The organism is Alteromonas sp. CH_MED4-4, from assembly GCF_037029575.1.
GTDB lineage: Bacteria > Pseudomonadota > Gammaproteobacteria > Enterobacterales > Alteromonadaceae > Alteromonas > Alteromonas macleodii.
On the sequence record NZ_JAYMEU010000019.1, the window covers coordinates 1 to 90,819 of the forward strand.

68 protein-coding genes and 1 rRNA gene are annotated in these 90,819 nt (G+C 44.8%); 28 read left to right on the forward strand and 41 right to left on the reverse strand.

Features of this window, described 5'->3' with window-relative positions:
- A 5S ribosomal RNA gene (gene rrf / locus WA381_RS13620) occupies positions 1–109 on the forward strand; the annotation flags it as partial.
- 640 nt (positions 110–749) lie between these two features.
- On the opposite strand, the gene WA381_RS13625 is transcribed toward rrf, so the two are convergent.
- From WA381_RS13625 to WA381_RS13635, 3 genes are all read right to left on the reverse strand, one after another.
- Positions 750–2,489 carry an AMP-binding protein gene (locus tag WA381_RS13625; RefSeq protein ID WP_156086942.1) on the reverse strand — a complete coding sequence of 580 codons (1,740 nt, stop codon included), beginning with the start codon at positions 2,487–2,489 and terminating at the stop codon, positions 750–752.
- 368 nt (positions 2,490–2,857) lie between these two features.
- On the reverse strand, positions 2,858–3,436 hold the full coding sequence (locus WA381_RS13630; RefSeq protein WP_156086941.1) for a hypothetical protein: 579 nt from the start codon (positions 3,434–3,436) through the stop codon (positions 2,858–2,860).
- A 302-nt stretch (positions 3,437–3,738) separates the two neighbouring features.
- On the reverse strand, positions 3,739–6,108 hold the full coding sequence (locus WA381_RS13635; RefSeq protein WP_289617993.1) for a DNA polymerase II: 2,370 nt from the start codon (positions 6,106–6,108) through the stop codon (positions 3,739–3,741).
- Between the two features lie 301 nt (positions 6,109–6,409).
- Between WA381_RS13635 and WA381_RS13640 the strand changes: the two genes are divergently transcribed.
- Entirely contained in the window at positions 6,410–7,441 is a 1,032-nt protein-coding gene (locus tag WA381_RS13640) for an MBL fold metallo-hydrolase (RefSeq protein WP_156087371.1), read from the forward strand.
- 69 nt (positions 7,442–7,510) lie between these two features.
- Here the strand turns inward: WA381_RS13640 and WA381_RS13645 are convergent, their stop codons facing one another.
- The 6 genes from WA381_RS13645 to WA381_RS13670 all read right to left on the reverse strand — a co-directional run bounded on the left by WA381_RS13645 (position 7,511) and on the right by WA381_RS13670 (position 14,834).
- Positions 7,511–8,839 (reverse strand): sensor histidine kinase, encoded by a 1,329-nt coding sequence (locus tag WA381_RS13645; RefSeq protein WP_156086940.1) that lies wholly within the window; start codon positions 8,837–8,839, stop codon positions 7,511–7,513.
- Complete coding sequence (locus WA381_RS13650) at positions 8,839–9,423, reverse strand: chemotaxis protein CheX (RefSeq protein ID WP_014949492.1); 585 nt, start codon at positions 9,421–9,423, stop codon at positions 8,839–8,841. The genes WA381_RS13645 and WA381_RS13650 overlap by 1 nt, the downstream gene beginning before the upstream one ends.
- A complete protein-coding gene (locus tag WA381_RS13655; protein WP_014949491.1) occupies positions 9,420–9,785 on the reverse strand; it encodes a response regulator in 366 nt (121 codons plus the stop codon). The genes WA381_RS13650 and WA381_RS13655 overlap by 4 nt, the downstream gene beginning before the upstream one ends.
- Positions 9,786–10,052: 267 nt before the next feature.
- Entirely contained in the window at positions 10,053–11,228 is a 1,176-nt protein-coding gene (locus tag WA381_RS13660) for a pyridoxal phosphate-dependent aminotransferase (protein WP_156086939.1), read from the reverse strand.
- A 19-nt stretch (positions 11,229–11,247) separates the two neighbouring features.
- A complete protein-coding gene (locus WA381_RS13665) occupies positions 11,248–12,069 on the reverse strand; it encodes a sulfite exporter TauE/SafE family protein (RefSeq protein ID WP_014949489.1) in 822 nt (273 codons plus the stop codon).
- 116 nt (positions 12,070–12,185) lie between these two features.
- Positions 12,186–14,834 carry a TonB-dependent receptor plug domain-containing protein gene (locus WA381_RS13670; protein WP_101565856.1) on the reverse strand — a complete coding sequence of 883 codons (2,649 nt, stop codon included), beginning with the start codon at positions 14,832–14,834 and terminating at the stop codon, positions 12,186–12,188.
- A gap of 401 nt (positions 14,835–15,235) precedes the next feature.
- Between WA381_RS13670 and WA381_RS13675 the strand changes: the two genes are divergently transcribed.
- Positions 15,236–16,216 (forward strand): LysR family transcriptional regulator, encoded by a 981-nt coding sequence (locus WA381_RS13675; protein WP_014977398.1) that lies wholly within the window; start codon positions 15,236–15,238, stop codon positions 16,214–16,216.
- A gap of 80 nt (positions 16,217–16,296) precedes the next feature.
- On the opposite strand, the gene WA381_RS13680 is transcribed toward WA381_RS13675, so the two are convergent.
- Both WA381_RS13680 and WA381_RS13685 read right to left on the reverse strand, forming a co-directional pair.
- Positions 16,297–17,007, reverse strand: coding sequence for an endonuclease/exonuclease/phosphatase family protein (locus tag WA381_RS13680; protein ID WP_014949486.1), 711 nt, complete (start codon positions 17,005–17,007; stop codon positions 16,297–16,299).
- Complete coding sequence (locus WA381_RS13685; protein ID WP_014977396.1) at positions 16,995–19,211, reverse strand: VTT domain-containing protein; 2,217 nt, start codon at positions 19,209–19,211, stop codon at positions 16,995–16,997. Before WA381_RS13685 ends, WA381_RS13680 begins: the two co-directional genes overlap by 13 nt.
- Before the next feature lie 253 nt (positions 19,212–19,464).
- Between WA381_RS13685 and WA381_RS13690 the strand changes: the two genes are divergently transcribed.
- Positions 19,465–21,207, forward strand: a complete 1,743-nt coding sequence (locus WA381_RS13690) for a PAS domain S-box protein (RefSeq protein ID WP_156086938.1) — start codon at positions 19,465–19,467, stop codon at positions 21,205–21,207.
- An 84-nt stretch (positions 21,208–21,291) separates the two neighbouring features.
- On the opposite strand, the gene WA381_RS13695 is transcribed toward WA381_RS13690, so the two are convergent.
- On the reverse strand, positions 21,292–21,888 hold the full coding sequence (locus tag WA381_RS13695) for a porin family protein (RefSeq protein ID WP_156086937.1): 597 nt from the start codon (positions 21,886–21,888) through the stop codon (positions 21,292–21,294).
- Between the two features lie 514 nt (positions 21,889–22,402).
- Here WA381_RS13695 and katG point away from each other — a divergent pair.
- Both katG and WA381_RS13705 read left to right on the forward strand, forming a co-directional pair.
- Complete coding sequence (gene katG, locus WA381_RS13700) at positions 22,403–24,703, forward strand: catalase/peroxidase HPI (RefSeq protein ID WP_156086936.1); 2,301 nt, start codon at positions 22,403–22,405, stop codon at positions 24,701–24,703.
- 212 nt (positions 24,704–24,915) lie between these two features.
- On the forward strand, positions 24,916–25,401 hold the full coding sequence (locus WA381_RS13705; RefSeq protein ID WP_014977392.1) for a hypothetical protein: 486 nt from the start codon (positions 24,916–24,918) through the stop codon (positions 25,399–25,401).
- 48 nt (positions 25,402–25,449) lie between these two features.
- Here the strand turns inward: WA381_RS13705 and WA381_RS13710 are convergent, their stop codons facing one another.
- Positions 25,450–26,775 (reverse strand): mechanosensitive ion channel family protein, encoded by a 1,326-nt coding sequence (locus WA381_RS13710; protein ID WP_156086935.1) that lies wholly within the window; start codon positions 26,773–26,775, stop codon positions 25,450–25,452.
- Between the two features lie 722 nt (positions 26,776–27,497).
- Between WA381_RS13710 and WA381_RS13715 the strand changes: the two genes are divergently transcribed.
- On the forward strand, positions 27,498–28,949 hold the full coding sequence (locus tag WA381_RS13715) for a DEAD/DEAH box helicase (RefSeq protein ID WP_156086934.1): 1,452 nt from the start codon (positions 27,498–27,500) through the stop codon (positions 28,947–28,949).
- Between the two features lie 448 nt (positions 28,950–29,397).
- On the opposite strand, the gene WA381_RS13720 is transcribed toward WA381_RS13715, so the two are convergent.
- The 4 genes from WA381_RS13720 to WA381_RS13735 all read right to left on the reverse strand — a co-directional run bounded on the left by WA381_RS13720 (position 29,398) and on the right by WA381_RS13735 (position 35,249).
- Positions 29,398–30,216, reverse strand: a complete 819-nt coding sequence (locus WA381_RS13720) for a thioredoxin family protein (protein WP_156086933.1) — start codon at positions 30,214–30,216, stop codon at positions 29,398–29,400.
- 83 nt (positions 30,217–30,299) lie between these two features.
- Positions 30,300–31,865, reverse strand: coding sequence for an ATP-binding protein (locus tag WA381_RS13725; protein WP_069944948.1), 1,566 nt, complete (start codon positions 31,863–31,865; stop codon positions 30,300–30,302).
- Positions 31,865–32,521 carry a response regulator transcription factor gene (locus WA381_RS13730; RefSeq protein ID WP_069944947.1) on the reverse strand — a complete coding sequence of 219 codons (657 nt, stop codon included), beginning with the start codon at positions 32,519–32,521 and terminating at the stop codon, positions 31,865–31,867. The genes WA381_RS13725 and WA381_RS13730 overlap by 1 nt, the downstream gene beginning before the upstream one ends.
- Positions 32,522–32,729: 208 nt before the next feature.
- A complete protein-coding gene (locus tag WA381_RS13735; protein WP_014950703.1) occupies positions 32,730–35,249 on the reverse strand; it encodes a S8 family serine peptidase in 2,520 nt (839 codons plus the stop codon).
- Between the two features lie 480 nt (positions 35,250–35,729).
- Between WA381_RS13735 and WA381_RS13740 the strand changes: the two genes are divergently transcribed.
- From WA381_RS13740 to WA381_RS13760, 5 genes are read left to right on the forward strand one after another with little or no spacing between them, the layout of a single operon-like run.
- On the forward strand, positions 35,730–36,242 hold the full coding sequence (locus WA381_RS13740; RefSeq protein ID WP_069944946.1) for a curlin subunit CsgB: 513 nt from the start codon (positions 35,730–35,732) through the stop codon (positions 36,240–36,242).
- 30 nt (positions 36,243–36,272) lie between these two features.
- Positions 36,273–37,718, forward strand: a complete 1,446-nt coding sequence (locus WA381_RS13745) for a curlin (protein WP_069944960.1) — start codon at positions 36,273–36,275, stop codon at positions 37,716–37,718.
- A 54-nt stretch (positions 37,719–37,772) separates the two neighbouring features.
- Positions 37,773–38,165, forward strand: coding sequence for a CsgE family curli-type amyloid fiber assembly protein (locus WA381_RS13750; protein WP_069944945.1), 393 nt, complete (start codon positions 37,773–37,775; stop codon positions 38,163–38,165).
- A complete protein-coding gene (locus WA381_RS13755; protein ID WP_014950699.1) occupies positions 38,165–38,614 on the forward strand; it encodes a curli assembly protein CsgF in 450 nt (149 codons plus the stop codon). The genes WA381_RS13750 and WA381_RS13755 overlap by 1 nt, the downstream gene beginning before the upstream one ends.
- A gap of 8 nt (positions 38,615–38,622) precedes the next feature.
- The gene (locus tag WA381_RS13760; RefSeq protein ID WP_014950698.1) at positions 38,623–39,384 is read left to right on the forward strand and encodes a CsgG/HfaB family protein; all 762 of its coding nucleotides are present in this window, start codon (positions 38,623–38,625) and stop codon (positions 39,382–39,384) included.
- Between the two features lie 35 nt (positions 39,385–39,419).
- Here WA381_RS13760 and WA381_RS13765 read toward each other — a convergent pair whose 3' ends face one another.
- Positions 39,420–40,097, reverse strand: a complete 678-nt coding sequence (locus WA381_RS13765) for a helix-turn-helix transcriptional regulator (protein WP_014950697.1) — start codon at positions 40,095–40,097, stop codon at positions 39,420–39,422.
- Between the two features lie 274 nt (positions 40,098–40,371).
- Between WA381_RS13765 and dld the strand changes: the two genes are divergently transcribed.
- Positions 40,372–42,105, forward strand: a complete 1,734-nt coding sequence (gene dld, locus WA381_RS13770) for a D-lactate dehydrogenase (RefSeq protein WP_069944943.1) — start codon at positions 40,372–40,374, stop codon at positions 42,103–42,105.
- A gap of 122 nt (positions 42,106–42,227) precedes the next feature.
- Here dld and lldD read toward each other — a convergent pair whose 3' ends face one another.
- Entirely contained in the window at positions 42,228–43,361 is a 1,134-nt protein-coding gene (lldD, locus tag WA381_RS13775) for an FMN-dependent L-lactate dehydrogenase LldD (protein WP_069944942.1), read from the reverse strand.
- Between the two features lie 103 nt (positions 43,362–43,464).
- Between lldD and WA381_RS13780 the strand changes: the two genes are divergently transcribed.
- Entirely contained in the window at positions 43,465–44,364 is a 900-nt protein-coding gene (locus tag WA381_RS13780; protein WP_014950694.1) for a LysR family transcriptional regulator, read from the forward strand.
- Positions 44,365–44,425: 61 nt separating this feature from the next.
- Here the strand turns inward: WA381_RS13780 and WA381_RS13785 are convergent, their stop codons facing one another.
- The 4 genes from WA381_RS13785 to WA381_RS13800 form a co-directional block, all read right to left on the reverse strand.
- The gene (locus WA381_RS13785; RefSeq protein WP_069944941.1) at positions 44,426–45,886 is read right to left on the reverse strand and encodes an FN3 domain-containing metallophosphoesterase family protein; all 1,461 of its coding nucleotides are present in this window, start codon (positions 45,884–45,886) and stop codon (positions 44,426–44,428) included.
- Positions 45,887–45,938: 52 nt separating this feature from the next.
- A complete protein-coding gene (locus WA381_RS13790; RefSeq protein ID WP_069944940.1) occupies positions 45,939–48,449 on the reverse strand; it encodes a TonB-dependent receptor domain-containing protein in 2,511 nt (836 codons plus the stop codon).
- A gap of 192 nt (positions 48,450–48,641) precedes the next feature.
- Positions 48,642–49,670 carry a FecR family protein gene (locus tag WA381_RS13795; RefSeq protein ID WP_069944939.1) on the reverse strand — a complete coding sequence of 343 codons (1,029 nt, stop codon included), beginning with the start codon at positions 49,668–49,670 and terminating at the stop codon, positions 48,642–48,644.
- A gap of 36 nt (positions 49,671–49,706) precedes the next feature.
- Positions 49,707–50,315 (reverse strand): RNA polymerase sigma factor, encoded by a 609-nt coding sequence (locus tag WA381_RS13800; protein WP_069944938.1) that lies wholly within the window; start codon positions 50,313–50,315, stop codon positions 49,707–49,709.
- Positions 50,316–50,650: 335 nt separating this feature from the next.
- Between WA381_RS13800 and WA381_RS13805 the strand changes: the two genes are divergently transcribed.
- Positions 50,651–52,687, forward strand: a complete 2,037-nt coding sequence (locus WA381_RS13805) for a BCCT family transporter (protein WP_061487006.1) — start codon at positions 50,651–50,653, stop codon at positions 52,685–52,687.
- Positions 52,688–52,835: 148 nt separating this feature from the next.
- Here the strand turns inward: WA381_RS13805 and mmsB are convergent, their stop codons facing one another.
- On the reverse strand, positions 52,836–53,711 hold the full coding sequence (mmsB, locus tag WA381_RS13810) for a 3-hydroxyisobutyrate dehydrogenase (RefSeq protein ID WP_061486531.1): 876 nt from the start codon (positions 53,709–53,711) through the stop codon (positions 52,836–52,838).
- A gap of 14 nt (positions 53,712–53,725) precedes the next feature.
- Complete coding sequence (locus tag WA381_RS13815; RefSeq protein WP_020744244.1) at positions 53,726–55,225, reverse strand: CoA-acylating methylmalonate-semialdehyde dehydrogenase; 1,500 nt, start codon at positions 55,223–55,225, stop codon at positions 53,726–53,728.
- 98 nt (positions 55,226–55,323) lie between these two features.
- Here WA381_RS13815 and WA381_RS13820 point away from each other — a divergent pair, with 98 nt between their 5' ends.
- The 8 genes from WA381_RS13820 to WA381_RS13855 all read left to right on the forward strand — a co-directional run bounded on the left by WA381_RS13820 (position 55,324) and on the right by WA381_RS13855 (position 67,627).
- The gene (locus WA381_RS13820) at positions 55,324–56,208 is read left to right on the forward strand and encodes a LysR family transcriptional regulator (RefSeq protein ID WP_014950688.1); all 885 of its coding nucleotides are present in this window, start codon (positions 55,324–55,326) and stop codon (positions 56,206–56,208) included.
- A 532-nt stretch (positions 56,209–56,740) separates the two neighbouring features.
- A complete protein-coding gene (locus tag WA381_RS13825) occupies positions 56,741–58,057 on the forward strand; it encodes a methyl-accepting chemotaxis protein (protein WP_014950687.1) in 1,317 nt (438 codons plus the stop codon).
- A 180-nt stretch (positions 58,058–58,237) separates the two neighbouring features.
- Complete coding sequence (locus WA381_RS13830; RefSeq protein ID WP_014950686.1) at positions 58,238–59,497, forward strand: sensor histidine kinase; 1,260 nt, start codon at positions 58,238–58,240, stop codon at positions 59,495–59,497.
- Complete coding sequence (locus WA381_RS13835) at positions 59,494–60,171, forward strand: response regulator transcription factor (protein WP_156086932.1); 678 nt, start codon at positions 59,494–59,496, stop codon at positions 60,169–60,171. The genes WA381_RS13830 and WA381_RS13835 overlap by 4 nt, the downstream gene beginning before the upstream one ends.
- A 142-nt stretch (positions 60,172–60,313) precedes the next feature.
- The gene (exaC, locus tag WA381_RS13840; RefSeq protein ID WP_014950684.1) at positions 60,314–61,831 is read left to right on the forward strand and encodes an acetaldehyde dehydrogenase ExaC; all 1,518 of its coding nucleotides are present in this window, start codon (positions 60,314–60,316) and stop codon (positions 61,829–61,831) included.
- Between the two features lie 40 nt (positions 61,832–61,871).
- Positions 61,872–63,980 carry a 4Fe-4S binding protein gene (locus tag WA381_RS13845; RefSeq protein ID WP_156086931.1) on the forward strand — a complete coding sequence of 703 codons (2,109 nt, stop codon included), beginning with the start codon at positions 61,872–61,874 and terminating at the stop codon, positions 63,978–63,980.
- On the forward strand, positions 63,937–65,127 hold the full coding sequence (gene nosP / locus WA381_RS13850) for a nitric oxide-sensing protein NosP (protein ID WP_156086930.1): 1,191 nt from the start codon (positions 63,937–63,939) through the stop codon (positions 65,125–65,127). The genes WA381_RS13845 and nosP overlap by 44 nt, the downstream gene beginning before the upstream one ends.
- Positions 65,114–67,627 carry a hybrid sensor histidine kinase/response regulator gene (locus WA381_RS13855; RefSeq protein WP_336132268.1) on the forward strand — a complete coding sequence of 838 codons (2,514 nt, stop codon included), beginning with the start codon at positions 65,114–65,116 and terminating at the stop codon, positions 67,625–67,627. The genes nosP and WA381_RS13855 overlap by 14 nt, the downstream gene beginning before the upstream one ends.
- 56 nt (positions 67,628–67,683) lie before the next feature.
- On the opposite strand, the gene WA381_RS13860 is transcribed toward WA381_RS13855, so the two are convergent.
- The 15 genes from WA381_RS13860 to WA381_RS13925 all read right to left on the reverse strand — a co-directional run bounded on the left by WA381_RS13860 (position 67,684) and on the right by WA381_RS13925 (position 84,844).
- The gene (locus tag WA381_RS13860) at positions 67,684–68,343 is read right to left on the reverse strand and encodes a response regulator (protein WP_014950680.1); all 660 of its coding nucleotides are present in this window, start codon (positions 68,341–68,343) and stop codon (positions 67,684–67,686) included.
- A 272-nt stretch (positions 68,344–68,615) separates the two neighbouring features.
- The gene (locus tag WA381_RS13865; protein ID WP_156086928.1) at positions 68,616–69,476 is read right to left on the reverse strand and encodes a hypothetical protein; all 861 of its coding nucleotides are present in this window, start codon (positions 69,474–69,476) and stop codon (positions 68,616–68,618) included.
- Between the two features lie 199 nt (positions 69,477–69,675).
- Entirely contained in the window at positions 69,676–70,905 is a 1,230-nt protein-coding gene (locus WA381_RS13870) for a porin (RefSeq protein ID WP_014980250.1), read from the reverse strand.
- Between the two features lie 281 nt (positions 70,906–71,186).
- Positions 71,187–73,682 carry a TonB-dependent receptor gene (locus WA381_RS13875; protein WP_156086927.1) on the reverse strand — a complete coding sequence of 832 codons (2,496 nt, stop codon included), beginning with the start codon at positions 73,680–73,682 and terminating at the stop codon, positions 71,187–71,189.
- A gap of 120 nt (positions 73,683–73,802) precedes the next feature.
- The gene (locus WA381_RS13880; protein ID WP_156086926.1) at positions 73,803–75,623 is read right to left on the reverse strand and encodes an insulinase family protein; all 1,821 of its coding nucleotides are present in this window, start codon (positions 75,621–75,623) and stop codon (positions 73,803–73,805) included.
- 74 nt (positions 75,624–75,697) lie between these two features.
- Complete coding sequence (gene pqqE / locus WA381_RS13885) at positions 75,698–76,858, reverse strand: pyrroloquinoline quinone biosynthesis protein PqqE (RefSeq protein ID WP_156086925.1); 1,161 nt, start codon at positions 76,856–76,858, stop codon at positions 75,698–75,700.
- Positions 76,848–77,237 (reverse strand): pyrroloquinoline quinone biosynthesis peptide chaperone PqqD, encoded by a 390-nt coding sequence (gene pqqD, locus WA381_RS13890; protein WP_156086924.1) that lies wholly within the window; start codon positions 77,235–77,237, stop codon positions 76,848–76,850. The genes pqqE and pqqD overlap by 11 nt, the downstream gene beginning before the upstream one ends.
- Positions 77,237–77,992 carry a pyrroloquinoline-quinone synthase PqqC gene (pqqC, locus tag WA381_RS13895; RefSeq protein ID WP_156086923.1) on the reverse strand — a complete coding sequence of 252 codons (756 nt, stop codon included), beginning with the start codon at positions 77,990–77,992 and terminating at the stop codon, positions 77,237–77,239. The genes pqqD and pqqC overlap by 1 nt, the downstream gene beginning before the upstream one ends.
- A gap of 2 nt (positions 77,993–77,994) precedes the next feature.
- Positions 77,995–78,915, reverse strand: a complete 921-nt coding sequence (gene pqqB / locus WA381_RS13900) for a pyrroloquinoline quinone biosynthesis protein PqqB (RefSeq protein ID WP_156086922.1) — start codon at positions 78,913–78,915, stop codon at positions 77,995–77,997.
- Positions 78,916–78,987: 72 nt separating this feature from the next.
- Positions 78,988–79,059, reverse strand: coding sequence for a pyrroloquinoline quinone precursor peptide PqqA (gene pqqA / locus WA381_RS21010; protein ID WP_071953288.1), 72 nt, complete (start codon positions 79,057–79,059; stop codon positions 78,988–78,990).
- A gap of 104 nt (positions 79,060–79,163) precedes the next feature.
- The gene (locus WA381_RS13905; protein ID WP_156086921.1) at positions 79,164–81,023 is read right to left on the reverse strand and encodes a leucyl aminopeptidase; all 1,860 of its coding nucleotides are present in this window, start codon (positions 81,021–81,023) and stop codon (positions 79,164–79,166) included.
- Positions 81,020–81,802, reverse strand: a complete 783-nt coding sequence (locus tag WA381_RS13910) for an ABC transporter permease (RefSeq protein ID WP_156086920.1) — start codon at positions 81,800–81,802, stop codon at positions 81,020–81,022. The genes WA381_RS13905 and WA381_RS13910 overlap by 4 nt, the downstream gene beginning before the upstream one ends.
- Positions 81,802–82,524 (reverse strand): ATP-binding cassette domain-containing protein, encoded by a 723-nt coding sequence (locus WA381_RS13915; protein ID WP_156086919.1) that lies wholly within the window; start codon positions 82,522–82,524, stop codon positions 81,802–81,804. The genes WA381_RS13910 and WA381_RS13915 overlap by 1 nt, the downstream gene beginning before the upstream one ends.
- Positions 82,515–83,498: a PQQ-dependent catabolism-associated beta-propeller protein gene (locus tag WA381_RS13920; RefSeq protein ID WP_156086918.1), complete on the reverse strand. Its 984-nt coding sequence runs from the start codon at positions 83,496–83,498 to the stop codon at positions 82,515–82,517. Before WA381_RS13920 ends, WA381_RS13915 begins: the two co-directional genes overlap by 10 nt.
- On the reverse strand, positions 83,495–84,844 hold the full coding sequence (locus WA381_RS13925) for an ABC transporter substrate-binding protein (RefSeq protein ID WP_231506571.1): 1,350 nt from the start codon (positions 84,842–84,844) through the stop codon (positions 83,495–83,497). Before WA381_RS13925 ends, WA381_RS13920 begins: the two co-directional genes overlap by 4 nt.
- A gap of 184 nt (positions 84,845–85,028) precedes the next feature.
- Here WA381_RS13925 and WA381_RS13930 point away from each other — a divergent pair, with 184 nt between their 5' ends.
- From WA381_RS13930 to pedF, 3 genes are all read left to right on the forward strand, one after another.
- Positions 85,029–85,937, forward strand: coding sequence for a substrate-binding periplasmic protein (locus tag WA381_RS13930; protein WP_014950665.1), 909 nt, complete (start codon positions 85,029–85,031; stop codon positions 85,935–85,937).
- Between the two features lie 300 nt (positions 85,938–86,237).
- A complete protein-coding gene (locus WA381_RS13935; protein ID WP_197044424.1) occupies positions 86,238–88,025 on the forward strand; it encodes a PQQ-dependent methanol/ethanol family dehydrogenase in 1,788 nt (595 codons plus the stop codon).
- 295 nt (positions 88,026–88,320) lie between these two features.
- Positions 88,321–88,818, forward strand: a complete 498-nt coding sequence (pedF, locus tag WA381_RS13940; protein WP_014950662.1) for a cytochrome c-550 PedF — start codon at positions 88,321–88,323, stop codon at positions 88,816–88,818.
- A 144-nt stretch (positions 88,819–88,962) separates the two neighbouring features.
- Here the strand turns inward: pedF and WA381_RS13945 are convergent, their stop codons facing one another.
- The gene (locus WA381_RS13945) at positions 88,963–89,895 is read right to left on the reverse strand and encodes an AEC family transporter (RefSeq protein ID WP_014950661.1); all 933 of its coding nucleotides are present in this window, start codon (positions 89,893–89,895) and stop codon (positions 88,963–88,965) included.
- 184 nt (positions 89,896–90,079) lie between these two features.
- On the opposite strand from WA381_RS13945, the gene WA381_RS13950 reads away from it, so the two are divergent.
- Positions 90,080–90,340, forward strand: coding sequence for a hypothetical protein (locus tag WA381_RS13950; protein WP_231506570.1), 261 nt, complete (start codon positions 90,080–90,082; stop codon positions 90,338–90,340).
- The gene (locus WA381_RS13955; RefSeq protein ID WP_231506569.1) at positions 90,303–90,707 is read left to right on the forward strand and encodes a GGDEF domain-containing protein; all 405 of its coding nucleotides are present in this window, start codon (positions 90,303–90,305) and stop codon (positions 90,705–90,707) included. Before WA381_RS13950 ends, WA381_RS13955 begins: the two co-directional genes overlap by 38 nt.
- The last annotated feature ends 112 nt before the right edge of the window (positions 90,708–90,819 follow it).

The window sequence follows — 90,819 nt, forward strand, 5'->3', positions numbered from 1 at the left end:
GCCATAGCGATACGGTACCACCTGACTCCATTCCGAACTCAGAAGTGAAACGTATTAGCGCCGATGGTAGTGTGGGGCTTCCCCATGTGAGAGTAGGACACTGCCAGGTCCCATTTAAAGAAACCCGCCTAACGGCGGGTTTTTTGCGTTTGGAATAAACAAAAAAATGGGGTCAGAGTACTTTATTGCTTTAAACATCAGGACATAATTATTCCCTTATCCCCCAATGCCGTTAAATCAGAGTACTTTTAAGAACAAACGAATTTAACTATACGTGATTTCAAAACTGTGGGGGAGAAACTCTGAAATTCGTCAGCATGCCTTATTAGAGAAATGTACTCTGACCCCATTATTAAAATGTGTTTTTCTGCGACTGCTCTTTTTACCTACTTCTAGTCACTGTGAAAGTTTCATTTATCGAATAATTTAAGGCGCACAAATTCAGATACAGACCTTTAGTCTTTCACTCAGGAGTAAAGGGGTCAGAGTACTTTTTGGCTCTCACTCTCGTTAAAAAAAGAAATGTACTCTGACCCCATTATTGTGGGCTAACTCAATAATTCGAGCTCTTTAATTCTCTAGGGCATGTAGCAGGCAGTTTGAAAATACGGTAGATAGGTACAGACTATAGCTTAGGTGCAAGCGTTGGAAATACGAATGTAGGGTCAGTGTACTTTAAAGCGCTATCTTTTAAAAAGTACTCTGACCCCAATTTTCGAAATGTACTCTGACCCCACTATTTGCTGGGATTATGCTTCGGTTTGTAGGGCTTGCTTCTTCAGTGTTTCTATCATGTATTCGCGCATTTTAAACTTCTGAAGCTTCCCTGTTACCGTCATGGGGTACTCTTTCACTACGCTGATGTATTTGGGTACTTTAAAGTAGGCTAGTTTGGATTTCAGGTAGTCGCGTATCTGATCTTCGTCTATATGTCGATTTTCCTTTGCCTTAATCCATAGGCATACTTGCTCGCCATATTTGTTGTCAGGAATACCAAAGACAGCGGCGTCTGACACATCCGCATGTTGATACAAGACTTCTTCAATTTCTCGTGGATAAATGTTTTCGCCGCCGCGAATAATCATGTCCTTTATTCTACCAACTATTGTGACGTAGCCTTCTTCATCCATTTCTCCGAGATCACCAGAATGGAGCCAACCTTCATCGTCTATGGTGGCTTTTGTCTTAACCTCATCACCCCAATAACCTTTCATTACACAGTAGCCTCTCGCGCAAATCTCACCCGGCTCTCCAATAGGCACCGTATTGCCTTGGGGATCTATGATCTTCACTTCTGTATGGGGCATAGCGCGTCCAACAGTTTTGACCTGCTTTTCAAATGGCGAGTCAATGTCAGTAATATGATTGATAGGGCTACACTCTGTCTGACCATAACCTATGACGACTTCTGTCATATGAAATTCACTATGGACCTTTCGCATGAGCTCTTCTGGACAGGTACTACCTGCCATAACGCCGGTTCTTAGTGTTGATAGATCAAAGCTCTTAAAGTTGGATAGTTCGAGTTCGGCAATAAACATGGTTGGTACGCCATGTAATCCCGTGCACTTTTCTTCTTCTACTGTACGGAGTGTTGTCTCAGGGTCGAATGACTCCCCGGGGAATACTGCGCATGCACCTGATGCTAAGCAAACTAAGTTGCCCAATACCATTCCAAAGCAGTGGTAAAGCGGAACGGGAATACAAAGTTTGTCTTTGTGTGTGAACCTCATTGCTTGTGATACTAATAGTCCATTATTTAGAATGTTTCGGTGCGTTAACGTTGCGCCTTTCGGGTTTCCCGTGGTACCAGAGGTAAACTGAATATTGATGTTATCATCCGCGCTAAGGTTCGATTCAACGGCCTCCAACTGAGATTTAAGCGCTTCCGTTGGTTCTATTTGTAATGCAGAAAAAGCCTGTAATCCTTCTACAGACTTATCGCCAATAGTGTATACATATTTAAGTGAAGGCAACTTAGAAGGCGTTAGAGGACGCCTTGGTGTGTTCTTATCTTGGCTGTCTATTTCTGGCGCAAGCTCTTTCAACATGGCGACGTAATTTGACTGCTTGAATGACTGCGCCATGACTAAGTATTTTACGGAAACGTTATTAATAGCAAACGCTAATTCATCAGGGCGATAAGCAGGGTTCAGGCATACCATGATCGCCCCGATTCGCGCAGTAGCCATCTGCACGATCGACCATTCGATATTGTTCGGAGACCATATACCCACACGGTCTCCAGATTCTACACCGTTTGCAAGTAAGCCGCACGCAACACGCTCTACTTCGTACCAATACTGCTGATAGGTCCAGCTAACGTCTTGATGTTTTACAATGATCGCAGGGTTATCGCCATAATTGTCGACAACATTTTTGAAATACTGACCGATAGTGAGCGACGTCAGCTCAGCGTCATCAGAGCCAGTAAACTCACTTTTCTGAAGAGGGAGTAGTGAGTTCGGTGTAAATTTTGATTCCATCATATCTTGCCTCCATGCGCGTACGCATCTGATTTATATATAAATAATAGAGTTGGCTGTTTCGGCTTTTGGTTCCAAATAACCAATGGCAACAATTGCAGTAAATGCTGAATACGCAACGAATAAAACAAATAATTCAATCTTTATTAACAATATTGTTGCAAACGGGTTTTGTCGACAAGATGTTAGTCGTATATGGGGTTATTCAACGATGAATTTGTGTGACTCGTCGTACACGCTGAAAGGAGAGTAATAACCAAAAGTGACAATGTATTTGATGTCTAAAGAAAATTGTCTCGACTTTAATGAAACAAAAAAGCCTCCGACGAAGGAGGCTTCCTAAAAATTTTTACTTAATGAGTGGTGAGCGTCTATTCAGACTCAATACCTTCGAAGTAGGCACGATATTCCATACGGGTAACGTAAGAATCGCCATTTTCATCCATCATCTCAAAGTCACCTTCAACATGCGCAACCTTTATCTCTTTGGCTGTAAGCTTACCGTCGCTGTCTACATCAATTTCAGTAAACTTATTGTCGGCTGTAGCTGACATCTCAGTGCGAAGCTCCCTATTCTTCTCTGATATCATCTCACCGTCGGCTTTAGAGAATAATTCAGGATTGCCCTTTTCCAAGAGTAGAGCGTCATTGGTGCCTTCAGTTTTCACCTGAGTAATGATGTCGTCGCTAAACATTGATGGTTTTTCATCAACAAATTTGTTGAATTCAACACGGCTAATCATGCTGTCACCATCGGTATCCATTTTTGCGAGAAGCTTACTGTCAATAACGCCAGAAGACTCAGAACCGACGATATAGCCGTTTCCATCCTTATCCATTGCGTTAAATCCCATCGAGATCTTCTCTTCGTGGTGGCCTGCTACTGCTGAAGCAGATAGTGTTGCAGCAATAACAGCACTGGTAATCATACTTAGTTTTGTGATCTTCATAATCAAATTCCTTCTGGCTTTTACAGTGAACTCGGGCGTTCAATTGCCCTAACCACTAGGTCCACAGACCTCAACATAGGTGCAGATTGGAAGTAAGTTTCAATCTGACACCGCTAATGACTTACGTAATTCATTATTCATTGAATGTGCCAAATGCATAACTAACTGATTTAGTGAGGTAATAAAAATTTAAGGCGAGGTTTTCAATGTTATTGCTATGTTAAATTGTCGCAGTGTTTGCAAGATCTTCATACGTCAAACTTAAGCTGTTCTCAGATATAGATAGAACCCCATTAATGAGATTAAAACAGCGAGAGTTGATCGTTCGCTATTGTCTCAAAATTCAGGCCAATAAGAGGCAAGATACTATCGGCAATGGGTTGGATTTGCTTTTCAATATAGTGGTCATATTGAAGGGGGGCCGTGGCGGTTTCTGCTGTTTGAGGGCCCTGTACTGTAATAACATAAGCAATGGTAGTATTAAACTGATAGCGAAGTGGCAACCCCTGTTCTTTATAGTACTCGTCCGCTAATCGCGCTGCCTTTACGTGGGGAGGTAGCGACTTGGTATACGACGACAAAGGCTTTCGCAGCCGCTTTTTATAGACCAAAGCGTGATCCATTTCACCGGACTTTATCGCTGCTATCGTGCTATTTATGTAGTCTTCAACAGGCTGTCCAGTAAACACTTTTTTGTATAGCTCGTATTGGAAGGTTTTAGCTAGTATCGTCCAATCAGAGCGGACATTTTCTAAGCCTTTAAAGACAAGTTCACCGCCATTCATTCCTGCGTAACGTTTTTTGCTGCCTTCGGAAGAGCCTCGGATCGTCGGCATAAAAAACGTAGAAAAGTGAGATTCAAACTCAATTTCTAAGTGGCATTCAATGTCGAACTCACTTTTTAGTAACTCATTCCACTTTCGATTAATAATGCTAGCTAGCTCAAGTCCAGTATCTGACGGCGAACCCAGTGCATCATTCCCTTCTACATGAACAAATGTTGAGTCGGTATCGCCGTAAATAACTGTATAGCCCAGTTCTTCAATCCAACCCGCAGTGGTTTGCATGATCTCGTGACCCCGCAGTGTAATAGAACTAGCCAGGCGAGGATCGTAGAAGGGACAGCCGCCACTACCAAGAACACCATAGAAAGAGTTCATTAATATTTTGATGGCCTGAGAGCGCGGTGCGTCTTTCTGTTTTTTGGCTTCGTCGCGCTGAAGCCATAGGTTTTCAATGATGGAAGGTAGAAAATGAGATTCGCGGCTAAATACTGCGCCTTTAAAACCTTCTATCGCCGTGTCTGGAGACTTAAGCCCTTCTGCAAGTCCCAACGGATCGATTTTAAATGTACGAATAATGGAAGGATACAGGCTCTTAAAATCGAGGACTAAAACGTCCTTGTATAAACCTGGCTGGGAACGCATGACATAACCACCCGGACTAGCCAAGCCTCCATTTTCAGGTCTTACCCCCGCGACATAAGACTTGCGGTGAAGCTTAGGCAAGTACACATTTAAAAACGCGGCCACTGACCCTCCGGGGCGACTCATATCTAGGCCGGTAAGAATACTGCGCAGCGCCAGAAAATCGATAAATTGGGTTTTATCCTGAATGCGGTTGACCAGTTCCGTATCTTTAAAGTTATAGTTAGCGAGTGCAACGGGATCGCTATGATAAAGACGCTTTATCGCTTCTAGTTTGTCGGCGGCTTGAATAAGCTTATTTTCGCCAAGCAGTTCTTCAGATACGTGATCGAGCGAGAACGACTCGAATTGATAAGTCATTGTTTTTAGTGCTTCGATTCCATCAATAACGCATCGTCCTGGCACATCAACGAGGGTTTGATCCTCCCACTGTCTTACAGAAGCCTCTCGGCCATGGCGGCCGATCGCATACTTTAGCGAGTTAGCCCTAGCGCGGCGTTCAAGTACCGCCATATCGAACTGTTTAACATTCCAGCCTAAAATGATATCTGGGTCGTAGGATGTAAGATAAGAAAAAAATGCTTCAAGCAGTACTTTTTCTGATTCAACGACAATGAGCTCGTACGCGCTGTCTTCTTGTCCCTGCAATGTTTGTCCAACAAAATGTGGCGGGCATAGAAGCAGCACAACGTTGAGTCCTTCACCGGCTAACGCAATGCTAAAGAGTTCTTCATGCTCATTGCATTCGATGTCTATGCTTAGCGATGTAAATGTGGTTCTGAATTGACAGGGTCTGATTTGCGCATTTTCTATAACGGTCTGTGACGTATCGTCGAAATCTTGCGGGGCCAGGAATTCCACCGCGCCATACACAAAGCGCTCCATTAAGTAGCGATCAGCAACGCGAATATCGGCTTCGTACAATACAATACTGCTTTCCTGCGCATGCTGGCGAAGCTGATGCATATGTGATTCGGTTGCGGTTTTTACCGTCGCAACAGGAACTTGTTCCAGCGTGTGAAACCCGTCATCTGAAACACTGATCTTTGCTGAAATACGCTCGGCGATATTGCGTAAATCATTGGCGTGAACAACAGATACAAAGCAAGTGGGGTATTGGGGTGAAGAAATTAACCTAGCTGTACTACTGGGCGTTTTTACCCATAGCTCAACATGCACCTTGCCTCGCCGGGTAAACGTACTTTTATTGAGTATGAACCCTTGTTGTATTGTTGAGGCTGACATGGATCTGATTTACTAACCGGCTTTGTTGACGTTAATTTCTTTAAATAGCCTCATGGGCGTGTACGTTTTATAAACTCGCATTACCATTATCTGTTCAATAACTGGCGCAAAGGTGCAATAAAAATGCGCTACCACTGTGCACGAGAAACGGCAGTAGGCTTAGTATAACGTTTGTTATCACCTACTCCTATAGATCTCTATTCGACAGATATGTTTGTTTTTGTAAGCAGCGCGAGTTAAAACGAAAACGTACAGTCTTTGTGCACGTTAGACCATGCACGATAGAAAAGGTGAGGGCGATATGGAATATCTATTCGATAAACAGGTAGAGCCGGGCGAGCTAATAGAAGTGGCCGATGGTGTTCTTTGGCTAACAATGCCGCTTCCATTTGAACTTGACCACATAAATTTGTATCTGATCCGCGGTGAAGGCGGTTGGGTGGTCATTGATACTGGCATAGGAACGTCCACCACCAAAGCGCTGTGGGAGCGTATATTCAAGCAATTAGACGGGCCAATAGTTGGCGTTATTGTTACGCATTTACATCCTGATCATGTAGGGTTAGCGGGCTGGATAGCCGACACGTATAATGTTCCCTTTTATATGTCTCAAACTGAGTACTTTACTGCCAGAGCGTTTGCGGCAGGGAGAAATGGCGCAACTAACGAACGGGATGTGCAATATTACCAGCGAGCAGGTTTAGACGAATCCATGATCGCAAAGCTTACTTCTGGTGAAGGCAACGGCTACAGCAGCGTCGTTTCACCACTACCCATTAGCTACACACGTCTAAAGCATGGTATGACGCTGTCGCTTGGCGGTAACGAATGGCAGATCATCATTGGCCGCGGCCACTCTCCTGAGCATGCGTGCCTTTACAATAAGCGAAAAAATATTCTCATATCAGGCGATCATATTTTGCCGATTATCACGCCAAACATTGGCGCCTACTCAACAGAGCCTGATGCCAACACCTTAGACGACTACCTTTCTACGCTGCCGCAATTCAAGAATTTGCCCAAAGATGCGACAGTATTACCTGCTCACAAGCTACCCTTTATCGGCCTGCATGAGCGAGTAGATTCGCTTATTGCTCATCATCACGAGCACCTAAAAGCACTGTTAAATGCTTGCGAGCAACCTCAAACGGTCGTAGAGCTATTACCGGTTATGTTTAAGCGCAAGCTCTCTAGTCGCAACATGGTGTTTGCAGTAGCAGAGTGTTTGTCTCACCTTAATTACTTGCTTAATGAAGGAGTCATTTCGCGGACGTTAAACAGCAAGGGTGTGTATACATTTAAAGCCTGTGAAGTAAAAAAGCTTGCTTGTTAGTTCAGTCAGAGGACATACAAACAGAGTGAGGATTAACAACGTCTTACTCTGTACTGGGCTATCTGTGTTCTAGGCCGTTTGAGAATTTTCCGCTTCGTTTTCTTTATTCTCTTCATTATCTTCACTGGACGGGGGCTGTGCTGCAGGTTGTTTCGGAATGGTGATCTCTACCACGGTTCCTTTTGCCTCTTTGCTGCTAATAGATATTTTACCTTGATGTTGTTCAATGGCGGTGTAAGCCACAGAAAGGCCCAGCCCTTGGCCTTGCCCTTCGGGCTTTGTAGTAAAGAAGGGTTCAAAGACTCGCTTTAGATGTTTTGTAGGAATACCGCAACCCGAGTCCAGTATTTTGATGGTCACCAACGTAGGTGAATCGAGCACAGTGAGTTTAATAAAGCCCCTATCTTCTATGGCCTGTGCTGCATTTATCATGACGTTCATTAGCACCTGTTTCAGCGGCCCAGGGTTTCCCATTACCTCCACTTTCTCTAATTCACATTCAAATTTATATTGGGGCGTGCTGTACTGGGCGGAAATAAGCGTGATCAGCTGGTGACACACGGCGCAGATATCTACTATCTGCACGCCTTCAGTAGTCTCCAGCGAAAAGTTCTTAAGGTTTTCGACGATGTCTTTTACGCGGGTAAGACCGTCTGTAGACTCGGCAATTAGCTCAGTAATATCGTCCTTTAACAAGTCGTAGTGATTAGACTCAAACAGTGCGTCAATCTGCTCTTTAAGTTCGTCGGTGAAGTGTTCGAGTTGCCCCTTAACGCCATCACAAATCGCAATAAGGTGAGTTGCGTATTGCTCAAGTGTATTGAGGTTAGCGCTCACAAAACCAATAGGGTTATTAATTTCGTGGGCTATCCCCGCCGCGAGCTGACCAGTAGAAGCCATTTTCTCTGCTTGAATAAGCTGGCTTTGTGCGGTATCGAGTTTGCGAATTAACTTTTTTTGCGCTTCGTGTTCTTTTTTCAGCGCTTCTGAAAGCTTTTGCTGGGCTCTAAAATAGCTAGCTTGGGCGGTCACATCTTGCAGAAAAATACACGCCAATTTTTGCCCTGTGTTTTTGTCTTTAATGGGCAAGATTTCCATGTTTTGATACATCTGTGTTTCTTCACCCGTTATAGGGCGAGAGCTCTTAAACGGAAAGATGTGGGGGCGTTGTTCCCAATAGCTAAAGCTAGGATGCTGCAGTACAAAAACTGACTTTAGTCTACGTTTTAGAAACTTACCTTGTCCTTGAAATAACTCAACAACTGGCGTTTCTTTATAGCAGTCGCGCATATTGTGAGGAAGTCGATCTAAAAAGAAGTCGTTTAGATAAACAACCTTAAAGCTCTCATCGACTATACCAATTCCGACAGGTAATTTACCTACCAGTTGTTCAAACATTATGCGAGTAACTCATCCAATGTGTCTTTCATGCGTGCAAGAGATTCATCGTCTAAGCAGAAAACAACGCGCATGCTAAACGACGAGATCGCGATAATAAACTGCACTTCCATCACTAAGCTGTGCTGCCATTGCAACTCATCGAAGTTCGCTTTATCGGGCAAGAATAACGTGGGCATGTTCAAGTTAGTGGTAAGCTCCAACTGGTCGGAAAGACCAGCCAAACACGCACCTGCCAAAATGTTACAAAGCTCCAAGATAATCTCTTGAATGTCTTCTTTGCTTAATGGTTCATCGTAATCCATTAACGTTGCGACCTCACTCAATCCAGCTTGAGATAGCACAGACATCACTTCGCCGTGTACGTCGCCTAAAAAAGACTGACGGGTATAGAAAGCGTCTTCGGTTTCAAATAAGAGACTGTAAAGCTGGGTGGGAGTAACCGCTGAGATTTTTGGGATAGAAATATCAATTTTGGTTTCAATTAACTGCGCAAGAGAGTTAGCCGCTTGCCCCATGGAAATATTTAGGAGTTCTTGAAGGGCATCTCTTTGCTCTTCGTCTAGTGGTAGTACAATGCTCATAGATACCCCAACTCAAACAACGACATTGCTAATTCTTCTTTATCAAGCGGTTTGCGTAAAAAGCGCTTTGCCCCCAGAGACATGACAATTTTCTGTTTTTCTGGCTGAAAGTCAGCGCTAATCACAATTACATTTGGGGCGTCGGGCCTTTGGTGCAAGAATTCCAACACACCAACGCCGTCAACTTCTGGCATGGTTAGGTCTAAAAGTACCAATGCAAATTCACTTTCTGACAGCGCATTTATGGCTTCTTGCCCGTTTGTTGCTTCGGTGATGTCATACTCTAAATCTTGCGGAAGTGAGCGAATCACACTACGCCTCGACAACTTAGAATCATCAGCTACTAATACAGAAATTGACATTTACAGCCTCCTAGAGCGGCATTTAATGCGATGCCTTTTTAGTAAAGTATGTGCAACTTTAGCGTTACTGCAACAATACCGTAAAAATTTTCCAATCAGCGTATTCTTTGAGCAGTGGCGCTTTAAAATGAGTATATGACAGAAGTGACTTTTATGCGTATTAGACTTTTAGTTGAAAATGACTAGGAGAGTAAACGAGGAAGTAGCAGAAAATTTAAGTCTATAAGTAGCGAGGTGTGCATCGGCCGACAATGCACACCCTTGCAGCTAAGTATTTTGCATAGTGTACATTTTTTCAAGTGCACTGGGCATGGCTTCAACATAGCGTTTTACATCGCCAATTTTTCCCATACTTACGCGAGACCAGTTGTCGTACGTACGGTAGATTCCTCTAATCAGCACGTCCTGTTCAGCCATGGCTTGGCGGAAGTACTCTGCGTTGCCGTCACCTAAATTAACAAAAATAAAGTTAGTACTAGAAGGTAGCGCTGTCAATCCATTTGCTTTTACTGCGTCCATAACCATAGATTTACCTTCATAAATTTTCTCTTTAGAGAAAGTTAAAAAGGCATCGTCATTGTAGCTGGCGATAGCCGCGGCAAGGCCTGCTTGATTCAATGTATAGCCGCCCATGCCATAGCGATTGATCCACTCAGTGTTTTCCTCTGATGCGATTAAATAGCCCACGCGCATACCTGCTAAGCCATAAATCTTTGAGAAGGTTCTCGCTACAATGAGATTATGACCAGCTTTAACGAGCGGAATCATTGAATGCTTAGGAGGCTCATCGATAAGCTCGTTATATGCCTCATCGACCAACACCAGTGTTTTTTTAGATGCTTTTATGCAGAATTCGCGAAGCTTATTCGGATCGAGCACTTTTCCCGTTGGATTGTTCGGGTTACAAATGTGCACCATACCAATAGAGTCGTCTATTGCGGCGTACATGGCATCAAGGTCAATATCAAGCTCTGCCGTATTAGCAACTCTCACTATTTCTGGCGCACCTTGTTTTTCAGGTGCTTTAGACGTGGTGTCCCAAAAAAGGTCCGGGCCCAGAATTTTTCCGTTCTTGCTGGCCGCAAGGGCGGCGTAGGAAAGAATAGGGCTTGAACCGGCGCTTAAAGAAATGTGCTTTCGAGTAATGCCATAGCGCTCGGCAATCATATCCAATAGTGTCATAGCGGCGGGATAAGCATAGTAGGCTCCACCTTCCGCCGATGCTTTTGCGATAGCGTCTAGCGCTTTCGGGCTCGGCCCAAACGGGTTTTCATTGGCATTGAGCTTTGCAACCCCAGGCTTTGGTCCATACATAACAGACGATGGGGAAGCGCTTGCGCTAACAGATTGGGCGCTCACAAGGTGACTTATGCCACTCGCACCTATTGCTGACGCTGCAACTGTGCCACCAATAAACAAGCGTCTTGAACGTTTATAACTCACGGGTTGTCTCCTTCTTCTTTTAAATGGCTTTATAGAACATTGCGCTAGAAACAATGACGAGATAGATGCCAAATAAGCGCTTTAGCTTCTTTTCACTGAAGTTGTGTGCCATTTTGGCTCCGATTGGAGCGGTAAAGATTGCCCCAATACTGATAGCAATAAGCGCAGGTATATTGATGTAGCCAATAGTGCCTACCGGCAACGAGGCGGTTTCAGGGTGCTTCATAAACAAAAAGCCAATGGCACCTGGAAGCCCGATAAGAAAGCCGACGCCTGCGGCGGTCGCGACAGCCTGTTGAATGGTGCGCTGGCACATCACCATAGTGATTACTGTTGGCGTGCCACCACCTATGCCAAGCAGAGCAGAGAAACCACCCAGAACAAACGCTAAAACTGCTTTGCCAATTCCTTTAGGCATATCGAAAACAAGCCCGGGCCTTACAACGAACTCAGGAAAGAGGAAATACACGGAGTAAAGTAGAACACCTGCAGCAAACACGACCGTTAAACCATTGGCGCTGGAGTTGTTTGCGATGAGCAGCCCGCCACCAACGCCAAGAATAAGCCAAATACTCCACGAGCGAAGAATGTCAAAATCCACCGCACCTTTAGCGCGATGCGCCATCACTGACCGAGCGCTTGATACCACAATGGATGCCAATGATGTTCCGATGGCTACCTTAACGAGGGCTTCTGATGGAGGAGTAAAAAACGGAAAAACAGCGAGAAGAGCAGGCACGACAACAAATCCCCCGCCATTACCAAACAGACCTGCCGTGATACCTGCAATGGCACCAGTTATACACAAAGTAACTACAAACCACAGTAGCTCTATTTCCATTTGCTTTTTACTCCGCATGAAACAGCTTTAAACATGAATGACCTTTTAAGTTTTTCTTATATACAGTTAACTACATACACAAACACCGACTTATGTCGGTGTTTGCAAGGAGCCAGTTAAAAACGGGCTGCAAGTCGGGTGTAGTAATATCCTCCCTGCCAATCAACCACCGAGGCAGAGTCATAGACTTCACCGCAACAGGCGTCGCCGTTAGTACTTACATCTGGGTAATTGTCGAAGAGATTTCTTACCCCCACTGACAGGGTGAGGTTTTCGTTAATAAGGTAGGAGCCCTCTATATCGAACATATATTCGTCACCGAAGGTTTGAATATTTGTGGCGTTTACCCCGTCATCGCTTCCCGCATTTTCGTATTCGCCAAAATAGCTAAGACGCGCAACGGCAGACCACACGTCGTAGCTGTGAGTGACCGAGAACACTCCACGCATTTCGGGACGGCCATTTTCAAAGTCGAACTGATCCTCAGCGTTCAAGTATTCACTCGGATCAGAATCGAACTCTGTTTTGTTGTAATTTACAGAGCCGGTTAGCACGGTTGCGCCATACCTCGATTCCATCTTGTAAGTAGCAACAACGTCCACGCCTTCGGTTACGGTATCGAAAGCGTTTTGGAAGAAGAACACACCACCAATAGACTCGGCGCCAGAAACATTGGCACCTGCTAGGGCTAGATAGTTTTGGTATGCGTCATAACCGTCTGCTTGAGGGTCGGTAACGACAGTGGTGGAAACATCTCGGGTAGACACAGAGTAAAGGCGGTCTTCAAGCTTGATGTTGTAGTAATCAACAGTGAGCGTTAAGTCGCCATAGTTCGCAGTCATGCCCAGCGTAAAGTTGGTCGATTTTTCGGGTGAAAGCTCGTTGGCACCAAGCGCCTGCGCTACTTCGCCGCCGGCTGGGAACAGACCTGTTGCTACTGGGAAGCCATCGGGCAGACGTGTAGATACGTTGGTGGTGCCTTGCTGACCTGGAGTAGGAGCTCTAAAGCCAGTGCCAAAAGACGACCTAAAGCCTACTTCATCACTAAACTGATAGAACCCTGCTACTTTGTATACTACTTCTGAGCCAAAATCAGAATAGTCTTCATAACGCAGCGCAGCCTGAGCAAACAGCTCGTCTGTAATGTCACCAGAGATATCCGTGTATACCGCATATGAGTCACGCTCGTATGAGCCCGAATAGTCTGGTGAATAGCCAGGGAAGCCGTTGGAGCCAACGCCTACAACAGTATAAACGGCGTCTACTCCAGCGAATCCATCATCTTCAACCCCATCGTCGTTACTGTCAGCACTGGTGTAGTTGGCACAATTCAGAGTTGAACCGTTAGCAATGACAGCAGCGCCCAGTGCCGTAGTAGTGTAGTCGTCGTTACAAAACTCCCAAGGGTCGGATGTGGCGTAAGAGCCTGCAAAATAGGAACTTAGCTCGCCTTCAGATATTTCGTATGACTCGTCTAAGTAACTTGCACCGAAGGCAAGAACATACTGGTTCAAGTCATAGGTGAAGTCAGCTTGAATCTGTGTTTCTTCGTTGGTTAAGTCACCCGGCTTAAATGAAGTAGGTGACTCGTTACCCAGTGACGGGTTAATGGTATTGGCTAGTGTGTAAGAGATTTCATTATTGCCGTAACGACCACTGATATCATAAGTAAGGTCGCCCGACATGCCCTTAACACCACCAACAAATGAGTAGTCAGTCACATCACCGAAGAAACGAGGCGTGAAGCCACCAGGGAAGAACTCTAGCGGGTTCCAGATTGAACCGTCCTCAAGTCGAATGTCTTCAATGGTGCCATTGCCTGGATAGCGATAATAGAATGAACCGTCACCTTCACTTTCTGAATAGTTACCGAATGCGTAGAGTTCAAGTTCACTGGATAGTGCGTAACCGGCGTTAAAGAAAACACGCGTCCCGCTTGTATTTGGTTGCCCCCATGGTTGGACTACGTCTGAACCATGAACGCTGTTGGCCATGGCCGTAGCATCAGCGATGTATTGATCTGACTGGTCATCCACACAGAACCATGGCTCACAATATTGCTCACCGCGAAAGGTGGCTTCGCTGTCAGAATATTCGGCTGAAATACTGAAAAAGCCATCGTCGCCTAACGCGAAACCTTTATTCCCAGTAACGGTAATTTGATCGCCATCTCCTTCGTAGTAGCTGCCGTAGTCGGCAGTGAACGAGCCGCCTTCGGTGTTATTTTTTAATTGAAAGTTGATAACACCTGCAATGGCATCTGAGCCATATTGCGCAGCTGCACCGTCGCGCAACACTTCAACACTTTGAATTGCTGCGGTTGGAATTGTTGCGATGTCTGGCCCCTGTGTGCCAGAACCGCCAATTGAAACAAGCGCGGCCCTGTGACGACGTTTAGAGTTAACCAAAACAAGCGTTTTGTCGGTGGGCATACCTCGAAGCGTTGCTGGACGGATAAACGTTCCGCCGTCGGAAATGGGTTGACGGCCTACGGAATAAGAGGGAACGAGTGTCATAAGGACATTGTTCATATCGGTAAACGCAACGGCTTCAACGTCTTCGGCGGTGAGTACATCAACCGGTACAGGAGAGCTGGTTACTGAACGCGGTGCACCGCGGGCACCAACAACGGCAATGCGTTCTAGGTCTTTGGCTTCTGTGGTTTCTTCAGTCACTTCTTGCGCCTGTACAAGCAATGAAGTAGTGAAAAGTGTTAATCCGGTAAGTGCGTAACGTACTGCAGTGTGGAGCTTTTTCTGTTTCATTTGTGTTCCCAATCGTGCTTATTGCTACTTAGTTTTGTGGGTGTGGATTATTAAAATCTGCACTCTTTTTAGGCACGCACGAGCACTACTTTGATGCGAGAAGCATCTTGTTATTGTTGTCTAGCAACTCGTGTACAAGAACAAGGCTAAAAACTCTTTGGCTTTGCAGGAAGAAAGAAGATTATTCAGGGGTATAAGAAAAATATTGAGCCGTCTCACAGGGCGCTAATTTAATGCTATTAGACTTAAGTATGGGGGAAGACAAGATTTTCATGCCCCACTGCTTTTAGCCCATTTTTACAATTTTGCTTCATATAACTTAATGGAATGGCATATTCGTTGCTGCCATCTTCGTTAAACCGTTCCCGTTCTAGAACTCACCACCTTTGTAAGGAGGGCAAGTGCATTCAAAACAGCTGCATTATTTTGTTATGACTGTGCGTAAGGGTAGTATTGCTGCGGCGGCGAGAGCATTGGATATCGCTCAACCCGCCATTAGTCAGCAGTTGGCAAGTTTAGAAAGAGAGATGAAAGCGACGCTGCTTGAAAGAAGTTTTTCGGGAGTAAACCTAACATCGGCGGGCGAAGTTTTTTATAAACATGCATTAAAGCTGCTAACCGAAATAGACAACGTTAAGGCCGCATTGGAAGCCTTTCAAACTGGACAAAAGAAGGTAGTAAAAATAGGAATGCTACCGTCAATCGGCAATGTGCTTTCTTTACCGCTGCTCACGGAGATAACGGCGAACCATAAAGGGCTCAAAGTCGAAATCAGCACTGGACCGTCTTACACCATTAATGATTGGCTTGAGTCAAAGCAGGTGGATGTTGCGCTTACTTATCAGCAAGCTGTCGACCCTAAATTCATGCGAGTCACACCGCTAATTCAAGAAGATCTTCATTTGGTTTTTTCTGCCTCCTCATCGTGTGAACAATACGCCAAGCTTCGAGATAGAACGACGATCCGTTTTTGGGAAATCAGTGAATTACCTTTGCTGTCACCGGGTAACAAAGATGCATTGGGTCAACTAATTGCTGACTATGAAAAAGCAACGGGCGTTAGTTTGCAGCACGACTTGGCTTATTCTGGACAACTCATGACTGGCCTTAGGCAAGTTATGCAGGGAGAAGGCGTGATGATCCTTCCTACATCAGCTATTTTTCATTTAAAGGAGTCTGGCCTAGTTTCATCACTGAAAATAACACAGCCAGAAATGCAGCGTACTGTACTCGCTGCGACAAACAAAAGTGCCAAGACGCTGCTAGATAGCAGTCCGATCATTGATATTCTCAGAAAAGTAGTGGCTCAAGAAAACGCACTGAAACACTGGTGCGGTACGTTAGAATTTGCCGCTTCATCGTTCATAGCGCAACCTGCATAGCACTGTGCCAACACAAAATGATGCTAAATCTCGCGTACGACGAGAATAATGCAACCCGTTAAGTGCAAAAGAGCACTTGGTTAATCGTTCTGGGGCAGTTCAATATCAACAAGCACAGGTAAATGATCTGACAAGATTCGAGTTTTCGCATTTTTTAGTTTTCTGCACGCTTTTACCTTGATGTCGTCAGACACCCATACTCTATCAAGTGCAAATACAGGAAAGTGGCTTGGAAATGTTGCCCCCACTTTTTGCTGTAATAGCAATTCGTTAAGTGCTTTAAACGCTTTTGAGAAAAACTGCCACTCGTTGAAATCACCGGCTAGAACTAGAGGGATTTGCTTCTCTTTCATCTTCAAAGAAAGGTGTTCATGAAGCAAAGAAAACTGTGAGCGACGTTCTAGCTTCTTAAGCCCCTTATGGGTATTCACAACCGTAAGGGGGGTCTTCTCTGTCTTGAGCTCTACAATCTGAACATTTCTAGGCTGTCGCCCGTTTTGGCTGACATCCAGTGTATCGTGCGCTAATACGTCAAAGCGAGTTAGGATGGCGTTGCCATACCAGCCATCAGATTCCCTAATGGCTGGTGATGGAATGAGCTTAAACGTGTTTTCAGCGCAGATATCTTTAACGTCCTGTGCTGTACTTCGCTCAGAGGGACGAGTATCCATTTCTTGCAGCAGCACCACGTCGGCGCCACTGTTTGCCAAGAATTGCCCTATGCGTTTGTAATCGTGCTTTTTGTCTCTACCTATTCCGCTGTGAATGTTGTAGGTCACTATGCGGCACATTTCTCTACCTCATCTTTGTCACTATTATCACTGGCAGTATCTTGATTCCCCGACTCCTTCCGAGCTTGGTAGTAGCGGGCAAATTTTTGCGAGCCCCAAATCATAAGGCCCCATAAAACGATACCGCCAACTAAATAGCTAATGGTTTCCACAGAAGGGTTTTGCCAAATTTGTGCTATCGAATCACCCACAAGCCCTTTCGCAATCATGGGCGGGAACATGCCTAAAAATGTCCCTACTAAAAACTGGAAAATGCCAATAGATGAGATACCCGCTACCAAATTCACCAAACTAAAGGGCGCTACAGGCAACATTCGAATGGCCGCGACGCCAACGATACCGCTACGCTTTAGTTTTTCATCAACGGCAGCTACCTTTGGACCACCAATTTTTCTAAGCCCCGCGTTGCCAGATAGCTTGCCTATTCCAAACATGATTGCAGAGCTCATTAGTGCTCCCATGATGCCGTAGATGGGCCCCCATATAGGGCCAAAAATAGCAGCCACAGCAAGTGACAGTACTGTGACCGGGAAGAATAAAACGCCGCCGACCACATAAACCAGCAACACGGTAGGCAGAGCAAAGTAGGTTCCACGACTTTTCTCTAGAAAGGCGTTAATGCTGTCGGAACTTAACCATGGTATGGACTGGCTAGCCCAAAACATAAGCCCGCCAAGAACAGCAATGATGGCAAGACCAATCAAAATCATAATACTGCGACGTCTTGGGTTACGTGCAGGCATAGCAGCTCCATCAAAGGTTGGCACTGAAATAAGGGGTTCTTCAGGGTCAGATAACGCTCTGAACACATTCTTAACGGATTGTTCGGTAAACACCTCATCGCGAACTTCGGTAAGTACGTAGCCGTGTGCTATCTGATCCTGCATTAATGCTTCAACCGGATATTCATTGTTGAATAACGCTGGCATTGCATCAATATCGCGTCCCGTGTGCTCTGCGAGTAAGTCGTTTCTCACTTGCTCAATACACGCCTGATTGTCCTTAGTGTTACCGAACAACACCGTGTCGATTTCGGTGTCTAGCGTCATTGAGCGATTACTCAAGTTTGATGACCCGATAACAAGGTATTTGTTATCGATGGTCATCACTTTGGAGTGGATGCGCTTGTATGCCTTGCGGCCTTGCATGTCTTCAATTGAAGAATAAGTCAGTTTTACTCGCTTAGGGTCAATCCCTTTTTCTAAAATTTCCTTGAATTCTATGCGGCTTGCCCAAAATGCTTCGCATTCAAACTTACCTTTTGGCTCGTAGGAACTTACGATAATGACCGAAAGATTAGGTTTCAGTTTGAGCTGCTTATTCAGCGCTTCAGCGATCTCCTGACGCGTTGTAAATTGATTCTCAATGTAGATTACAGACTCTGCTTCACCGATAAGATCAAGCAGCATATGACGTACCTCTTGAGCAGGCTCGACCTCATCCATAAATGGAATTGTTCTGGCAAGTGCACACTCTACGTCTTCAAAAAGGGGAGGATAATCTTGTGGCCAAGCATCAGGCAACGGGGCATTTTCATCAATGCGTGCGTCCTCGCGGATATCAATAGGTGAAGAGTCAGCCACACGCTGCCACCTCCATCGAACTAATTTTGAAAAGTCGGCTACTACAGGTCCACTTGAGACCATTTGCACATCATGAAGAGGACCATACTCCCCATCAGGCCCATCACGCTCTTCTGAAACTACGGGATGGTCACGAGTATCCCAGCGGTTAGTGGATACATCCATTCCACCTGAGAATACGAGTTCATCATCGATAACCACAATTTTTTGGTGCTGACTTCCGCCCATCGGAATCGTGTCATCGAGCTCGGTTTGCACATTGTCTGGAGTTTTTTCTTCCCACACTTCCTTTGCCCACATTTCGCGCTGCGCGAAAAAGGCTAGTGATGAGTCCCAACGTAGCAGGTAAATTTTAATGTCAGGATTTTGCTCAGCTTTCCACTTAAGTAAATCACTTATTACGCTCGGCGCTTCACTGTTCGCTTCGTCGTCGCCTCGCAGCAAGCGAATGCGGCTATCTATATCCCATCCAACAATGAAGATACTGTGCTTAGCTTTAACGATAGAGCTGTGCAAGGCTTTATAATAGTTTCCGCAATCTATCAAAGGTGTAGAAAAGCGAGCCTTGCTCTCTACCCAACAGTTTTGACCGGGTTGAAATACACTCTTTCCTGATTGCATGTGACTTTTCCTATTTATTCATTTTTCACTATTTGTATTCTGTTGCAGAATTTGTACCTCTATAAAACGTAAGAGCTAAAAATGTAAGTAAATGATTTTTATAGATAATTAGAGTTTTTGAGCTCGTGTGTAAGATGTATCAGTTCGCAATGTGTAATATTTTCACTGTGAAACGAGTTTAATATTCACAGTTGGAAAAACAGGGAAAGATCTTCTATATAACTTAAAAAATTTAATGAGAAGGTCTAGATAAATGAAGTTTTTTTCAAAGGAAAATGCGGCGAAACAGGCGCTTGCTCAATCAATCTTGGCTGTAGTTACCATAGATGAAAAAAACAACATTACGTTTTACAACGATGCCGCTCAAAAGTTATGGGGCTATACGCCAAACGAGGTACTAGGCAAAAATATCAAACTATTGGTTCCCCACGAACACAAAGCAAATCACGACAATTACGTTAATTCTCATCGACAAACAAATGTTAATAAAATCGTTGGCAGCTCGCGAGAAGTCGAATTAGAAACAAAAAGTGGGGAGCGAATTTGGGTTCAGCTTGCTTTATCTCAGGTTATTGTTGCAGGAAAGAAGCACTACACCGCTTTCGTTCGAGACGTTACAGAAGAGCGAGAGTCTCGCGAAATAGTGGAGCAAACATTAGAGCAAGCGTTAGATGCTGTGGTGTGTATCGATGAAAACAACAACGTAACCTTGTTCAACGCATCCGCTGAGAAGCTATGGGGATACACAAGAGATGAAGTAATTGGCCAAAATGTGAAGATGTTAGTGCCTCAGGCGATTCAAGCGAACCACGATAACTATGTCAACGCAAATAGAGAAACAGGCCAAGACAAAATTGTCGGAACCAGCCGCGAAGTTAAAGTGGAGCGGAAAGACGGTAAAAGCCTGTGGGGCAGGCTGTCTTTGTCTAAAGTAAGGCTGGCTGACCGAACCCTCTACACAGCATTTATTAAAGATGTAACAGAAGAAGTAGAGCAGCGAGAGTTACAACGTATGCTTTCGCTGGTTGCCAACGAAACAGACAATGCCGTCATTATATCTGATGCAGATGGTCTCATAGAGTACGTTAATAACGGGTTTTACCGGTTGACGGGGTGGGAGCTGGACGAAGTAAAAGGCAAGAAACCTGGATCATTTTTACAAGGTGAGGAAACCGATCAACGTACTGTGGATGTGATACGACAAAAAATTAAAAACCGCGAAGCATTTTATGATGAAATTCTTAACTATAGAAAGGACGGTACACCTTACTGGACTTCACTATCAATAAACCCCGTTTTCAAAGAAGAAAAACTCGTTAACTTTATCGCGGTTCAGGCTGATATTACTCGTGTTAAGCAAATGGCTTTAGATTTTACTAACAAATTAAAAGCTATAGGCAGTGCACTTGTTCTTCTTGAAATGAAGCCTAATGGTGAAGTCGTTGAGGCAAACAAACTACTACGCGACACATTGAACGGGGTAATGAGCTCTGAATCATTTGCAAATGAGGTAATGAATAGTCTTTCTGCAGAGGACAAGTCTACTCTAGAGAGCGCTGGTTTTGTTTCAAAAATTACTGAGTTTCAAATGGCTGGGCGTTATCTTGCCTTTGACGCGAGAATCAGCGCACTTAAGAACTTCAACGGGCAAGTAACACGTTATGTCTTTTTTGCCGTTAATATCACCTCTAGAAAACAAGCGGTGAACGATACTCAAGATTCTATGAAAGAGCTACTGGTTACCAGCCAGACTATAAGTAATATAGTGGGCACAATTAATTCTATTTCTGAGCAAACTAATTTGCTAGCGCTAAATGCAGCGATAGAAGCGGCACGAGCAGGTGAAATGGGAAGAGGGTTTGCGGTTGTGGCTGATGAAGTACGAACGTTAGCAGGTAACTCCCAGTCCTCATCCAATGAAATTGACAACTTAGTTAAAACGACAGTGTCAAAAATTGAGGAACTGGCGCAGCTCATCCAGAAAATAGATGGGTAGCAAAAAGTAAAAAGCCTTGGCAATGTTGCCAAGGCTTTAGCATTCTCATTAAGTCACGTTGTTAAACGTGAGGCAACAAATGTCTTAGAAGCGATACTCAACACCAATACTGGCTTGCTTAAGATCGGTTTCAAAGTCGGTGTCGTCGAGGTCATCAAACGCTTCGTCTGCATCAAGCTCTGTATCATAAACAGTGTACTCGGCGTTTACTAAAAAGTTACTAGTAATCGCGTAGCTTAGACCTGCGCCTACAAACAAGCTTTCGTCATCGTTATCACGTGAAACACCAGCAAAGTTATACTCGGTTTCTGACCAAAGTTGACCTGCTTTCGCGTAGAGAGAAAAACGCTCTGTTAATGGAAGAATACCCTTGATCGCCGCGGTGTAGCCGTCTGTTTCAGCACCTGCAAGGTCGTTACCGTAATCACCAAAATCGATGTAACCACCTTCAATTGCAATCCACTCATTGAATTTATATCCAACAAGGCCTTGCCAAACATCTTTGTCATCGTCAAAGTCATCTTCACCTTCAACGCGTAGGTAACCGTAATTACCACCTACATAAAAACCACTGTCTTTTGCTTCAATTTGATTTGATTGAGCATGCGCACCGAATGAAGCCATAGCACTGATAGAGGCAACAGCTGCAAGTCCGGTAAGTGTCTTAAGTGTGTTTTTCATAAGTTCATCCTCATTACTTCTTTAACATTCCATCGACTTCTTATCTGAAGTTAATGCGTCTTTAATTGCATCATCTCTGTATCAATTGCTGTGCCATGGTAGAAATTGCAGAAGGTATTTCAATTAGATGAAAACTTTACATAAACCGGCACTTTTTAGTTGGTTATTTAGCCGCTTATAGAAAGTATGGAAAAGTTTCACTCTTCAAGAAGCGAAAAAATTTCCCAATCTCTGAAAGAGATTCACAGATCCAGCTCATTTTCCGCATTACATAGTTCTACTGAGCGACAGTCGATTACGTCATAAAGTGAACTGGGTTCTTAACATATTGAAATTAATAAACTTTTCATTGATTGGGTTTTCTAATCAGTTGAATTCATTTTATCAACTGTAAATATTCTCTAAGCCTGTCTATCTTTTAACTGCTTATGAGGTAAACAAAATGTTAACAAATTAGTGGTGTGATTCGCACTCACGCTTTGGTAACTACAACAAACTCAGACGGGAAAAGACCATGACTATAAACAGGTTTAAAAAAACCACAGTATCAGTACTTGTTGCCCTATCGCTTGGTGCAACAGGGGCTATTGCCAACGATCAAATTAGTAAGCCTGCTGGTGCTAAAGGCACGGGCACTGCTAAAGCTTTTCAAGCGAAAAATAATCAATTTTGGTGGCCTGATCAGCTCGATCTCTCTCCGTTAAGAGATCACGATAATCGCTCAAACCCACTAGGTGATGATTTCAGTTATGCAAAGGCATTCGCTAAGCTAGATCTCGACCAAGTAAAAAAAGATGTTAATGAGCTACTCACTACTTCTCAAGATTGGTGGCCGGCCGACTTCGGAAATTATGGTCCTTTCTTCATTCGACTTTCATGGCACAGTGCAGGTACCTATCGTACGCTAGATGGTCGTGGCGGTGGTGACGGTGGTCAAATGCGTTTTGATCCGCTGAACAGCTGGCCAGACAACGGAAATCTTGATAAAGCGCGTCGCTTGCTTTGGCCTATTAAGCAAAAGTACGGTGAAAGTTTATCTTGGGGCGACTTAATGATCCTTGCGGGTACCGTAGGCATGGAAAACATGGGCTTTGACACCTATGGATTTGCGGGTGGTCGTACCGACGACTGGGAACCTGACATGGTTTATTGGGGCCCAGAAGTGGAAATGCTTGCGAGCGATCGTGAAGAGCGCGACGGTAAGCTTCAGCGTCCGTTGGGGGCAACGCACATGGGCTTGATCTATGTTAACCCTGAAGGCCCTAAAGGTGTGCCTGATCCGATGGGATCTGCGAAAAATATTCGCACTGCATTCGGCCGTATGGCGATGAATGATGAAGAGACCGTTGCGCTAATAGCGGGTGGTCATACATTTGGAAAAATGCACGGCGCACACAAGCCTGCTGATTGTTTAGAAGCTGAGCCAGGTGGTGCAGGCCTAGAAGAGCAGGGACTAGGTTGGAAGAACAATTGCGGTAAAGGCAATGCAGAAGACACAGTAACGAGCGGTTTGGAAGGTGCTTGGACACAGCTACCTACTAAATGGACGAGCCTATATCTCCAAAACTTATTGGGCTTTGAGTGGAAGCAAACTCGCAGTCCTGCCGGCGCTATCCAGTGGGTCCCTACCGATGAATCGCTTCATAAATCAGTACCAGATGCGCATGTAGAAGGTAAGAAAAATCCTCCTGTGATGACTACAGCTGACTTGGCGCTTAAGTATGATCCAGAGTATCGAAAAATTGCCGAGCGCTTCTTAGCGGATCCTAAGGAGTATCAAACGGCGTTTGCCAAAGCGTGGTTCAAGCTAACTCACCGCGATATGGGTCCTAAGGCACGTTACTTGGGTAACGATATCCCAGAAGAGAACTTCATCTGGCAAGATCCAGTGCCTAAAGCTGACTATAAAGCGATCTCTGATAAAGACGTTAAGAAACTTAAAGCTGACATCTTAGACAGTGGTTTAACCGTTCAGCAACTTGTGAAAACAGCATGGGCGGCAGCGTCTAGCTTCCGAGCATCTGATTTACGCGGTGGAGCGAATGGTGCTCGTATTGCCCTTGAACCGCAAATGAATTGGGAAGCCAATGAGCCTGAAACCGTTCAAGCCGTTGTTTCTAAGCTTAAAGAGATGCAAGAAGACTACAATTCACGCATGTTTTCTAAGAAGAAAGTGTCTCTTGCTGACCTCATTGTGATTGGCGGCGCGGCAGCAATTGAAAAAGCAGCGGCAGATGCTGGCGTCAAGGTTACTGTGCCAGTGGTTCCTGGTAGAACTGATGCTACCCAAGAGCAAACAGACGTTAATTCGTTTTCATTGTTAGAGCCAACAGCCGATGCGTTTAGAAACTATTACAACGCAGAAGCTAGCTATCGTTCGCCAACCGACATGCTGGTAGACAAAGCCGATCAGCTTAATCTAACAGTACCAGAAATGACTGTTTTGCTTGGTGGTTTGCGTTCATTGGGAGCAAACACAGGTGGCACTAGCCACGGTGTATTTACTGACAAAGTAGGCACGCTTAACAACGATTTCTTCGTAACGCTTCTTGATATGGGCGTTAAGTGGAGAAAAACAGATAACCCGTCGGTATATGAAGGTGTAAACAGAACTACTGGTGAAGTTATGTATACAGGTACGCCTGTAGACCTGGTCTTTGGATCAAACAGTGAGCTGCGTGCAGTGGCCGAAGTTTATGCCTACGACAACGCGAAAAGCCGTTTTGTTAAAGACTTCGTCGACGCTTGGACCAAAGTGATGACGCTAGACCGTTTCGATTTACGTCACGATCTAAACGCCAGCTTGGGTAAATAGATGCGGTATAACTGCTATCGCGAATTAGCTTAACAACTAATTTTCAATAGACATAAAAACTAAAAGGGCGCTTCCGCGCCCTTTTTAATTGATTTCTATAAGTTGTGTTATGAATTCTTAAAGTGATTAAAACGCCCGCGAGACCATCGCAAACCCATCTTTAATTCGATACACTGAACCTTTATTTTTCGCTTCTACAGACAATTACCACAATGGCTAGTCTTCAACGAACGTTGGTCAATTTAGAAATGCTAAGCGACGATATTAATGCACTTCACGTCGACGCACTTAATACGCACGCCCACATTAAGCTTTTACACAATGTGTTGAATGAGCTAGAGAACGCCGAGCAATTTGTTGCCTTAGAAACAGAGGCCAGTTTCCAAAAGTCGTTATCTGGCTCACTGTTTGAGAACATATTTGAACGAAAGCGTATGGTAGGTGTTTACATAAAGCTGGTGGGCTATGTTATTACAGCGTGGGAAGCGACCAATAAAGCGAATGCAATCATCAGTGAAAACTTCGATTCAAGTGCCGATAAGCGATTGGAGTTACTGCAGGTAAAAGCAATAAAAGCCAAATCTCAATTAAAAACTGTAGCGTCAGCGATGGGCAAAGAAGACTATGCAAAGTTTGTCCAGACGTTAGGTCTGTCTGCCCAAGAGTGGCAATGGGATACACTCCGCGCTAGGTTTTAGCCAGCGCGAAGGTATGACCGAAAGCGCTCATGTCATGAGCGAGTTTAGCTACGGTGTGGTATTTCGAATACCAATGCCTTGTTCGTTGATAACTCTTACTTCGCGTTGAGGGAACGGTATTTCAATGTTGTGCTCGCGTAATGTTTCAAACACAGTAAGCAGCAAATCGCCACCCACGCGGTTTTTACCATCGTCCACACCTTCCATCCAAAACTCAACGAACATGTTAACGCCAGAGTCGCCAAAGCTATCTATTTCACAGTCAGGCAGCTCTTCAAATGGAACATCATCGCCACTGATCACCTGCGGATGTTCCGATACTGCCTCTTTAATAATCTCTACCATCGCGCGGATATCAGTTTTATAGGCGACAGAAAAGTCGATGCGGTAACGTTGTTTTTGGTTTTTGTGTGTCCAGTTTATTAGCAAGGAGCTGATAAACTTTTCGTTAGGCACCAGTACATCTTTACCGTCATATGTCTCTAATACGGCATAGCGCATTTTAAATTCTCTGACGATACCTTTCTGTCCGTCTTCCAATTCAACGTAATCGCCTACGGTCAACGATTTATCCAATAGAATAATGATGCCCGAGATGAAGTTTGATGCGATGGACTGCAGACCTAAGCCTAAACCCACACCTACTGCACCACCAAACACGGCTAATGCGGTAAGATTAATTCCCATGACGTTAAGCAATAAAAGAAACACCACACAGAACAGGGTAACTTCAAACAGCTTTGCGAACACTTCTTTGGTAGAAACGTCGAGCGACTTATGGTTTCGAATAATATCTTGACCAATGGCGTTCGAGCTGCGGCCTAGCCAGAACAGCAAGCCACCAAACAATAGCACTCTTGTTACGCCATACGCTGATATTTCAACATTGCCGACTGATATTGCCATTGACTCCAATGCTGAAGTTATCAGCGGAAGCACGCCAACTAAGTGTAAAAATAGGATAGGTAAACCCACCCATCGCATAAACGCTGCAATGGTGTTGTTTTCGACAAAACCATTAATCAAGGAATTAACAAACAGCATTAGTGCTACAACAACGGCTATTTCCAATAGCCATGCATCAAACTGAAATTGCGCCCCCAACACGGTAGTAAGCTTTAGCATACTGATGGTGATAAGCGGGAATAGTGCCTCACCCAGATTGTATAAAAAGCCGTGCATAGTATGTGCGCCTTGCTGTGGCTTTTCTCGGGTAAACTTAAATGGCTTTTTTACTTGTCGTGCAAGCAAAAACGCAACGCAATAAATAATTGCGATTGTTGTAAGCTGGATAACAAAGCTGTCAGACATCACCGATGCTTTGACTAAAGCCAACTTTTCCTCAAAGTGCTGGGTTAAACTATCAACATTCATGTTTTCTACTTCACTTGTTTACCACACTGCAGCAGCGTGGATGTAATTTGAGCGTGGAATAACTGCGCGCTTTTTATCTGTTATAACAAATATGGTAAAGCTTTTTTTATCTATCCAACAGAAATTGGCTATCAAGTTGACTTTAATTTCAAAGGTTTTGAGGTGTTTTTACGTAGAAGAGTCCTGTTTAACTTGTTTTTTTAACGCACACTTTTAAAAGCTAAATTTCTTAAGGTATTGATAAATATAATTAAACTCTGTTACTTGAAAAGTTTACGTTTCTAGGTCGCAAAATTCGTATTAAATAGATATTTATCGTTTTGATAAAAATATAAATATAACAATATCTCTCCTAAAAATGAGGGAAGACAGTACGGTTTAAGACCATTCCCTTAGTGCGAAAAGCCGATGAAACTTCCCTTGCTGTTATGCTATGTAAATCGGAACTTATTAAGTGAAACGTCAGGAAAGCTCAACTAGATTTTGAACAAAAAATGCGCTGGTGGCTTTCGGCTTTTAGTGGTAGACTCCGCGCGCAATTTGTAAGAGTAAACACCTACGTTCTTTTCTTGATGTCAAACACCAATAAGCCAAGTTGGCAATGGCGTATCTCTTTAGGTTTTCCCAGTAATCTATAACCCCCACGGTTAGCAATAAAGCACTAACGCTTATACCTTTGCGGTATGCAATTTTTTATAAATACCTATGACAGGAGTTTATTAATGTCATTTACCCAATTAGGGCTCGCTGAACCCTTGTTAAAAGCTATTGAAAAACGAGGATTTAGTACACCATCACCAATCCAGGAAAAGGCAATACCAGAAGTATTGCAAGGAAAGGATGTGTTGGCAGCTGCGCAAACGGGAACAGGGAAAACTGCAGGATTTGGACTTCCTATTTTACAGAGATTGATGGAAGGACAACCTGTATCTGGCAACAATGTTCGGGCACTTATCTTAACACCCACGCGAGAACTTGCTGCTCAGGTAGAAGAGAGCATCAGAGCGTTCAGCGAGTTTTTGCCGTTAAAAACTGCCGTGGTATTTGGTGGTGTAGGGATTAATCCTCAAATGATGAAGCTGCGTAAAGGTGTGGATGTGTTAATTGCTACGCCTGGACGATTGCTTGACCTCTACCAGCAAAACGCTGTTAAGTTTTCTCAGCTTGAAGTGTTGGTATTGGATGAAGCCGACAGAATGCTTGATATGGGCTTTATTCACGACATTAAGAGAGTATTGAAGCTATTGCCACAAGAGCGTCAAAGCTTACTGTTTTCAGCCACGTTTTCTGATGAAATCACTGCGCTGGCGAAAACAATAACGCGCAACCCTGTGAGTATTTCAACCGCGCCAGCGAATACCACGGTAGAAGCGGTTCAGCAGCACTTAGTGACCATTGATAAATCCAAAAAAACGACCGCGCTTATTTGTCTGATCAAACAGCAGAAGTGGGAGCAGGTGTTAGTATTTAGCCGCACGAAACACGGTGCTAACCGTATTGCAGAAAAGCTAACTCGGTCAAAAATTCCAAGTGCCGCTATTCACGGTAATAAAAGCCAAGGAGCGAGAACTAAAGCGCTTGCTGACTTCAAAAATGGCGTAATTAAAGTGCTGGTAGCCACCGATATCGCAGCACGCGGTATCGACATTAGTGAATTGCCTATCGTTGTAAACCTAGACTTACCCAATACGGCAGCTGATTATGTTCACCGAATTGGTCGTACAGGGCGCGCAGGCGCTAGTGGACAGGCGTGGTCATTTGTATGTGCTGAAGAACTGCAAAACCTGAAAGATATTGAGACACTGATTCAAAAGCTGCTTCCTCGTGAAACGTTGGAAGGTTTCGAGCCTCAGCAAGCCGTGCCTGTTACCACGCTGTCTAAGCCTAAAAAGCCCAAGAAACCGAAAAAGCCGAAAGCACCACAAGGTGAGAGCGGCAGCGAAGGTAAACGAAGTGGCGAGAATAAAAAGTCGGGTCAACGTCAAGGCAACCGTAGCGGAAATGGTAATCCGCGCACAGGTAAACCGGATTCGCGCAACAATAGCGGTGGAAAGCCTGCAGGTCGAAGACGCTCAGGAAGTGAAGGAAGTGCCGCTAAACGACCAGCTAAGCGCAGAAGTAATCCGTCAAATAGCACCACTAATAATACGGCGTCAAACAGGGCAAAAGCGTAAACAGTTGAACTGCGCTTCATAAAACCGAGTTTATTAAAAAAGGGCCGTTGGAAAGGCCCTTTTTAATGTCCGTATTCTTTGTTGCGTCACCTTGATGTAGAACCTCTATACCTGCGATAACATGCCGCGATTACGAACATTTTAAATCTCGCTGAGTGGGTAATGAATTATGCGGACTGGTATTAGGGCCTATTGATCTTTGTTGTACATTTTTGCAGCGGTCTGTGTGCCATCTAGACAAGGCGAATGTTTGACGGTTTAGTGGTTCTAAATCGAGAACATTCAACGCAGTATAGATGGCACAAAGGCGCTGCCCGAAGGGGTCGTTATGGAAGCCTTTTACTCTTTGTCACAGTCCTTTAACTTAGCCCGCTAGGCTTGCAGGACTGTTTCGCGATTAAAAGGCTTCCATTTAGACCAAAATTCGTACACCAAAGGTCAACAGGCCCTAATTATGTTCCCACGAAAACGGATTGTAGTGTCGCAATGCTGGCGTGGTGTTGACTCCGTTGCCATTCTCAGAATCTAACGTAAGCTCGGCGCGCTTTATCAGCGTTTTTTGCAGTTCAGTGCGAAACCCTTTGGTCTCTTTCCATAGCTCGTTTAGCCCTTGTGGGGTATTACCTTGTAAATCTAGCGCAAGTAGCGGACCGAGTTTGTCATAAGCGCTTTGTAATCTGAGTGCTTGCTCTTTATTGTAAGCTTCTTCTTCATCTGTCGCTTCCCAGTTAATAAACGGGGCTTTTTGCGCAGTTGTCATTGCAGGAAAGCGAGAGAAATACTGAATGTACTCCCATAAGGGAATGCTGTCAGCGCGCCCCCATATATCCATTGACGTTCTGTTTAACAATGCGCTGGTTTTAGGTTCAACCACCATTACTGTTGGTGTGGCGTAATAAATGGGGTAGTCAAATCGCTCGGTTATATTTCTTCTGTCTTCAAGTGTTCCCACATCAACAAATACGGTTTCATAATGAGCGCGTAGAATAAGGTCCATTTCCTTTGTCGCAAAACGCTCAGCTAAGCCAGTACTGTCGTGGCACCACTGAGCACCCAGAACAACCAAAAGTAATTTGCTTTGTTCCACAGCTCGCTGCTGTGCATTGACCACATCTTGATAGGGTGATGCAGACGGAGCGTAAGTGTAAGGACTTTCATTTTGAGTACTTACACAGCCATTTAACGTGGTGAAAGTGGCAATTAGGACAGCAATGTTCAGGCACTGTCTAAAAAAACGGGCTCGGCGAGTAATGAAATTTTTTTGCATACGGTTATCAAAATAGTAGTTAAATCAACAGCAATGTAGCATAAAAAGGATGCAGCGACGCACCTAAAACGCAGTAGAGTAACTTAAGCACTGTAGGGCAAAGTCAGGCAAACTCGGGTGCCTGTTGGTTTGTTCTGGGAAATATCAAACTCACCATTTATCAACTTTGCGCGTTCTCTCATCGACAGCAGGCCGAGTGTGGGTTCAGCGTTTGCTAGTTGGGCAATATGCTCAGGGATGCCGCCGCCGTCGTCAGTAACGATAAATACGGCACTGTGTTGCGCATAGTTGATATCAATGCTGAGCGACGTCGCATTGGCATATTTTATACTGTTTGTCACCGCTTCCTGCACAATTCGATAGATATGTATTTTCTGGTCTGAATCGAACGGTACTGGCGTGCCGCTAACGTTAAACGAATAATCTATGTTTGCGCGCTTGAGCGTGGTAAAAATCTCTGAACGTTGGATCACGCTTTCAATGGGAAGTGTATCAATACCGGACGGACGTAATCCCCCTAAGCTTTTCTTCATTGCGTGGTATAGAGCATCTATCTTATTGAGCATCATGTCGTTGTCGCTTTCTCTGCTATCTAACGACAGTTGAAGTTTCAAATCGACTATGCGGTGACCAAAGTCGTCGTGTAAATCCCGCGATAAGCGCTTTCGTTCATCTTCTTGCACTACCACTAATTGACTGGCCAGTGCTTGAGCGCTTTGCACCGATACTTCAAGATCCTCGTTTTTCTTCGCAAGCTTCATATTCAGCAAGGTAGATTGGTTAATTGACGCACCTAAAATGAGGCAACTTGTACATGATGCTAAGATGTAAAACTGATGCTCAATGGGAGGAAGTGCGCTCTGGTTTGCCACCACGAACGCAGTAATACCTATGAGTAAACACGAAAACGCACTGCCAACTATGGCATAGCGATACGATAAAAAGAGCGTGGGGAAAACCGCTAGATACTTAACCTGATAGCTGATGTTAATTTGTTGGGAGTAGGCATAGCTGCTCAGCATCAGCAAAACCAGCCAAGCGATTGTTGTAAGGTACAGTACTAAGTGACTCTTGGGGATAGAAGGCCGTTTATATAATGCGAAAAGAAAAGGACAAAGAACAACAATTCCTACAAAGTCACCCAATGAAAAATCAAACAAAATAGAAAGAAAAACCTCTATGCCTGTTTGCAGTTCAATAGCCCTTCTGCCCAAAAATACCGCCCCAAGAGCAACACTTATAAGAACACCAAAAGCCAACGTGGCAAGGGTGCTGGAAACATTGTCTATATAAGGTGCGCTAAAGCGACGTCTGAATAAATAAACGCATGTACAAATTACTGCGGGTGACAGCACTAAATGGACTAAATACCAACCTATGGTTCCACTTAAAAACGCCGTATTGTCGAGAATGCCACCGGGGTGAAATAAAATGAAGTGGGTTGATTTTTCTGCGATGAGTAGCAGTGGCCAGCTGTAAATTGGCAGTAGTAAAAACGCCGCCAGGCGAACTCCAGCAGGCAAATACCAGCTCACCGTACCTGAAATAATTTCAAATTGGGTGCTGAACAACCACACGCCGTGAAATAGCGCGGTATAACCTAATCCCATTAGTAAATAGGTAACGTTGAAATACCGCGTTAGATTCATCAATTTGCTTTGACTAGCGTATCGTCGTAGATAACGTCAGAAACGTCCAGGTACCCAGTTTCTAACGCAATTCTAAGTAAACCAAATTGTGAGGTTACATTGAGTTTCTTGTAAATATTAGTTCTGTGAACCATCACTGTTTTCGGGGCAGTGTCTATGTAGTAGGCAATCTGTTTTGGCTGGAATCCTTTTGCTAACAGTAAGAAAATTTCCTTTTCCCTTTCAGTAAGGATAGAGGTTAGCTGTTTATCACCGAAAGCTAACTTTTTACTAATATCTGTGCTTAGATAATTCTCGTCTTTTTCTAGAGATTCCAACGCGTCCATTAACTCTTTGGTGGCGGCATTCTTTGTAACGTAGCCATCGGCGCCGAGTTCAAGCGCTTTACTGATATAGCCTACATGATCATACATGCTCAGCATTAGGCACTTTATAAACGGCGAGTCTTTCTTGATTTTTATTAGCGTGTCGAAACCACTTTCCTGTGCTAGTGATATATCTAGAATGGCAACGTCAATATCGTCTAACGTAGCGAAGGAGGGAAGAGCATCCAGAGAGCTTACTGCATAGGAAACATGCCAGCCATACTCTTGCTCGATGAGTGTTTTAATGCCATCCCTTACAATTTCGTGATCGTCAATAATGAGTATGTGCATGAAAAAATGCTTATTATTTCTTAATGCATCAAGTGTACGTTGTATTTGGCTTATAGTGAATAAGCCGATGGCTTAGATTGGTGCTCTCTTTAATTCTCAGAATAAAAAAAGCCGGCCTATCCTTGGCCGGCAATTGCTTAACTCTTAACTGTTCAGCGTATCATTCGCCAACTGTCACGAAGAGCGCGTCAGCGATACGCAAACTACATTAAAGGTTTACAGACACTGGTGCAGAGCATGCAGAGGTTTCATCACAAACCATATAAGTATACTCACCAGGTTGAACGCCTCTGCTTCTGTCGCGATAACGTCCAGTGTTGCTTACTTCTTCAAGTAGCTCACCGTTGCGATAAATCATTACAGTATCGGCCATCGAGCCACTATATGATAAATCTACGCGTAACGAACCGAATCGAGACAGCATAGCGCGGTCAATTTCTGCAACAATGTTGCTATCTGAAACTGATACGGTTTCTGTTGATACGCCAGTTTGGCCTTCAGAGTCGGTAACCGTAAGGGTTACGTCATAGGCGCCAGTGCTCGCGTAAACATGCGTTGGGTTCTCTTCCGTTGAAGTAGAGCCATCGCCAAAGTCCCAGCTATAGCTGACAATGTCGTCATTAACGTCGTTACTGTTATTAGTAAAGCTTACTGATAATCCTGAAGCGTCATAGGTAAACGCAGAGTTAGGCGGTGTTGGGCCTACTTCACCAATACCGGTCACCACAAGGCTCCATGTGTTAACAGTGCCGTTGTCACCGTTGAACGTATCAAGCACGTTCAAGGTCCAATCGCCTGTTGCTACTTCGCCGTTAAAGGCATCAGAGTTATAGCTCTCAACGATATCATCTGTAGCGCCACCTTGATTCTGACGAAGAACGGTGGTCGTACCCTGAGGAGAGGTCAGTGATAGTACGAGATCTCCGCTATAGGTGTGTGTGATATTTACCGACGCCTGCATACCGAATACGGTTAAGTCGTCAGGAACGTTAATCACTAGGTCCACGCCGACATCGTCTGGATCTTCTTCATTCGGTAACGTAGGTACAGCATCACCAGAATACGCGTAAGGGAATTCGTTTAGTCCTTGAGGGTAAACATAAAGATTCGCTGATTTAGATTTCTCAATATCACCGCTTACACCGTTCACCGTAAAGCTGTATGGACCCCAAGGCGTATCTTCAGATGTCTCTACGGTCAGTGTTACCGTATCGCCAGGCATTGCCGAGCTTGCACTTAAAGATGCGATATCACTTGGCTCTGCAAGCGATAGCTGTACTTCTTCTTCGTAGCCAGCAATTGAACCAACTTCAATAGTGAAGGTGTAGGTCTCACCCGCTTCAATTTCAGCTGAACCAGGTGTAATGCCCAGTTTAAAACCTGGAGTTGGATCAGCTTCTTCAAGTGCGTTAAGTACATTTAGGCGGTTACCAGATACGGTGCGACCATCAGCCCATAGGCTAGTTTCACCTGTAGACATTAACAGCTCTTTCATTTCAGATGGCGTAAGTTCTGGGTTTAGTGACCACACAAGTGCTGCTGCACCCGCAACATGTGGCGTTGCCATTGATGTGCCTGAGTATGCCGCATAGCCGTTACCTGGGACTGTAGATAGGATAGCTGTACCTGGCGCCGCGATGTCTACAGTTTCAATACCGTAAGAGTAGCCGCTGTCTCCGTCAGTACGAGTGTGGCTAGCAACTGCAAGCAGACTGTTTGTTGTAGTGACATAGTTAGACGGGTAGTTATCTACGTTGTCGTTGTTTGAACCAGAGTTACCTGCCGCAGCAACAAACAAAATACCCGCTTGGCCAGCTTCTTCAATAGCAGTTTCTAGCGCTTCACTATAGCCGCCGCCACCCCAGCTGTTGTTGGTAGCTTTAATATTGATGCCGCGGTTCTCTTTAAGGTCGGTGAAGTAATCGATACATTCAATAGCGCCAGCGGTTGAACCGCCGTCAGGACCTAAGAATTTACATGCAGCGATTGACACGTCATGGTTTACACCGACCACTCCAATTCCGTTTCCGCCCACAGCGCCAATTGTCCCGGCCACATGCGTACCGTGAGAATCGTCGTCCATAGGATCAGAATCGCCGTTAAAGGCATCGATACCGTAAACATCGTCAATATAACCGTTGCCGTCATCATCAATACCGTTTCCAGCAATTTCACCTGGGTTAACCCACGCGTTATCTGCAAGGTCTTCATGATTGTAGTCAACACCCGTATCGATAACGCCGATGACCACATCGCTATCACCGGTTGTAATATCCCATGCTTCTGGCGCGTCAATATCCACATCTGCAGTACCGCCGGCTTGACCGGTGTTATTCAAACCCCATAGGTCACCATAAGAAGGATCGTTAGGTACCAGAGCTTTGCGGTACAAGAAGTTTGGCTCGGCGATTTTAACCGCAGGATTTTTCTTTAAGATTTCTATGGCGTCTTTTACAGACTTGCCACGAAGTTCCAGTTTGGCAATACGACCATTTAAAAGGTTAGAGAAGCGATCATCTACCTCATCACGGTTTGCGTCACTAATTCGTGCACCTACCGAAGAGCGAGCGCGCATCTTTTCCGCTTTGCTTACATTTTCTTTGTACACAACGATAACGCTATCGTCGAAAATTTCGGCTTTTGCGGCGTGTGCATGACTAGATACCATTAGCGGTAGAAGGGCTAATGACAGTGCTGAAAGGCCTGTTTTAAAAGGCTTTGTTTTCATAATTAGATTCCATAATTAGCAATAATGCTTTAATCACAGAACCTTCTCGTTCGGTCTGATATAACTAACGGTTAAAACTTATAACGCAAATTTAAAAACCTGCCACCCCTAACAGTAAAATTTGCTCAAAAATACTACTTAACCACTAGGAAAAAGTGAGAAGAGAAGCCCAAAGTGGTACTTAATTACTATGATTTTTGACAGGTAGTTCTGATCTCTATGTCTTAGGGGCGCGCTGTAGCAATACCCGTTAAAAGACCCTACAAAAACTAGGTGGTCTTACCAATAATTACTCGGTGCGTGAATTTTCGTCAAATCTAGCACTATGGTATTACCCATTATAAATAACTTGCTGATTTAACGTGTGCTAACTGTATTTGACCTGTAATAAATACAACTTATTGGTGATGGATTCTCGCCGTCTTAAGGAGTGTTATAGAGGGGTCACCTTTGTTGTTAATCAAGGAAGCAGTCGTTCTCATGGACAAGAAGTTAAAGGTTAAAAAGAGCCAATTTGCTAATAACGCTAAGGCATGTAGAGCCGTTGCGTTGGCAGCCATTACGGGGTGCAGTCTTCTAGCCGTAAATCTTCCTGCTTATGCTCAACAGTCCGACTTATCAACAAGCTCAGACATGGTGGAATCTTCTCTTTCAATGAGTCTGAATGCTCAAGCTATAACGATAGACGATGAAACGGTCTTCATCGCTGTTAGTCAGTTTGGGCTAAATAACATAACTAACATTATCCAAAGCGGCAACGGCGCCAACCTATCGAATGTTGTTCAAAACGGCAGTAATAACGAAGCTCTTATCACTCAGCTAGGTGAGGGGAACGTCGTTAATTTATTGCAGCAAAACAGCAATAACTATTTCGAGATTATTCAAGATGGGTTCGACAATGTGGCCAATGTTAATCAATTGGGTGAACAGTCTTTTACTGTTTACCAGATAGGGAACGAAATGGTGATTAACATCACACAATATCAAGAATGATGTGATTGCCATAGGGAGACAAATGTGAAAATGAAAAAAACAAAAATAGCGAGTGCATTGCTTTTAGTTGCAGCGACAGGGTGGGCATCGGCTCAGGAAGTTCCAGCGAGTAAGACAGTTGATTTCAGTGCTTCCGCAGATTTTATTGCTGCAGCTGAAGGCAATGAAATTACGCTAACCCAAACGGCACCAGAGGGAAATGAGGTAGGTAATGAATCTATTTTAAGTCAGGAAGGTGACTTAAATGCAATCTTTGTAGAAGTAACGGGTGACGCAAACGAAGTACTAGCTTCGCAAATGCAGTCAGGTAATACCTTCTTTGCAAGTGTCACAGGTAACGGCAACTTCTTAGAATCTGAGCAAGATAGTTTAAATAGTACAGCCAATGTCGTTGTCGAAGGTGACGATAACACGGTTTCACTTGTTCAATTAGGTGATGGCGGCCCTATCGGTTTTATTTTTAATCGCTCAATAAATAGCATTTCGGGCAGCGGAAACACGTTATCAGTGTATCAGGGCGATGGTGGTAACTGGGCTAATAATGCCATTGCGGGTAACGACAATACGGTATTTGTTGATCAAAGTGGTGACTGGCACGAATCGTATGTTCGCGAGTTAAGCGGTGATGCAAACGTTATCGATGTTATTCAAGACGGCTATTACAACGTGTCTGATTTAACCGTTATCGGATCAGAAAACGAAATTGAAATTGACCAAGATGGCGACCAGAACGCTGTGGGTTGGAGCATGGTTGGCGACGGTAATGTGCTAGAGTTTGAACAAGATGGTGATGGCAACGAGATTACCACAGGAGTATTTGAAGGCTCTGGCAATGAAGTTAATATCGATCAAATCGGTGACGTTAACTTAGCTACCGTAGAAACTATCGGCGGACAAGCGAATACGTTCGAAATTAACCAAGTGGGCGAAGGCAACACGGCTTATGCTGGCGTAATTGGCTTATTCAACGAGTTTGATTTAACTCAGGTAGGTGATGCCAATGAAATCAGCACAGTTAATTTCGATGGCCTGTTTAACACCGTTGAAATTGAGCAAGATGGCGATGCCAACTTGGCGTTAGCACAAGCTGGTATTGGTGATGCAACTTACTACGCTGATGGCAACATCATTGAAATGTCTCAAGAGGGTGTTGAAAATACGGCATCAGTTGAGTTGGCAAGCAACGTTACATCAAGCTACAACGAAATTATGGTTTCGCAAACGGGCGAGCTTAACTTACTAGACCTATTGGTTAACGGTGACGACAATATTGTTAGTGTTATGCAAGAAGGCGTAGGAAACTGGGTAACAGACGACGCAGGTGGTCAGTTCGTTATTTCTGGTGATATGAATACATTTGAAGTTACGCAAATGGGTAACGATAACTTAGTTACAGGTAGTATCACTGGCAACGGCGGCACAGTAAGTGTTACGCAGGTTGGTGACTACAACGTAGCTACCGTTGTTCAGATGTAAACCTACAGATGTAAAAATGAGTAGCCGGGCGTTTGCCCGGCTATATTCAGTAAAATGAAGTACTTGTATTGTTTCTCTCTTATCACACTGCTTTTTGGTGTGTTCTTTTCTCCGATTCACGCAGAAGAAATTCGGCTAGGTGGACTGTTGCTCGATAACAGTATTAGCCGCCAAGGCCACGAGTTTGCCTCTCGCATTAGCCAATACTGGCGAGAAGTCCCAGACAGTTCGGGTAAGAACCTTGTTGTTAAAGAAATTATTGTGCCACAAGCGGGTACTCTTCTTTCGGTGATTTACGACAATAGAGTGGTTTATCAAACGTACATGGGGCGCAGACAAGTACCGTTAGATGAAAAAGTACAGCAAGCCATCATGTTAGTTTTAGACGCGGTGGCAAACGCGAGTATAGACAGTAGAAGCCCAGATTTAGCAGGGGACGAATGGTAATGAAAAAAGGGATATTGATAGCAGCCTTAATCGCGACTGGCTCGTGGACTTCAGCTAGTGTGAAAGCAACAGAGTTGGTGTATGAACCGATCAACCCGTCATTCGGTGGTAATCCACTTAACGGATCATTTCTATTAAGCAAGGCGAATTCACAAAACGCTCATACAGCGCCTTACAGTGAGCGCTCCTATGACGAACGCCTTCAAGAATCACTCGAACGCGCCTATATCAATCGTATAGTCCGCGAAATCACAGACATCGCATTCGGTGAACAAGAATATGATGAAGATGGAAACCCGATAGACAGCATATTCAATCAGGATAGTATTTTTGTTAGTGGTGACTTTCAGGTAGAACTAATAACGAGTAATCCTGACAGCATTGTTGTGAACATTACTAACTTACTGACAGGTGAGGTTACTGTCGTTGAAATTCCACGGTTTGGGTAGGGAAATACATGAGAAGTACCGTTTTTTTAATAGTGGCCATGGCGCTTGCAGGATGCCAGTCCATCACTAATACGCTGCCGCCAGATACAACGGCCGCTGATGTAATTAAAGACAGTGCCACATTGTCTGAAGTAAAAAGCTTGCCAGCGCCTATGGGACAAATTCCGGTTTCTGTATATGCGTTTAGAGACCAGACCGGGCAATATAAACCTAGCACTGGGGCAAGTTCGTTTTCTACTGCGGTGACTCAAGGCGCAACCTCTATTCTTGTTCAGACCTTAAGCGAGACATCGTGGTTTTTACCTGTGGAGCGTGAAGGGCTGCAGAACATTCTTACCGAACGCAAAATAATTAGAGCCGACGAAAGCAGCGGAGGCGATTTGCCGCCACTCACGACAGCTAGAATTATTATAGAAGGTGGGATAATTAGCTACGATACCAACATTCGTACCGGCGGCGCTGGTGTAGAGTACTTTGGCATTGGAGCGAGTGAGCTGTTTAGGGAAGATCAAATTTCCATTTACATGCGTGCAGTTGACGTGAGAACAGGTCAAGTACTGGTGTCGGTTTCAACATCTAAGAAAGTACTAAGCCAGGAGGTGAGAGCAGGCCTGTTTAGGTATGTTTCGCTTAAGCGCTTGCTTGAAGCAGAAACGGGCTACACGACTAATGAACCCATGTTCGAGTGCGTTAAACAAAGCATAGAAAAAGCGGTGACTGAGTTGGTGCTACAAGGAATGGAGAAAGGCGTATGGCGCGCAAAAGCGTAAGCGCCATACGCAATTAAATTCAATGGATTATCAGTTTAGATGCTTACTTGTTGTGGTTGGCTAAACTGATGATCGAACCACTTTATAAGCTCAACGCGATTTCGGCAGTCCGTCTTTCTAAATATGCTGTAAACGTGAGTTTTCACCGTATTTACGCTGATGTGTAAGCAGTCTGCAATCTCCTGATTTTGGGCACCATCTGCAATTTTGCGTGTGATGGCCAACTCCCTCTTGGTCAGCACAGTATGTGACGATTGAAGTGCAGCAACGGGTTTTGCTTTAGACACTAAATTGGCATCAATATAGCGACTCATAATCTCGCGACTGAACCATTTGTTGCCCGCCTGAACTTGTTGAACACCGCGAACCAGAAGTTCTAAGCTATCTTCAATATGGAAAATACCATTAATACCATGTTGCAGTGCCGCATAATGAAAATCGACGTCAGACTCTGGCACGTTGAAAATGACTTTGTTCAACTCTGGGTTATCGTTGACTACAGGCAAGTTGAGCATAGCGGCAGAGTCACAATACTGCGCATCGATAAAGAAGGTATAGGTGTTGTTAAGCACGCTTCGAGGTGGATGAATCGCACCGGTTGTGACGACAAATCCACATGACGGCAAAATACTTAGGAATCGTTCGTAAGCCCCATCCCTTCTAGTATTTTCTGAAAAACTTTTTCTTGTTAAAACGAACGCTTGATGTGACATGAAAGCTCCTTTTCGTGTCTATCAACCTTACGAACTATACATTGGCTTTACAATACTCCTCTGGTCTAACTTGCTCCTCCAAAGTGTAACAAAATGTAACAGTGAAAAATGCCTGTAAGTTTTGCTTAAATGCTAGAGCCTCTAAGTGTTCAACGAATTAAATATAAGTAAATTATCTCGATAAAAGCGGCTTGCCCCCTTTGTTAATAATGGTGTTAGTGTATAGTTCAACACCAAGTCATTCCTTCCATTATTTCAATACACAGAGAGAACCATGACCGTAAACGTTGACACTCAGTCTTTGATTGCATCAATGCGCGATGTAGTAGGGCAGGCCTATTTGTTAACTGATAAAGCGAAGAAGCAGCCTTACACTAAAGGGTTTCGTTTTGGTGCGGGCGAAGCGCTTGCGGTAGTGCGCCCAGGAACGCTTGTCGAAATTTGGCGTGTGCTTAAGCTGTGTGTTGAAGCCGACGTTGCGGTTATTATGCAGGCGGCCAATACAGGGTTAACGGGTGGCTCTACGCCAGATGGTAAAGATTACGACAGGCCTCTCGTTATTATCAGTACTATGCGTATTGATGATATTCAGTTAGTTGACAACGGAAAGCAGATCGTTGGCTTAGCGGGGAGCACCTTGTTTGGATTGGAAGAGACGCTTGCGCCTTATGGTCGCGAACCTCACTCTGTGATTGGTTCTTCATGTATTGGCGCATCGATCGTGGGGGGAATATGTAACAATTCAGGTGGTGCTTTGGTCAAGCGAGGCCCTGCCTATACTGAATTAGCGCTTTTTGCCCAAATCGACGCTAATGGCAATCTATCTTTGGTAAACAATCTGGGGATTAACCTAGGTAGTGAGCCAGAAGAAATTCTGAATAGTCTTGAGAACAAACGTTACAAAGAAGCTGACGTTCAGCACCCTGACGCTCGTGCATCAGACAACGAGTATGATGAACGAGTTCGAGACGTTGATTCAGACACACCTTCGCGCTTCAACAATGACGGCAGAAGACTTCATGAAGCTTCAGGCTGTGCGGGTAAGCTTGCCGTGTTCGCAGTGAGGCTAGACACCTTTCCTATTCCTGAGAAGAAGCAGGTATTTTATGTGGGGTCTAATGACGCCGCCGTGTTTACCCAAGTGCGTCGCGACATACTCTCTACTTTCAAGAACTTGCCTGACTCGGGTGAGTACCTTCACCGTGACTGCTACGACGTATCAAAGAAATACGGTAAAGATATGTTTATCGTTATCAGCAAGCTTGGCGCCAAATTTATTCCTAAGCTGTTTGCATTTAAGCGCAAATTTGACGCATTTACTGACAAGCTGGGCTTCTTACCCAACAAAATGTCAGATCGCGTTATGCAGTATATGAGCTACGTTTTTCCTAACCACTTGCCTAAGCGAATGGAAGAGTACAGAGACAAGTATCAGCATCATTGGATATTGGAGATGAGCAACGACGGGGTAGATGAGGCCAAAGCCTACCTTGATGCTTTCTTTAAAACCAATGAAGGTAGTTATTTTGAGTGTACAGAAGAAGAAGCTGATAAGGCTATTTTGCATCGCTTTGTTGCTGGTGGCGCGATAGGTCGTTACCACGTGATGCACAGCAAAGACGTGGGCGCTATGATGACCATCGATGTTGCACTTCGCCGCAACGATCCCGACTGGTTTGAAGTGCTGCCTAAAGAAATAGACGACCAGATAGACACAAAACTGTATTACGGCCATTTATTCTGCCACGTAATGCACCAGAATTACGTGTTGAAAAAAGGGGCGGATGCCAAATTGTTAAAGGGTAAAATTCTGGAAACGTTCGATGCGAGAAGCGCTGAATACCCAGCAGAGCACAATGTGGGACACGAGTACTTTGCAAAAGATGCGCTGAAAAACTTTTACCGAGAATTAGACCCAACCAATAGTTTTAACCCGGGAATAGGCAAAACCACCAAACTTAAAAATTGGGCTGAGCATGATGGAAGTTGTTGTGGTGGGCATCATTAAGCGCAAACAACGCCTCCAGCCACTTGTGCATTGGTAAAAGAGCCATAAAAAATGCAGTGACCCCCAATAGTTGGACTATGCAATTACTGGGGGTCTTTTTAGTGGCCTTGGTGCCAGCGATACTAAAAAGCGAGAGAGTCGAGGTTAAGTTCACTGACTGATTTTGCACCGCATAGTGTCATCGCGACATGCATTTCCTGTTTGTACAGATCGAGTAAGTTCTCTACCCCTTGTTTGCCCTCAGCAGCAAGTGCATAAATAAAAGAGCGCCCTAGTAAAGTACAATCGGCACCTAGTGCCAGCATTCTCACCACGTCCAAGCCGTTACGAATACCTGAGTCTACGAAGATACTTAGATCGCCTTTCACCGCGCTAGCAATCGCTGGAAGAGCCTTAGCGGTAGAAAGCACGCCATCTAGCTGACGACCGCCGTGATTGGATACTACAATGCCTTCTGCGCCAAAACTCAGCGCATCTTTGGCATCTTGTTCAGTTAAAATGCCTTTGATAATCATTGGGCCGTCCCAAAACTCTCTGATCCATTCTAAGTCTTTCCAACTGATAGACGGATCGAAATTGGCGCCCAACCAGCCAATATAGTCTTCCAACTGGGTCGGTTCGCCACGATAAGTAGAAATGTTGCCAAGATCATGAGGCTTACCGAATACGCCTACATCAAATGCCCAACGAGGATGGGTCATCGCTTGCAGTACGCGACGGCTTGCAGCAAATGGCCCACTCATACCGGAGTGTTTATCGCGATAGCGAGCCCCTGGTACAGGCATATCTACGGTAAAAACCAACGTTGTTACACCCGCTGCTTTGGCGCGCTCCAGAACATTCTTCATAAAGCCGCGATCGCGAAGCACATAGAGCTGAAACCACATTGGACGTTCAATGGCTGGTGCGACTTCTTCAATAGGACATACTGACACCGTCGACATGGTAAACGGGATGCCTTTGTTTGCTGCCGCTTTAGCGGCTTGGACTTCACCACGTCGCGCATACATTCCGGTTAATCCCACGGGAGCAAGGGCAATAGGTAAAGCCAATTGTTCACCAAAGACCGTTGTAGAAAGGTCAAGCGACGACATATTTCTCAGCACTTGCTGCTTTAATGCAATGTCAGCCAAGTCAGTTTCATTGCGTTTAAGTGTATGCTCTCGATAGGCACCACCATCAATGTAGTGAAATAGGAACGGCGGTAATATTTTTTGCGCAGCGCGTCGATAATCAGTCGGCGATGAAATAATCATGTCTTTAATCGATTGTAATTAACTTGATAAAAATATAACGTTTCTCGCCTTAGGGATATACGGCAACAATGAAATTTATCTTTTCCAAAAGTGAAGTAATAACGTGAGAGCAGACGATTTAATTCTCTTTGCACAAATTGCGGAGATGGGCAGTTTTAGCAAAGTGGCAGAGGCGAACAACATTACCAACTCGGTAGTCAGTAAGCGAATAGCAAAGCTTGAAAAAGAGCTGGGAACGCAGCTTTTGTATCGCACTACTCGCAAACTCACGCTTACCGAAGCGGGTCAAGCTTTGAAGCAAGGCGCCATGAATGTAAAGGCGTCCACGCAGGAAGCTATCGACACAATTTCTGGATACAGTGAACAAATATCCGGGCACATTAAAATGTCGGTTCCAACGATTTCGGGCGATTTACTGTTAGCCGATGCGGTAGCTGAGTTTTGTACACTTCATCCAGGGTTAAGCGTTGATATGTCTCTGGATAATCGATTTGTAAATTTAGTCGAGGAAGGGTTTGATCTTGTTATTCGAACGGGGTATTTGGAAGACTCAAGTCTGATCGCGCGGCACTTTTTAGATTCCCATTGGGTGGTTTGCACATCGCCGGATTACATTAGACGAAAGGGCAGGCCCAAAGCACCTGAGGATTTGAGCTTTCACAACTGTTTGTTGTATTCCTACCACACATCCGGTGCAAGGGAGTGGGAGTTTACGTCGTCTCAAGGCAGTTACACCATCACCGTAGATGGCGCATTTTCAAGTGACAATGCAGGGGCGCTTCGCAAAGCAGCTCTTGCTGGTAGAGGTATTGCCTACGTACCTAAATGTTTGGTATTCGAAGATTTATGTAATGGAACACTGGTCGATTTGTTTCCAGAGCGGGTAGGTAAGGTGTTAGGCGTTTATGCCGTTTATCCTTACAGCCGCCAGCCATCTCGAAAAATTAAGCTGTTAATTGAACATATCAGGCAGCGCTATTTATCTATGTCTGATTATTTTTGATACGCCAACGCTATTGAGTGTTGGCGTTAAAGTAAAGTTAGTCTCTAAATTAAATAACCAACTAGTAGAGTGAATTGTGGTGTTTATAGGGCTCGGTATTACTGAAAAGCCTTTCTTTCATAAGGTCATAGGGATATGTCATCACATTACCAGGTTGTGTTTTTGTAATGTCGAAAGCGTCGTAGAGTTCTCCAGTTAAGGTATATGAACGATATGAAAGAGTGTTCTCGTGTACTTTTATAGCTTGGTAAGTCGGCGTATTTTCTCCGACTCTTTCTAACGTAACATTGAATTCTTCGTATTCATCCCATCGCGTTTTCTTTAGTGGATAAGCTTTAGGACTGCTACTTGCCGTAACAAAAACACTATTTACACGTGTGCCCTGCTCGCTTTTTATACTCCCTCTAGAGTAAGCATGATCGTGTCCTTGTAAAACCAGATCAACATTGAATTCTGTTATCAATGGCAATAAAGCACTGCGAACTGCGGGCTCGTCTTGCCCCGGACTATTTAGTGGCATTCCACAGTTTGAAAATATTGGGTGATGAAAGGCGATAATTTTCCATTTTGCTTTGCTTTCACTAAGTGACTGTCTTAGCCATTTTGTTTGCATTGCGAATGCCGTCTCATTGTGCCTGATTTCCGTATTAACAATGAATACGTCGGTATTAGGGTAATGCAAAGTATAAGCTGTCTCTTGTAATTGATTTGATAACTCCGGAGAGGTTGGAAGCTTAAACTGATCTTGCCAAAAGCGGCTTAAAACCCACTGTTTTCCGCCATCGGTTAAATGCTGATGGGCATATTCATGGTTTCCAACCACGGGGACTACTGGAATTTCTGCGTGTATGAACTGCCCTGCAGAAAACCACTGCGCCCATTCTAAGTCCCTAGCTCCATGGTCTACAAGATCGCCAGTATAAAGAGCAAAGTCTGCATCGGGCATCGCCTTAAAGCCCTTTCTCAAGAGTGCTGGAAATTGTTCGCGCATGCCATTTTGTGCGTCTGAAAAGTACAGAAATCGTGTAGTTGAAGAGGAGGGGAGACCGGCCGTTTTCGTCATATACCATTCAGACCATTTACCTAAGCCTCCTCGTACTCTATACGCGTAACGCGTATTTGGTTTTAAGTTTTTAAATGTAACTTCGTGATATGCAGCGTCGGCGAGGTGCGTGTTGTAGTGATATTGAGCTCTCTCTTGATTAACATTGTCTCTCGATTGCTCATGAACGTTAGAAGGTATTGAGTTACCTCTGCGCAATTCAGCGCGCTGTGTTTTTGCTTTGTAGGTTTTTGCACCCAAATCGAATCTGGCGGCTGATGTAACAGGTGCAATTTGGGCAACCGTAATTTCAACCTCTTCCGACGTGCGCCAATTAACAGAAAAGCTTTCACTAGGAAGTTGGGTAGGATTAAGTATAACCCTGTCAGGGTATTCGCTTGCTTGCTGCCAAATTGGTGTGCTAGCAAGTGCTATAGTAGGTATGCAATTAAGTAATAGTATAAGCACGAGATGCTTCATATCAATGCCTCTTGTGGGCAGACATCTGCAACCTGCAGATGCCTGCATTAGACTAGAAGGTAGTGCGAACGCCTACGCCGTATGTTGCTGGAGCACCAACGAGACGAGCACCTGCATTGAGTTCTAGAAAATATTCTTCATCAGTAATGTTTCGACCATATGCAAATGCGGTAAACCCGTTACCCAACTCAAGGTCCATATTGATATTAAGCAAGCCGTAATCAGGCACCGTATTGCCAGCACCTGCATTCAATCGGTTAGTTTCTTCGTCGTGGTAGGTATAGGTCAGACGAGTAGAAAGTAACCGGTTAGTTGCAACGAAAATGCTATGATTGAGCGAGATTGAATATGAAAGCTCGGGTGAGCCAGGTAACGGGTCTCCAACTGTATTTTGCACATCATCGACACGGTTAGATGAAAACTCCGTAATTTCTGTATCGAGATAGGTAACAGATGAATTGAACGTTAATTGTTGTTCGCCATTGTTTAACAGCTGGGCGTTGAAGGAAGCTTCTGCACCACGAACTTCAGCCGCTCCAACATTTGTTCGTCCATTGGTGTCATTTGAAAGTCGAGTAGTTGCTTGCATTTCTTCAAAATCGTAAGCAAATAAGTCGACGCTAGCACTCAAGCTCTCGTCGGTATAACGTAGCCCCAGTTCAAATGAATCTACGGTTTCAGAGTCAAATGGCTCAGTCTCTTCTAAAGAGAATATTGATGTACCATCAAAACCCCCTGCTCTGTATCCGTTGCCGATAGAGGCAAAAATATTCAGGTTATCAGAAAGGTAGTATTGGGCGGTTAGCTTACCTGAGACATTATTGTCGTCAAAATCTCTGTCCCAAGAAAACAGGCCAGGGGAGTTGAATACTTCCTCATATATAGAAGTTCCCCAAGGGTCTAAGTCTTGGTTGTAGCCTGAAAACTTAGCAGTATCTTGAGTATAACGAACGCCCGCAGATAATTTCAGGTCGTTGTTTACAAACCAATCAACGTTGGCAAACGTAGCAAAGCTGTTTCGAGTCTGACTATACGGAGAAGTGTACTGGGAGCGAACTGCGAAGCTTGTCCAATCGCTTACGAAGTCCACCGAGTCGCTGACATAGAAGACACCTGCGATCCAATCAATGTCTCCTCCTTGACTATCACTGAAGCGAATTTCTAAAGAGGACTGGTCAAGTGTTTCATCAAATGCATATTTGTAGCGAGGAAATGAGGTTCCGTCACCATTTCCCCCCATATTACGCTCACTTTCTTGGTAGCCAAATAGCACGTTTACGTTCAAATCAGTGTCTATTTGATGAGCTAATTCTCCGTTTACACCTTCGATATCTATAGTGTGTCTATAGTACTCATCCGCGTAAAACGCATATGGGTCGTCGTTTTCGCCTGCATTTCTGCTTATACCAGAGCCTGTCTCATTTTCCAAAGCGATACGATCGTATTGAAGTGTGTCGCCATTATCAGAGCTCATAAAGTAGCGCAAAGTTAAGTCAGTGTTGGCCTGGAAGGTATAAACCCCGGTTGCACGAAAGGCAAATAGGTCTTTATCACCAAACCCGTCTCGCTCTCCCGGATCGGTTACGGCCGGAATTACCCCCTCAAAACCTTCTGGCACATAACCAGCGAACAGACCCGCGCCTTTGCCGTCCATGTAACCACCACCTTGTTCAAATTTCGTAGCGATACGTACCTTTAAATTATCAGAAACGCTTCCGCCAAATGCAGCTTCACCCTGCGTGTACTCGTAACTCCCATACTCTACGCTGGCATAGCCTTCGAATTCGTCTGTGGGACGCTTTGTGATGGCGTTAATGACTCCTGCTGTTGTATTACGTCCGTAAAGTGTTCCTTGAGGGCCCTTGAGGACTTCAATTCGCTCTAAGTCGAACAAAGGCATGCCAAGATAAGCATTAGACGTTTGGTAAATACCGTCAACATGTAATGCGACAGAGGGGTTGCCATTTGGTTTGTAGTCATCAGCCCCACCAATACCACGAATTGTAATGAAACTATTGTTGGCTCCGCCAAATGCAGAGTTAATTGATATGCCTGGCAGTGCGTCTACCAATCCTTTGAAATCAGTGACCCCCACATCTTGAATCTGCTGTGCATTCAAGACAGAAACAGCCGCCGATACATCCATTAGGTTGGTGTCACGTTTTGTAGCTGAAACTACTATTTCGTCGATAGGTGCTCCATTGACAGCAGTGTCCTTTGGGGTAAGAGGCATCTGGGGCCCACGTTTCTTTATTACAAACGCCCCATTCGTTTGCTTGACGGCCTCTAACCCAGAATTGAAAAGCAATTTTTCAAGCGCTTCATCTATTTCATAGTTCCCATTTAGCGCAGGAGCTTTAATATTATTGACCAGTCGCCCAGGTGCGATGATCACAATGCCCGACTTGAATGAAAGTTGGTTCAATGCTGATGCCAAAGGAGCTGGCTCAAGTTCAACGCTTATGCTTTCTTGGGCAGCCGCAATTGCAGCGGTATTTAGTGACAAAGCTGTACAAATGGAAAAAGCTAACAAGTGTTTCTTTACACAACGCGACGATGTCATTTTACATTCTCCGGTACGGTCAGTGGTTTACTGCCGATTGAGTTCAAATTAAGTGTGTTGCAGTCGACTGTCGTGAACAAAGAGGCAAAGAGAGGAAATCTTTTTCAAAACTATGTCAGGTTTCATAAAACCTTCATGAATGTAACTAAATTGTTTGCGGCACTTTTGCATTCAAAAAAGTACCGCTAACTGCTAATTTTCAGAATAGGTGAATGTAATTGTGCTACTTGTTCTCACCATTTCCAGTGGATAAGCCGCAGGCAAAGAATCGAGCAGTGTGTGAACATTGGAAGGGGTAACTATCGTGTTTATCGTAACAGCATCAGAACTAAAACCTTCAAGAGAGAGGGTTTGCTCTACATAAGGTTGTATTCGATACAAGAACTCTGTAATAGGGGTATTATTAAAAATAAGTTTATTGTCCATCCAAGCGAGTGTTTCTTTATCTGAGAAAGTCGTTATGCTCGTCATCGGTCCCCCAGTTAGTGGTGCAGAAACTCGTTCTCCTTGAGATAGGAACACAGGTGCTTCGCCTTTACCTGAAACTTTAACACTGCCCTCCACAACACTTACTCGGGTGGTTTTTTTGAAGTTATTTACATCTACTTCAAATTCAGTGCCTGTCACTTCTACAGTATTAACACCACTATTTACTATGAAAGGTTTATTGGTCATCGAGACTACATCAAAAAATGCTCTTCCTTGACTCAGTTCAATAGAACGGGTTGTGTCTAGCTCCGTATACGAAACACTACTTGTAGGACCAAGAGTGAGTTTGCTGCCATCAGGCAACGTAATATTCTTTATCTGTGCTGTTGTCGTAGAGTAAGCAAAGACTTGGCTGGGTTGAGAAAGTGATTGGTCCTGTTTATTTAGCAGAGTAATAACTGTAATAACTAAAGTCGCAGCGAACGCTACGAGCGCACCAACTTTCTTGTACAGGTCTTTATATTTGAGTTGGGTTGATTTGCCTGTTTCTAGTGTTGAATTTCTTTCGGTCTCATATGCAATAATGTCATCAGTAAAACCTGTTTTATCCCACATTTTAGCAATAGCTTTAAACGCGTTGCGATGACGTAGGGAATGGGTGTACCACTTGGTAAATGCTTCCTGATACTGATGTGCTAAGTCTTCATCGTTCATTAAAGTAAACCAATGAATGGCTTGTTCATTAATAGACTTTGCAGCATTAAGATGGGTGACGTTTGAATTCTGTTTCACGTTCAATCTCTTTGTTCGTTTTTCGCTAAGGCACAATCAATCATTTGCATCTACTGAGCTTGCGAGGATAACCAGTGCACTGTTAAGTTGCCGACATACATCGGCTATACTCCATCCAGTATCGTCAGAAATCTGTTGATAGGTTTTGCCTTCAAGTCGGCTTGCACTTACGATGTATTTTTGCTTTTCTGACAAAGTGCAAAACAAAGCCCCTAGTTGCTGCAAAGCTTGCTGTGAATGCAAAATTTTATCGGGCTCAGATAGTGACAGTAACTCTGATTCAAACGACTCGTCGTTACCGGGTACAACGTTCGCAATCCATCTATCTGATTTCAAAGAACGCAGTGTCAGGTTAATTGAAATCTTGTATAGAAACGCCTTAGGGTTTTCAATATGCTCGCGAGATTTCATCTTTGCCAGCTGGTAAAACGCGTCTTGCGCTACATCCTCAGGGTCTGGAGGACCTGAACCAAAGGTTTTTCTTAAGAAAGCGCATAATCCCTCCCAATGCATATGATAAAACGAAGAAAAATCTGACTTTTTAGTGGGCACTTTTGCCTTTGGCAATCCTTTGCGAGGGGAGGCTATTTCATTTTCTTGTTCACCAACAAAACCAACAGCGTGTACTTTAGATAACGTATTCACATTAATCCCAAACAAATATCTTTCGAAAAGCGGTGTATTTTGGAAAGGAGATTATGTTAATTACTAATTATTACAGAATTAGTGTATGTCCCTAGACAAGCAAACAGTATGTTATTTGAGAGCGTTCAAATGTCGCTGGAAGATAGATAAATAAAACACTACGAACGCTCGCTATATGAAGAAATTGTTTAGTTAGCGCAGTCGGAATCTGAACGTTCCGACTTTATATGCTTACACCAAGCTTGAACCGATTCAAACCTTCACAAGTAGAAAATATAAAGTTTGTTCGCATTACACAGGGTTTCAACTTACCTGTCAGTGAAAAGGGATTTGCTATGAAAGGCCAAGTAAACAACTCCACCATTCTTCTTCCTGTATTTCTCCCCGCCGTCGTCATTATTTTGCTTCTGGTGATCGGAACCATCAGCAATCCCGAACTTGCCGGTGAGGCCTTCGACAGTACATTGGCATGGATTACAGAAACCTTTGGTTGGTTTTACATGTTGTCGGTCGCTATCTTTTTGGTATTCATTGTATCGGTAGCATCATCTAGCTGGGGGAACATAAAGTTGGGGCCCGATCATGCAGAGCCTCAATATAGCTTTCCCGAATGGTTTTCTATGTTGTTCTCAGCAGGCTACGGTGTAGCGCTGCTCTACTTTGGCGTAGCAGAGCCTGTTCTACACTATTCTTCACCACCTGCAGGAGCAGCTGAAACTGTTGATGCGGCGAAACAAGCCATGCAAATCGCATTTTTTCATTGGGGCTTTCACATCTGGGCGATCTACGGGCTAGTCGGTTTAGTTCTTGCCTATTTTGCTTTTCGACATGGCTTGCCGTTATCTATACGTTCGGCTTTGTATCCGCTGATAGGGGATAAAATTTATGGCCCTATAGGTCACGCGGTAGATGTATTCGCCATTCTCGGTACATTATTTGGTATTGCCACTACGCTCGGGCTATCCGTTACACAGATCAATGCGGGGCTAAATTATCTTTCCGGCGATATCCCCATTGATATCATGGTGCAGGTAGGCACCATTGCTATCGTAACCATTGCCGCAACAATATCGGTTATCGCGGGAATGGATAAAGGCATTAAAAGGTTATCAATTCTTAATATGGTTCTGGCTGTATCGCTTATGAGTACCGTTTTTATCTTCGGAGAAACGGTTCATATTTTAGAAACCTTTTTACAGAACACAGGAAGTTATATCAACGGCATCATTGAACGTACCTTTAATCTTCAGGCCTACAGTCGCAGCGATTGGATTGGGAACTGGACGCTGTTTATTTTTGGCTGGACCATCGCTTGGGCGCCGTTTGTAGGCATGTTTATCGCCAAAATAAGTCGAGGCAGAACCATTAGGCAGTTTGTTTTTGGTGTAATGCTTGTGCCTACCATGTTCACCTTCCTTTGGTTTTCCGTGTTTGGCGACACCGCGCTAAATGCCATTATGAACCAAGGTGTTACTACACTCATTAGCGATGTGCAGGAAAACGAAGCTGTTGCCTTATTTAAGCTCTATGACTTGCTACCTGGCGCGTCAATCATGTCAGGCTTGACCGTGTTATTGATCATTACGTTCTTTGTGACGTCATCAGATTCTGGGTCGCTGGTTATCGATTCTCTTGCTTCTGGTGGTAAAGAAGAAAGCCCGGTTTGGCAGCGTATCTTCTGGGCGTGTTTGGAAGGAACCGTTGCAGCGGTGTTGCTGTTGGCTGGCGGACTGAATGCTCTGCAAACGATGACCATTGCGAGCGCCTTACCATTCGCTTTCATTATGCTAGCGTCTGTAGCAGGTCTATGGCGTGCGCTTGTCATTGAAGGCTACCGAAACAACAGTTTGAAGGCGAATACGCTTAATAGAAACCACGGTCGCTCGACTAGCCTAAAAGGCCGACTCGCAGCAATGGTCGATTACCCAAGCCGAAATGAGGTTCATGAGTTTATTGATAAAACTGTGATTGCAGCGATGAAAGACGTACAAGCTGCTTTGAAAGCGAGAGAGTGGGAGGCGTTTGTTAAGCTTGATGAGGAAACGGGAAGGGCCACCTTCACTGTTGAGCGTCACGATCACATGGATTTTATCTACGATATCCGTATGACTGAATATTTAGTGCCAGGGTTTAGCTACGCAGAACTGCGTTCAGAAGAAGACGAGTCAGAAAAATATTTTCGTGCTGAAGTATTCCTTCGCCGCGGAGGACAAGCTTACGATATTTACGGATATGACAAAGAGAGTATTACTAAGGACATCTTAGATCAGTTCGAAAGTTATCTGCACTTCCTCGATACCAGCCCAGGCGAACTGCCTTGGGAAATGGATGCGTATGATGACATGTTGACGCAGCCTAGGGGAAATGATTAAACCGCGGATGGCTTAGAAAGAAAATCGGAGAGAAAAAGCGTAGACGCAGTTTGTTTAAAAAAAAGAGCGAGTAAAATCCTTTACTCGCTCAGTAAGATGGCCACCTCTTCTGAGGGAAAGTAGCCGTCGGAGAACTGTTGGTTTTCTCTTACGCTAATCGGTTGATTATTGAAGAGAAATCCATCCCTGCATTGCCTTCTTCGCAATGCATTTCAAACCACTTTGCAGCAAGCTCACCCATAGGTACTTGCGCGTTGACGCCCTTCGCGCCCTGCATGGCCAGCCCCAAGTCTTTGAGCATAAGCGCAGAAGCGAAACCGCCAGCAAAATCGTTATCAGCAGGGCTTTGTGGCCCTACACCTTTTACAGGGCAGTAGGTGGTCATTGACCATGTCTGTCCCGAGGCATTTGAAGCGATATCGAAGAACACTTGCGCATCTAAGCCTAGTTTTTGTGCCAGCTGGAAGCTTTCACACGTCGCAATCATGGTCGCGCCAAGTAACATGTTGTTACAAATCTTTGCTGCTTGTCCCGCACCATGGCCGCCCGCATGGACGATTTTTTTGCCCATTGCGCTAAGTACACCATGGGCTTTGTCAAAGGCATCAGCGTCGCCACCCACCATAAACGTGAGTGTGCCGCCTGCAGCCGCTGAAACACCACCAGAAACTGGCGCATCCAGCATTTTAAGGCCTTTTTTCTCTGCCAGTTCTGACACACTCTTCGCCGTTTCTACGTCGATGGTGGAGCAATCAATAAGCAAGGTGCCTTCGCGGACAGAAGCCAATATCTGATTTGAATAGATATCTTTTACGTGCTTGCCTGCTGGTAACATAGTGATAACGATGTCGGCCTCAGCAGCAGCTTGCTCGGTACTTTGCGCAATAGTGCAGCCTGCCTCTTTGGCTTTAGCTAGCGCCGCTTCGCTTAAGTCAAAAGCTAATACGTTGTAATCGTTCTTAACCAGGTTATCTGCCATCCCTGAGCCCATATTACCTAGGCCAATAAATGCAACTGTGGTCATAATAGTCTCCTCACTTAGCCCATGGTTGGAATAACAAAGGCGTTGTCGTTCGTATCTGAGCCATCAGGCCAGCGCTGCGTAATGGTCTTAACCTTGGTCCAGAATTTCACCCCTTCCATACCGTGCTGGTTGGTATCACCAAATGCAGAGCGCTTCCAGCCCCCAAAGGTGTGGTAAGCAACTGGCACAGGAATAGGTACATTAATCCCTACCATGCCCACGTTTACACGTTGCGCAAATTCGCGCGCCGCATGGCCGTTACGGGTGTACATAGCAACGCCATTACCGTATTGGTGGTCACTTGCTAAGTTAACTGCTTCGTTGAAATCTTTCGCGCGTACCATTTGAAGCACTGGACCAAAAATCTCCTCTTGGTATGAGCGCATGTCTTTGGTCACGTGGTCGAAGAACGTTGGGCCGATGAAGTAGCCTTGACTGTCGTCTGGGATCTGACTGGTTCTGCCGTCGTAAACAAGCTCAGCACCTTCTTCTATGCAAAGGTCGATATAGCCTTCAACGCGCTCTTTGTGAGCAGCAGTAACCACAGGGCCATAATGAGCGTTAGGATCTTCACTATGACTTACCATAATGTCTTTAATAGCCGGAATAAGTTTGGCTTTCAGTTTCTCAGCGGTTTCATCGCCCACTGGAACGACAACCGGTAGCGCCATACAGCGTTCACCGGCACTGCCGTATGCAGCACCAACTAAGTCGGTTACCACCTGATCTAGATCTGCATCAGGCATTACAATGCCGTGGTTTTTCGCGCCGCCCATGGCTTGAACGCGCTTACCAGCACGAGCGCCACGTTCGTACACGTAGTTAGCGATGTCAGAAGAGCCTACAAAGCTCACTGCTTTAATAGTTTGATGATCTAAAATACCATCAACCACTTCTTTGTTACCGTGTACAACGTTAAGTACACCTGCAGGAAGGCCTGCTTCAATCATAAGCTTTGCCAGTTCAACAGGTACTGACGGATCGCGCTCTGATGGCTTTAAAATGAACGCGTTACCGCAGGCAATTGCCACACCGAACATCCACATTGGGATCATGGCCGGGAAGTTAAATGGCGTAATACCTGCCACTACACCAAGAGCTTGGCGCATGGAGTACACATCGATTCCTGGGCCTGCGCCTTCGGTATATTCACCTTTTTGCGCATGAGGGATACCACAGGCAAACTCGATAACTTCAAGGCCACGCTGAATATCACCTTGCGCATCAACCAACACTTTACCGTGCTCGCTTGATAATAGTGCCGCTAAGCGATCGCGGTTTGCTTCAACCAACTCTTTAAACTTGAACATAACACGAGCGCGTCGTTGAGGATTTGTTGCTGCCCACTCAACCTGTGCAGCTTGGGCTGTTTCAATTGCATAGGCCAAAGTTGAAGTGTTAGCCAAGCTTACTTCAGCCTGAACTTCACCTGTGTTGGGCGCAAATACCGACGCGGTATTTTCGCTGCTATCCTCAAAATCTTTACCTGCAATAAAGTGAACAATCTTTCTCATGACATAGCTCCTGTAATTTTTAACAATATTGAAACCTTGTGTTTGCAAAGGCAATACATATACTTGCAGTATAGTGCTGTAAAAATGCAGGTGTTTAAGTGAATTGGGACGACATGCGTTTGTTTCTTGGTTTGGCAAGAAATGGTCGTGTAGCTATTGCAGCTAAAGGCTTGAAGGTAGACCCTACGACATTAATTCGTCGTGTAAAAAAACTGGAGGACTCATTAAATTGCAAGTTGTTCGAGCTAACTAAAAAGGGGTATGTGCTTACCACCCATGGCAGTGAGCTAGTTACGTATATTGAAAAAGCAGAGCATTACTTTCTAGAGGCACAAAATGAATTAGGTGATGAACGCTCGCATTTGGCAGGTACGATCAGAGTGAGTGTTTCTGAAGGTTTCGGTAGCTGGTTTTTAGCGCCTTTACTACCCGATTTTAAAAAGCAGTATCCGGGGATCAGTATTGAGCTTGTGGCAACCAGCGGCTTTTTAAACCTGAACAAACGAGAAGCCGATATGGCTATCTTGTTAGAAAAGCCTAGTAAAGGCTTGCTGGTTACACAAAAATTAACTGACTATAACCTTTATCTTTATACCCACCAGTCCCTTATCAGCGACAACGAACCACGAACATTACAAGAGCTCACCGCCTTCAATTTAGTGAGTTACGTGCCCGATTTGGTTTACGCTCCTCAACTAAAGTTCATTGAAGAGACTGCTTTGTCACAGTTAAGTGCGCTTCGCAGCACCAGTATTAATGCGCAATATCAAATGCTTGTAAATGGCGCAGGGGTAGGCATTTTACCTAAATTTATGGCTGAAACTCAGCCAGGCTTAGTTCGACTCATTGAAAACGAGATTCATATTAAGCGGACATTCTGGCTGGCCACACACAAAGAGACTCATTCTCAGGCACGCTTTCAGGTATTTACAAAATGGCTTACAGATAAAGTTACGCAATACCATTCAAAATTTCTCGACTAAAAAATTAGACGTTTATCTACTGTCTTTTGCAGGGTAAATATGTAAAAAATAGCGTAGCAGCGTCGAAAAACTCGCCACGCTTTAATACAAGTGGCTGAATGTGGTCTAGGCTTTAATAAATTAGGCCGACACGTCTTAGGGCCTGTTGACCTTTGGTGTACGAATTTTGGTCTAAATGGAAGCCTTTTAATCGCGAAACAGTCCTGCAAACCTAGCGGGCTAAGTTAAAGGACTGTGACAAAGAGTAAAAGGCTTCCATAACGACCCCTTCGGGCAGCGCCTTTGTGCCATCTATACTGCGTTGAATGTTCTCGATTTAGAACCACTAAACCGTCAAACATTCGCCTTGTCTAGATGGCACACAGACTGCTGCAAAAATGTACAGCAAAGGTCAACAGGCCCTAGTTAAAAAGACATTGTCTAGCGAACCGTTTGCTAAACCTTGTGTAGATTAATCAAATTATCGTTAAGGCAAGGTTAGTTACTGCCGATAAACGGCATATTATTGTAATTCTCTGTCAGGGAAGGCCCTATGTTCAATAAACACTTAGTGAAAGAAAACGAAGCGCTTCGCGAGGAGCTACATATACTCAAGCAAGTGCGAGATGGCTTGCGCGAAGAAATGATCTTTCTGAATCTTAATGAGCGTGGTGAAATTGAAGCCGTCAACGAGATGTTCGAGAAAGAGCTAGGTTACTCACTCTCTCAAGTGAAAGGGCATCGCTTCTTTGAATTTGTTCCCGAGATTGCCAGAAACACGCCTCACTTTAAAAAGCTGAAGGATTCTATCGAGCAGCGTGTTCATTACTGGGGGGCGATTGAGTTTCTTCGTGAAAATGGTGAAGAAGCGTGGTTAAGGGGCGTAGTTGAACCTATTTTTGACGGAAAAGGGAATATTCACAAATTCTCAGTCAACCTCAACGACCTCACGCGCACTATAGCCAACTCGAAAGAACACGAAGATTTGGTGGCCGCATTACATAAGTCAAATGCAGCGATTGAATTCGATTTGAACGGCAATATTCAAGACGCAAACGAAGCTTTTCTGAAAACGGTTAAGTACAGCCTTAATGACATTAAAGGTCAGCATCATAGAATCTTCTGTGATACCGAGTATGCGAATTCCCGCGAATATAAAACGTTTTGGGAACGACTTGCTCAGGGTGAATTTGTCGCAGGAAGATTCGAACGCTTCGACGCTCACGGCAACACTATTTGGCTGGAAGCCACCTATAACCCGATTTGTGATTCTCACGGTCGTATGTATAAAGTGGTTAAGCTGGCTACTGATATTACTGAGCAGGTGGCACGAGAAAATGCCGTGTCCAGTGCTGCTGATATCGCCTACCGTTCTTCAAACACAACGGATCAAATCGCCACGCGAGGAAAGGAAGTCATTAGCGAACTGCTTTCTGAAATGTCTTCGCTGTCGCAGCAAATGGATAGGGCAAAAGAGGGGATTAATGCGTTGGACGCTCAGTCTCAACAAATTGCCACTATTATCGGAAGTATCAGTGCTATTGCGGAACAAACCAACTTGCTTGCTCTAAATGCTGCGATTGAGGCGGCGCGTGCTGGCGATCAGGGGCGAGGTTTCGCTGTAGTTGCTGACGAGGTGCGTCAATTAGCATCACGTACAACCGAAGCCACAGAAGAAATCATCAATGTGGTTAAACACAACCAGACATTGGCCACCGACGCAGTGAACTTGGTTAATGAAGGTGATGAAAAGGCGCAATCAGGGCTCAATTACGCCAGAGAGGCGGGCGAAGTTATCGAACAAATTCAAGACGGTGCCAAAGAAGTCGTTGATGCAGTAGGCCAATTCAGCAGTCGACTGGGAAGCTAGTAGCACAGAGAAGCAGGCTTACCGATAAGTGTAAACTGTCTAAGTTCTTACCAAATAAAACATCGCTCAAAACAGAATTCATCCTACCTTGGTAGGATGAATTCGCCCCTATTGCAGGATGTGCTTTTTAACGCAGCCTGTATAGCATAACCCTGTAATAAAAGGCTTGCAGGGGCGGTTATGTCAGGTTTTACGAAAATATCTACAGCTATAGTGGCCGTATTCATTGGCTGCTTTTTGGTTTTTACCTGTCTGGTCTACTTCCACATACAAGATAACATTGAGGAAGAGATGACGGGCGCGCTTAATCAAGTGCGAGAAATGGTCAACCTCAATATCCCTGTTGCTGATATCGAAGCGATTGTGGAGCCTAGCCCTCACTTATCCGCCCATTATTTCACGGGGCGCCTTCAGGCAGAGCAGACCTCAGTGATGCCGACAACCGAACGTACTGCACTCACACCTGTAATCATCCCAATTCAGGAAAATCAGTATCTTATTGTTACGCCTTTTGATGCTACTGAACTCACCCAGAATCTCACTTTTTTTGCCTTGGTGGCGGGACTGTTTTTCGCAACCTTTGTCCTGTTGCTGTTTACGTTAAAAGTGGCGGTTAAGCAAAGGTTAGTGCCGCTAAATCAGCTCGCTGACGCGTTATCTGAGCTACGAGAAGGCAAGGAATCACAGCCCCTGCCACATTCAGATATCACCGAAATGAACAGGGTATTAGACCAATTTAAGCATCTGCAAAATGCACTTAAATCAAAAGAAAAGCAGCTCATAAAAATAGATAAGCAATTAGCGCTTCTTCAAGAGCAAGAGCGTAATTACCTTGCCAGAGAGCTTCACGATAATGTGGGGCAGTTGCTGACCACGATAAAAGCCCACGCTTATATTTTGGTTAACGCAAAAGAGCGATCTGTTGTTGAACTATCGGCACAGAAAGTTCAAGTGATGTCACATCAAATAAGCGATGCAATTAGAAAGCTCACTGCTCACCTTCATCCGCTTGTTTTAGATAGAGTCTCTCTTCAGTCGTCGCTTGAGCGACTGGTGTACGAACAAGAAGTAGCGCAGCCCGATACGCAGTGGGACGTGTCAATTAATCTAAAGCGCTATCAAGAAGATAATGAGCGAGATATTCATCTTTACCGATTTGCTCAAGAAGCCATTAACAACGTGATTAAGCATGCGAAGGCCACCAAGGTTAGCATTCAAATTTATGGCGATACTCACCGGGTCTCTGTGATGGTTAAAGACAACGGCAGGGGGCTGGGAAATCACATCGTGGAAAACATTGGCATGTCATCAATGCGCAGCCGAGCGCGTTGTATAGGAGCAAATTGCAGTGTGACGTCACCCGATGATGGCGGCGTTGCTGTATCGCTGTCCCTTACCCTTAAAAAAATGCCTCCTCTTATGGGCGCTAACGTCGCATGAATATTCTTATCGTCGACGACCACGCTGTGGTGCGTAAAGGTTACAAAGCTTTACTTAATGCGATGATGCCCGACTGCCGTATTTTTGATGCTGAAAACGGTGCACAAACCCATCGTTTATTAGCCAGTAGTGACATTGAGATCTTAATCCTCGACATAAACCTTTCAAATGAAAGTGGCCTTGTTTTAGCCAAGATTTTTTTGAAGCGACATCCAGATTTAAAAATTATCTTTTTCAGTATGTTCGAAGACAGCGTCATATTGCACCGCGCCATGCAGACCGGTGCTATGGGGTACATCAGTAAAAGTAGTTCGCCTGAAATATTGATCTCGGCAATTAAGGTCGTCGCAAAAGGGCAAAAGTATATTGAGAGAGGCCTGGCGGTAAATTTAGCCAATCAACTTCTCGATACCAACGTGGACATTGCTGCCAAATTAACAAAACGTGAGTTCGAGATATTTATTGCGATAGCGATGAATAAATCCCGCTTCGATATTGCTGATGAGTTGGGCCTATCGGCTAAGACTGTCTCCAACGCACTTACCGTCATTAAGCGAAAGCTCGACGCGGTGCCCTCCCAATTTTCAGCCATTGCGGCTAAACACGGTTATATCGGTGATGCAGAGTTTTCAGCGTCTCAATCGGTGTCTTTTGTCGAGAAGAGTGAGAAGTAGCCATAGGTTTCCCCTCCTAAAGTAGGAGTCAAATCGGTCTATCGCATCATGGTAGGTACAACGTAAAAGTACCATTATCAAACTACACAACAAACCAAGTTAGTGCGCGTGGTACGCGCAAAGTTATCAAAAGGTACTTCTTATGATTTATGCAAAGCCAGGTAGTGAAGGTTCGGTCGTAAGCTTCAAAGAAAGCTACGGTAATTTTATCAATGGCGAATGGGTAGCACCGGTTAAAGGTGAGTACTTCACCGCAACATCTCCAGTAGACGGCAGCGACATCGCACAAATCCCACGCTCAACATCTGAAGACATTGAGCTTGCGTTAGATGCCGCTCACGCTGCGAAAAAGGGCTGGGCAGATACGTCAGTAGCTGAGCGTTCTAACATTCTTCTGAAAATAGCCGATCGCATTGAAGAAAACCTAGAGCTACTTGCCGTTGCGGAAACATGGGACAATGGTAAAGCCGTTCGCGAAACGCTTAATGCAGACATTCCGCTGTGCGCAGACCACTTCCGTTATTACGCAGGCTGTATTCGAAGCCAAGAAGGCACCATCGGTGAAATTGATAAAAACACGGTGGCGTATCACTTCCACGAACCTTATGGTGTTGTTGGGCAAATCATTCCATGGAACTTCCCGCTACTTATGGCTGCATGGAAACTTGCGCCAGCACTTGTTACCGGTAACGTAGTGGTGCTAAAGCCAGCAGAACAAACGCCAGTATCTATCTTATTGTTCGCCGAACTAATCCAAGACCTACTGCCACCGGGTGTACTAAACATCGTTAACGGGTTCGGGGCAGAAGCCGGACAGGCTCTTGCAACAAGCACAAGAATCGCAAAAATTGCGTTTACTGGCTCTACACCTGTTGGCGGACATATCCTTCGCTGTGCTGCTGAAAACCTTATTCCATCTACCGTTGAGCTTGGCGGCAAGTCGCCAAACTTATTCTTCCCAGACATCATGAATCACGAGCCTGAATTTATTGATAAGTGTGCGGAAGGTTTAGTGCTTGGATACTTCAACCAAGGTGAAGTATGTACGTGTCCTTCTCGAGCGATTATTCACGAAGACATCTATGATGCATTCATGGAAAAAGTGTTGGAAAAAATTCAGAAGATCAAACGTGGCAACCCACTAGACACAGACACCATGGTGGGTGCACAGGCATCTAATGAGCAGTTCGAAAAGATCCTTAAATACATCGATATCGGTAAGTCAGAAGGGGCTCAGGTTGTCACTGGTGGTGAGAAAGAGCAGCTACCTGGCTTTGATGGAGGCTACTACATTCAGCCGACTATCTTGAAGGGTGAAAACCACATGCGTGTGTTCCAGGAAGAGATTTTTGGTCCGGTCATCGCTGTTCAAACCTTCAAAACCGAAGAAGAGGCGATTGAGATTGCCAATAATACAAGCTTCGGACTTGGCGCTGGTGTATGGAGCCGCGATGCGAATGTAGCATTCCGCGTGGGTCGAGCGATTGAAGCAGGTCGCGTATGGACGAACTGTTATCACTTGTATCCAGCTCACGCTGCGTTTGGCGGCTACAAGAAATCGGGCATTGGCCGCGAAACCCACAAGATGATGCTAGATCACTACCAGCAGACAAAAAATCTATTGGTAAGCTACGACATCAACCCACTTGGTTTCTTCTAAGTAAACCTGAGGGCGGCGCCTACCGCCGCCCGCTACTTTTATGCGCATCGCATTTTCCTCAATCATTTTCTTGCTGTTTCTCAGCACCAATGTGTTGGCGCAGTCTGACGCGACAGACATTCCACAAGACATTTACAAAATATTTCCCAACGCTACACGCGTGGGGGAGATGCACACAGATATCAAGGTAACCCCGGTCTATCAGCTTCAGCAACTACTCGGATATGTTTTTGAGTCGAATGACTTTGTCGACTTCATAGGCTTTTCAGGCAAACCGGTTAATGTAGTGATTGGGCTAGATACTCAAGGCAATGTGGTTGACCTTTTCGTCAAGCAGCATAGCGAGCCGATTTTTTTGCACGGGCTTGGCGAGAAATCCATGTTTGATTTCGTTGCTCAATATCAAGGGCACAGTGTCAAAGAACGTTTTATCATTGGTGGTAAAAGCAATGTAGGCAAAGACGCTACCTACTTTGATGGGGTTACGAAAGCCACCGTATCGGTGCTGGTTATCAACGATACCATCGTGACATCTGCATTAGCCGTTGCCAGAGCTAAGCTCGATGGCTTTGTTGCGCCTAGCAACAATATTATCAATCCAGGCTTTTACGAACCTCTTACTTTTAGCGAATTGGTGGACAAGGGCTACATTCAAAAGCACCAGATTACTCAGCAAAATACCGAAGGGCTTTCGAGAGAAGTGGTTCGGGCGGTTGACGATATTCAAAGCGAGTTTGCTCTTGATGGTAACATCATTGCCGAACACTACTATGCGTTTTTAAGTCTTCCTATTGTGGGGAAAAACCTGCTAGATGAAGAGGAATTTGCTCGGTTACAGGAAAATCTAAATCCGGGTGAAATGGCACTGATGGTACTGAATACGAAAGGGTTCAGCTTTATCAGCGATGAGTTTATTCCCCAAACCACTCCTGAGCATTTACGGGTATATCAAGGCGGCTTTCCCACAGCTATCCGCGATATCGATTTTTATAGCTTCTATGACCCAGCATTTTCACAAGCATTGCCCGAATACAACGAGATCAAAGTACTTCGAGTAAAATCGAAAGGTGGGCTGTCACTTGACCAAGAAATGGAAATAGCGATTAGTGTGCCGTTTAAGCCGAGTTTCTTCGAGCAAGATGAGCATCTGTTCCCTTTGAAAGTGACACTGCCTAGTGAACTATTTATGGAAAATCCTGAGGCTCAGTTAGCGAAGCCCATTCCGTTGTGGCAGAAAATTTGGAGGGACAGAACCTTAACGATAAGCATCACCGTTGTTTATCTTGTAGCGCTGTCGTTGTTTTTTGCATTCCAGCAAAGGCTAACGCCTTACACCAAGTTTGTGCATACAGTGCGGGCATTTTCCCTTGTGTTCGTGCTGTTTTTTATTGGCTTTTACGCTCAAGGGCAACTGTCTGTTGTCAACATATACACGCTGCTACTGGATATTGTCGACGGATTTTCCTTAGAGGTATATCTTCTCGACCCGGTCATTTTTATTTTGTGGGGCTTTGTATTTGTCTCGTTGTTTATCGTTGGGCGGGGACTATTTTGCGGCTGGCTTTGCCCCTTCGGAGCACTCCAGGAAATGATGGGAATACTGGCCGAAAAGCTCAGGATAAAACAAATTAGAATTAAGCCACAGCACCACAAACGGGCGCAAAAAATTAAATATGTATTGCTTATAGGCCTAGTCGCGTGCTCATTCTATTCGCTAAACCTTGCGGAGAAGCTCGCTGAGATAGAGCCGTTTAAAACGTCCATAACCCTACACTTTGTTCGATATTGGCCTTTTGTACTGTATTCGGTTTTATTGCTGCTACTTAGTTTAAAAATTCATAAAGTGTACTGCCGCTATTTATGTCCACTGGGAGCAGGGCTTGCCATTCTGGGTCGTTTCCCTTTAGTTAAATTGCTAACACGTAAAGACGCCTGTGGTAATCCGTGTCAGCTGTGCAAACAAAAGAAATGTGGTATTGATGCTATAGAACAAGACGGCAGCATTGACTATGCTGAATGTATTCAGTGCCTTGAGTGTGTGGTTACGTTAGATAACCCTGACTTGTGCAAAATCGATAAATATAAAAAGAAAAAGGTGCCAACGCGTGTCAAAAACCTCAATCCTGTCCGCACTCAGTCAACCTGCTAATAGCAAGGTTAACGATGATAACCAAGCTAGTTTATACGGTGCAAAAGAAGCCTGCCGCGATGTGGCCAATGAGATTTTAGCCAACGTTAAGTGCGATGAAATAGAACTATTACTTTTTCATACCAGCACACTGTTTGACTTAGACACCGTAGCAAAGGAAATCTCCGCACGTTTTCCGCACGTGAACATTGTTGGCTGCACCAGTGCTGGAGAATTTAATAAAAATGGCTACGGAACAGAAAAACTCTTGGCCGTTGCGTTTTTGAAAAACGAATTTTCTATTGCCACAGCATTGGTGCCAAATTTAGGCGAAGTAAACTTTGATGAAGCCCACGATATTGCCAGTGGTTTGCGCCGAGCCTTACAGGGGAGGGAGCGTCGCTATGATACAGAGCAGCACTTCGTTATTTCTGTGCTAGATGGGCTTACCCGCCATGAAGAACATTTTCTAGAGACCTTTGCAACTGCATTTGGCAATATCCCACACTTAGGCGGTAGCGCCGGCGACGATTTAAAGCTTGAAGCCACCTATGTGTTTTACAACGGTGAATTTCATCGAGACGCTGCAGTATTGCTGCTTGTTGGCACGGGAAAGCCCTTCACCGTGTTCTCCATTGATCACATTAACTCTCCCGTTTCAAAGCTGGTGGTCACCCACGCCGATCCAGAATCGCGAACCGTGTATGAAATAAACGGTGAACCTGCTGCGCAGTATTACGCCAGTTTACTGGGAATGAAAGCTGAAGACTTAACGCCGGATGTGTTTTCCATGTTTCCCCTTGCAGTGATGGTAGGGGGCAAATATTTCATCCGCTCTATTCAAAAAGTAGATTTGGCCACTAACGCCATTACCTTCTACTGCGCGGTAGATATTGGCATTATTCTTACATTTGTTCAGCTGGGTGACTGCATTGAAGCATTAGAAAGTAAACTAGACAAGCTGCGCGCTCAGCTTGGCGAGCCCGAATTTGTCTATGCTTGCGATTGCTTTTTGCGAAGGCTCGAAATTCAACAGGGCAAAAACGACCACGAAATAAGACGGCTACAGCAAAGGTACAATGTCGCGGGCTTCAATGCCTATGGCGAGCATATTCACTCGGTTCACTTGAACCAAACGTTTACGGGGGTGTATTTTGCAGCCCAATAATCAATTTACCGACGTGGAAGCGCTCCAAAAGGCCCTTTACGAGCAACGGCGTGAAAACGAAAAGCTTGAAAAAATAAACGCAGCGCTGATGTATCGCATGGAAGAGGGCGGTTTTAATCATCACAGTTACCGCGCCTTCGAACATTCGGTTCAACTCTCTGAAAAAGTGAGTCAGAAAACAGAGGAGCTGCAGTCAGTACTGCAAAAGCTGGAGCAGTCAAATGCCGAGCTAGTGCGTGCTCACGAAGAAACCCATCAGGTTAAACAGCGTTTACACGACGCTATTGAAAGCACCAATCAGGCGATGGTGTTGCTAGATAGACTGGGCGGGATCATCTTCTTTAATCGGCACTTTGAAACTGTTTGGGATGACCTTTCCATTACCCCTAAAATTGGCGATAACTATTACGATATCACCCAAGCTGCCAAGCATTCCGGGGTTATTCGCCGCGCCCTGCCTGCTGATGTCGAAGGCAGGATGATCTATCAGTTGTCGAACCGGCGATGGTATCAGCTGACCAATCGACCCACGCAAGAAGGCGGGAACGTTATTCTGTTTAACGACATCACTGAAGTAAAACTGCTTGAATCGAATCGTTACGAGCAAGTCATTAAAGAGAAAAACAAGCTGTTGCAAAGCCTTATCGATAATATTGATGTTGGAATATTGCTCATTGATAAAGAAGGTGGCATTGCGTTTTGGAATAACACGTTTTTGACCCAGTCAAACGTGCCCCAGCACGTACTGGTAAACAGTAAGAATATTTATGCCCTTCAAAATAACCGTCACTGGAGCGGGCTCAACTTAAACCCGGTGGGGCCAAGTACACAGATTATCCACGAGCAACTGGTGGTTGAACGCAACATCACTACACTGCCCGACGGCAATACGCTGTGCACGTTCACCAATGTTACATCGCAGCATCACTACGCGGAAACGCTGAAGCAAAACGAAAGCTGGATCCGCATGATAACCGATAATGTACCGGCGCTTATTGCTTACATTGGTACCGATAAAAAGTTTCAATACACCAATAAAGGTTATCGCGATTGGTATGGCGTTAGTGAGCAAGACATTAATGATATGCCTATGGATAGAAGCCACCTGAAAGAGGTTTACCCTAATCTTATTCAGTACTTGCGCCGTGTTAACCAAGGCGAAGTGGTGAGCTTTCAAAGCAAAGAAAAAAATGCTCATGGCGACGTTGGCTTTTTACAGAAAGTTTATTTTCCTCATTTCAATGAATCTGGCGATATCACCGGGCACTTTGTCTTGGCAACAGACGTGTCGCAGCAGGTAGAAAGCCAACTCCAGCTTAAAGCGGCTAAAGACCAATTAGAATCGAATGTAGAAAAGCGTACCCGTGAACTCAATCACGCCAACATCGCCCTTCAAGAAGCGATTGATTCAAAGAGCAAATTTTTGGCTGCTATTAGCCACGATCTTATGCAGCCCCTTAGCGCTGCCATCTTGTTCAACGAAACATTGAAAGATCAAGTGGATAGTTCATCCAGCCCCATTGTTGCCGCCCTCGATAATTCACTGTCTGATTTACATGGCCTTATTCGCACGCTTATTGAAACATCCAAACTGGACGCTGGGGTGTTACAGCCCGATAAGCAGCAAGAAAATGTATTGCCGTTACTTATGCAGCTAGCCGAAGAGTTTACGCATATCAGTAAAGACTACAGTGTAGATTTTCGCTATCGCTTGAAAGAAGCCTTCGTGGTGACAGACGTGAACTTACTTTCTCGAATATTGCGAAATTTATTAATAAATGCAATGAAATACGGTGCCAACGGCAAGGTGTTACTGGCAGCACGAAAGGTGAATGAGAACCTAGAAATTAGCATCTATGATCAAGGTGTGGGTATAAGCGAAGACGATCAGAAAGTTATTTTTAAAGAGTTTTCCAGATTAGAAAACGATTTTAACTACTCTTACAGTTTGGGGCTGGGATTATACATTGTAGATAAAATGAGTAAGTTGCTAGAGCACGATATTCGAGTGCGCTCGAAAGAGGGCGTAGGCGCATGTTTCACGGTGACCATTCCTATTACCGAAGTGTGTGATACGAGTCAGGAACAAGACTATCTTTATACTTTGGAGCCATCGTTACCAGATTACGTTTTGGATAAGCATATATGGCACATTGATAACGATGCGAATATGCGCATTGCTATGCAAACGTTGTTCGCAAACTGGGACATGGAAGTAGACACCTTCTCAGGTTTTGAACAATGCAGTGCCGTAAATAATGGCAGCTTTGACGAGTGCGACATGCTTATTGTCGATTACCACCTAGATGAAGAAGAAACCGGTTTAGACATTGCGAAACGCGTAAGAAAAATCGCGCCTTCAATGCCCATTATGATTTGCACCGCTAATCACTCAAAAGCGTTAGCGAATGAACTTGAAGGCACCGACATTCAGCTGCTGCACAAACCTGTTAACTCCGCGGTGCTTAAGGCGGCGCTAGTCTCAAGCTTGAATGGCTAAAAGTATAGGAACATGGGGCCTGTTAATCTTCGGTGCACAGCAAAGATCAACAGGTCTTAATTAAATACGTATTGGTTAAAGTCGATATTCGCGGCACTGGCCACAACCTTTACTCGGTTGCTGGCGCCTAATTTTTTGAGAATAGATGAGACGTGAGACTTAACCGTGGTTTCAGAAATATTAAGCTCGTAGGCAATCACTTTATTGGCTAACCCTTGAGTTAGATATTTCAGTACAGTCAGCTCTTTTCGTGTTAATGAACGAATTTGCTCAGGCGAAATGCCGTTGTCATTGGTCATGCGTGTTCTGGTAGACGGCGTTCTCAATATCTCTGATGGTAAACACACGTTCCCTTCAAAAATACTCTCTATAGATGTGGCTATTTCTTCAATTTTGCTGCTTTTTGAAATAAAGCCAACGGCACCATAAGAAATGGTTTGCAGTATATTTTGCTTTTCCGTTTCAGCGGAAATAATCACTACAGGTACATTAGGGTGTTGGTTTCGAATTTCTAAAAGTCCGTTTAAGCCACAGGTTTCCGGCATATTTAAATCAAGCATGATTAAGTCGAACTTCGCGTCTTGCTCTAGCAACGTTAACGCTTCAGAAATTGAATTGGCTTCGAGGGTTTCTGAGTCGGGAAACTTTTTCCCTAAGATAGTAATCATTGCGTGACGAAAAATAGGGTGGTCGTCAATTATCAAGATACGGTGCATGGTCTTTCCCTCAGCTAAAAAAGCGACATTTGCCGCTGGCCTTGTGACTTATTTGGGCTGGCGTTTTATTCACACATAAGCCTTTTAGTAAGACAAAATTATGGCGTAAATGAAACGCTTCAAAGTGACCAAATTCTCCGAAATATTAAAAGCTAAACAGTCACTTCACGTGTTTACAATGTTAACATTAATATAACATTAAATCAGGCCTAATAAGACCAATGGCTTATAATAAAAAAGCACGTAAGACCAGTACTGACGGGACTTTCGTTCTATAACTCGTCAAGTAACTGCCTTCTTTTTTCGGCGTATTCTGTTTCGCTAATTAGGTTTGCCTTTTTTAGTGCGTCTAACCGTTTAAAACGAGCAACGATATCGTTTTCTGCTGGTAAGGGGGCCGAGCCAGCTACGTCTTTCTTACTGGGTGTGTTTTCCCTATTCGCTGGGGAAAGTGTTTCCTTTTCTACAGGTGCTTCAAATGCCAGCTGAGTCGGTGCGACCACCCAATCGAAGCGATTTTTCGTTTTGAGTTCTATACCAGGTGCGGAAAAAGAAAGTGGGGAATCGAATGAGAACTTTGCTTGTTTCCGGTTACCAAAATCAAAGTCGTATTTTACCAAGCCCTGAGAAGTAGGATCATAAGCCATTTCGTAGGCTTTATTGGCTACTTTGTCGAACTCGCCAATAAGAATATTGAGCTGGTCGTCTGCAACGAAAATACTGCCTGCAACGTAATACGTTTGGGTTTTAAGGCCTGCCAAATAGCGCTTCTCTTTACTAAGGGCAAAAATTACGTCTTGCTGAGCAGTCGCTGTTCGCAGCGCCTCAGGCAGATAGGCGGCAAGTAACGCAACTTGTTCGTTGGAAAAAAGCGGTGTTGACGTATTTTTGTTCTTAACCACATCAATAGCGCTAAGTATGGCGGATACATCCTGCTCTTGCAGCGTAAAGGGGTGCTGGTTGGCACGCATGTCACTGTCTGTTTCGTTTTGCTTTTCAACAAGGCGAATAAAATTGTTTTTGTCCTCCTGAAATATGACCTGTGCGTCTGCGATATGTACTGTCGTTATGAAGAGTAGGGCTAACAGAATGGGTTGAGCTGAACGTAATGAAAATAGAGATATATTTTTCATGATCTTTCCTTTTTCAATAGGAAAAGCGAGAGTAAATCTCGCTTTTTTATGTCATATCTTTTAGCTTAATTTTAATTTCTCAATTAAGTGTAAAATTAATCAGTTTTTTATCATTAATTAAATGAATCGAGTAATTTTAAGTTTCAGAGTAATTAGATATAAGTTCAATGTTAAAATATGACTGATTTTTAATTCTCAATTAAAAGAACACAGTGCCACCTAGTTGAATTAGGGTTAAGTCTTCTGCGCTGTTATAAATTCCTTGCGCAGATTCTGAACCATCAATATCTAAACTTAGATTTTCGTATTTCGCGTACACCAAGAAGCGCGATCCAAAATATTGTTCTGCTGCAACGCCCCATTGACTAAGCTCTGAGCCGGTAACGCCATCTAAATGAGCCATGCCGTATTGGTCGTTATAACTGGCATATTCAGCATAGAAAGCAGAATCACCAAAGCGATTAAACTGTTTTCTTATGCCTGCTTTAAAGTAATAAGCATCTGTATCGTCACCCGACCCAACAATCGCATCGTCAGCTTCTTCCATCTGATAAGTGGCTACCCCAAATACTCCTGACTCAATATGCATGAGCCCTGCTTGCAGTTGCAGCGTAGTTGAACTGTTGCCCCCAACATTGCTACCGCCATCTTTATTCACTGAGTAACCTGCATGAAGGTTAGTTTTGAAGCCTTCGTGCTCAGCCGCATACTTAACCGCAATATCGTAAATTTCGTCGTTTGCATAACCTACTGCAATACTCACGTTGCCCATTTGAGGGAGATCGTAGCGCACACCGTTGCGATATATGCCGTTACAGTCAATACCAATACCCAAGCCAGGCGTAGCTAAGCACTGAGCAAATTGACCCCACGCGACATTGGTTGAACCTTCTTCTACGCCTCGAATAAAGAAGCCATTTGCTCTAAATAATGGAGAAATTCCCGACCAGATTGTGCCAGAAGGATCGGCTAGAACGGCAATGTTATCGGTGGGAAGGCTTTGTAAACCAATGGTGATTTTACCCCAGTCGCCACCAAAGTAGAGGCTACTGCCCAACAGGCCTATGTCGCCGCCGTTGAAGGTGTCTAAGTTATCCTGATTGGCAAACAAAAGCGGGGTTTGATGGCCACCACCGGCGTAGTTGGGTGCGCCTGAAAGAGGTTCAATAATGACCTCAAAGCCCACGTCCATGCCTTGTTCTTCCAGTTTATAATTCCCTGAAAGCGTAATACGGCTGCCTAGCGTTGTACCGTTGTCTGAAAGTTGTGCCACATCACTACCCACACCGTCGTCGTAATAGGTTAAGCCTTCATTTATCCATCCAGAGATATTCCATGAATAGGGCTCGTCCTGGGCAAAACTATGGCTACTGACTGTGCTTAAAATGGCAATAGATAAACAGGTTTTTGTAAATGTATTCTTTTTCATTTTACTGTCCCAATATTGGTAGTGTTGATTAATTACAGTGGCTTTTTATTTTTATTTTTGACTGGTTTTAATGCTTTCGGTGTCCAGTAAATTGATAATAGGTTCTATTGAATTTTGAACCATCGGCCGTAAGGCGTGTTAATCTCCTTCTTTAGTAGCGGGAAAATTAAATGTATAAATGATAAAAAACGCGACTACTGTGAAAAAGTAAGTCGCGTTTTTTTGATTTTTTTGCAGCTTTTGTGTGGATAAAAGCGCGTGTGGTAACAACTGCTATCTGATTAGAATCTCGCTTTTAGATTTACACTGACCATTCGCGGTTGTGCGGGGCCCACGAACTCTGCACCTTCTACGTCGGGATAAATATCTTCTAATACCTCATCAGCCTCGCCATACGTGCCAAAGGTTTCATAGTCTTTGTCGAACACATTATTCACACGTAGCGATGCGGTAAATGTGTCGTTGAACCGGTACGATGCATAAATGTTTGCAATAACGTATCCGTCAATCTTTTCGTTTTCGTTAGCCTCATCGCCCCTAAAGTACTGACTAGATGCTGAAATAACTTCTGCGCCTAAACGCGCTTTATCCGTTAAGGCGTAATCTGCGTAGAGCTTGACTAAATGCTCTGGCTGGCCTGGAATTTTGTCACCTGGTGTTACGAGTCTGTCTGGACCCTGAGGGTTAAAGGGGCTAAACGACGTGAATGTCGATTCGTAGGTTGCGTTAAGATAGTTGTAGTTTAACCGGTAGGTTAGTTTTTCCCACGTTGAGCCTACGCTGAATTCAACGCCCTGACGCTGGGTTTCATCAACGTTAATAAAGTATCCGCGAGAGGCAACAGAGCCTGCTTGTTGGAAGATAATGTCATCCTTACTTCTACTGTGAAAAACATTTAGCATCAGGTCGATGTTATCAATGCGTGTGGTGTAGTTCGCTTCAATAGTTTGGGTGACCACCTGATCAAGAGGAGGATCGGCCACAAATCCATTCGGTAAGCGGCACGGGTCGTCTTCATCTGCACAGCTTAACTCTGCTGGGCTTGGCGTTCTTGAAGACTGGCTGATTGCAAGATTCAACTGGCTTTGCTCATCAATAGTAATGTCTACCCCTACCGCTGGGTTAAATTGGGTAAAACGGTGATTGCCGTCCAATGAACCTTCACCGTCATCAATCAGGTCTTCCATAACAATATGGTCTCGGTTAAAACGTCCACCAAGATTGAGTGATACGGCTGAAGAGAGCTGTGTACTATTCATGAAAAATAGCGACCATGCGGTGGTGTCTACATCTAATCTAACCCTGGCTTCTTGTGCCATGAGCCCGTCGATGGGTAAAACGGTGCGTGAGTCTTGTGCAGATTCGTTTTCCAAAATACCAAATGTAGTATCAGCGGCGTAGTTAACATCTCCTTTGGTGTAGCTGGCACCAACAATTAACTCTGAACTGAAGCCGCTTAAGGCATATTGTTTTGCTAGCTGAAAAGATAACCCAGTAGCTTTGGCGTCTGTCCGGCCCGTATTGTATGTTCCATCAAGTTCATCTGCGTCCACATCTGATATTTCGGCAAGCGCGGTGTCGTCATCAAAGCCAATAAATTCAACCGCTTCTATATCGTCGCCTTCGCCTACAACAGGCAAATCATCGTCATCATCGTCGTCGCCATCATCATCACTATCAAGCGGAGCATCATCATCATCGTCGTCATCATCTTCAAATTCACACAGTGTTACGCGTCCATCAGCGAACTGGCAGGCACCAAAATCACTGTCATCGCCGTTGATTGATTGAGTTTGTGTGTCGCGATAAAACATATTGGCGGTTAAAGATAAGGTGTCAGTTAAAACGAAATCACCGGTTATATTAACGTGCGTAAGTTCGTTGTTGGTCTGATCGGGGTGGGTGTAGACCGCTTCTCTTCCTTCAATATCCAGCAGTTCAATAGGCGACGCACCATTTCCGAGTAACTCGTTATCGGCCATAAAGAGGTTCATGTCGAGATGCATTTTGTCACTTTTATAGGCAAGCGATGTAAATACTTGCTGCACTTCAGATGGCGAATAGTCACGCCAGCCATCTTCCTCATAATGATTCAGGTTCACGTAATACGCCCAGTGATCGTTATGACCACCTGATTCCACAGACGCGGCTTTCTGGCCGAATTGTCCAGCCTGTAAATCTATTTCATTGGCGTTGAAGCTAAACCCTGTTTTCGTTCTTAGCGCAAGGGCACCGCCTAGCGTGTTTTGGCCAAACAGAGGATTTGAACCAGAGTACAAAGAAACGGTATCTATAGCATCTAGAGGCATTAGGTCCCAATGCACAGTATCGCCAAACGCTTCATTAACCCGACCGCCGTTTAAGTACACCGAAATGCCCTGAGGTAGACCAAGCAGCGGAGAGGCAGTAAACCCGCGGTATTGCAGATCGGGTTGAAACGGATTGTTTTGAACATCGTTTAGGTTCACGCTTGCCAGTTGAGTTTTGAGTAGCTCCGGTAGTGAACGGTTGACGCTCCCTTCAATATCGTCTTGGGTGAGTGTCTGAACGTTACCAAATACAGCAGAGTTATTGCTGTTGGCGCTAAGCGGTGTCGCTCCCTGTACCTCTATAACCTCGTAGTGGTCCATTGCATCGTTAGCTTCTGCAGCAGAGCTAAACGCATAGGTTACAGCGCTTGCAATAATCGCAAGAGCAAATGGTGAACGGGCAAGTTGATGTGTTGGGGATTGTGCAACGTTTTGGCTAGAGCTTTTAGTAGAAATTCGCGTAGGCATGGTCTTGACTGCTTCGTTATTATTTATACTTTCAGTATTGCCTTAACCATTCCCTAAAAATATCCTCCTTAAGTGGGAGGAAGTATCATAAATTGGTAGCAGTGTTTTTTCCCGAATTCCCTACGAGAGAATCGATAAAACCTTATGACACCAGTTTTCACGCTCTGTGATATTTGTGTCGCTGGCACCAAATAGAAAAAGGTTATTTTCATAGGTTGCAGCGCCCAGTGCGTAGCATTCCCCCGAGGTTCTTGGTTGCCAGAAAAGGTGGTGTGCCAGTACCGCTTGTAGTCTTGACTGTTGATAGAACGCGATGCGATACACCCAGTGCGAGGCTAAATAACCAGAATCAGAATTTAGAGAAGCCGACTCTAGAGTTATTGAGGATGATGGAATGGAAAACGGCGTTAAGTGCGAAGCAATGTGTTCAGCGTTAAAGCGTTTCAAATTGGTGGTCTTGTTGGCGAGTGGCCGCAATAAACGTGGAAGTGCAGGCAAGTGCTCTAACGCAATAAAATGTCGGTATTTAGAGGTAAGACGCGGTATTGAAAGTGACTGGTCGCTATTGGAAGCGCTGGCTTGCGCGGAAAAGTCTTTGCGTGCCTTTCTAATCCGCTCGAGAGCGACTAACTTTTCTGGTGAAGGTAGAGCCCTCAGGTAGGAGTGCGATACCTTATTAGCACTCGCTAAATAAGTGCTTTTGGTGGCACAATCTTTGGCGGCACACTTGTTCGAATCCAACGCATCTGTTAGTTGCGCAAAATAGCGAATAGCCGCCCCCACACCCTCTGCATGTTTATCAGTGTCTGGCATTGGCTTTGAAGGTCTAATATCAAATGAGGCAAGACACGCGGATACCACATGTTTTAGTTGTCGCAGCCTTTTATCATTATCATCGCTCACGAGCTTGTGTGTCAGATTTTGTGAAAGCTTTGGAAGTGCTTCTATCGAAAGCTCGCTTGCTACTTCCTTCATCGCTTCGTTTGTGACGAGGCGAATTGCAAAATTGCCTTGTTGATTGATTTCGGGGTCGATAAATAAAGTGTTTTTAAGGCCTGCTACGGTGCTAAGTGTTGCTTCTTGCTGTAGTAAACCATTTAAAAAGCACTGAGGAAACCACCAGGTTAATACATGTCTTATTGATTCGTTTTCGCCTTTTGTCGTTTGCGCATCAAGAGAGGCTTCTTTGTCTAAATGTGAGTGTTCACGTTGAGATGCGTGCTGACTCAGTGCAGCGTTCCTGTTCAGTGTTGATTCTTCGCTCAAAGCAGCTTTCTCGCTCAAGTTTTTTTCAGCGCTCAAGGCTGTTTCCACGCTCTGCGCTTTCATTGAGCTCAGGGTTTTCATTGCGCTCACGGCTGTAACAACCTCCTTGCACTGCTCAAAAAAGTGGGCTGAATTACTGTAAACCAGCGTGGTGATATTGCTTGGCTGATACCACTGGCGTTTGTAGTCTTGAAGCGCTTGAATGCTGTTGCTGCCTATGGTTTGTGTAAAACCACCCGCGTGTTGATAGGCATTTTTATGGGTATCGGCCAATCGAATAGCGGCGTTTAATGCATAGTCGCTGTTTGCCTCTAGCATGGCGAGCTCGTTAAAAATAACCCCGTCACGCTCTAAGGTAACCTCATCGGTACCGTAATCCCGGTTAAGCAGGCCACAGTATAGGTAATTTACAGCATCAAGCAGCACGTTCGCTTTTTCAGACGAAGCGAAAAAGAAGGTGTACTCGGCGAGTGTGGTAGCGTTAATAGTGACAGGCAGAAGTGTATTAGCCGTAAAAAGCTCGTGGGCAGCAGGGTATGGGTGAGAGCGTCGAAAGCTCATGTGCTCAGCTAAATGAGACAACCCAGTGTGGCCTGCTGCAGGGGTTTTTAGCGCAAAAACAACGCTATGTACTTTTGACCCAGAGCCGGCATCAATGAAATGAAATTCAGACATACACTTTTATCATTGCGGTTTAACGGTATCTCTTTTTGTTTCGTACTTATCGCAGCCCATTTATTTCCTAGTACTTACCTCGTAGCACTTACTTCTAGAATGGGAATCGGCTTTTCCACCTTCCGATACTGTAGTGCCTTCGACGGTGCAGTACCTGCTTTATCGGTAATGCCTTTCATCAAATGGTGATCGGGCGACTTGCTGCAAACCGGATCCGTCTTATACATATCACCTGTTAGCAGGTAGGCCTGACATCGGCAGCCGCCAAAGTCTTTACCTTTTTCATCGCAGTCCCTACAGGGCGACGGCATCCAACTATCGCCACGAAAATGATTAAAGCTAAAGTCTTGGTGCCAAATATCGTGCAATGAACGTTCTTTCACATTAGGAAAACGAAGGGGCAATATCTTTGCACTGTGACACGGAAGGGCACTGCCATCTGGCGTTACGGTTAAAAACGTTGTGCCCCAGCCATTCATGCACGCCTTAGGGCGAGATTCATAGTAGTCGGGCGACACAAATATGAAGGTTGGCCCTTTACCGTTTTGCTGCGCGCGGTAGCGGTTCACTGCGGCCTCAGCTTCCTGTAGCTGCTGTGAGGTAGGTAACAGATGGTCTCTGTTTTCATAGGCCCAGCCGTAATACTGCACGGTAGCTAGCTCGACAAAATCAGCGTTCAGCTGCTCGCTGAGCGCCATCACGTCTTCTATTTCGTGAATGTTCTGCGCGGTAATACAGAAGTTAAGCACCATAGGGTAGTTGTATTGTTTTACCAGCTTCGCAATTTTAAGTTTTTGTTCAAATGAGTGACGCTTGTTGCCTATTAAGTCGTTGACTTCAGCATTGGCTGCCTGAAAGCTCAGCTGAATGTGGTCAAGGCCGGCTTCTTTGAGTTTGGCAATACGTTTTTCTGTCATGCCAATGCCAGAGGTGATCAAGTTGGTGTAAAAACCCAAAGCCCGCGCATAAGCGACCAAGTGCTCTAAGTCTTTTCGAAGCAATGGCTCTCCGCCAGAAAAGCCTAATTGCACGGCGCCCATTTCCCGCGCTTCACGCAGTACACGCTCCCAATGCTCAGTAGAGAGCTCATTAAATGTTTCTTCCATATTTACTGGGTTTGAGCAATAGGGGCAATGCAATGGGCACTGATAAGTAATTTCGGCTAGGAGCCACAGCGGAGGTGTTATGGTATTTGGTACGTCGGTTTGTAAATCAACGTCTGTATTATTCGTCATAGCGGATCCACTTCTTTTGCTCGGCATGGACCAGAAATGCATGAACATCTTCTTCTAAATCTTCAGGTGCATCAGGGAACGCCTGGCGAAGCTCAGCACAAATGGTATTTTCCGTATTGCTGCCATCTACTCGCTTAAGAATTTCTGCCGCAGAAGGATTAAGTTTGATCATTCCTTCGGGGAACAACAAAACATAACAACCCTGAGCTTTCTCGTACTGCATGCGAAAAAGCGGATTTAAAGACGCTGTTTTGTCTCTTGTGCCGCAGCCCTCGTTGTTGTGACTGCTGCTATTTTCAATGTTATTTTCCACGTTATCAGCACCGACGCTATCAGCATCTAAGTGGTGTTCGATTTGTGATTGTAAATTCGACATCATTAAAACCTCCCTTTATGGCACACCCGCTGGTCGGCAATACCATCAAACGGCTTTCTCTTGTATTCATAGGCAAAGCAAATGGCATCAGCAATGCTCCACAAAATATCAATTTTGAACTGCAGTATATTGAGCGCATGTTCTTGCTGTTGTCGGGTAACAAAGTGGTCAAGGGTAATCTGCAGGCCATGCTCTACATCACGGCGCGCCTGACTTAACCGCATTTGAAAGTAGGTAAAGCCTTCACTATTAATCCATGTATAGTGCCCAGGCCAGGTATCTAATCGGCTTTGATGTATTTCAGGGGCGAACATTTCAGTTAACGATGAGCAGGCAGCCTCTTCCCACGACGCACGGCGGGCAAAATTCACATAGGCATTTACTGCAAATTTAACCGCTGGCAACAGGTGGGTTTCATCAAGTAGTTCACTGCGGTTCAAGCCTACCGCTTCGCCCAACCGCAACCAGGCTTCTATGCCGCCCAGTCCGTCTTCACCTTCCCGTCCATCATGATCGATTATTCGTTGGATCCAGGTTCTGCGAACCGATTGATCTTCGCAATTCGCTAAAATTGCCGCGTCTTTAACCGGTATTGCCATTTGATAATACAGTCGGTTGGCCACCCAGCCCTGAATTTCATCAACGCTGCAGTGTCCTTCATTCATACGTTTATGAAAGGGGTGATGAATATGGTAGTAAGCGCCTTTTTCTCTCAGTTTTTGTTCGAATTCTTGTCTAGACCATGCGTTTTCTGTCATTACTACACCTCAATTTCCATACCGTCGTAAGCCAATTCAATGCCTTGCTCACACAGGCTGTGATAAGCACTGGAATCTTCGTCAAGCACGCGATTTGTGTTGTTGATATGAATTAGTACTTTACGCTTAACGTTAAATTCATTTAGCAGCGCAATGGCTCCGCCCTTTCCATTAACCGGCATGTGTCCCATATCAGTGCCCAGCTTGTTGCTAAAGCCGTGATCTATCATTTCTTCATTGGCCCACAGCGTACCGTCAAATAGCACGCAGTGAGATTCGCGCATTACTTGTTTTACTGTGTCGTTTGCCTGCATACATCCCGGCGCGTAAAAAAGCACGTTGCCCGTGGTGTCGTCAGTTATCTTCAGGCCGATATTGTTGCCCGGCACAATGTTGTCGCGATATGTCGAATAAGGGGGCGCATTAGACTCTAGTACCACAGGTTGGAAAGTCAGGCCTTCTGCCCCCTTTGGTACAAAGCGTTGATGATAATCGGTATTAATTGAATGCTGCTGTAGTCCGCCGTGCCAGTGTTTTAATACGGTAAAAAGCGGGAAGCTGGTGGTTAGGTCTTCGGCAACAACATCGGTACAATAAACGGGAAGGGGTAAGCCTTCGCGCAATGTTAGCAGGCCTGTAGTATGGTCTATTTGACTGTCGGTAAGCACAATTGCGCTTATGCGTGTGCCGCGAGAAACATGGGCGTCGGGCCACAGCTGCGGGTGGCTATTCATCTGCTCCCGTAAATCGGGGGAGGCGTTAATGAGCACCCAATTTTTACCATCACTACTGACAGCAATGCTCGACTGTGTTCTGCCTTTCGCCTTTATTTTACCTTCGCGTAAACCCTTACAATTTGGGCAGTGGCAGTTCCATTGCGGAAATCCACCCCCGGCGGCAGCACCAAGAATCAATACGTGCATAACAACTCCATACTACAAGTAAAAAAAGGCTGCGTCGGCAGCCTTTTTGTTCATCATCCCAGAGGGCGTTGCCTAGCGGTTATTGATGTAAAGAGTTACTTCAAAACCAAGGCGCATTTCTGTGTATTGGGGTTTAGTCCACATAATTGTTCCTCTTCTTTATGATTAAACGCATGACTGAGTATATGTTGAATATGTGTTAACAGATATCCTCCTAAGGGAGGAGAACTGTCATGAATTTTGATGATTTATTGATTATTTTTGATAGCACAGCTGCTTAAGTAAGATAACAGCAGAGGAATAGGGCGGCCGGTTGCCGATAAAGATTTGGTGTAGGTAAAAGCGGTTCCTGCCACATCGAGGTGAGCCCACGGGGTGCCGTCAGCAAAGCGAGAGAGAAAGCAGCCTGCCGAAATAGCACCGGGAGAGTTTATACCCGTATTCATCATATCCGCGTGCTGAGAGGTAATGGCGTCTTGATATTCTGGCCAAAGTGGGAAAGGCCAGCACCTGTCGTTAGCCAGTTCACCCGCTTCAACTAACGCACTTTCAAGCGCTGGAGCGTTGCTAAAAAGCGCAGTGGCTTTGTGCCCCAGTGCGCTAATGGCCGCGCCGGTTAGGGTTGCAATATCAATAATAACCGAGGGGGTGAACTGTTTCGCGTAGCTGATTGCATCGGCCATAAGCATACGCCCTTCTGCATCGGTGCTCATGACTTCCACGGTTTTTCCTGAGTGCATAGTGATAATGTCACCCGGGCGATAGGCTTTGCCATCAATCGCATTATCGGCGCTCGCCACAATACCAATAATATTTATATTTAACCCCAGCGTGGCAACCGCCTGAATGACGCCCAATACACAGCCAGCGCCTGCCATGTCGTAAATCATATGGCGCATATCAGGGCTGCGTTTTAACGTTATGCCGCCGCTGTCAAACGTTACGCCTTTGCCGATTAACACTACCGGCGGTGAATTCTCTAAACCTTTGGCTGTATAGCGAAGAATAGGCATGGTGGCAGCAAACTGTGAACCTGCATTTACCGCTAAATACCCGTTCATGCCTAACTGCTTTAGCGCACTTTCATTGAGGATATCGCAAGACACCGTATTAAAGGTTTGCGCCAGATGCAGAGCTTGTTCGGCCAGATAATCTGGCGTACATAAGTTGGCTGGCATGTGGGCGAGATCTTTAGCCCACGTCATCGCGGCATTCAGGGCTGATTCATAGCGGATAGTGTGTGAAACGAGACGCTTTTGTGCTTTATTAAAATGCTTGGCATCTAATGCAAGAGACAGCGTGCCCCTAATATCAGTTGCTTGGTTAATTGCTTCATTAGTTGCGGCGTTTTTTTCAACACTATTTGCGTTGTTGTTGTCGTCGCGGGCTCGACTGCTAGAAACCGAACGATTATTCGTCTTATAGCCCTTAAAGTGATAGCCGTGCTTGAAATAGCTTCTAAGTAGCGCACTCAGAAATGGTGAGTGGCTCGCAATGGTGTTAACAGGGTCGCTGCTTACTGTTTCAGTGGTAGAAAGCGCCATTAACGCCAGCTTTTCCAAGGTTACCGACAAGCTTTTAAGCTTTTTAAACAATGCATCGAACTGCTGTTCTAAGTAGCGAAATGCTGGCGCGTTAGTTTGCTTCAAGTCACTAGTGCTTTTCGAATAAAACGCGGAGTTTGAATCGCTAGCGTAGCTTGAGCGGTTAACCATGGAAGGGTCATTAGTTTTAGATAAAGTCGAGGCACAGCTAGAGACGTTGGGTGCATCTGACGCTTCAAAAAGCGCAAAATCGACACCATAAAACAGTACCCGTTTTACTTCAGCTAATGGTTGGCTAATTTTGTTTTTTCCGCTGTTTTCAGTGTCTGAGATGTAACTTGTTTTAAACGCCTTAAGGCCTTGTACTAATACACATTGGCCTTTATTTCCTGCAAAACCTTCATCGTCAAAAACCTGCTCAATGTATGTCTTAGCGGGTGTTGAAAAGTGAAAGAGTTGGCTCGCTAATAACTCGGGCGTAGTTAAAATAAGTAAGCAGTCACTATCGTCTAACGTTTCAACTTTATTGCTTTCATTAGCCCAGGTTAGGTTTGCTTTTATCACGAGAAGCGCCCTTTTGAGGCTTTGGGGCGAAAGCTTCTAACAGCCAAAATAAAAGTGATAGCCGTAAGACAAAGTACAACGGCTAGCGCGTTGTGTTCGAGTTTTTCATAGAGCGCAAATCGCAGTAATTCTACGCCGCTACTAAAGGGGTTAAAGGCGCAAATCTGATACAGCCATTCGCTGGCCTCACGCATTTTCCAAAGCGGGTATAGGGCGCTTGATAGAAAGAACAACGGGAAAATGACAAAATTCATGACCCCGGCAAAGTTCTCTAGCTGCTTAATATAGTTTGCCAGTAATAGTCCTAACGAACCTAAAAACAATGACAGTAGCGCAATAACAGGCAACGCATAAACGTATCCCAACGCAGATAGGCGTACATCCAGTAAAAGCGCAAAGGCAAAGAAGATGTATACCTGAATAGCGCTTACCAAGGTGTTGGCTATAAGCTTGCTGCCTAGCAGAAAAGGGCGGGGAACCGGGCTTAACAGCAGTACTTTCATGCTGCCCATTTCTCTGTCGTACACCATGGACAATGAACTTTGCATATTATTAAAAAGCACAATCATGGCGGCAAGCCCAGGTACAATGTACTCTTCGTACAAAATATAACTCTCGTAAGGCTCGGTCATTGAAAGACCGAGGGCCGAACGAAACCCTGCGGCAAAAACAAATAGCCAAAGCAGCGGGCGCACCAATGCACTTAACAGGCGTGTACGTTGCTGCCAGAACTTCAGCATCTCTCGGGTAAGTACACCCACAAAACAGCGCCAATACATCAGGAGCCTTCCTGCATCAAATGCTGCCAAAGGTGCTCAATATCCTGTTGATGATACTTGGCTAACAAGGCTTCACATTGGTCGTGGGCTAACACTCGTCCTTTTGATAAGACTATCAAGTTGTTGTTGTGCTTCACTTCTTCAAATAAATGCGTGGCCCATAGTACACTTACGTTTTGCGAATGAGCGAGTGCTTGTACTACCCGCAAAATAAGATGACGGGATTCTATATCTAAGCCAACGGTAGGCTCGTCTAATAGCAGCAAGGATGGCTTGTGAATAAGGCAGCGAGCTAACTCGACCCGACGTCTGTGCCCGCCATTTAAGTTGCGAATTTTTGTGTTGAGCTTACTCGTAAGATCGAGCTCGTCGAGCAGGCCTTGAATATGAGATAGCGCGCAAGTGGTAGTTATGCCGTGGAGCGAAGCAAAGTAGGACAAATTTTGTTTTACCGACAGGTCGATATCTAAGGTACTTTGCTGAAATACCACGCCCATTTTCGCCATAATACTTGTGCGAGATTGAGACAGGGTAGCACCATCAAAGGTAATGCTGCCTTGCGTGAGTTTTTGAAGGCCCGTAATAAGCGCAAATAAGGTACTTTTGCCTGCGCCATTTGGTCCAAGCAGCATGGTTAAGCCTGGTTTTAGGCAAAGGCTTATATTGTCCAGCGCGTGGTGGCCGCCGTACTGATGTGAAACTGCTTGAACCGCTATTTCCATTTAACCGCCACGCCCCAAGGGTATCGCCCCACTTTTACCGTATGCTCTACGTTTAACGTGTGGGTATTGATGACAGAAACATCACCGCTTACACCGTTAGTGGTCAGCAATAAAGACTGATCTTGGTTAAACGCTAATTGCCACACTCGTCGCCCAACCAAAATGTAGTCTTCCACTTCAAAGGTATCGGTATTGATGACCGCTATGCGATTCGCTGGGCCAAGCGCCACGAAGGCGTAGGGCTTATCTTTCATAAGCACAATACCCACTGGCTGAACCTTGTCGCGATAAACGCCTTTAATGGCAAAGGAAAGGGTCTTCACTTTTTGCTTAGTAGCAGTTTCGAAAATACTAACGGTGCCACCTATTTCCGAGCTTACCCAAAGGTACTTGTCATCTCTGGTAAAGTGAGCATCTCTGGGTCTTGCGTCAACCAAGCTATTTGCAATATTTTCATGCGTTTTGGTATCTATCCAGTGCACCATGTTAGTGGTTTCTGATGTGACGACCATCATGCTGCCATCGTGACTCACAGCCAGCCCCTCAGGCTCTACGCCCACATCTATCTGAGAAATGACCTGAGCCGTTGGAATGTCGATAACAGTAAGAAGGGCATCGTCTTCATTAGCTGTGTAAATAGTGGTGCCGTTAGGATGTAATGCTATGGTTTCAGGATCTGCACCTGAGGGAAGATCGCCCACTATGGAATGGGTAGACAAATCCATAATTTGAATGCGATCAGCATCAGAGGCACAGATATACGCGTGGGACTGGTCTGCACTTAAAATAAACCCTCGGGGGCGCTCTCCAACCTCGATAGTTTCAATCACATCAAATGTCGTCATATCAATGACAGATAGCGTGTTGTCTTTTTCGTTAGTGACATACGCTTGAGGAAGTGCAAAGGCTTGAGGTAGTGCAAAGGCAAAGCTTGCCATTAAACTGCCAAGCAAGAGTGCAAAGCGATAGCTCATAACTTGTCCTTACAGGTAGTGTGTGTTGCGCCTAATGTGTCCAGTTCGTTGGTTTGGTGCAGAAAGCCTTCAAGGGGCGCATGAGTCACCAGTGCGTCTTCGTGGGCCAGCGCAATAGGCTGACGAAATTGGTGGGTGTAGGGGCGAATAGAAAGAGGGCGACCTTTATAGGCACCCAGCGTGTAGTGGTCGCTAAGCAAGGTTTTAAATATTCCCTGCTGCGTTAAATTGCTTCCCTGCTGCGCAGCATTTGCCACCGCCGTTACCGCAAGATACGCGGCGAAGTCGACTTCATTCATGTGTCTGTTAAACGTATCGTTAAAACGGCTTTGAAGCTGACGGGCGCCCCATTGTTCGTGGGTAAAGTGCCAACCTAGTGCTTTTAGGCCGGCAGCGCCTACCACAGGTACGGGATAATAGGTGTTAAAGGGTAGGCTATACGCGAATTGCGCCGCGCTATCGGCGGTAAAAACAGCCTGATAGGTTTCTGTTGTTCGCGTAAATTGAGGAATTTCAGCAAAGGCAGCCCTGCGTAAATCAAAACTGTCCTGCCACTGTTTAGTGTCAACAAGTGAAAGCTTGAATTTCTTAGCGCTGCGTTTGAACGCGGCTAGGTATGCAGCATCGTCAGCGGTTTTTCCGTAAACTGCAAATATCTCGTCAATACGCTTAGTGCGAAACCACTGGGCTAGCGCGTCGGCTTTCATCTGATAACTGGGGATTGTATGAAACAAGGGCAGGCGACATGAATTTTGTCTAAGTAAATCATCGCTATTAGCTACGTTAAAAAATACGGCATTAGGAAGCGTGTTTTGAATAGTGGCAATCAACTGCTCAATTGAGGCAGCCATTACCTCATCACTGCTTTGCATATCCAGCAGTACAACAGGTGCAATATCGCCTTGCTGATTGCTGCTTATTTCTTTGTGATTTGCGTTAGCACTTGAACTAGAGTGCTGGTGTGTTTTAGCTAAAGAAGCTTGCAGTTCGCCGATAGAAGGCACACTGATTTCAGTTAACTCAAACTGATAACCAAGAAATTTTCCCGTGATATTGGCATCCTCTATCGCCACACTTGCGCCAGCTGTCCCTTCATTGCTGGGGGACTTTAAATAGTCTGGTGTGCCTGGTGGAGATGTGCCCGCAACTTTTATGTAAATGACCACAATAGTGGCAAAAGAGGCCTGTGGTGCAGCTTGTTGAGTATGTGAAGGTTGCGCTTCATTAAACGCGAGCGCGCTGTTTAAAAACGACAACAGAACGCAGCAAAAAAGTGACGCTACACACTTTTGATAACGCTTACCGGTTAATCGTCTTTCAACCGTGCTTTTTACACCCTTTGCCATATACCACCCCGAGCTCAGCTGCATGCTTTTGCTGATATCTGTTTGTCTGACATAAGGGTATATGGCAATTTTCCCGAAGAACATCCTCCTAAAGGAGGAATGCTATGGCGCTAAAGTAGCATTAGTAAAATCACGCTAACCCCTTAGTATGCTTAAGAAGTTCGATTAAATAAGTGGGTAAGCTGTGCAGTTAGTTAAACCTTTTCGAGTTATTTTCATTTTACTCTGCCTGATAACGGGTTCTGCGCTTTCTGCGTTCGGGGAAGCAAGATCGTTAGACGATATTAAAGACAGCGGTTTAATTAGAATTGCGGTGTACACCGACTATCCTCCATTTTCATTTATTGAAAACGACAACCCCACAGGTATTGATATTGATATCGCCCGTGAAATCGCGAGCGCCCTTGGTGTTGAGCTAGAACTGATATGGATGACACCAGGTGAAACGACAGAGGACGATTTCAGAAATTACCTATGGAAGGGCCATATAATTCATCGCATTAAGGCTGATGTGATGATGCGCGCACCTTACGACCCAAGCTTTTCTCAAAAACGTGACGACGTGGGCTTGTTGGTTAATGAGCTTGTTCATATGTTTGCCCCTTATCAGCGTGAAAGCTGGCAAATCATTCACAACACGCAAACCTTGCCCGAAGTGGAAACCATGGGCATGTTTCAGTATCACACGATTGGGGCGGAAATAGACAGCATTCCCCACTTTTACTTAACGTCAGCGTTTGGCGGCCGATTGCGAGAAAAAACATCGCACTATGGTTCAAACGCAGAAGCGATTGACGCAATGAAAGCAGGAACCGTCGAAGCGGTAATGGGATTGCGCTCGCAAATATCCTACCTCAGTCAGTTTGTTGATAATGAGCAATATCGCCTTGCAAGCAACGCGTTTCCGCTTATTGGAAAGCAAAAGTGGGACATAGGACTTGCTGTTCATACTAATTATCGCGCACTAGGCTATGAAATTGGTGATGTAATTACGCGAATGGTGGTAGAGGGTGATATGCAACGGTTATTTGAGAAATACAAAACTATTTATGAGATGCCGCCTTATTTTGCGGGGAATGAAAGTTCAGAATAAGATAATTCAGTATAAAAGCATGTGACCAATAGCGTTCAGAGCGATAGTACATTAGGCAATAACTCTATGGCCAATTGCCTTCTTACCTCTAGCGCCGTTATCAGTCACGCATTAGTTTAAAAAGACGTGAAAGCGTAAAGGTGTTAAACAAAAGGGAAAATAGCCCTTCATTCCTCCTCCTAAAGGAGGAGTCAAATCACTCCGCTGTTGCATAGGCATCGACATCCCCCCTAGCTATGCTAATCCTAACGAATAGTCTGAAACAGACCATTTATGGCCTACATGCAACTAGGAACCGTTATGAATAATAATATGCCAATTAAAAAACTTGCCTTATCTATGCTGGTTTGTGCAAGTGCGTTAACTCCTGTCCATGCTGTTGTCACCGACAAAGATATTCAAAATGACCACGTTACCACTGATGACGTAGTGACGTATGGAATGGGCTTGAAAGCTCAGCGCTACAGCCCGCTCACCGCCATCAACCGCGATACAGTAGAAGAAGTACGTCCCGTGTGGGCGTTTTCATTAGGTGGTGAAAAGCAGCGGGGTCAAGAATCGCAGCCTCTGGTAAAAGATGGCGTGATGTATGTAACCGGATCTTACTCTCGTGTGTGGGCCATCGATGCGAGAACTGGTGAAGAGCTATGGCAATATGAAGCGCGTTTGCCAGACGGCATTATGCCTTGCTGTGACGTGATAAACCGTGGCGTTGCGCTTTACGATAATCTGGTCATATTTGGCACCTTGGATGCCAAGTTAGTAGCACTGGATAAAGACACGGGCAAAACTGTTTGGAAGAAAAAAGTTGAAGACTACCGAGCGGGCTACGCCATTACTGCAGCGCCTATTGTAGTTGACGGAAAAGTCATTACAGGGATTTCCGGTGGTGAGTTCGGGATCGTCGGTAAAGTGTATGCTTACGACGCGAAGTCTGGCAAACAGCTATGGGTTAGACCTACCGTTGAAGGGCACATGGGGTACTTATGGAAAGACGGTAAGAAAACCGAAAATGGTATTTCAGGCGGCGCGCCAGGTAAAACATGGCCTGCTGATTTATGGAAAACCGGTGGTGCAGCAACGTGGCTAGGTGGTACTTACGACTCAGATACAGGCTTGCTATTCTTCGGTACGGGTAACCCTGCACCGTGGAACTCTCACCTACGTCCGGGCGATAACTACTTCTCGTCGTCGCGCTTAGCTATCGACCCTAATACAGGCAAAATTGTGTGGCACTTCCAAACCACACCACACGATGGCTGGGACTTCGATGGCGTAAACGAGCTTATCTCGTTTGATTACCAGGAAAACGGCAAGACAGTGAAAGCGGCGGCAACCGCCGACAGAAACGGCTTTTTCTACGTCCTTAACCGCGAAAACGGTGACTTCATTCGCGGCTTCCCGTTTGTTGATAAATTAAACTGGGCAAAGGGACTGGATGAAAAAGGTCGACCTATCTACATTGAAGAAAATCGCCCAGGAAGCCCAGCGCAATCAGCTGATGGTAAACAAGGTGCACAGGTCGTAGCGCGTCCTGCGTTCTTAGGTGGTAAAAACTGGATGCCAATGGCCTATTCAAAGGATACTGAACTCTTTTATGTGCCTTCAAACGAATGGGAAATGGATATCTGGAACGAGCCTACCTCTTACAAAAAAGGTGCAGCGTACCTTGGTGCGGGTTTCACCATCAAATCAGTGAATGAGGACTTTATCGGCGTACTTAAAGCGATTGACCCCAAAACAGGTAAAACCGTTTGGCGCTATAACAACTTCTCTCCGCTTTGGGGCGGCGTGTTAACCACAGGTGGTGGTCTGGTTTGGGCCGGTAACCCTGAAGGTTATCTTATGGCCTTTGACGACAAAACTGGCGAAATGGTTTACAAGTTCCAAACTGGCTCAGGTATTGTTGGCTCTCCAGTGACATGGGAAATGGATGGTGAGCAGTACATCTCTGTACTATCAGGATGGGGCGGCGCAGTGCCATTATGGGGCGGTGAAGTTGCAAAACGCGTGAAGCACTTCAACCAAGGCGGCACCGTGTGGACGTTTAAATTGCCCAAGCGCTATCAGCAGGTGGCAAAAAACTAACCTTAGCTGAGCAGTATATAGTGATTAATACATGGCCAGCGCCTAGGTGCGCTGGCCTTTTTTTCTTCACCTATTCATTTACCTGTTAGCAAGGTAAGTCTTCATCATTCTTATGGGCGTTATTTCGACTCTGACTTTAGCACTAACGTTGAAGCAGCTATTGTAAAGCTTGCGCTTTCAGTGGCTATCATTGTGGCCTCCTACCAAAGGAGGAGCCTTTCAAAACCAAAGTAGAGTTACCCCTTATTTCCTCGTACGTATACTTAATTCATAGTCTTTTGAGGATGTATGAATTATGAAAACAAAAATATCGATGTTGTTTGCGGCACTCGTGGTGACTGGCTTGTCTGGCCACGTGCTTGCACATGGAAATGTTATCCCTCAAGGAGCAGATAGCTCAGCTATGCCGCCAATCACTGATGGCGATGAGTCTGAAAATGGCTGGGTGTTTGAAAACCCATATCGAAGCCTTGATGAAGAAACCAAAACGAAGGTCATCAAGTTTGGTGAGTCAGCTTATGCAAATAACTGTGCAGGTTGTCACGGCTTGCACGCGCAGTCTGGCGGAATAAACCCAGACCTTCGTGAACTCGACCCAGAAAGTTTTGAAGACGACGAATGGTTCGTTGAGCGCTTGCGTTTTGGCTCGGCGAAAGGCATGCCTGCACTTGGCGGTATTCCTGAAGGTCAAACCGATCCTATCTTAGACCAAGAGACACTTTGGGCTATTAAAACCTACGTTGAAGCACGTCGCGTTGTGGCCATTGAAGAGGGTGAGATCGAAGCAGATTAGGGCGACGTCTGTTACGCCTTTTTCGCCGGGTTAACGTCGAGTTACCCGGCGCTTTTCGTTTCCAATACCGTCTAACAACACATCAATAGCTTCACTCTTCACTGTTTATAAACTTAAAATGCGCTTAACAAAGGCGTATTTTCATCACACCAGCTGTAGTTTACTTAATATTCCAAAGGCGAGGGCGGTAATAGGCAGAGATGCCAATGTGCTCACTGCGATGATACTTGCCGCCAAACGATAATCACCGCCTAAGTTTCTAACCATGACATAGCTTGCTGCAGCAGTAGGTGAAATGGCGAGAAGAAGAACAATGCCCAGCTCCATACCTCTAAATCCAAAAGCATAAGCAAACGCGACTAATATGGTGGGATAAACCACGCATTTACTGGTTGTGCTAAGCACAATGTTAAACCAGTCACTGGAGAATGAGCGGAACTGTAGGGAAGCTCCGGTACAAATAAGTGCAAGTGGCAGTGTTAGCTGCGCAAAGTATTCACCGGTTTTTATCAAGGTGGTGGGCAATTGCCATTCGAAGTAAGAGAAGGGGAGCGCTGCCGCGATAGAAAGAATCAGCGGGTTTTTCGCCATGCCAGTAACTTGACCCAACAAAGAACGCGACGTGCCTTGATAAAAATTAAGAACAAAGACAGACAATACGTTAAACAATATAGTAATACACCCCATATAGACCGAGGCTACAGCAAGCCCTTCTTGCCCATAGGTATTGGCACAATAAGCAAGGCCAATAATGCCCATATTGGCTCTGAAACCGCCTTGTACAACCACACCTCTGGCTTTGTACGGATGTACGGTCAGATGAGAGGTAATCATCAGAGCGGCAAAAACAATGAGCGTGCCCATAACTCCAACGCCTATCAGCGATAGGTTGGCGGCTTTAGAAAAGTCTGCTCGCGCTATCGATAAAAATAATAGCGCAGGGAGCGCAACGTTAAATACCAGTTTAGATCCAGCTTCTATAAACCCTTCATTGAGCCATTTAATGCGAAAAAATAGCCATCCCATTAACAGAAGGATCAAAACAGGAATCAGCGTGCTGGTAATAAAACTAAGCATAAAAGATACGTAAGCCTTTACATGTGGAAACGAAACAACATAAAAACGCATTTGTAGAATATTGATGAATTTAACCTATTCACAAACGGTTTTGATAAGCGTAACTTAATATTTATATAAGAAAGGGTTGCCGATACAAAAGCTTGCCCTGTGTTTAAAAGCCCCTATTCAAAAGAATTGATGTATGAAAGCACTTCTTTTATTTATTGGTTTTGTAATAGTTAATTGCTTGTGGGGCGGGCTCTCTCACGCTTACGCTAAAAGTACTGCGTCTTTAGATAAAATGCAGTTAGTTAACGACAAGCTGTGGATGTATTACGAGGAAGGTAGTCAGCTTACTGCTGAAGACATCCTGACTAAATATCAGCAGAATACACTTATAAAAAATACTAAAGGGCGCGTTAGTTATGGGTTCACTGGTAACACGGTTTGGGGGGGCTGTTGAATTAGATTCATATAGTGTTCTTGTTACTCATATTGCTAAAAATAGCCCAATAAAAGTCGCTGAAGAAATTAAAGGGCAAGTTAGGGGCTCTGACATTACCTTTCGCTGGGGCGGAGAAGAGTTTTTGGTATTTTTGCCCCATACTCGGGTGCATTACGCCAAGCAAATTGCCAAGAATCTCCGCGTACACCTTTTCACCCACGACATCAACAAATTCATACGAGTGACAGTAAGTATAGGTGTGGCAGGAACCTCGCCAGGCGAAGAGGATATAAATATTCTCATTAAACAGTCAGACCAAGCCTTGTACCTAGCGAAAGCAAAAGGTCGAAACAAAGTGGTGATTTGGGAGGAAGATTCAGAATAAGAGGAAGTAACAAAGAGGAGAAATAAAGGGAAGTATCTAGGGCCTGTTGACCTTTGGTGTACGAATTTTGGTCTAAATGGAAGCCTTTTAATCGCGAAACAGTCCTGCAAGC

What these genes read in the sequence shown, in the direction of transcription:
- WA381_RS13625 (WP_156086942.1), bottom strand. Translation starts at nt 2,489, where the DNA reads ATGATGGAATCAAAATTTACACCGAACTCACTACTCCCTCTTCAGAAA.
- WA381_RS13630 (WP_156086941.1), bottom strand. Translation starts at nt 3,436, where the DNA reads ATGAAGATCACAAAACTAAGTATGATTACCAGTGCTGTTATTGCTGCA.
- WA381_RS13635 (WP_289617993.1), bottom strand. Translation starts at nt 6,108, where the DNA reads ATGTCAGCCTCAACAATACAACAAGGGTTCATACTCAATAAAAGTACG.
- WA381_RS13640 (WP_156087371.1), top strand. Translation starts at nt 6,410, where the DNA reads ATGGAATATCTATTCGATAAACAGGTAGAGCCGGGCGAGCTAATAGAA.
- WA381_RS13645 (WP_156086940.1), bottom strand. Translation starts at nt 8,839, where the DNA reads ATGTTTGAACAACTGGTAGGTAAATTACCTGTCGGAATTGGTATAGTC.
- WA381_RS13650 (WP_014949492.1), bottom strand. Translation starts at nt 9,423, where the DNA reads ATGAGCATTGTACTACCACTAGACGAAGAGCAAAGAGATGCCCTTCAA.
- WA381_RS13655 (WP_014949491.1), bottom strand. Translation starts at nt 9,785, where the DNA reads ATGTCAATTTCTGTATTAGTAGCTGATGATTCTAAGTTGTCGAGGCGT.
- WA381_RS13665 (WP_014949489.1), bottom strand. Translation starts at nt 12,069, where the DNA reads ATGGAAATAGAGCTACTGTGGTTTGTAGTTACTTTGTGTATAACTGGT.
- WA381_RS13670 (WP_101565856.1), bottom strand. Translation starts at nt 14,834, where the DNA reads ATGAAACAGAAAAAGCTCCACACTGCAGTACGTTACGCACTTACCGGA.
- WA381_RS13680 (WP_014949486.1), bottom strand. Translation starts at nt 17,007, where the DNA reads ATGTGCCGCATAGTGACCTACAACATTCACAGCGGAATAGGTAGAGAC.
- WA381_RS13685 (WP_014977396.1), bottom strand. Translation starts at nt 19,211, where the DNA reads ATGCAATCAGGAAAGAGTGTATTTCAACCCGGTCAAAACTGTTGGGTA.
- WA381_RS13690 (WP_156086938.1), top strand. Translation starts at nt 19,465, where the DNA reads ATGAAGTTTTTTTCAAAGGAAAATGCGGCGAAACAGGCGCTTGCTCAA.
- WA381_RS13695 (WP_156086937.1), bottom strand. Translation starts at nt 21,888, where the DNA reads ATGAAAAACACACTTAAGACACTTACCGGACTTGCAGCTGTTGCCTCT.
- katG (WP_156086936.1), top strand. Translation starts at nt 22,403, where the DNA reads ATGACTATAAACAGGTTTAAAAAAACCACAGTATCAGTACTTGTTGCC.
- WA381_RS13705 (WP_014977392.1), top strand. Translation starts at nt 24,916, where the DNA reads ATGGCTAGTCTTCAACGAACGTTGGTCAATTTAGAAATGCTAAGCGAC.
- WA381_RS13710 (WP_156086935.1), bottom strand. Translation starts at nt 26,775, where the DNA reads ATGAATGTTGATAGTTTAACCCAGCACTTTGAGGAAAAGTTGGCTTTA.
- WA381_RS13715 (WP_156086934.1), top strand. Translation starts at nt 27,498, where the DNA reads ATGTCATTTACCCAATTAGGGCTCGCTGAACCCTTGTTAAAAGCTATT.
- WA381_RS13720 (WP_156086933.1), bottom strand. Translation starts at nt 30,216, where the DNA reads ATGCAAAAAAATTTCATTACTCGCCGAGCCCGTTTTTTTAGACAGTGC.
- WA381_RS13725 (WP_069944948.1), bottom strand. Translation starts at nt 31,865, where the DNA reads ATGAATCTAACGCGGTATTTCAACGTTACCTATTTACTAATGGGATTA.
- WA381_RS13730 (WP_069944947.1), bottom strand. Translation starts at nt 32,521, where the DNA reads ATGCACATACTCATTATTGACGATCACGAAATTGTAAGGGATGGCATT.
- WA381_RS13735 (WP_014950703.1), bottom strand. Translation starts at nt 35,249, where the DNA reads ATGAAAACAAAGCCTTTTAAAACAGGCCTTTCAGCACTGTCATTAGCC.
- WA381_RS13740 (WP_069944946.1), top strand. Translation starts at nt 35,730, where the DNA reads ATGGACAAGAAGTTAAAGGTTAAAAAGAGCCAATTTGCTAATAACGCT.
- WA381_RS13745 (WP_069944960.1), top strand. Translation starts at nt 36,273, where the DNA reads ATGAAAAAAACAAAAATAGCGAGTGCATTGCTTTTAGTTGCAGCGACA.
- WA381_RS13750 (WP_069944945.1), top strand. Translation starts at nt 37,773, where the DNA reads ATGAAGTACTTGTATTGTTTCTCTCTTATCACACTGCTTTTTGGTGTG.
- WA381_RS13755 (WP_014950699.1), top strand. Translation starts at nt 38,165, where the DNA reads ATGAAAAAAGGGATATTGATAGCAGCCTTAATCGCGACTGGCTCGTGG.
- WA381_RS13760 (WP_014950698.1), top strand. Translation starts at nt 38,623, where the DNA reads ATGAGAAGTACCGTTTTTTTAATAGTGGCCATGGCGCTTGCAGGATGC.
- WA381_RS13765 (WP_014950697.1), bottom strand. Translation starts at nt 40,097, where the DNA reads ATGTCACATCAAGCGTTCGTTTTAACAAGAAAAAGTTTTTCAGAAAAT.
- dld (WP_069944943.1), top strand. Translation starts at nt 40,372, where the DNA reads ATGACCGTAAACGTTGACACTCAGTCTTTGATTGCATCAATGCGCGAT.
- lldD (WP_069944942.1), bottom strand. Translation starts at nt 43,361, where the DNA reads ATGATTATTTCATCGCCGACTGATTATCGACGCGCTGCGCAAAAAATA.
- WA381_RS13785 (WP_069944941.1), bottom strand. Translation starts at nt 45,886, where the DNA reads ATGAAGCATCTCGTGCTTATACTATTACTTAATTGCATACCTACTATA.
- WA381_RS13790 (WP_069944940.1), bottom strand. Translation starts at nt 48,449, where the DNA reads ATGACATCGTCGCGTTGTGTAAAGAAACACTTGTTAGCTTTTTCCATT.
- WA381_RS13805 (WP_061487006.1), top strand. Translation starts at nt 50,651, where the DNA reads ATGAAAGGCCAAGTAAACAACTCCACCATTCTTCTTCCTGTATTTCTC.
- mmsB (WP_061486531.1), bottom strand. Translation starts at nt 53,711, where the DNA reads ATGACCACAGTTGCATTTATTGGCCTAGGTAATATGGGCTCAGGGATG.
- WA381_RS13815 (WP_020744244.1), bottom strand. Translation starts at nt 55,225, where the DNA reads ATGAGAAAGATTGTTCACTTTATTGCAGGTAAAGATTTTGAGGATAGC.
- WA381_RS13825 (WP_014950687.1), top strand. Translation starts at nt 56,741, where the DNA reads ATGTTCAATAAACACTTAGTGAAAGAAAACGAAGCGCTTCGCGAGGAG.
- WA381_RS13830 (WP_014950686.1), top strand. Translation starts at nt 58,238, where the DNA reads ATGTCAGGTTTTACGAAAATATCTACAGCTATAGTGGCCGTATTCATT.
- WA381_RS13835 (WP_156086932.1), top strand. Translation starts at nt 59,494, where the DNA reads ATGAATATTCTTATCGTCGACGACCACGCTGTGGTGCGTAAAGGTTAC.
- exaC (WP_014950684.1), top strand. Translation starts at nt 60,314, where the DNA reads ATGATTTATGCAAAGCCAGGTAGTGAAGGTTCGGTCGTAAGCTTCAAA.
- WA381_RS13845 (WP_156086931.1), top strand. Translation starts at nt 61,872, where the DNA reads ATGCGCATCGCATTTTCCTCAATCATTTTCTTGCTGTTTCTCAGCACC.
- WA381_RS13860 (WP_014950680.1), bottom strand. Translation starts at nt 68,343, where the DNA reads ATGCACCGTATCTTGATAATTGACGACCACCCTATTTTTCGTCACGCA.
- WA381_RS13865 (WP_156086928.1), bottom strand. Translation starts at nt 69,476, where the DNA reads ATGAAAAATATATCTCTATTTTCATTACGTTCAGCTCAACCCATTCTG.
- WA381_RS13870 (WP_014980250.1), bottom strand. Translation starts at nt 70,905, where the DNA reads ATGAAAAAGAATACATTTACAAAAACCTGTTTATCTATTGCCATTTTA.
- WA381_RS13875 (WP_156086927.1), bottom strand. Translation starts at nt 73,682, where the DNA reads ATGCCTACGCGAATTTCTACTAAAAGCTCTAGCCAAAACGTTGCACAA.
- WA381_RS13880 (WP_156086926.1), bottom strand. Translation starts at nt 75,623, where the DNA reads ATGTCTGAATTTCATTTCATTGATGCCGGCTCTGGGTCAAAAGTACAT.
- pqqE (WP_156086925.1), bottom strand. Translation starts at nt 76,858, where the DNA reads ATGACGAATAATACAGACGTTGATTTACAAACCGACGTACCAAATACC.
- pqqD (WP_156086924.1), bottom strand. Translation starts at nt 77,237, where the DNA reads ATGATGTCGAATTTACAATCACAAATCGAACACCACTTAGATGCTGAT.
- pqqC (WP_156086923.1), bottom strand. Translation starts at nt 77,992, where the DNA reads ATGACAGAAAACGCATGGTCTAGACAAGAATTCGAACAAAAACTGAGA.
- pqqB (WP_156086922.1), bottom strand. Translation starts at nt 78,915, where the DNA reads ATGCACGTATTGATTCTTGGTGCTGCCGCCGGGGGTGGATTTCCGCAA.
- WA381_RS13910 (WP_156086920.1), bottom strand. Translation starts at nt 81,802, where the DNA reads ATGTATTGGCGCTGTTTTGTGGGTGTACTTACCCGAGAGATGCTGAAG.
- WA381_RS13915 (WP_156086919.1), bottom strand. Translation starts at nt 82,524, where the DNA reads ATGGAAATAGCGGTTCAAGCAGTTTCACATCAGTACGGCGGCCACCAC.
- WA381_RS13920 (WP_156086918.1), bottom strand. Translation starts at nt 83,498, where the DNA reads ATGAGCTATCGCTTTGCACTCTTGCTTGGCAGTTTAATGGCAAGCTTT.
- WA381_RS13925 (WP_231506571.1), bottom strand. Translation starts at nt 84,844, where the DNA reads ATGGCAAAGGGTGTAAAAAGCACGGTTGAAAGACGATTAACCGGTAAG.
- WA381_RS13935 (WP_197044424.1), top strand. Translation starts at nt 86,238, where the DNA reads ATGAATAATAATATGCCAATTAAAAAACTTGCCTTATCTATGCTGGTT.
- pedF (WP_014950662.1), top strand. Translation starts at nt 88,321, where the DNA reads ATGAAAACAAAAATATCGATGTTGTTTGCGGCACTCGTGGTGACTGGC.
- WA381_RS13945 (WP_014950661.1), bottom strand. Translation starts at nt 89,895, where the DNA reads ATGCTTAGTTTTATTACCAGCACGCTGATTCCTGTTTTGATCCTTCTG.
- WA381_RS13950 (WP_231506570.1), top strand. Translation starts at nt 90,080, where the DNA reads ATGAAAGCACTTCTTTTATTTATTGGTTTTGTAATAGTTAATTGCTTG.
- WA381_RS13955 (WP_231506569.1), top strand. Translation starts at nt 90,303, where the DNA reads ATGGGTTCACTGGTAACACGGTTTGGGGGGGCTGTTGAATTAGATTCA.